Genomic DNA, 90933 nt, shown 5'->3' with positions numbered 1-90933 from the left:
TAAGTTCTTTATCCGACATAGACACCAACATATCAAACCGTCCGCTAAGAAAATTGCAACAGCGCATATTCTAAAAGCGGACATTTTTACTTTGGAGAAACCGGACATTTCTATTTTGGAGTTACAACAGAATTTCGTATAACCACCATTATGTTAAATAGATAGCAGTTGGGAGATTATTTATTCTTTCAATAGACAAAAACTTGCGGAATTTTTCTTAATTTGTAATCCTTGCGGCCAAGGGTGTCTAGCGTAGCTAAGACAGGTATTCGTTATAGTCGGGCCGCTATAATACGGATGACGAGTGCCTGTATGTTTAACCTAAATATCTTTAACAAGATCTCTAGCGAAGTATTGACCATCAAAAATGATCTTGAGCTGAATTCTGAAAATCAACTGATAACTAAGTATAAGACTTCTACTTCTGAAGATTATAAACAGGCTATTGTTTTGATTTTTAAAGAACGTGGCTATACACGTTTGGAAATAGGTCAATTACTTGGGGAGCCAAAAGCTTCATAAAATACCGATTAAACAAAGCTTGGATATAACATCCAGGCTTTATAAAAAAGTACCTAGCTGTTACCCTTGTCCTGATTTTTTTACTCTAAAACGTTCTTTCATCTTATGACACTTACGCCACCTTAAGTTTATTTATCGTCTTAAATCTGTAAATAACTCATCACTGTCTAGTGATGTGGTGTAGTCGTTTGTGTGTTGTATATATCACATCACTAGCCTATCTGAAAAATTAAAAAACAGGCTATGTTTATGTTATCTAATGTCCGAGAACAGTGGTTCTCTAACATCCGTGGGGATGTACTTGCCGGATTAGTCGTCGGTCTTGCACTCATCCCTGAAGCCATCGCATTTTCAATTATTGCAGGTGTAGATCCTAAAGTTGGTCTATACGCATCCTTCTGTATTGCCGTCGTGATTTCTTTCGTAGGTGGTCGTCCTGCCATGATTTCAGCAGCCACTGGTGCAATGGCGCTGCTTATGGTCACATTGGTCAAAGAGCATGGGCTTGAATATCTGCTGGCAGCAACAATTTTGACAGGCGTGATTCAAATATTGGCAGGCTATTTAAAGCTCGCCAAGTTAATGCGGTTTGTATCTAAATCTGTGGTTATTGGATTCGTAAATGCGTTAGCGATCTTAATTTTCATGGCTCAATTGCCTGAACTGATTAATGTGACCTGGCATGTATATGCTTTTGTTGCTTTAGGTTTAGCAATTATTTATCTATTCCCTCTGGTTCCCAAATTAGGAAAATTACTCCCTTCTCCACTAGTCTGCATCATTGCAATCACATTATTGGCAATCGCTTTAGGAATTGATGTACGGACCGTGGGCGATATGGGGTCTTTACCTGACACACTTCCAATGTTCTTGATTCCAGATATTCCTTTGAATATTGAAACATTGATGATTATTTTGCCTTATTCAGTCGCACTGGCGGCTGTAGGTTTACTTGAATCGATGATGACAGCAACTATCGTGGATGAAATGACTGATACGCCAAGTGATAAATATCAGGAATGTAAGGGACAAGGGATTGCGAATATTGCTTCTGGCTTTATGGGTGGCATGGCCGGTTGTGCAATGATTGGTCAATCTATGATTAACGTAAAATCAGGTGGCCTTACACGCTTATCAACATTCTCTGCGGGCATTTTTCTTCTTATTCTGGTTGTATTTATCAGCGACTGGCTCAAAGTGATTCCAATGGCTGCATTGGTAGCGGTAATGATAATGGTCTCTATCAGTACCTTTGAATGGAGTTCTGTCACTCAGTTAAAAGATAATCCTAAGAGTAGTAATATCGTCATGATTGCGACGGTGATTGTAGTTGTTGCTACGCATAACCTGGCTTTGGGTGTGTTAACAGGCGTATTACTTTCAGCCTTGTTCCTGGCGAATAAACTTGAAAATGATATCCAGGTGACAGCATCTTTTGAAGGAATGGCCCGTTTATATGAGTTGAGAGGTCAGATCTTCTTTAGTTCTTCTGAAAAATTCATGCAAGGTTTTGACTTTAAAGAGGATGTAAAGGAGGTGATTATTGATTTGACCCATTCTCACATTTGGGATGTAACATCAGTCGCCATGCTTGATTCTGTTGTAAATAAATTTCAAAAGAATGGTGCGAATGTCACAGTACGTGGTCTAAATGAAGCCAGTTCGATCATGATTGATAAGTATGGGACACATGCCAGAATTTAAGTTTTAAAAATTCTATATTTATATAGAATTTCTAAAATTAACATAATACACCTTATACGAATCTAAAAATGGGAGCCTTTAGCTCCCATTTTTACTATATTTTTAAAGTTTTAAGCGTGTTGTACTGTGAGTTTTAAGCCTAAAGCATTTACTACACGATTAATCGTATCAAAACGTGGTGCTGAATCCTGACGTAGGGCTTTGTAGAGTGCTTCACGCCCAATCCCTGCTTCTTTAGCGATTTGAGTCATGCCACGAGCTTTAGCAATAACACCAAGTGCATGGGCTAATTCAGCTGGATCATTTTCTTCAAGAACCATATTGAGATACATCACAATGTCTTCTTCAGTTTTGAGCGACTCAGCCATATCAAAACTTGGTAAATCAGCGACTTTAACCATTTTAATCCTCCAATGTTTTCGATAGTTTGACTGCCCGATCGATGTCTTGTTGTTGAGTTGATTTATCTCCACCACCAAGCATTACAATCACAACGTCACCATGTTGGATGTAATACATCCTCCATCCAGAACCGAAGAATTCTCTCATTTCCCAAACGCCATCTTGGAGAGGTTTAATGTCTCCCCAGTTTCCACGTTGAACCTTATCTAATCGACGATTCAGGCGGATACGGGTCATATTGTCTTTAATGCCATCCAACCATTCATCAAATTCTGGAAGACGTTTAATTTCAATCATGAGGATTCCTTATCTTCTCACTATATTGTATTCGATCGAATACAATATGCAAGTAATTTATACGAACATCCATTAATTTCGTATAACACCATTATGTTAAATACATAATTTTTTTGGTTAAAATTTAAACTTTTTTACTGTTTTTCAGGCAAGATGCATATTTTTTTGAAGCCATACTTTCCTTGTCAGATGTTCAAACATTTTAAGGAGAAAGCAATGACACAAACAGCGAATGATCAACGTGCTACAGTAAAAAATCCTAATAATATTCAACATGCGCAGAATCAGGACAACCGTAGCCGACAATTGAATCCTAATCATAAACCTACGAAATCTAAATAAGGATGAAAACTATGAGCACAGCAGGTTGGCCTAGTACTACTGGAAATCCATCAGGTGGTGGCCGAGACAATAATCCACCTCGTAAATAAAAATTTATTTATCTTGTAATATCAATTCAGAAGGCCAAAGATATTGGCCTTCTGAAGGATATTTCTTCAGGAAGGCTTCCCATATCACGATAAAATCTTCTGATGTAGCTAACGTAGAAACGCTGGCTGTTTTTTGAAAATGTTTATAATAAAAGTCTTGCCAAAAATATATTAACCATAGGCCAGCTATGGCATTAATACTTTCAAACCACTTATCTTCTGGAAGTTCATTTTTCAGGAATAAATAATTCTCTTCTGAGACTTGTTCATAAATTTCATCATTTTTAAACTCACCATAAGGTAGACCTAGGAACTCATAGACTTCATTCAAGTAGCATAGTCTTCTGTTTTCTCTAACTTTTTTAATTAGTTGTATAAATTCTTTAATTTGTTCATCTTCGAGAGAAGGATCTAACCATTGCTCAAAACCATTAGTTGGAGGAATAGTCTTCAGAATCTCGACTTTATGTCCTTTTGTTGCTTCAAACTTTGCATTTATCTTTAAGATAAATAAAAGAAAATCTGTAAAAGTTTTTGATGGGAAGTATGGTCGTTTATTTTTAAACTTAAACTTTAATGCTTGGTTTAGTGAGATTGATTGGAATCCCCACTTCTTAGAAATTAAATGATCTAAGTGAATTAAAATTAGCAGTATATTGACGCCAGAATTTCTAAGCATCTCATGACTAATAATATTCTTTAAATCACCGTTAAAGCTAAAGTTATTTACCAGAAAATCATGTAGTTTGCAGACATCTTCATATAAAAAATTATTTTTTTCTAATTCTGAAAATAGCTTTATATGCTCATTCCAATAAAAAAAATCGTTATTCTTAATTGGATATAGTTCTAAGATTTTTAAGCAGTATGCAAAATTATAGTTTTCTTCATCTACAGCTAAAGAAGTTGCTGAATTAAGTACGAAAAACCCCATTTCTGAAGCAAATTCGGATTTAATTTTAACTTTAGCTATTTCATCATTTTTAAATGGAACATTAGTATATTTTTTCTCAATTTTACCTAGTTTCTTAGCCAGGTTTTTATCCATATTTTTCAATATTAAACAGTAGAATTCTAAAGGATTCATGGATGCCCTAATTTTTTAAAAAATCTAAAATTAACATAATACACCTTATACGAAATGCGTTTGTAACTCCAAAATAGAAATGTCCGGTTTCTCCAAAGTAAAAATGTCCGCTTTTAGAATATGCGCTTTTGCGATTATCGAAGCGGACGGTTTGATATGTTGGTGTCTATGTCGGATAAAGAACTTAAACGATTGTCGGTCGTGCAGGAAATCTGCGATCAACGCATAACTCAATCCCAGGCTGCTCAGCTACTTCATATTTCAGAACGTCAGATCAGGCGTTTACTGCAAAAATACAAAGCTCAAGGCCCAGCTGCATTAGCCCATGCCGGTCGTGGTCAAACCAGCAATTCCAGGCTTCCTGAAGAACTCAGGCTCAAGTGCCTCAATATGGTTGCTGAGCAATTCCATGGTTTCGGACCCACTTTAGCGCATGAAAAGCTGACTACCATTCATGGATTCGATATTTCAGTGGAAACCCTGCGTTCCTGGATGATTGCAGCCGATTTATGGATTCCTCGCTCCAAACGCCTGAAACGCCCATATCAGCCTCGTTATAACCGGGACTGTTATGGTGAACTGATCCAAATTGATGGCTCACATCATGACTGGTTTGAAGGAAGAGCCCCTAAATGCTGTCTATTGGTGTTTATCGATGACGCCACAGGAAAATTGCAGCACTTACGCTTCTGTGAGTCAGAATCAGCCTTTGACTATATGATTTCAACACGTTTGTATGTTGAGCAGCATGGTAAGCCTTTAGCCTTCTACAGCGATAAACATTCAGTCTTCAGGGTGAATCAAAGCAGCAAGAAAGACACCAAGATTACGCAATTTGGGCGCGTACTCAGCACCCTGAATATCGATATTATCTTCGCTAATTCACCACAGGCCAAAGGCCGTGTAGAACGAGCCAATAGAACGCTTCAGGACCGTCTGATCAAAGAAATGCGCCTGGAAGGCATCTGTTCGATTGAACAAGCGAATGCCTGGCTACCCTGCTTCATTGAGCAATTCAATCAGAAGTTTGCCAAGATGGCCTTTAATCCCAAGGATCTACACCGGACTGTCACTGAAACAGCCGAAGAATTAGATGATATTTTTACCTGGCGTGAACCCCGCAGAGTCACGAATAGCCTGACGATTACTTATGATAAATGCGTATATCTCCTGGAAAACACGGAAGAAAACCAAAGATTGATTAGTAAGTATCTTGAGTTCCTGGAATACCCGGATGGTACAGTCGCGATTGAATATCAGGGAAGAAAAATCAATTACAGCATCTTCGATAAATTAAGTCAGCTTAACCAGCGAGAGATTGTTGAGAATAAACGTTTAGGTGCAGTTCTCAATCATATTCAACAACAGCATGAAGAATTGGAACAGCAAAACAAACGTAATCGTTCTCAATCTATGCCAAGCAGACGTGCACAGAAGACAGTAATCAAAGAACGAAATCTGAATCCTGTGCTTGACTTGGAAATGTCTGTATAGGACATTTCTATTTGGTTTTAAGGTAGGACATTACTACTTAGGAATAACAGCGTTATAATTCTCTATAGAAATCAATGCTGTAGTTTCTAGTTGATAGCCCATCTTCCCCAAGGTGGGCTTTTTTTATGATTTTTCACGTTCCACGCTTATTATTTAATCAAAAGACCTCTTGCGAAAGTATAGTTTATCTAATTTTTGAATTGGCTAAAACCTCATAAAATATAGCTTTTGGCTGCTTAAAATTTGACTAACGCAAGAATTCTAAAGTTTCTCAACTTTGATTAGCTCAAATAAATACCATTTCTCTTTTTCTAGGTCTCTTTAAATCACGAATTATGTAACTATAGAGTATAGCCTAACGGAACAAAATAAAGTCTTAAAAAGCAACTCAAAAACCGTATTTATAGACTTAATATTTAATTTCGGTACAATATGTATTTAATTATCTAAACTCTAACGGTACAGAATGCCTAATCAGGTCGGATATATTCGAGTCAGTTCAACTGAACAAAATACTGAACGTCAATTAGATGGAATCAGCCTGGATAAGACCTTTACTGAAAAGGCAAGCGGTGGTAGCCGTGAACGTCCTCAGTTAAATGCAATGCTCGACTATCTGCGTGAAGGTGATACGGTGCATGTTCATAGTATTGATCGTCTGGCACGTAATACAAATGATCTGAACGAAATTGTGAATAGTCTGAATGATCGTGGTATAACCATTATTTTTCATAAAGAGAATTTGACCTTCAGTCATGATGTAGCACAATCGGCAATAAATAAACTCATGTTTCAGATGCTTGCTGCATTTGCAGAGTTTGAACGCTCCATGATCCGTGAGCGTCAAAAGGAAGGAATTGCAAAAGCCAAAGCGAAGGGCTTATATAAGGGAAGAAAGCGGAAGGTTGACTATGTTGAAATACGAAAAGCAATGGCTGAAGAAAATTCAACATTTAGAGGTGTTGCAGAAAAGTTTAAAGTAGGGATAGCAACAGTACAAAGAGCTTTAAAAGAAGAAACTAATAATCAATAAGGTTGATTAATGAAGACGCTTAGATATTCAAATTTAGAAAAGATCATGACCATTTATACTGAAATTTCTACTTATATTACATTTCATAATGCGACTGGTTTAACAGATATAAATAAATCAATGGAAGATTTTTGAACCGTACCGGGTTTGTCGGAGACCAAGCTTTCTGAGAGAATGTCCCGATGAAAAAAGTAAAATATACCCCTGAAATCAGAGAAAGAGCGGTTCAATTATTGATTGAATCCGAGAAAGATTATCCATCGAATTGGGCTGCGATCACCGCTATTGCTCCCTGAGCAGTATACTGCGCAAGGGTTGTACTCCTGAAACACTACGTGTTTGGTATCAAAAATATTTAGATAAACAAAATCCAGTTAAAGTACAGCAGCTTTCAGACCAAGAACGTATCAAACAACTCGAACGCGAAAATAAAGAACTGCAACGCGCCAATGAAATTCTACGTAAAGCAGCCGCTTTTTTCGCCCAGGCGGAGCTCGACCGCCCACACAAATAATGGTGGATTTTATCCATAATAATAAAGAGCTGTACGGAGTCGAGGCGATTTGTAGAATTTTACCGATCGCACCTTCAACCTATTACCGGACTCTAGATCTCTGTGAAAATCCAGAACATCGAGCAAAGCGAGATTTACATGACTTGCATCATGCTGAGGAGATTAAACGAATTTGGAAGGAAAGTTCAGGTCGGTATGGTGTACGTAAAGTCTGGCAAAAACTGAAACGTGAAGGCTATATTATTGCGCGCTGTACTGTTGCTCGATTAATGCAAAAGCTAGGTATAAAAGGTGTTTGGCGTGGTAAGAACAAACAAACCACCCGTAGCCGAGATGATCAAAAACGAGCGGATGACTTGGTAAAACGTAATTTTACTGCTGATCATCCTGACCAACTGTGGGTGAGTGACTTTACGTATATTCAAACAAATTCAGGCTGGGTTTATACTGCATTTATTATTGATGTGTTCTCACGAGCAATTGTTGGATGGAAAGTATCGACACGGATGAATACAGATATGGTGCTCGATGCATTGGAGCAAGCATTTAGGGCGGCAGAGGGGGCTGGAACGCTGAGTGCGCCCATGCCGCATTGCAAAGCAAAAGATAATCGGATAAAATGTAGCAATTCATATTCGTAAGCGTGGAGTAATCAGATGGGAAATTCCAAGTCAGCAGACAAGTAAGCCGCAACAACCAGTATTGTTGTTGCGGCGCTCTGTAAGGCTAGTCTCATCTGATTGCTGACGAGCAGACGTCGCCCGGTATTCCTTAATCGAGGGTTGATTCGTCATGACCACCACACGCCCCGCGTGGGCCTATACGCTGCCGGCAGCACTGCTGCTGATGGCTCCTTTCGACATCCTCGCTTCACTGGCGATGGATATTTATCTCCCTGTCGTTCCAGCGATGCCCGGCATCCTGAACACGACGCCCGCTATGATCCAACTCACGTTGAGCCTCTATATGGTGATGCTCGGCGTGGGCCAGGTGATTTTTGGTCCGCTCTCAGACAGAATCGGGCGACGGCCAATTCTACTTGCGGGCGCAACGGCTTTCGTCATTGCGTCTCTGGGAGCAGCTTGGTCTTCAACTGCACCGGCCTTTGTCGCTTTCCGTCTACTTCAAGCAGTGGGCGCGTCGGCCATGCTGGTGGCGACGTTCGCGACGGTTCGCGACGTTTATGCCAACCGTCCTGAGGGTGTCGTCATCTACGGCCTTTTCAGTTCGATGCTGGCGTTCGTGCCTGCGCTCGGCCCTATCGCCGGAGTATTGATCGGCGAGTTCTTGGGATGGCAGGCGATATTCATTACTTTGGCTATACTGGCGATGCTCGCACTCCTAAATGCGGGTTTCAGGTGGCACGAAACCCGCCCTCTGGATCAAGTCAAGACGCGCCGATCTGTCTTGCCGATCTTCGCGAGTCCGGCTTTTTGGGTTTACACTGTCGGCTTTAGCGCCGGTATGGGCACCTACTTCGTCTTCTTCTCGACGGCTCCCCGTGTGCTCATAGGCCAAGCGGAATATTCCGAGATCGGATTCAGCTTTGCCTTCGCCACTGTCGCGCTTGTAATGATCGTGACAACCCGTTTCGCGAAGTCCTTTGTCGCCAGATGGGGCATCGCAGGATGCGTGGCGCGTGGGATGGCGTTGCTTGTTTGCGGAGCGGTCCTGTTGGGGATCGGCGAACTTTACGGCTCGCCGTCATTCCTCACCTTCATCCTACCGATGTGGGTTGTCGCGGTCGGTATTGTCTTCACGGTGTCCGTTACCGCGAACGGCGCTTTGGCAGAGTTCGACGACATCGCGGGATCAGCGGTCGCGTTCTACTTCTGCGTTCAAAGCCTGATAGTCAGCATTGTCGGGACATTGGCGGTGGCACTTTTAAACGGTGACACAGCGTGGCCCGTGATCTGTTACGCCACGGCGATGGCGGTACTGGTTTCGTTGGGGCTGGTGCTCCTTCGGCTCCGTGGGGCTGCCACCGAGAAGTCGCCAGTCGTCTAACCGACGACTGGTAGCAGGCCCGCTCCGATGCGGCGCACTAACCATCGAAACCTCGTGAATGTCGGTATCCTGTCTGGCAGGATACCGCTCATTTCCCTTGTTCAGTTCATCGCCGTCGCCGAGCATCTGAATTTTCGGCATGCGGCCAAGGCACTTGGTATCAGCCAGTCGAGCGTCAGCGCGCGTGTGAAAGCGCTGGAGGATAACCTTGGTGTCCTGCTATTTGAGCGCCATGCGCGGGGCGTTCGGCTAACAGACGCAGGCAGGCACTTCATGGAGCGTGTCACGGCGGGTGTCGATCAACTCGATCACGCAGTGAAGACCGCAGGCATGACAGCTCAAGGAGAATACGGCCGGCTTCGCATCGGCATCCATGCCTTAATCCCACGCAGCTTTCTCACGGAGCTGATCCGTCATTATCGGGAAGAACATACGGGCATTGAGGTTGAGATCACCGAAGGCACAGCCCGCGATGCGGTGATGCAGCTTCGTGCTGACCAGCTCGACGTGGTGTTCGTCGCGGGCAAGCCCGAGATGCCCGACTGCCATACCCGACCGATCTGGACCGAACCGCTGGTGGCCGTGCTATCGGATGGGCATCGCCTCGCCGGGCAGTCCGCAATCACTTGGTCCGATCTGGTCGGCGAGACTTTCATTGTTCGCTATGGTGGCACCGGCCCGCAGGTCCATGACCATATCGTGCTGCGCCTTGCCGGGCGTTGGCCCGCACCGTCGATCCGGCGCTTTGATGTGGGGCGCGACACGCTGCTATCTATGGTCGGACAAGGCTTCGGCATCACTATCGTCGGCGAGGCAACGTCATTGTTGCCGACGACCGGCATCGTCTTCCTGCCCTTCCTCGATGAACCGGAGCCGGTTGCCTTTACAGCCGTCTGGTCGCCGTTCAATCGCAACTCCGCACTGAAAAATCTACTCAACCTCGCAGGCAAAATGAAGCGTGACGGCGATTCGCCCAATCGTTTCCTGGATGGCACTCGACCGGCACGATAACGGCACAGGCGATCCATCCTATTTGCCGCCGATAGTATCCGGCAGCCCTCCGGCATCCTCTTTCCTGTTGCCCGTCCCGATTTTGCCTACTCTCTGATCGGCTCCGTCTCTTTTGCCGACTGGAGCCTGCATTGCGCGGAGGCCGAATCCTTTGGGGTCAGATCGCCGTAGTCATCACCATCGTTCTGGTGATGACACTGAGAAATTTGACGATAATCAAAATACTGACCTGCAAAGAAGCGCTGCATACGTCGATAAAATGATTGTGGTAAACACTTGATGGGCAAGGCTTTAGATGCAGAAGAAAGATTACATGTTTGCTTTAAAATAATCACAAGCATGATGAGCGCAAAGCACTTTAAATGTGACTTGTTCCATTTTAGAGATTTGTTTAAGATAAGATATAACTCATTGAGATGTGTCATAGTATTCGTCGTTAGAAAACAATTATTGTGACATTATTTCAATGAGTTATCTATTTTTGTCGTGTACAGAGATTATTATAGAAGCCCCCATGAATAAATCGCTCATCATTTTCGGCATCGTCAACATAACCTCGGACAGTTTCTCCGATGGAGGCCGGTATCTGGCGCCAGACGCAGCCATTGCGCAGGCGCGTAAGCTGATGGCCGAGGGGGCAGATGTGATCGACCTCGGTCCGGCATCCAGCAATCCCGACGCCGCGCCTGTTTCGTCCGACACAGAAATCGCGCGTATCGCGCCGGTGCTGGACGCGCTCAAGGCAGATGGCATTCCCGTCTCGCTCGACAGTTATCAACCCGCGACGCAAGCCTATGCCTTGTCGCGTGGTGTGGCCTATCTCAATGATATTCGCGGTTTTCCAGACGCTGCGTTCTATCCGCAATTGGCGAAATCATCTGCCAAACTCGTCGTTATGCATTCGGTGCAAGACGGGCAGGCAGATCGGCGCGAGGCACCCGCTGGCGACATCATGGATCACATTGCGGCGTTCTTTGACGCGCGCATCGCGGCGCTGACGGGTGCCGGTATCAAACGCAACCGCCTTGTCCTTGATCCCGGCATGGGGTTTTTTCTGGGGGCTGCTCCCGAAACCTCGCTCTCGGTGCTGGCGCGGTTCGATGAATTGCGGCTGCGCTTCGATTTGCCGGTGCTTCTGTCTGTTTCGCGCAAATCCTTTCTGCGCGCGCTCACAGGCCGTGGTCCGGGGGATGTCGGGGCCGCGACACTCGCTGCAGAGCTTGCCGCCGCCGCAGGTGGAGCTGACTTCATCCGCACACACGAGCCGCGCCCCTTGCGCGACGGGCTGGCGGTATTGGCGGCGCTGAAAGAAACCGCAAGAATTCGTTAACTGCACATTCGGGATATTTCTCTATATTCGCGGTTCAGCAGGCATGTCCCCTTTGAGGGCGACCCGACGACAGGATAATCGACCTTATGGTGCGCAAATATTTCGGCACAGACGGTATTCGTGGCAAAGCCAACGAAGGCGCGATGACGGCGGAAACCGCCTTGCGCGTCGGCATGGCGGCTGGCCGTGTCTTTCGTCGCGGTGACCACCGCCATCGTGTCGTGATCGGCAAGGATACGCGCCTGTCGGGCTATATGCTTGAACCCGCGCTCACAGCCGGTTTCACCTCGATGGGCATGGACGTATTCCTTTTTGGCCCGCTGCCGACAACGTAATAGGAAGAATAAACGCCCTTTTCACCCAAGTCCAAATTAATTTGCCGATTCCATAATCAGGGTGTATTACAATTCCATAGAGTTTTTCAATCCAGGTGGTTTAGCTGATAACTTAACGATTGATCAGCTTCTTCGTGAAGATTACTCGCCATGGGCGCGCAATAAAAGGATATCTGCCACGTTCAAAGAAGCGCATTTTATTGAAAAATATGGGTCAGGCATCAAACGAATCCAAGAAGGCTTCGCATCCTATGGTCTGCGTCCCCCTGTCTTTGAAAATTTCCAGCACGGTTTTCGAGTTATTGTCTCATCAAAGCTACTTTTCGAATCTAATGAGGGAGTAAGTGAGGGAGTAAATCTACTATTTAATCAGATAAGAACTAATCCAGGAAAGCGTGCACCATTTTTAGTAAACGAGCTATTAGTTCCTGTCAAGATAGTAGAGCGGTGGCTCAAAATCTTAAGAGATGATCATAAAATCGAGTTTCGAGGAGCTCCTAAAAGTGGAGGATACTGGCTAAAATAGAAATCAATGATACTCTTAAGTGGCACCAATCGAACTCCTATTTTAGCATTTAAAAAAGTATCCTCACATCATTTTATTGAACAATACCTAAGGCTGCTCTGGCGGCATTGATATGATTATCGTCGTTGCACTCTACCGCAAAAGCGCCATATGCTAATGGAGCTGCAGCAGCCCTCTCTATAGATTGTTCGTAGAGCCTATCCCATATCGTTCCGCCTTGTTTAGCATACTCCGTTATCAAACTCTTCAGGCTATCCTCTCCAAAAACCGATACGTGACCAGAAAAGTCCAGTGCAGGATCACCCATATGCGCAGTAGACCAATCTATGATACCAGAGGTCTTACCTTCCTTCGAGGTTAAGACATGCCCTGCATAGAGATCGCCATGGATGAAACAAGTGAATTCAGGCCACAAAGGGTCATTGTCCAACCATCTACGGTATCTGTTTTCCAACGGCTCGCTGATACCTATCTCAGATTTCACCAAGTGGATACGGTCAGCTATTTCGGTCCTCAATTCACTTGGAGTCATTATTTTCAAGTTGCTCTTTCTCACATCGTCAGCTGTAATACGATGTAATTCGGCCAATGATTTTGCCAGAGACTCCACATAAGCTATGCTATCGCGATCTATGTTCCAAGAAACCTCATGTGTTATCGCATCGAATGTCAGAGCAGGCGCATCCTCCAGTAAAGGGTAGGCTATTAGGCGCTCCGATACAATTTTCCAATCAGGGACATTGATCGACAGGTTTCTTTTGGCTAAATCCAATATTCTACTTTCATTTTCGATTTGTTCAAGCATATCGCTTCTTCGAGGTATACGGAGTACCCAGTTCTCACCGTTTACTTCCTTTACAAAGGCAACTCTAAAGTCGATGCCCATCTCATTGACGCTCATCTCTTCCGAAATTCTCAGCCCATGCTCTAGGGCTAATGTTTGCATATCTTCGATTGTCATTTCTATACTGTTTTCTTTTATTAAATTGGTACCAGTTCCCCCGACAGGACATTCTGAATGTCATATACAGGTGTAACACTTTACCCATATTCTTTTCGTATGGATAACACTTCCCATCAGGGAACAAAAATCTGATACATGAATTAATTGTGAGACAGTAGACCTACTGTCGCATTGAAGCCATCTCGGCGACTATTTGATTAGGAAAACCAAGGCTTTGCCATCATAGCCTTATCATAGAAGTATAACATAGTTGTAAAGATAGAAAATTATTTTTTATTCATCCATGATGTTATTATTTTATAATAACATCATCTAAACATGTCCTGTCGCTCTTTTGTGCTGTGATATTTCATACCTATTAACTGCTTTCGTTTGAATTATACGACGTTCTACTCACAATAGGGCAAGGGTTACTCATTCCGTAGGATGCGGTTCACGTATAGGAAGAATAAACGCCCTTTTCACCCAAGTCCAACAGCTTTGGACCGCAGTTGACTCTTTCGACACCCCTGCGATGCAACCCAATCCGGCTGACGGGGAGCCAGCAACGCTGAAAATTTACCCTCCTCTTTCCCACTAGCGGCTCCTTTTCCGACAACCAGCACGGCGGATCCCTGCCGCGGCGCTGTGAACGCAGCATTTTGATTGGTATCGTTGGCCTTCAGGCTCGTCAGTCAAACAGACCCAGGAGCAGCTCAGCCGGTGGCGCCCGGCTTTCGGGTAACGCCCTGGTCCCGCTGGTTTCGGCTTTGTGCTTCAGGTGATCAAGGATCTGCTTGATCACTATAGGGTCTTCAATGCAGGCGATGACTTTCATGGCGCCGCCGCAGCCGCTGCAGGTCTCGATGTCGATATTGAAAACACGCTTGAGCCGTTGCGCCCATGTCATCGACGCTCGCCGTTGTGCTGGTGTTGCCGGTTCATCAGCCACCCTGACCTTGTTGCCCCTGCCCCGTTTTGCCGGCGTGACCAACGCCCGGTGCCGACTGTTGGGTGCGAACACCCCGTGGAAGCGGGTTAGGTTGACTCTGGGCTTCGGTACCAGGGCGGCCAGCCTTGCAATGAAATCCAATGGTTCGAAAATGACGTGCGTGGTGCCGTCCCGGTACGGCGTCTTGAGCTGGTAGCGCACGTTGCCGCCTCGTGTTAACGACAGCCGCTTCTCGGATACCGCCGGGCGGCTGATGTACCGGCACAGCCGTTCGAGCTTCTTGCGTTCATCGGCCCTGGCCGCCACGCCGGCGTGCAGGCTGGACCCGGCTACCTTGCCAATCCCGTCACCGAACGGATCACCACTGGTCGGCAGAGTTTGCAAAGTGAACACCTTTCGCCCCGCCTGTGAACCGACAGCGATACGGTAAGTGATCGAGTGCCCCAGCAGGGGTGTCATCGGGTCGTCATCCACCGCATCCGAGGCCAGATAGCTGTTTTCGACATCCCGTTCCAGCAGGCCTTGCCGTTCCAGATAGCGACCCACCCGGTGGGCGATGGTGTGCGTCAGCTGGGTGAGCTCTGGGCTGGTCGGCGCCTTGACCCAGCGGAAACGCGCTGAGCCGTGGGATTGCTCGACATACACACCGTCGAGAAACAGCATGTGGAAGTGAACATTCAGATTGAGCGCCGATCCAAAACGCTGGATCAGGGTGACCGCGCCCGTCTTGGCCACTTGGTGGGTATGGCCCGCTTTCTTGACCAGGTGCGTGGCAATGACGCGGTAAACGATGCCCAGCACCCACCCCATGATCTCGGGCCGGCTGGCAAACAGGAAACGCAGCTGAAACGGGAAGCTCAACACCCACTGACGCATGGGTTGTTCAGGCAGTACTTCATCAACCAGCAAGGCGGCACTTTCGGCCATCCGCCGCGCCCCACAGCTCGGGCAGAAACCGCGACGCTTACAGCTGAAAGCGACCAGGTGCTCGGCGTGGCAAGACTCGCAGCGAACCCGTAGAAAGCCATGCTCCAGCCGCCCGCATTGGAGAAATTCTTCAAATTCCCGTTGCACATAGCCCGGCAATTCCTTTCCCTGCTCTGCCATAAGCGCAGCGAATGCCGGGTAATACTCGTCAACGATCTGATAGAGAAGGGTTTGCTCGGGTCGGTGGCTCTGGTAACGACCAGTATCCCGATCCCGGCTGGCCGTCCTGGCCGCCACATGAGGCATGTTCCGCGTCCTTGCAATACTGTGTTTACATACAGTCTATCGCTTAGCGGAAAGTTCTTTTACCCTCAGCCGAAATGCCTGCCGTTGCTAGACATTGCCAGCCAGTGCCCGTCACTCCCACTCTATTGATGTGTGCTTAAAAAACAGGAGGGTTTAACTTGGTAAACTATACATACTCATTAGGAGTTTACCATGAGCAAGAAACAGAAGACTTACACCGCAGAATTTAAAGCTGAAGCCATAAAAGCCATTGAAGAGAACCAAGGTAATGTATCGGAATCCGCTAGACAACTTGGCATTTCAATGCAAACCCTTTCGAACTGGAATAACAAAGCAAAGGCTGGAACTTTAGCAGGCACAAAACAGTATTCGCCCGATCTAAACGCCTTACTCGAAGAAAATAAGAAGCTTAAACAACAGCTCAAAACAGCTGAAATGGAACGTGAATTTTTAAAAAAGGCAGCAGCGTACTTTGCCAAAGAAAGTCAGTGAGGTACGCCTATATGAAATCGCAAAGCCACTTATTTCCGATTATTTTAATGGCTCGATTACTTCGTGTATCCGTTTCTCGCTTTTATGATTGGCTAAAGCGAGGCATGAGTAAAAGATCAATTCAGCGAAATCAGCAGACAATTTTGGTCAAAATAGCCCATGAAGAAACCAAACAAAGCTATGGCTATGTTCGATTAACCAAGCATTTACAAGCGCAAGGTATCAAAATAAGTACGTATGCTGTGCGCCAAATAAAAAAATCAAATCAGTTGTATTGTAAGCGCCATAAGCGTTTCAAAAGAACCACGAACAGTGATCACAACCGTTCTATTTATGACAATTTACTCAAGCAACAGTTTTCAATGACGAAGCCTAATCTTGCGTGGTCGAGTGACATTACCTACATTTGGACGGCTGAGGGCTGGTTGTACTTGGCAGCTGTCAAAGATCTTTACACGAAACAGGTTGTTGGCTATAGCTTAAATGAGCGCATGACAGCCAAGCTTGTTTGTGATGCATTGAATATGGCTATTCGCAATCAGAAACCTGCTAAAGATCTCATTGTACATTCAGATAGAGGCAGCCAATATTGCAGTAATGAATATCGAAACTTACTTGAGAAATTTGATTTTCAGGGTTCAATGAGCAAAAAAGGCGACTGCTTTGATAATGCACCGATAGAGAGTTTCTGGGGCATACTCAAAAATGAACTAGTCCATCATCGCAACTACAAAACAAGGGAAGAAGCCAAAGCGGATATTACAAAATATATAGAGTTATTTTATAATCAGCGAAGAATTCAAAAAGGCTTGGATTTTAAGACACCAAATCAAATGGCAGAAGACTTTTATCGGTTAGCTGCCTAGAATCTCCCAAGTGAAAGTCTCCTGCTAATTCAGCACACATCACTGTTGATAAATTTTCTAAACAAAAAGGATCAAACTAATCTATAAGCTTTGTGGGTTAGAAAAAAAATAACTCACTTTGCATTGATCATATTTAAATTCTTGTTTTATCCATAGCACTAACCTATTAATTTTAAAAAATAATAGGTACTGGCTAAATAGCAAATCGATACATATCTTTTTCATAGAGGAAATATGATTTTAGTAAGTTCTTGTCTGGCTGGCTTAAAGGTACGTTATAACGGGACGCATAGCTTAAACGAAAAAATCGAAAAATTAGTCAAAGATGGAAAAGCTACTATGGTATGTCCAGAGATTCTTGGCGGTTTATCAACACCACGCGAACCTGCCGAGATTTCGGGAGGTAATGGCGATGATGTCTTAGATGGAAAAGCCTGTGTAATTGAAAAATCAGGAAAGGATGTGACTTCAATCTATATTGAAGGGGCATATAGAACTTTAAAAAAAGTTCAATTATTAAAAGCTACTCTGGTAGTGCTTAAAGAAAATAGCCCTTCATGTGGTAGTTCAATGATTTACGATGGTCAATTTAATGGGAATAAGATCTATGGCAATGGAGTTACCTCCGCTTTGCTTAAACGTCATAATATAAAAGTCATTTCAGAAGAAACTTTTTGGCAACTTTTACCCTAGTTCCTCCGCTTTTATTTAAAATCTTCATGCAACTCCAACCACGCCCCCCTTTGCAATATCAAGTCTCTTCGGTATTTAGAGATATAGTGAGGTAATAATCTAAGAAGCATATCCATTACTTCCACATCAGTTAAAAAGTAGTGGTTCAATTTTATGCTGTAATTCTTTAACAATTTTAGCAAGCTGATCATGTAAAACTAACCAACATTGCTCATGACCTTGCCCAATATATTCATCTATTATGAGTTGCAAAATGTCTTGATCTATCTGACTTAAGAATTCTAAAAACCATGTCGCAGCAACATCCTTGGCAACTATTGTTTTATGATCTAATGTATAAGCTATACGGCATAGCGCTAAAATTTGATTACATTCATCCTGATCGTCTTTCCAATGAGCAATAATTTGTGGATAAGTTTTTTGCATGGCAAATATTAATTGTTCATAGCTAATTGGATTTAACCAATCGCAAATATCAGGTCCAAAGATAGTAATGTTATGTAATTGGGCAGTTTTAAGTAAAATACTAATATCTGGATCAGATTGACTATAAAGTAATTCACCTTTGAGTAATTCTTCTCTCAACCACTCGCCATATTGTAGCTGATATGTATATGGATGATTTTTATTGGTAATACTCCCTTTTTCTAATATCGTAATTTCTAAGGCACGCGCTGTAGCATGACCAATCGGAACAGATATATTTAGAAAATTCTGCGCTAATTGTTTTCTTTCCTGATCGGTAATTTCACGTTCAATAATAACTAAAATATCAAGATCACTTTTATGTTTTAAACCACCATCAACATACGAACCATATAAATAAATAGCATAAAGCTTATCTTTAAAATTTTTTTGTAAAAGCTGTTTTACACTTTCAACTTGGCGACACTCTTCATCATTTAAGCTTTGCATATGATTTTTAATTTAAAAAAATAAGTAATGAATTCATAGAGCATTATACAGAATAAGTGTAAATAATTTAATCAATTAGTAAATAACATACTATTTTTACAATATATTTACTTTCAATATAGAGTTTAATACATAAAACTCTATCAATCAAAAAAAGCTTGAAACAACATCTGAATAGTAAGAGTCATTTCCTCCTCACTTAGAGATGGATCCGGAAATTTGAACAACTCCTATAAGTGATACTCTGCTCCTCAAATGATGTTATAAACATCAATATATGGAGTATTTTATGGCACGTAGACCAAGAAGAAATCATTCAAACGACTTTAAGGCTAAGGTAGCACTTGCTGCGATCAAAGCAGAAAAAACACTTGCTGAATTGAGTTCTGAGTTTGATGTTCATCAAAACCAAATTATTGACTGGAAAAATCAATTGATCTCAGCTTCCTCACAAGCTTTCGATCAATCAAAAGCTCCATCAGAACCTCCCATTGATCTTAAAAAGTTACATGCAAAAATCGGTGAGCAGGCATTAGAAATTGATTTTTTAGAAGGTGTGTTGAAGAAACTGGGCCGCTTCAACCACAAAAGTTAATCGATCACTCACTTCAGATTTCAGTATCTAAACAAGCTAAGTTACTGAAAGTCTCTCGTGGTTGTTATTATTATCGCCCAAAACCTGTTAGCTCATCAGATCTGAAGCTGATGCGATGTATTGATGAATTACATATGCAATATCCTTTTGCAGGCAGTCGTATGATGCGTGATTTGTTGAATCGTCAAGGGCATCATATAGGACGACGTCATACACGTACTTTAATGAAGAAAATGGGTATTCAGGCGTTATATTGCAAACCAAATTTAAGCCAGGCTAATCAAGCTCACCGTAAATATCCATATCTGCTCAAAGGATTGGCTATTCAGCGCAGTAATCAAGTGTGGTCTACTGATATAACGTATATCCCTATGGCAAAAGGCTTTGTTTATTTATGTGCTGTGATTGATTGGCATAGCCGCAAGGTACTTGCGCATAGGGTATCGATTAGTATGGAGGTGGATTTTTGTATTTCGGCTTTAAATGAAGCGATTGAAAAATATGGATCACCTGAAATATTGAATACAGACCAAGGCAGTCAGTTCACCAGTGATGCATTTATTGATGTATTGAAATCAAATGGCATTCAAATCAGTATGGATGGTAAAGGTCGATGGGTAGATAATGTGATGGTTGAACGATTATGGCGGAGCGTTAAATATGAAGAGGTGTATCTCAAAGCTTATAGCAGTGTCACAGATGCGAAAAAGCAATTGAGTGCATATTTTGAGTTTTATAATCTGAAACGACCTCATTCGAGTCTAGACAAAATGACACCAAATGAGTTTTACTATGATCAGCTACCCCAACAAAACAAGGTGGCTTAACTAGAGCGGAATATCACTTATAAATACGCTTTTAGTTGTTCAAACAAGTGGAACCACCTCTGTTTGTAATGATATTTTATAAAATTCAATATTAGATCTGCAGAGAAAAACTTATCAAACTAAGTATTGGCTAGTCTTTTTCTTCGAAAAACTTATCAAACGAAGTATTAAGTTAATCTTTTTCTTCAACTTCTTCCTTAAACTCAAACAAATCATTCATCGTACAGTTAAAGTACTTACACAACTTATCGGCGACTGGTAATTCAATACGTACAGCACGGTCATAATACATACTTGTGAGCGTGTTGCGATTGATACCTGTTGCATGCACCACTTCACTTAATTTTAAAATTTTTCTATCGCCCATGAGGCTAGATAACTTACAAGTAATCATATTTAAATTAATTTACAAAAAATAACTTGCTGTGGGTTATTTGAAGTTGTTGACTGAGTAATACTTTGCTAAAATTAACCTACAGCAGGTTATTACAACTTATAGAAAGTATATTTTATCCATTTCAACTAAATTATAACTTTTTAAATATAAGGATTGAACCTGCATTAGATTATTTTGTGGAGATGACCGCCGTGTTACCAAATGAGTTATTGATCAGCCAGCAAGCTCGTGACTTAGGAAATCAATTAATTAAAGAAATGAACATCAATAGAAGTTATGGAATGGCTAATTTTCTTGGAGTAAATACTTGCTATGATAATCATCAGGCTGTACTTATTTGGACATTTCAACTGCTTGAAAGGGAACCTGCCTTAAATGAATTAGCAGAAATTAAAAAATATTTTCTTTTAATCTTTCCAGATAGTGTTTATCAATTAGCCTAAGTTGTTTTTAAAATTAATTTATTAAATAAAAAGCACTAAATCAAAGAAAGCTTTATTTAAAAATACCTATTAATTCAAAAACATACCATTTACTGAATATATGAAGCATAGGTTCCTGCTCTATCACTCACTCGTACTAAAATTACATCGCTCTTTTTACTGATACTAAACAATTTATGTCCACGCCACGTTCTGCGGCTTCGAGGGCTAGTTTTTGTTGAACCACTGAGAACAAGGACAACAAACTGCCTACTATATTTTCCCGGAGAGTGGTGTAGGAACTTTTTCATTATTGCTAATCATATCAGCGACAACATCAGCAACGAGCTCCTCTATTCCTGAGAATGCTTTAGACTGATCCGCATCAAGCCAAGACAATGATGGAAACTCAGCACATCATTCGTTTAAGACCTATTTTAATGACGGCACTGGTCGCAAGTTTAGGTTTTATTCCAATGGCGTTAAACACTGGAATTGGTGCAGAAGTACAACGACCACTAGCAACAGTTGTTATCGGCGGTATTGTATCTTCTACAATTTTAACTTTGTTTGTATTGCCTATTTTATATCAATGGGCGCATGGCTCTGAGAGTAGCAAACAGCAATCCGACGAAATTTAAAATCAAAAAAAGCAGCTTAATTACTAGGTTATGCCTAATTAAGCTGCTTTTAATATTGTATGCCCAACATTTTATTGATAAAGCTTACTGCGCTTCATCCCGACAATTTTCATTTAAAAACTCAAACTCTATCGTTGTATGCGATAAATGATAGGAAGATAATTTAGCTGCAACTTCTTGTTTAAGCCTAATTAATTCTTTAACGTCAAAGTTGTCACTCAGCTCAAGGTGCGCTGTTAAAACGTGACTTTCACCATCTAGTGACCAAAAGTGCATGTGGTGGATACCATTAACTTCAGGAAATTCCATTAGTGATAGTTTAATACGCTTTTGAGTCTCTTTATCGGGTGCAGCTTGAAGAAATAAAACGAGTGTTGATTTCAGGTTTTTGAAAACATTAAACAAGATGAACAGCGTGAACCCTATTGATAAAAGGGGATCTAATATCGGCAGTTCAGCGAACAACAGTACGATAGAGACTATAAGAACGGCAACCCATCCAAGTACATCTTCAAGAAGGTGCCATGTCAGCACTTTCTCATTTAATGTTTCACCCGCTTTTAATTTTAATACAGCATATCCGTTAACGGCAACGCCGAGTATCGCTAGCCCTAACATCCCCTCGACTACAGGCATTTCAGGATTGGACAGCTTTGGAATTGCTTCAAATAAAATCCAAATTGAGCCAATGATTAAAACAATACTGTTTATCAATGCGCCAAAGAGAGTAAGTCTACGATAACCATAACTAAACTTATCTGATGCTTCTTTATCTGAAAAACGACTTAAAATCCACGCAAAACCTATTGAAAGACTATCACCAAGATCGTGAACTGCATCTGCCATTATCGCCGTACTGTTAGTGAGCCAACCACCTATAAATTCGATAATAGTGAATGTCACATTAAGGAAAAATGCCCAACCAATACGGTCATCTTTACCATGTTGATGACTATGATTATGGTTGTGCATTTTGTACCTCTAGTACTTTTCTATTTCTTAGTTTTGATACATTCATATTAATCAAGTGACGTATCAAGCGTTGATATATCCAGCGTTTGAACCCCGACAAGTTAGTCCCTTTTTCGAGATAGAACTCATCAGGGGAATCATAAAGCCCAAAGTCATCATGAATACCTTCTTTTTGAATATAGGTATTTTCTCCACGCCAATCTGTATCTGGTGATGAAAAGCACTTTGTTGCAACACCATAACCACAAAAATCATCTTTTACTTGGTCAAATTTCTCCTGTAGAGAGCTTAAGTATTGCTCATCCAATATAAAGCCCTCTAAGTTTATCCAACGCCCTTCAAAGTAAACTTCTACCCAACTATGAATGATGTATTTAGGTGCTAACCAAAATACATAGCTTGGGATAGCACCTTTTTGTAGTTGCTGGTCTATGGTAAACCCATGAAATCGGCATTGAATGCCTAGTCCACGCAATAGTGCCATTAACAGATTACCCTTAGTATTACATTGTCCATAACCATCTGCTAGCACATCGCTTGCTGCAATATCATCGCTTTCATTATAACCAAAGAAAATCTCATCTTTTACAAACTGATAAGCGGCACCAATTTTGTTGAAGTTATCCAAGTTTTTCCACCTACGTTGATCGATCAAGGATTGGATATCTTTGTGTTCAAAATTAACGATATTCGTATTGTTTAAATATTTCTCAGTCATTTTTTATATATCCTTTTCGTTGCATACTTATACTATAGACTCTATAGTAACTATAGAGTCAAATGTCTGGGGGAAATTGATGAAAATAGGCGAATTGTCAAAAAAATCGGGCTGTTCAATACAAACGATTAGATATTATGAAAGAGAAGGATTTCTGTTAAATCCAAATCGTTCAGAAGGTAATTTCAGGCTGTATGATAGCAAAGCACTTAAACAATTGGAATTCGTAAAGCATTGTCGCAGCCTAGATATATCACTCAATGATATTAAACGTCTTATCGAATTAAAAAATAAGCCAGAAGAAAGCTGCTCTAGCGTTAATGCATTAATTGATCAGCAACTTGCACTAGTGAATAAACGCATGAAAGAATTAAGGGCGCTTAAAGCTGAATTACAACAAATGGCTAGTGCTTGTGGTTCGAACAACCCAACATACTCATTATATTCTGCTGACCATGTAACACGGCAAGTATATTGTTTACTATCCATTTGAAACCCCATAATGTTTTAAGTCTATGTATAAAAGTACGATTTTCACTTAGCAGTACTTAAATAATCACCCCACCACTGCATCATTTCAGTCCGCTGGGCTAAATAGTCAGCGTGATTATAGCTGGCACGGGTACGGTTCTTATCAATATGTGAAAGTTGTGCCTCAATCCAGTTATCCTGGAACAAACCTGAGTCATTCAAAATGGTACTAAAAGTGGAACGTAGTCCATGAGAGGATAATTGATGTTTTCCATAGCCCATCTTACGTATAGCCATATTTAATGTATTAAAATGAATCGGTTGATTATGTTTCCGTGGGCTAGCAAAAATGTACTTTTCACCGTATGACCATTGCATGACGTCTTTTAAAATATCTAAAGCCTGATCTGAAAGTGGAACTAAGAAGTCGGGAATCTCATGGCCTAATATGACTTTTCGTCGAAACTGTTTAATATGCAAGGCAGGTATTTTCCAGACTTTTTCATTTAAATCAAAATGATGAGGCTCAGCCAATAACAATTCAGCCCCTCGCACGCCAGTATGTAATTTGAACAGCAGTGCTTTTTTAATAATCGGATGGGCATCCAATTTTTGTAATTTATACTTAAAATCAGATATATCCTCCGCTTTCAAATACGGATAATTTTTCTTGATTTTACTGTTAATGGCGATTTTATTTAAACCATGCGCGATGTTGAATTCACAATAACCCATCGCTACAGCGTAGTCATAAATTTGGTTCAAATAACTACAAGCTTTCTTGACAGGTTCTTTTACTTGGCGTCCCTCTATTTTTTTGATTACTGAAACCAGGTCATAACGCTTGATGTTTTGAAAAGGTAGATCCTGAAGGTCTGGATAAATATCTTGCTGTAAGCATCTTTCTGCTAACTGTAGTACACCACAGCGGGGTAGATCGTTGAAGGCATTTTTCAGTTTGAACTGTAACCACTCCTCCCCGACCTTACCAAAGGTGATGACATTAGAGGCAGTATCTTGTTCAAAACAGAAATCATTGTCTTTAAAGTCATCTCTGACTTGTCGTGCCTTTTTCAGCGATAAATCAGGATAACGACCTAACTGAATGCGTCGACGTTTTTTAGTTTGTGGATCTGTATAGCGATAGCACCAAGATTTTCTTCCACTCGGCTCAATCTTCAGGCTAAGCCCATCTTCATCGGATAAAAAACTGGTTTTTTCCTTACAATGAGCTTGGCGAACTTTAATTTCAGTAAGACTCATGGAATTTAAATGAAACCTAACAATGGGTTGATTGGATCAATTATATCAAAATAGAACGCTTTATGTATGATGCGTACACTACGCATCATATAGATTTGTAAAGTATTGTTTTATAAATTTATTATTCAATATACTTTAATTTTAGTAACCAGTAGGAGTACCACTTCTTTTTTAGTTCTCAAATATCACGTTTTTTTTGACGCAATGATTCTATCTCGGACTTCGTCAGCTGTTTTACGAGAGATGAGGATATACTTTACCTCCCACTCTGTGAGCCTTTCAACGTCTCACGGCTCTATTTAATGTTATTGAATAATCAATGGATACCAGTAAAGCCTTTTAGGTCTGCTATTGTTTCTAATACAATAGTCTCCACGATCAAGGATTGGACTCAATGCATATTCCAGCATAAACCTACCACCTATTCCTATTCGCACCCTACCACTCATTCCTATTCCAAATCGGCCACTTAGGGTTTATTCAGTAATAGAATTTAAAGGCTTTATTGCCCAAACCTATATTCTTAAAAGCTTATTCAGCAATATAATTCTTAGATAAATTGCATATTCTTATCGTAAAGGACACTGATTCTTCTTTCATTTGGACAGTTACTATGAATTCACTTCCGTCCTAATAATCTGCCCCAAAAGCTTTTTGGCTTCCGATTCGGATCGGCTTTGTTGCACAAATACCTAAGAATATGATTTTATTAAATTTATTCTTAGGTTGAAATTTTCACAAACCTTTAAAAATCAGTGCCTTGCAAAATGTTTATGCAACAAAGCCTATTTAAATCGGCAACTTGAACATATTGATAAGTTAATAAATAATCACATAGATCAAGATCCAACATTGAAACAGGATTTGAAATTACTGCAAACTATTCCTTCAATCGGTGAACGATCAGGCTTATTACTGTTGGGGTTATTTCATTCGCACAAGTTTGAAAAAGCAAGTCAAGCTGCTGCATATGTAGGTTTGGTTCCAGTACATCAGTTGTCTGGCAGTTCAGTCAACAAGCAAAGTCACTTATCAAAAGCAGGTGACAGTAAAATACGCTCAGTATTGTATATGTCGGCATTAACAGCGATTAAATATAATCCACACATTGAAGCTTTATATCAACGATTATTAAGCCAGGGTAAAAATAAAATGTGTGCTTTAGGTGCTGCAATGCGCAAGCTTATACATCTGTGTTATGGCGTTTTAAAACATCAGACTGCCTATCGAAGAGATTATTTAGTGGTCGAATAATCTCAAAACCTGATTGACTACCAAGACGGTATCTCAGGTCCCGAATTTATCAGTCACGAATTTGTGCGCTGGGCTACTGAGCACGGTATTCGTATTGAATATATTCAACCGGGTAAGCCACAGCAGAATGCGTATATTGAACACTATAATCGGACCATACGTTATAGTTGGCTGAGCAAGCATTTATTTGATACTTTGGATGAAGTACAAGATTATGCAACAAACTGGTTGTGGCATTACAACCATGAAAGACCACATCAAGCTAACAAAGGAAAGCCACCTCTAATGGCTGCTTAACCTCTACTTTTAACTTCGGTTATTTATTGAAGGATTACCTTAAAAACTATTAATGTAGCTCCATTTTAAATAAAGAACCGCTTTTTTATTCAAAATAGGGTAGGAACGACTTTAACTAAATCAGTAAGGAATACTTAATGAAATATATCTAATCTCACCTATATTGTTATATGAAATATATATTGTAAATGGAATATCTTCAATTTTCCATTTTTGGCTTCTAACCACGCCATCATCATTCTTAATAAATAATGGCACTCCTAACATATTTTCAATTTCAGCTTTATTCATTGAAAATTTTAAATTAAATGGCAGTTCTTGTTTATATTGAGAAAAGCCTTCCACACCATCATTATAAAAAAATATAGTCGTTAAGTATATTTTTTCACCAGTTATGGGTTTGTCCTCCTGATTTAAATAAAAAGACTCATCAGTAAATATAAAACCCAATCCCTCATCATATTTACTAATATAAAAATTATACTCATCCAATAAATCACCATCTTCATCATAAATTGGTAATTTAATTTCCTCTTGACTTTTCACAAATTGATTTTTAACAAAAAAATCAACTAATTTTTCATCAATATTTGACTTACCCAACAGTGATATTAAATGATCAATAAACTTATTTGTCATTCTTTCTCGCCTCCTCATCCATAATATTTTTCAAAAATTTATCATAATCAGCATTATTTTTACAGCTCAATGTAGTACATGCTTCTTGCAACTTTGTAACGTACTCAGGCGTTAATTTTTTTGCATTATCTATCATTGCCTCAGAATCCCTAATTTGTGCTGCTTGTAAATCATTTGCATCATTTTCAATGAGTCCTTTATTATTTTTTCCTGCATAGGTTGGACCTGCGGCATGCACCTCATTTGGTACAGTTACACTCATTCCTTCATTAATAATACGATTTTTCTCTGCTTGAGTTAAGGGCGCTTCCTTTAAGTCTTCAGCTCTCTTTAATAATGCAGCTTTAGACGGCTGATGATCTCTAGCCACGGTTCCATCTCCAGTGACTTTCTTTTGATTTCCATAATTATCAACCCATCCCACATCAAGAGATTGCTTTTGATTTATTTCAATATCAGCATCTTTCCCCTTAGTGACACCTTTACCTACTCCAGCACCTACAACTCCAGCCACAGCATTAATTAAATATTCTGCACCTTGTTTATTTTTTTCAATTTCATTTGCAAATTTCAATTCATCTAATTTATTTTCAGATGTTGAGGCTTCAATTTCTTTAACTTTCTCTGAATTAGTCCAATTATTAATCGTATTTGAATTGGTAACATGAGCGGCGGCAGTTAATGATGTCGCCAGCGCATCAAATCCTTGAGCTATTTCAGCTCCTACCGCACTATCTAAAGCTAAAGATTTTCCTGTCTCAATTGCTAAACGGACTGGGCCTGAAATCATTAGTCCTACCGCAAGTTGAACAGTACCTAAATCAACTCCAGTATCTTCACTAATCTGCTTTATATTATTTCCTAAATCAGCAATATTGCTTAATATCGTCATACCAACTGTGGTTTGGGTCGTAACTTTTGTCTCAATGTCAGTTCCTTTCGCATAAATTACTTCTTGTTCATTTACGCCTATTTTAGGTTGTTTAAAAATCGTTTCTAAATCAACACCAGATTGAGCTAATGTATCTAGTTGACTCTGAATTTCACTAAACTCTTTTGCTGCATAGAAAAAATCTAATTTAGAAAATAAAGCTTCAACTTCTTTTGGCTCTATCCCTCGTTTGAGCAATTCACTTGCAACTTTGTCACCAACTACACCCGTTTCTTTATATTCACTTGGTAAATTGTAAAGCCTTGCCTGAATATTATTTAGTGTTTGTAAAGCCTTATCTTTATACTCACCCGCTGGTAAGGCTTGTGCTAAATTTTCTGCACTTTGACGGAAATTCTCTGGCAAATCCTTCTGTTCTTGAATAATCTCCTGTCGTCCAGCTTCTGTCAGTAATCGATGATCAATCGTTACTGAACCATCCAGCATACCTGTGGTCTGATCACGAGTAATTTCTTGGGTATTGTTGATATCACGGTTGGTGGTATGGTAATCCTCCCATAAATAACCGAAGTTAAAAGCAGAGGTTAAGCAGCCATTAGAGGTGGCTTTCCTTTGTTAGCTTGATGTGGTCTTTCATGGTTGTAATGCCACAACCAGTTTGTTGCATAATCTTGTACTTCATCCAAAGTATCAAATAAATGCTTGCTCAGCCAACTATAACGTATGGTCCGATTATAGCGTTCAATATACGCATTCTGCTGTGGCTTACCCGGTTGAATATATTCAATACGAATACCATGCTCAGTAGCCCAGCGCACAAATTCGTGACTGATAAATTCGGGACCATTATCGCATCGGATCACTAACGGTTTTTCTCTCCACTCCAGCAATTGATTCAACGTACGAATAACCCTGATTGTGGGCAATGAGAACCCTGCTTCAATGGCTAGGCCTTCGCGGCGGTAATCATCAATCACATTCAATAATCGAAACTTGCGACCATCGGAAAGCTGATCATGCATAAAATCTAATGACCAAACCTGATTTTCTCGGATTGGTTCTTTCAATGGTTCAGGCGCATGCCGTTTTAGTCTTCTTCTCGGTTTAATACGCAGATTCAGTGCCAACTCACAGTAAATGCGGTAAACCCGCTTGTGATTCCAGCAGCAACTCTCAACATGCCGTAAATACGAGAAGCACAAACCAAAGCCCCAATCGGAATTTTCCTCAGTGAGTTCAATGAGCTGTTCAGCAATGAGTGCATTGTCATCGCTGAGTTTGGCTTGATAGCGGTAGCAGGTTTCACTAATGCCAAATGCTTTACAAGCCAAACGAATACTAATGGCATGCTGGGCAACTGCCTGTTGTGCCATCTTACGCTGGCAAGATGGCTTTACCACTTTTTTGCCATCGCTTCCTGGATGATTTCGGCCTTTAATCGCTCTTCCGCATACATCTTTTTAAGTCTGGTATTTTCGGCTTCTAGCTCTTTCAGTCGAGCCATTAATGATGTATCCATACCACCATATTTGGCACGCCATTTATAAAAGGTAGCATTACTCATGCCGTGTACACGGCAAAGGGTCGCTACAGGTGTGCCAGATTCTGCCTGTTTCAAGATGGACATGATCTGACTATCAGTAAATTTAGATGTTTTCATGCAGAATCTCCTGCTCGTATCTTAAGAGAAAATTCTACTTTTAGATCCTATTATTTTTAGGGGGGATTACCGTATCTTTCACATTCGTCACAGTACCTTGACCTAAGGTTGCCTTGGTCAGTTGTTCTGTTTCTTGCCCGCTGCTATTGATACCAATGGTCGTTGAACCTTTTGGAGCTGTAGAAGCTTCTTTAGTTCCCTTTTGTGGAATACCAATACTGGTCGATACATTAATTTCAAAAATTAAAATCCTTTAACGTCTTTCCTTTTTCATCCAATAATTTATATACAAAATCAGGTTCAATTTTTAAAAATAACTCAATAACATCATGAATTTTCCAACCATGTATTTCTGGATGATCAATGATTGAAATTAAATGTTCTTTTAAAAATGGAATATATTCTTTGAAGTCCTCATCGATTATTAAACCAAATAAAGAATCTATTCCAAAAGGTTGAGTATTAGCAAGCTCTATTATTTTGACAATATATGGAAACAATTTTTTTCTTGTTAAGGTACCTAGACCATGGTCAGATTTATCAGCCCAATAACGAATAAATGCTCTAAGAACATGTTGCAATGTATCATCATAACCATTTAGCCTATGATCAATAAAACCATTTAATTTATTGTTTTCAAATAATGCAGTTAAAGCATTAAAACCATAATCATCTCCCCAAAATGTCAACAATTTAGCAGCTTGGAATACAATATAGTCATCCGAATTTGTTAATAATTCTCTTAACTGTTCTATACGGCTAACTGAAATATCTTCAGCATCTAAGTCCTCTGCTATATCTGTATAATTGACACTATCAGGAATCTCATTTAATAAGTCTATAATCTTCTGTTCCAACTCTATACTCCTTACAAACTATTTCTTTATGTATTCTGATGGAACACAACCTTTGATTAAGCATTCCCCATCTCTAATAGCATGATTCAAATCTTTATTTGCATCTCTTAATTTATCTCGATTTTTTTTACTAGGATTACGATCATATTTCGCCTGAGCTGCATCGACTTTAGATTGTAATTCCTTTCTAACTTCGGTATGTGTCACAATCTGACTACCAGAAATCTTACCTGCATCAATATCTTCCTGCAATCGCTTCGTATCAATCTTAATTTGCTCACCACCATAATTTTTAGAATCAATAGCTATTGCTGGATCACTTGTTGAAATGTATGGTGTATTCTCAGAATTACCACCTCTAATATGAGATTGAACAGATCCTGTTCCTTCAGGGTTTGCAGCAACCAAATCACCTTTGTCATTTATGTAAGCTTTTGGTTTACCTTTATAATTTTCTGTAGCAGAAAAATCATGATCATTACGAGTAACATAATCAGGAACAGTAGGTTTTACTGATATTTCATCACTATTTTTAGCTTTTCCTTTCCCTGAAATTAGTGTCTCAGCAGCTATACCAACAATAAAAGTAGCACCTAGCTTTGCATTTTGCAGTGATTCCGCATAATTAAGACTTCGTTGAAAATCATCATCGCTTAGTCCAAGCTGTTTCAACTCACTAATTTTTTCAGACCGACTCCAATCATCATATAGACCATCTGAAAGTCCGTAGAGTGATTTTACTAAATGATCTGATACCGCATTTGTAGCATAATCAATATATTCTCCACTAAATTGATTAACTATATATCCTGCTGTTGCTTTTACAGGCCCTCCTAACAACACGCTAGCAGCAAGTTGTATTTTTTCAATGTCAACACCACTATCTACAGAAATTTTTTCTATATTTTTACTAATTTCTGCTGCCGCATGTAAAAATTTAAAACCTAGTAAATCCGTTTCTTTTACAGCAAGAGAACTATCTGTATTTTCAGCTAATATACTAATTAAGGAGTTTGAGTTGACTATTGGTTGCTCTTTAGAGAGCTCAGAATTAAGAATCTGTTCAATGCCACTACCATTCTGACTCAAAATATCTAATTGTTCTTGGACAGCAGATAATTTTTGAATTGCATACCAATAATTATCTGTATCTATAATCTTTTCGACCTCTTTAATTTCAAGACCATTTTTCAATAGCTCCCCTGCAACTTGCTGCCCATATTCCTCTAAACCCTCAAAATCTGCTGGTAAACTATAAAGTTTTGCTTGTATATTATTTAAACTTTGTAAAGCCTTCTCTTTATATTCTCCCTCAGGCATTTGCTTCACAATATTTTCAGCACTTTGACGGAAATTTTCAGGTAATTCCTTCTGCTCTTGAATAATCTCCGCCCGTCCACTCTTACTCAGTAAACGCTGATCAACCGTCACAGAACCATCCAGCATGCCCGTCACTTGGTCACGAGTAATTTCTTGCGTATTATTAATGTCCCGATTGGTGCTGTCTGAGGCATTTGCAACAGTCCCTTGACCCATCGTTGCCTTAGTCAATTGTTCTGTTTCTTGTCCACTGCTGTTAAGGCCAATGGTGGTTGAACCGTTTGGATATTTGGATTTTTCTCCATCTTTGTTGTTCGTGGTTTTGCCTATCGTCGTTGATACATTAAAACCACTGCTACTGTTGTAGTTATGATCTTCTATGTCTTTCAGCGCAAGTTCGCCTGAATAGTTCAGCTTACCGTGATCCGTTAATGTGCCGTCTTCATTCTTCGTCGCATTGGCAATCACACCACCAATACTGGTAATATTTTTAACACCCATCGCATCTAGATCAGCATCGTTCTGCGCATTGCCAATCAGCAGCTTACTAGTGTCATTTACCCATGCACTGTCAATGCTGCCCTTACTTTGGTTATAGCCAGCGCTGATATTGCTGGCTTTACCGTTAGAACCAAAACCTAAGCCAATATTTCCGCCTTTGCTGCTATTACTGCTAGTCTCTGTATCCTGCAAGCTTTCTACATGGATCTGATTTACTTGTAGATTACCTCGGTCAGCGATAGAAACCTCACCGCCCTGAATATTCAGTTTGTCTATTGCACCTTCAGTACGATTCAGCACAACTTCACTATTTACGTGGGTGAGGCTTTCGTTTTGTGATTGGCTGGTTTGCTTGCCTATTGAAGCACTGCCGCCACCGCCATAGGTATAGCTCACACTTTGGCTATTGGTTTTACTATTGCTGTCCTGTTTACTATGCTCGACGCCTGCAGTCACATTGAGGTCTTTGCTGCCATCAAAGGTCGTGGTGCCTGTTGCATTCACTCGGCTGCCTTGGATATTGATGTCTTGGCCTTCTGATTTAAGCTGAAGGTTATTTAAATCTAAGTTGCTACCTTGCCATTGGCTTTGTTCTGTATTCGTGGTCGTCGTAGTTTCAATCCTTTCACCATTGGCACCAATAGTAAAGCCATAGGTTGCACTGCTTGCAGCCGCAGATGCGGCTGCTGCCCCTACAGCAATCTGTGCACTTGCCACATTGGCCGTTGCCATTGCGACATTGGCTTTGCTGTCATCTAAGGCTCCTTTGGTAATTCGACCCGCTGCATAGTCACGTTGTGCTTGGCTATAATCATCTTTAGCTTTAGATAAGGCTTTAGTTGCATCTGCAACAGCTTCTACCGCTAAGATTGCATCTAAATAGGCATTGCGAATGCCGACTTCTGTACTGATGGTTTCAGTATGAGTCTTTTCTTCTGTGGTGGTTTTATTTTCATAACCGCCTATGTTAAGATTTCCTCGACCATGATCAATGATCGTATCACCTGTCGCTGTGATATTTTGGCCGAGGATATCTACACCTTCTGCACCTTGAATTGTTAAATTTTCAGTATTGATATTGCCTGACTTATGCGTTGTGGCTGTAGTTTTAACGGTATTCTCTGCGTCTTCAAGTACAAAGCCGCCCACTCGAATGCTGTCTTTATTCAGCTTAACCCCAAGACCTTGTACCGTTTCTTTGCTGTTTGACGTAACAGTTTTGTGTTGTTCTTCTGCTGCATCGAGCGTGACTTTTTTGCCCGCTAAGACCGTGTTCTGTGCATCAATGTTGCTACTGGTCAGTGTCGTTTGACCTGCTGAACCCACATAGACATTATTGGCACCAAGATCGGTCCCTGTTTGTGTTCTTTGCTCAGTCCGTGTGCTCGATGATTCTCCGATCGTGATCTTCGGTGCTTTTAATCCCGGAGCTAAAGCCTCAATACCCGCTAAGCCAACAGCAGTCACTTTCATTAAGTCTTTGGCAATGCCACGATAACCTTTTTGGGTTTCATCCCATTGCTGATCATTGGTTTCTAATGTCGTCAGACTGACATTTTCGGGCAGGGCATTACCATCTTTGGATTTTAAACTGCCATCCGCTTGGCGTTCGAATTGTTTATTGCCAATATAAATATTGTCTTGAGCTTGTATATCATTGGCTTGCAGCTCGATATTTTTACCGGCATTGATATCAACATTTTTGCCAGCTTTGAGCTGTGTTTGTGCAACATCTTCGTCGATATATCCTGATTGACGGTTTTTAAATTGAATTGTATTTTTCTTGGCTGTTTCCGTGCTCTTTATATCAGTATCAATATCTGACAAAAGTTTTACATTGCCTTGGTTTGCCGTAATTTGAATGCTGTCTTTCGCACCAGCTTGCAGGTGCGTGGCTTGAATATCTCCTGTTTGGCTATTGATCAGGATATTGCCACCCGATTGGATGTCGGTTGCAATCGATTGACTGGTCGAAGATTGGATTTTTTTATCTGTTGTAGAGAAGCCACCTTTTTCTTGGGCTGCAAGCTGAGAACTGCGTTCATCTCGTCCATTTTCGATCAAGACATTTTGTCCAGCATCAATCACTACATTGCCCGACGTACTGTTCAAGGTGCTGGCTTTAATCTGAGTATTGGCACCACTTTGCAGGGAAATATTTCCTTTCGCCTGAATCTGCGTCCCTACATCTCGACTCGAAGCATTCAGAATCTGATCCTTGTCACCTGCTGAGCTTAAATCACTGCGACTGACATTCACCGTAGAAAGATTCAGGTCTTGTCCCGCTTGGATCGCAATGCTACCTTGGCTTTGTAGATCTGATGCAGTCAGATTGATATTATTCTTGGCATTGGCAACCAGCTGACCATCCGCATCTTGTACATACAGCCCAGCAACACGGCCAATGTTTTCAGCGCTAAATTCACTTAAACCGTGCTTATTTTCAGTTTTAATCGTCGTGGTGATGTTGTTAATGTCTCGGCCCGCATCAAGGGCAAGGATTTGATTGGCGGTCATTGTCCCACCAATATTATTGATATCGGTGTGTGCTGTCGCAAAGACATCTCGACCTTGTATTAAGCCACCCACGTTATTAATGTTATTGGCTTCAAGACTCACCAATTGGCGTCCAGCAATACTGCCTTGGTTGTTTAAATCCCCACTCAGTTTTAAATTGACCGTCTCGCCTGCAATCAAGGCACCTTTGTTGTTTAAGTCCCCCGACTGTACCGCAACATACACTTTCGGTACCAAGACTTGGATTTTTTCGCCATCAACGGTAATGGTTTCTGTCACCAGCCACACCATATCACTGGTCAATCGAGCAATCTGTGCTTCTGAGAGCTTCACTCCAACACTTAAATTAAGATCTTTGGCAGCACTTACCCCAGAATCCATCAAGGCTTTGAATTGATCCTCGAAGTTCGTATAACCATCTAAATAAACTTGACCCGTCAGTTGTGCAATTTGGTCATTGACCAGTTTTTGCTCGTAATAACCATCCCCTAAACGTTTTTGCATATTTTGTGGGTTGGTCGCGAACATTTGCAGCATGTAATCACTGCCTAACCAATTTTTATAATTGGTAAAGGCATCGCTGCTTTCAATCAAAGGGCGGTTATTATTTTCTTTATTAACGCTGTATAAGGATTGCAGCGGTAAGCTGAGTTCTGAGGTATCACCATTTAATGTGCCTTGGTGAGCACCATCATATTTCACCACATCAAGTTTTATTGGCGTTACGATATCAGCTGGATTATAGGGTTTAACACTGTTCCACTTACTTCGTTTACTTGTACCTAATGTATTCCAACCTACATAGTGATACTGTGATGTCCCCGTTTTAATCACACGATGCTCACCCTCAGCATCAATATTATTCACTTCATTTTGTTCAATATTAATGCCTTTCGTCGCTAGAATTTGGCTCTTGTCATTGGTCAGGCTTTGGCCTTTTAGCGTCAGTGTGCCACCTGAAATAATCTCCGCTGGTGCACTGGAATCCACATAGTGTTGGGTTTCGTACTGGTTGTAGATATATCGGGTATAGTCTTCATATTTTTGACCATCCAGATAAATGCTGTCATAACTGCCACGACCTGTAATATGCGATGAATCAAGAATTTCAGCGCTTCCAGCACCTTGATAAGCGGTCACATCTTTGCGGGTTTCTGGTATTTCTTTGACACTTGAACTGAAATGCAAATTTCGGTTGGTCAAAATATCCACGCCTAAGTACATATCACCCACGGATTGAATACGTGCACTGGCATTGTCTAATAATGCGGCAGAGCCTTCTGCCATATGGTTTGCATTGAGTTGTCCACCAACAGTCAGCGCACCTTCGCTGGCAATTAAGGCTTGTTCTCGGTTTTCAATTTTTCCGCCTGCAATATCTAAGCGTTGACGTGCCGCAATCGTGCCTGCTTTGACATCGCCATTGGTTTGCTGTTCTGCATTGAGAAGATGCGCGGCTTGCAGGGCAATATGGTCACCATAGATTTGACCTGTACCCACGTTTTGGATGCCTTGACTGGCATCAATACGAGTTAAACCTTGGCTATTAATGAGGCCGGTATTGTTGACGTTTTCAGCCTGAATGCGTTGATCGCCTAGACTTAATATCTTGCCATTATTGTTTAAATCTTTTGCTTGAAGATTTAAACTCGCTGGGGTGCTATCGACTTTATTTTCTGCAACTACTGCACCGCTATTTTGCAGCTCGCCATTGGCACTGATTTTAATATGCCCGGCTGAAGCAAACACTTGCCCTGCATTGTTAATCCCAACCCCTTGTTCGGTACTGATTAAACTGATTTTGCCCGCATACATTCCGCCTAAGTGACTGGTATCAATGGCAAACTGTGGCACAGTGCCTGCCAACCCCGAAGCCGCCTGTATCGCACCAGCCTGCGGATTAACTTCAATATCATTTTGTCCAGCAACCACCGTCAATTCTTTAGCCCAAATCCCCGCATTGATCTGTGCAGCACGGCTGAGTAACTGGGTATAGTCGGCTTTACTGGCATCCAAGCCCTGACCTGTGATGTTAATCACCCCGTCACGGACTTGATAACCTGTCACTTGTCCATTTTGAATATTCGGATTGGCGGTACTTAAAGTCACCCCACCTGCATTGATAAAACCGCCACCATCGACATTAATCCCAGCTTGGTTGGCAATGATCACATCTGCTTTACGTCCACCGACCTCTACATAGCCATTTAAGTGACTTGGATTGCTGCCGTTCACCTGATTAACAATGACTTTGGCTTCACCGCCTGCAAGCCACGGATTGGCTTGGATATAACCCCCAAGCTGCGTTTGAGTATTTTGGCGGCTGTTATTTAAAATGACACCGTTCTGATTCACATCAAATTGCTGGTAGTGATTCACCGATACCCCAGCTTTGCTTGGGGTTTGAATATTCACCTGCGTTGTGCCATTGGCACTGTTCAATATCGTTGGACGCTGATTGCCTGCCGCATTCGAGTCTGCAACAACATTGCTGTGCGATACACCAATAGATGCATTGATCAGGGCAGTGCCTGTAATCAGCATCAATGAAAATGAAAGAACTTTTAAAGCTAAACTTTTTTCAGAAGCAACGACTGGTGTTTCAAGATCAACCGCTTTATTATTCTGTGTTGAGGCTTGTCCTGCAGCTGCGACATTTTCTGCAACAGCAATCATTTCACCACGGGTTTGACTAAAAATCGTTTTATAGCAGTTCTTATTCATTTTTCAATTACCAATGTGTCTTTATTTGGGAGATTTTTTCGCTTTAATACTACGAGCTCATTTTTTAGTTTGTACTTTTCTTTAGATCAGAATGAATAACTGGCACTAAAACCATAATTCAAATCATAATTTTGGAAATATTCAGGCTTCTTGATTGGTTTACCGATAAATATATCGTAGTAAAAAGTGCCACCCACCTTAAATTGACCACGTAGCCCCATCGCACCACCCACAAGGGTTTTACCTAAAAGCCATTGGGCAGATTGACCATCAACATGCCCAGCATCCAAGGCCATATAGAATTGATGTGCGGGAAAAATAGACATGGCTAAATCATTGCGCCAGTAGAAGCCACGGTCTGCTGCTAGGGTTAGGTCACCATCAAAACCGCGTACTGTATACCTTCCACCAATGGAAAGCCGGTCTTGGATGGTCAGCGGGGTGTCATTGTATTGCGCTCTAAAGGCACTTGAGTAGCTATATTGCTGGTTCTCAAATTGGAACGGAACATTCAGATTGGCATCTAGCGTCCAGATCTTCATCCGTGATGTACCTTCGTTCAGCGCTTCCTCAACTGCTGGTAATGAATCGAATGCACCTGTGCCTCGCTTATACCCTAGACTCAAATCCAGCACTGCAAATTGAATATATTCACGATGATCAAGGTTTAACTGCCAACCCGCAACATCTCTGCGCTGTATGGTCAGTTCGGCATCATCAATATAGCTTTTAGATTCTCGATGCCAGCCTTTCAAGGTCGCTGAGGTTTTACGCTTGGCATCCCGATAAAGCAATCGGGTCAAGCCTAAGTCTTGAGTCTGACTTTCTCCATTATAGTTATAGACATTATTGGTGCCTGCAACAGCTTGGTCATAATTGTATCGACTCGCATTGGCGCTGATCAGCCAGTTTTTATAAGGGACTGAATAATGAAGGGCATAGTTATGGGTTCCGCTCTTCACAGTGGTTCCATTTTGATCCGTAATCTCTTGCTGATCTGCTAAGTTACGGCCCATGGTGACGTAAAATAAGTCACTTCTAAATAAAGGGTTATCGACTGAAACGGTGATGTTACCTTGGTATTTACCGGTTTGACGACTACCGGCATCATCAGCACTTAAGGTCACGCGAATTGGAATTTTTCGCTGTTTCCATTTGACGATAACATCACTTTGATTGGGCGCATCTGCAGGAATAATTTGAATATCAGCTTCCGCTGTAGGCAGTCTTTTTAAGTTTTCTAAGCCTTGCTCTAAGTCACGTAAATTGAGAATATCGCCACTCTTCATTGGAAAGATATTTTTGGCATATTGAATTCGGCCTGCTCGGGTATTTTCCTCATCACTTAAATCGAGTTTGATTTCTCGAACTAATCCCGGAATGACGGTGAGTTTTAATACGCCTGTACTTAAGTTTTGAGGTGCAGCCAATATTCGTGTCGTAGTAAAGCCTCGGCCAATGATGATGTTCTGCGTTTGCGTCATCAACAGATTAATTCGCTGCTCACCCATGCATAAACCTGGAGTAAAACTTAAATCTTTTAACGCTTGTTGCACATATTGATCAAAATGCTTACTCATTTCGCCATCAAGTTCAACTGTCTTGATTTCAAAACAATTCTGATCTTCAAGGTCGGTAAGTTGTACAGCTTCTTTTTTTTGGATGACATCTAAATTAACATCACGTTCTGGTTGTATAATTTTTTCTAGTTCTGCTTGGCGCTGCTGGTTTCGAATCAAACCATCTATCGCTGGATCAAATGTTTCTGCAAATGCAAAAGGAGTAACAACAAAACCACCCAAAGTAAGCAAAATACTTTTTAATACTATATTTTTTTTGAACATAAATTTATTGCATGTTAAATTTTGCGCAGAAATTAACAAATAATGACCAAATATTCAATGGTATTTTATTTTTCAATTTCTCCCATTAGATTGTACCCCTCAATAGACACTTAACTTTCATTCTGCAGGACACCTTCACTTGCCACATGTGTCGTTGATAGCCAATCTGACCATTGTTCTTGATATAACTGTACCATATGAGCACTTGGCTGTTTTTTCGTAAGCGTCCGCTGAACACACCTTATGAATTCATCCTATAAGCCTTAATTTAGTCCCCACTTAAAAACAAGTGGGGACTTAAATTTATGACGACAAATAATCAGACATCCATCGCATCTCTAGCGAAAAAACGAAGAACATACAGTGCTGAATTTAAACAGCAGATCGTTCAGGCTTGTAAAGCACCTGACGTTTCAATTGCTTCGGTCGCTTTGCAACATGGATTGAATGCAAATCTTGTATCCAAATGGATTCGCTTATTTGATGGTAAACCAAAGAATGATCGCTCACCACCACCGAATAAACCTGCATTTATTGCCTTATCCTGCTCTGCACCATTAGATCCTATTTCTACTAATATGTTAACGGTTCAAATTGCTTTACCTCACTCAAAAGCAGAAATTGGCTTTGTGATACGGGTCTGATTTTTCTTGATAAGCTGTGGCTCAAATTTACCCTCACGATCTCTAGGGGTATCTAGTTCAAACTCACCATCATCAGTCAGTAGACGCTTCGTTGTGTAACCATTGCGAGCATTTTTACCTGTTCGTGGACTATTCTTTTCGTAACCTAAATGGTCGGTGAGTTCCGCATTAAGGGCAGTTTCAACAGTCAATTTCTTTAAAGCCCGACTAAAATTATTGAGATCGAGTTCGGTTTTTAGGTTCTTGGCTAACTCTTTAGCGAGTGCCAACATTGCTTCATCTTTCATGGTAAACACCTTTTGTTTGACCCCAACAACGTTGGGGGAGTTTAAGCGTTTACATAGTTTTATTTACAGTCTCAACAAATCCGAAAACAAGGCATCACCATTGCTCATCTAAGGAGTAGACCCAGATACGATATTAGGCATATTTAGGTTTTTTGTCGTGTACAGAGTCAAAAAAGATAGAATCTGGATTTTTATTACATTTACTATCCGTATACTTCAACAGCAGCTTTGAATGTTTCACTTAACCTTAAACTTTTTTTAAAATTAAATATATTTACATATACGTTCTAAAATTTGATATAATTTATTAAAACTTTAGATTCCAAGTGTAAATAATGAGAAGCGCTAATATTCGACGTGATGGCTACTTAAAATTTCTGAATACATGGCAAGACCGTGATGTCATTAAAGTACTTTCAGGTGTGCGTCGCTCTGGAAAATCCACCTTATTGGCAATGTTTCAACAAATCCTAAAAGCACAGGGTGTACAAGCCGAAAACATCATTGCCATCAACTTCGAATTTATGGAATTTGAAGAACTCACCGATTACCGTAAACTACATGATTATGTATTGTCCAAAGTTGATAAAAGTAAAAAAAACTATGTTTTCTTAGATGAAATACAACATGTTACAAATTTTGAGAAAGTAGTCGACTCTTTATATGTTCGGGATTATATCGATTTATATATTACAGGCTCAAATGCATTCTTTCTAAGTGGAGAACTTGCGACTTTACTTACAGGACGCTATATCGAGCAACATGTTCTACCTCTGTCATTCCAAGAATTTAAACAGTGGCATATTGAAAATAATCCGATCATCCAACAATTATCAAATCGTGATTTGTATGCCATGTATACGCGCAGTAGTTTCCCTTATACGCTTGCCATGACTAGCCAGCAGGAAACTTATGATTACTTGCAAGCAGTCTATGCCAGTGTAATGTTTAAAGATGTTATTCCCCGTTTGAATACTGCCGATATTAACTCTCTCGAGCGTGTCGCAAGATATTTGGCAAGCGTGACAGGCTCACCTATTTCCATCAATAAAATTAAAAATACCTTTGTTTCAAGTGGGGTTAAAATTTCATTTGAAACAGTAAAACGCTATATTCAGGGCTTACAGGACAGTTTGTTATTTTATAGTGCCGCACAATTTAAAGTACGCGGGCGTGAGTTATTACAATCCTCTGAAAAATACTATTTAGTTGATGTCGGATTGCGCCGGATTATGTTGCCTGATGCTAATGCTGATCAAGGTCATATCTTAGAAAATGTGATTTATCTTGAGCTTGTCAGACGAGGTTATACGGTCTATGTAGGGCGGGTTGATGAATATGAAATTGATTTTGTTGCTGTCGATACTTTACAGAATTTAACTTATTATCAGGTGGCATTAGAAACGCTCAATGAGGAGACACTCAGCCGAGAGTTACGTCCATTACAGAAAATTTCTGATTCGTATCCCAAGTATTTGCTTACCTTAGACACGATAGGGACTGAAGCGAATTATAATGGTATTGTAAAAATGAGTGCTCTCGATTGGTTGCTATCTGAAAATAAGTAAAGTTGAGGGTAGACATGGATACACTTATTTATTAATTAAAACTCAAAGACTTTTCAGCATTAACCAAGAGTGTGATCAAGCATAATTTCTGCTCCATTTGTGATGGATTGATTTACCTCGACTCGATTTCTATCTGATTAAGATGTATGGTCCGCTTGCATCATGTGAGGACAGGAAAAGGCGAAACGGCTACTTTTTGCATGTGATTAGATAGTTACGGCTGTTATAATCCGTTACTTAACGGGGGATTAATATGTTTAAAAATTTATTACTGAGTTTATTTGTGGCTGTTCCACGGCTTTGTTGCATAAAGATTTTGTAAGCTTCTGATTTAAATAGGTTTGTATGAATTTCAACCTAAAAATTAATGAACAAAATCAGTTGGTTATGTATTTATGCAACAAAGCCTATGTTAGAATATTTTTTTATCGATAGTCCAACATTAAAATTTCGTCTATCTGCGGGCTCAAAGAAACGATTATTACTATCATTGACAATCACGGAACCCACATAGTTTCGATCTAATAAATTATCTAGTCGTGCATAAGTATTTACTTTCCAGTCTTTATTGACCCACAAATAGCCAACATTTGCCGCAACGACCGTATAACTTGGTGCAGTATCAGAGTTGATATCATCGACATAAATCTTGTCCATATAACGTGCTTCTAAGCCTGCCTGAAATCCCTGCTCAGGTTGCCATGCCAAGCCTACAAAAGCTTGATTCTTGGCAATACCTGGAATATATGTTCCTTTTTGTATCAGCGGTTTGGTTGTGGTCGCTGGAATATCAGCATCAAAAGTCGCATCTAAATAACTATAACTGGTTCGAATATTGAGTGCTTGCCAGAGCTGTTTTTGCCACGATAACTCTAAGCCTTCACGTAAGGTTTTTTCTGCATTACGAAATGTGCTTCGCCCGCCATTGGCATCGTCAGGCACAATGTCATTTTTAGTTTCAGTATGAAATACAGCAAAAGTAAATAACCCTAAGGTATTCTGCGATTTTAAGCCAAGTTCTACGGTATCACTGGTCGCAGGTTTTAAATTAAAGTTAATGCCTGAAGTCCCTACTGTAAGATAGGCCATCTCGGTAAAGGTTGGTGTTTCGAAGCCTTTGCCATAGCTAGCATAAGTATAAAGCTCAGGTAATATATCCCAGCCTAAAGCGACAGTTGGAAGTAACTTTTGATAATCTGTTGAACCACTGTCATCACCATTGCCTGTGGTTTAGTCATGGTGCTGAAGCTATTTCTGATGTCTTAATTCTATTACCTGCAACACAGTACATTTAAGTTGATGATGCTACTAGCAATGTTTTAACTATTGGAAAATATTACAGTAATTTAAATTATTTGGGGGAATTTTCAATAAACATAAATTTCGACACGTCACATTGTGTCGTTAGTAAGTAGGATGATTCAATCACTTCAAACTTAGCATTGGTATAACCCTGCCCTATGAGACAGCTTCATAATAAGGCTGCTTATATCTAGAATACTGTGGCAGTTTAAAGTTTTATTTTAATTTTACCTCAAACCACATTTGATAAATAATGAAGAAAACCTAGATATAACCCCCACAAACTACTGATATTTTTAATTTGCTAAAATTTTACATTGATCATATTTCATTCATGTAATTGTCATTTTTGCTTCTTATGATGAAGCTTTTTAAACATGATGCTTCAAAAAAATGAAAAAAAAACCACTAACCTTAGCTTTATTAGCTTCGACAATTTTATTAACCGCATGTACTGATGATGGGGACAATGGTCAAAATGGATTGAATAGTTTGATTCAACAGACGCCTTTAGTACTTGGAAATGATGATTGCTGGAGTGCTGGAACACGTATTGAAAGTGGTTTGGATAAAAATCAAAATGGTGAGTTGGATGCGAATGAAATCCAGCAAAGCTCCATCCAGTGTGGTCCAAACTTATTTGCCCAAGGGGTTGCATTGCCTTACCAAAACTTAACAAGCTTTAAGGCGAATGGAACAACTATTGCGAGTGCATTTACACTTCGACAGGGTGGCTTTGGCTCTGATGTTGCTGCCCATCCTACGAACAATAAACAATTTTACGCAATCACAGATCGTGGCCCAAATGCTGACTATAATGATGGCGTGAATGGTGCTGGTAAGATTTTTCCAATGCCAGACTATATACCTAAAATTGGGTTGTTTGAGGTACAAGATGATGGCTCAATCAAACTCATCAAAACGATTTTATTAAAAGATCGTGATGGAAATAATATTAGTGGATTACCGAATACTGCTGCACTAGGTGGTACAGGCGAAACACCTTACGATATTCATGGCAAGGTCATCGCTAAAGATCCATCAAAGCCTTATGACCCAATAACGAACCCTATCAAACTTGATGATTACGGTCTCGATTCTGAAGGTTTGGCAGCATTGAATGATGGTACATTCTGGGTGAGTGATGAATATGGTCCTCACATTGTGCACTATGATGCCAATGGAAAAGAAATTGGTCGTATTAATCCTTTTGTAAATGATGTGCGCAATACCTTCACTTTACCGCAAGAATTTAGTTATCGTCGTGCCAACCGTGGTATGGAAGGTTTAACTATTACACCTGACCAAAAAACATTGGTTGGGATTATGCAATCGACAATGGACTTACCGACTAAAGCTGTTAATAAATCAACCTTAACACGTATTGTGACGATCAATCTTGAAACAGGAAAAGTTGCTCAGTATCTCTATCGTCAAGAAATTGATGCTAACTCAAACTCAGCTATTATTGCGATTAATGATCATGAGTTTTTAGTACTGGAACGTGATGGCAAATTCCTTAAAGACGATCCGAATATCATGAAACATGTTTATCGTATTGATCTGAAGGATGCTACCAATTTGGAGGATATCGCAACTCAGGGCGATCTAGTGCAAGATCCTAAACTTGGTTTAACGATTGCAGGTAAAACCCTCGAGCAATATTTCATCAATAACGATAAAAAATGGGAAGCATTACAAGCACTAAATATTCAGCCAGTAAGTAAAACATTGGTATTGGATATGGGTAAACGTGTAAGTTATGCGCATGACAAAATGGAAGGTCTATGGTTGATTAACCGACAAACTCTTGGCATTGTGAATGATGATGACATGGGTCTTTGGACAACCAATGGTTTAGAGCAAAAGTATTTGGATAATGTGGGCATGCGTGTCGATACACCTACCTTATATATTGCCGATAAGTTAAATCTTTTCAACCCATAACAATGAATGAAGCCCAAAAGCTAAAACTTTTGGGCTTTTTAAATTCAACTTTTGTCTAGAGAGAAAAATGAGAATAACTCAATCGGCTTTGATAACTTTCTTGGCAATTACAGTGCTACCATCGCTGAGCTATGCATCTCCCAAAGCCACATCTCGCGAATACAAAGTACTATTAGATCCCATAAATTTTAATTATGGAAATGAAGCAAGCAGCATAAATAGCTATTTTTCAGCGGTGAAAAATGCGATTGAAAATAAAATCAGTCGTGACGTAACTGGTGCTATGATCTTTGATACACAAAGAGAAATCCGCTTTTACGATACTCAAGGAAGCTGTACTTTAAAAAATATGGGATACAGCTTCAGAGAGCGTAATGAAAATGGTACAAAAGAAGTAACTTTAAAGTATCGTGGATATGACCATTATATTGCTGACTTCAAAGATTTGACTAGCAATGTATCAGGCGCAAAAACTAAGCTAGAAGATGACATTACTCGTAAAGATAACTTGAGTTTCCTTGTAGTTGCAAGCAAGTCAACAACCGTACCAACCTCGCGAACCATTAACGATTTTGAGGATATCAATATTCTATTTACTGGCTTCAAAAATGACTATAATTTTAATAATAGTCTAGCCCTGAATCAAGTTGGTGGTCTAACTATCTATGAACGAAAATATAGTGGTGCAACGATTGATTTAGGTGAATTCGATGCAGATTTAGAGTTAAGTTTATGGTATACCCTATTGCCTTACGGTAGTCTAAAACCTGTTTTAGCAGAAATTTCGTTTAAATATTCAGATCCCAATGCGAATTTCACAAGAAAAGTAGTTGATCGTGCTGCTTTAAGCTTCAGTGCTTTAAAAGGTTTAACCCAATATAATGCACCAACTTCGACAGCAACAAAGACTCAGTTTGTGTACCAATATCAATCAAATTTCTGCAATTAGCCTTCATACACATCTAGAAAATTTAACCTGATAGAAACAATAAAAAATGGGTAACTGTCAGATCAGGTTTGAGATACAAGTTATCCTTCTCTGCCCCAATTTCAAGCCCAATATTTAAAGCTTGGGCTGTTCTAAACACATTAATCACACAGCCTAAACCGAGTGAATAAATCGGCTGTCTTAATAGAACAACAACAGCACCTAGAATATGCTCAACTTCAGCCACAGTTTCAGGCTCGTATAGGTATTTTCCGTTCGCTTCTACGTGATTGTCAGTTTAGGACGCAAACTGGGGCTCATCCCGCCTGCACGTCCAACGCACAGCTTGGGGTATGAAGAATCACTCTATTGGTTCAGAGTATTGGCCTTCTTCGATGGCAAACGCAGCCGCATGTCGAAAAGGCCCATCAGGCGAAAATAGCAAGCCCCCCATTTGATCACTTACCGTGGCAGTTGGGACAATGGGGCAACACTTGATATGCCGAGCTTAAGAGGGTGAATAAGAGGGATGTGAACCGCCCCAAGGAATGGGGCAATTGGGGATGCGGTAACAACTCCTAACCGCATCAAGAATACCAAACTTGCAAAAGTCCCAAATTGGGACTAATATCTATTTATGAGAATTATCGCACTATCAACCTTAAAAACATTTTGGGAAGACAGCTCAGAATACATTGACGCTAAAGAGCCAACGTTAGCTTGGTATAGGCATGCATTAAACGCTGATTGGGGAGCACCGGCGGATGTGAAACAGGACTTTAGAAATGCCAGCATCCTCAAAGATGGGCGTGTCGTGTTTAACATTGCCGGTAATAAATACCGGTTAGTTGCTTGGATCAATTATGCGTACAAAGTGGTTTACATACGGTTTATCGGCAGCCATGCGCAATACGATAAAATTGATGTACAAACGATTTGAAGCCAAAAGGTAGTAACAAGAGGTAAATATAATGGACATCAGACCTATTAAAACAGATGCCGACTACCGCGCGGCATTAAACGACATCGAAAACCTAATGATGGCGGAGCCTGATACCGTCGAAGGCGAAAAGCTGGACATTTTGGTTACGTTAGTCGAGGCCTACGAAGCAAAGCATTTTCCAATGGATTTGCCAGACCCTGTTGAGGCAATAAAGTTTGAGATGGAGCGCAAAGGCTTAACCGTTAAAGATCTTGAACCCATGATAGGTAAAAGCAATCGTGTTTATGAAATCCTAAACCATAAGCGATCACTCACGCTAAAAATGATTTGGAAACTTCATGAAGGGTTAGGTATTCCAGCAGAGTCGCTGATCAAGCCACCGCAAGTTCGCGCTTTATAGTGCTGCGAATCAAAATTAGTTTGTTATGAATGACGCTCGCTACCCAAACATTTCTGCTATTGATAACAGGCTAGCTGAGCTTGAAAATGAAAAGCAGCAGCTTCTCGCATTAAGAGAGGCTTTGCGTAGCGCTCAAATCGAGCGTTCAGTACAGACATTCACGCCAGAACAAAAGGTCGCCTTATTCAGACAACGATTTCGTGGAAGAGAGGATATCTTTGCCAATCGTTGGCAAAATCAACAGGGGCGCAGTGGCTATTCCGTAGCCTGTGATAATGAGTGGGTAAGCGGGCTATGCAACAAACCCCGCATTAAATGCCAAGACTGTTCACACCGAAAGTTTAGCGAATTAAACGAGCACATTATTTACAGGCACCTTGCCGGTCATCAAGTGGTAGGTCTGTATCCACTACTTAAAGATAATTCGTGCTATTTGTTGGCAGCCGATTTTGACAAAGGCTGTTGGCAAGAAGAAGTCAAAGCAATGTCTAAAGTGTGCCAAGCGTTTGATATTCCGCACGCGATAGAAATCTCGCGTTCTGGCAACGGGGCTCACTTATGGATATTTTTTGAAACCAATATCCCAGCGAACCATGCTCGGGCACTGGGTTTCGCTTTGCTTGATAAAGCCATGGAAATATTTCCAAATCTATCGTTTGACTCCTATGACAGGCTCTTTCCTAACCAAGATGTACTTCCTGAAGGCGGGTTTGGCAATCTCATTGCGTTACCACTTCAAAAGGAGGCTCGCCTTTCAGGTCGTAGTTGCTTTGTTGACAGTGACCTGAATGCCATCGATGATCAATGGCGGTACCTTGCTGAGCTTAAAACGCTCACTCAGTCGAGTATTGACCAACTCATAACAACTATTTCACCCAACACCCTATTACTGTCCGAGCAAGGGCTAACAGACAACCGCCCTCCTTGGGAAATCACAGCCAAAGCCGCACCAATAAAATTAGAGTCTTTGCCGAAAAACGTGACCATTACCTTGGCCAACCATATCTACTTTTTGATGAGCGAGTTACCTGGGCCATTACTGGCCGGACTAAAGCGATTAGCTAGTTTTTCTAATCCTGTGTTTTTTAAAACACAAGCGTTGCGCTTTTCAACCCATGGCATTCCGAGGTTTATTTCCTGTGCTCGTATTGAAAACGGTTATCTAGCACTACCGCGAGGCTGCCTCGATGATGCGATTGCTTTGCTACAAGAGCAAAACATTTCGCCACTATTTGACGATAAGCGTGAAATTGGTAAACCATTATTAAAGCTTACCCCTGAGTTCACTTTGCGAAAGAACCAGCGTGACGCAGTGGCCGCAATATCTAAACATGACTTCGGTATTTTGCATGCGCCAACTGCATTTGGAAAAACGGTTACTGCCATTGCTATGATCGTAAAACGCAAAGTAAATACCCTCATACTGGTTCATAGCCGACAACTGCTCGACAATGGCAAGAGCGCTTACGCACGTTCCTACCCGAAGTAACCATTGGCAGTATAGGCGGAGGTAAAAGAAAGCCGAGTGGCATTATCGACATAGCCACCTACCAAAGTTTGGTTAATAAAAAAGACAATTCCATCACTCCTCTCATTCAAGACTACGGCCATATTATTGTTGACGAATGCCACCACCTATCTGCACCAAGGTTTGAAATGGTACTCAACGAGGTAAGAGCAAAATATGTATTGGGCCTTACAGCAACACCAGAGCGACAAGATGGTCATCAAAAGATCATTTTTATGGCGGCAGGGCCTATTCGCTACAAAGTGAAACAAAGCCCTGATGAGCAATTTACTCAAACCGTGATGATTCATCAGCTCTACGATGTACCAGCAGCAGAGCTTATAAAAACAGATGAGCGCCCCAAAATAAGCGATGCCTACCGCTGGCTCGTCAATAATGAGCAGCGCACTTCAAAAATCGTCTCAGACGCCTACGAGTGTGTTCAAAATGGCGGACACCCGTTAGTCCTTACAGAGCGTAGAGAGCACGCAGAATCCATACACTCACGACTTACCGAAATGGGTATAAGCACTGTCGTACTTAAAGGCGCCATGAAAGCTGCGGAACGCAAGAACGCTGACAATCATCTGCAATCGGCTCAAGTCGTCGTCGCAACAGGAAAATATGTAGGCGAAGGGTTTGACCTACCAAGACTGGATACGTTGTTTTTGGCCATGCCCATCTCATGGAAAGGAACATTGGCTCAATATGCCGGTCGTATTCATCGTGAATCGGAAGGCAAAACACAAGTCACTATTCACGACTATGTGGACTGCACTCTCCCTATGCTGCAACGCATGTTTAAAAAACGCGAGAAAAGCTACAAGGCTATGAGGTACGCCCTTGAGTACATTGATGACAACAGTAACAAGCAACCTTCATTGAAATTAGAAAACATCCCTTCACCAAATACCAAGCCAAAATAAACAGCAGCACTTCATTAAACACTTCCCCATGCCTTTACCCCCATACGCCAAAACTGAGCTAAATCAGCTGTGGTTTGTGCTCCACAATTGGAAATAAATTCAGCAATCTCTAAGTAGCTGGCACCTTGAGATTGTTCACCATCATAGTATTGAAGCTGTGTCATGGCCGACGAAAAATGCAGCCGCTTGTCACCGTCGCGGTCAAACCGTTTTGTTAAGAAGGTATGGTGCTGTGACGAAAATTGCCTCATCTCACTTGGAAACATGTCAACACCTGCCGCTAACGCCAATTCATAACAGACCATCTCCCACGCGCCCACATCATGGGTATCGTTTAAATTGGGAAACTTAGCAATCCACAAGTGGTCTTGTTCATCTGTGACACAAGCTTTGGGCCTTGCACCACCTAATGATGAGCCTGGAGAAATCAGCATTTTCAACCAGCGGTAATACTCGTCACTGTCGATGTTATCGTCTTTTTCAATCTGCATTGCTGCATGCTCTAGCTCTCGCAAAGAAGCCATTGGCGGCGCAGCAAATTCAGAATTGTCGTCCAAAAAAGCATTCGAGCCTGTTCGCTTAAATCGAATACCACCCATCCGGTAAGAGTCATTTACGCCCAGCAGGTAATCCAATTCGTTTAATCGACTTGTTGCTCGAATGCCTTTGCGCGCCTCAATCGCCGCACGCCGCTGCATTAAAATACGCCCCCATCTATCAGGCGATGAATCAAGAAATGCGCGGAAGCTTTTATCGACTTCATCGTTTTAGAGTACACCGGAGTGGAGGGTCAGGATGGGATCAATTTGCAAGCGATAGGCTGAGGTTAAAAATGCTTTATCGTAGGCAAAACTAAACACGCCACCTCGGCTTGAATCGCTGTAAGAAAGCAGCCCTATTAGCAAAGGTGCTTCAATTGGCTGCCAGTCGGCATAGACTTCAACGATTTCACGGCTCATCTTGAACCTTCCAGCAATTTTATGTTTTGCAGCTTGATACCCACTTCATCATGGGCGGCCATTTCTGCAAAGTTGCTTTCCATGCCAAGAACGGCCATCACCTTTAAGTAAGTGCCTATGGCAACGCCCGGATCACCGGCTAAGACTTAATTCACGGTTTTATGATCAAAACCAGTACGTTCACACAGTAGCTTTTTGGTAAAACCACGTCTTTTCATCGCCAACAGCAAGTCTTCACCAAACTGCGTCAGGATTTTACGCTGCTTTGGAAACAATATATTGTGTAAGTCACGCTTAGCCATATCACCAACCAAAGGGACTATATTCCCACTTTACTCAATATAATTGGATTTATATCCTACTTTTAGGTTTAGCTTGCGCGTTGGCCAAGGCGATGATGTGAATCCCTGAATGCCAAAGGTCATCAAATTACACTTTTATGCGCATAAAAATGTAAAATTCCGCACTTTTCTGCGCGTAAAAGTGTAGGCTGAGTTATACTACAGGCAGTTAACAGTCTTAATTGGCGGGAAATGACAATGCAGCGCAACTTACTAAACGCCCTAATAACATGGAAAAATCAACCGGTGCGCAAGCCATTATTGATCGATGGTGCAAGACAAACAGGTAAAACCTATCTGCTACAAGAGTTATTTGGGAATACCTTTGCCAACATCCTTCGTATCGACTTCCTTGAAAACCCTGCCTACAAAGAAGCGTTCGATGGCTCTCTGTCACCTGACGAGCTAGTAATGAATATTGAGTTGTTAACCAACCAAGCGTTCAACCCAGAAACCGATCTGCTGATATTAGATGAAATTGGCGAATGTGAACGTGCCGTTACCTCACTAAAGTACTTTGCTGAAAAAGCACCGTCCTATTTTGTCGCTGCCAGCGGCTCGAATATTGGTTTGCTCAACACCTTCCCTGTGGGCAAGGTAGAACAATACAATTTACGACCACTGACCTTCCAAGAATTTATTTACGCATCCAACGAGCAAGCGCTGATCAAAGCGTTTGATAGTCAAGCAAGCACACCGGCAGTACACACCAAATTGATGGACAAACTCACTGACTACTTTTTTACTGGTGGTATGCCGGAAGCCGTTTCTGCTTGGTATCAGTATAAGGATTCAAGCATTCTAGAGCGTGTTGAAAAAGTCACAAAAATTCATGCCGATTTAGTGGAAGGTTATCGCCGCGATTTTGGTAAGTACGCGGGCAAGGTCGACACCACACTGATTGAATCGGTATTTAATAGCATTCCAGCCCAGCTATCACTTGTCAGCGATGAGTCGGTTAAACGCTTTAAATTTAAGCATGTGCATGAGCGTAAATCTCGTTATAGCGATTTTGAAACCGCGATCCATTGGCTTAACTGCTGCCGCCTAGCTTTGCCAAACTACCCTATTGAAGGATTGCCGAAATCTCCGTTAGCGGCCTATAAAAAAGAAAATATGGTGAAACTGTTTTTGTTTGATGTGGGTCTGCTTAATCATATGCTCGGCAGCAGTTATAAAGAAATTAAGCAACAAAACTATGAATACAAAGGTTATGTGGCTGAAAACTTTGTGCAACAAGAGCTCACTGCCATTGGCGTTGACCCAAGCTATTCATGGAATGACGCCCGTGCCGAAATCGAATTTATTTTGGCGACCGATGAAGGCGATATCGTCCCTGTGGAGGTCAAAAGTGGTAAACGTACAAGAGCAAAATCGTTGGCATCCTACGTTGAAAAATGTACTCCAAGTAAAACCTTTAAGTTAACGGGTACACAAGGCTCATCCGCATTAGAGCAAACCAATATCGTGATGCCTTTGTATTTCACGCAGTATTTACCACAGAGATGGTAAAAGCGCGTTACTTAGACCCCGAGGTCTACACAAAGTGACTTCATAGGTAACAATTTGTAGACCTTTGGTGGGCTTACAACCTTTCAACCAACCCTCAATCGGTTTTTTGCTAACGTCATTTGGCCAGCCTATCGCCTCATCGTTTAAAGCAAATCACTCAAGCGATTTAACAGTGCTTTACGGCTATTATTCGCCACAACAAAGCGCTTAAAACGTTGTTCAAACGCCGCTTCATCAGCTTTGAACTGATAGGCCTCAAACAGCTGATGCAGATAGCGTGATGCCGCATCGTAACCACTGGCGCAAGTTCGATCCGCTTGCTCTTGTGATTGCTGCCAGTAGTGCTCACGTTGATTGTAGATATACGTCAACGCTTTTTCTTTTTCCGCTTTTTCGATAGCTAATTTTTTTGCGAGTGCTGCGGCTTGCTCTTGCTGTAATTGACTTTGCGCTTGCTCAATGAAAGGAGAAATGACGGCGGAAGTTAACCAGTATTGATAGATCTCGTCTGTGTTGACAGGTTCTTTTCGCGTCAGCGCTAAGGCTTGGTGACGGGTTAGCTGGCCTTGCTCAAACAACGTGCGTAATAGCGTGTCTTTCTCTGCTTGCGAGAGATTATGGATCCACGCATCAAGCGTAAGCTGAGTTTGTTTGGCTTGGTGACTGGGTTGTTCGCTCAGCACCATGGCGAGCGCCTTAACCAATGCTAAGGGAATATCATACAGCGCAGCAAACGACTGCTCCTCTTCCCTGAGGTGCTCAAAATCGAATTGAATTAACGGCACTCGCTCAACGCCATCATTAAAATCAAACGCTTTGAGCCACATTAAGTACACAAGGCGCCAATCCCCTTGCATTAACCCGCCGCGTAAAGCGGCTAAATGCTGGAAAAAGTCGTCAGCATGCTCATCGTCAAAATACTCATCACACTCCTCAAGGGAAAAAATCAGCAACTGCCACTCATCGTTTTCGTGAACATGAAGTCCATCACTTGAAAAGCCAAGTAACGCATCTGGAAGCGTTCCTGCTGGTAGCTTGATGTATACATCGATTGAGCCCCAATCGGCATAGTAAAAACCGATATCAAAGTATTTTAACATCAGCTCAAAAGGCTCGGCCTTTAGATCACTGTAGGTGTAATACACCTGAAAGGCCGTAGCGCTGATCTCGGCACGGCTTGAAATGGCTCTGAGTGCTTGACGTGCTTTAGCATCTAAATACCCATCCAGACGCTCAAATTTATAGTATTGAAATTCGCTCACGGTGACCTTGCTATTTATTTATTGTGAATTGAAAAGTTTGTTTTAACAAAGGCTGTACCTGAATCACTCTGGCGACTTGTTCAGCGTTTATATAACGTCTTGGGTCAATCGTTACAAATCCCCAAAACTGCAAAAATCGCTCAATAAATCGTGATTCGATGAGCATACTTAAGTTTCTTTCTGGCGAGAAGTAATCATCCGTAGGGAATACCAGCAATAGATTAGGGAAAGCTGTCATCACCTCTTTCACAAGCTGCTCCACACTGTTGTGGCTTTGAATACGCCACAGCATAAACAACCAAAAAGTGCGCAAGTCGACATCGTATTCGAAACTGTCCAAATAACCCCAGTTATATTTGCTGATAGCGGCCTCTAACATAGGTTTGAAAAAGGCCTGTATGCCTAGCGCTTGATACTGCTTTTGCGCTGATTTTTTTACATGGTAGCGGCCACTGCGCCGATAAATAATACCGCTAATTTCGGCAAGCACTCGGGTGTAGTGCAAGGCATTAAATTTGTCTTCATTGCTGCCCGAAAACTCGCTGATGCTTATACTACGTTCTAATTGAGCAACGGCAAACTCAGGCAATAACTCACTGGCCTGTTTAACCAACTTAGCCGGTAAGTTGCCTTTACTCGTGGCTTTGAAGGAGCCTTCTTGCGCCATGGCCTCATCAAGAATGAGGGCTAGATAACGCATTATTGGGCTGGCAGAAAGAGAGTCGGGAGTGCAAATTGTCACCCACTTTAATTCATCAAAAGGCGCATAAAGCCAATTGGCCATTTGCGTTGGCGTTACGCCACAAAAATCGGGATGAGGTTGATGATTGCGTTCTTGCACTTTGTGCTGCAAAGCGGCATTGAGTTCATCAAGACTCAAATTTGGGTTCATTGCCAGCATGGTTTCAACATCATCGAAGACTTGGGCATGTTGCTTGGAAACGCTGCTCATACAACAACGTTTAAATTTTTTACCACTGCCACAATGGCAAGGATCGTTTCGGCCGAGCTTCATTACTGTCCCTTCTTATTGTTATAGAAAAAGCGCTGCATTTTCTTGTTTACGCTGCTCCAATGTCTTAGCAATCACGGACATTGTTGTTTTACTGATCCCTTGTTGCTTGGCAAGATACGTAAATTGGCTGATGGCTTCTGCGACTTCTTCAATAACTTGCTTTGCATCATTCCAATTCGCAAAGCCAGCACTAGTAGCAAGTTTTTGCATCACCTTAAGCGATGGCGCTTTGCCATAACCGCCGAAAGCAGTGGCGTGTTCGTTGAATGGATGTGGGCTGTAGGTAACATCGTAAAAAGGTGCAGGGTTCCATTGACCGTCATCCGCTTGCAAAAACGCCCAGTTTTTACTGTGGTCGTCTTGGTTAGACGACAGCAGGTTAAAAACGGCACGGCGAAATTGCAGCTGCCCAGCAGCAGGAGATTTACACAACTGACGGCTGGCTTTGATCAAGTCAATATAATCTAAACTTGGCGTTCGAAAGTCTGCATCCAGCAGCCCGCAAGCGCTGTGCATATGCAAGCGACCTGAACTGCGATTACCGCTTAAACGGGCCTGCTCCGTGACATAATCAAAACGCTTAAGCGCCAACCAGGCAGACGCACCGCTTGTAGTTGGTGCTTCAATGAGTTGCCAGACTGGTGGTTGGCACTTGGCAAGCTCGGCCATTTGCAAATAAACCGCTTCACACAACCCTTCTTCATGCCCGAGCGCGAGATTTTTCGAGGTAAACTTAATCAGCCAAGCCTCATCTCCAGGCTGAGCAAAGGTTCGACAATGCTGAGTTTCCCCTGCAGGCATATAAATCTGCGCCTTAGGCCTTGCTCCACCCGAACTACCACCGGCGACTAATGCGGCCAACACCTGTTGCGTATGCCCATCTAACTCATCGTGATTATCATCCATATAATCTGACATTGAAGCATCGAACAGCGTTTGTGCTTCTAAGCCCAAGGTTGCTAAATCAATGTCCGCGTATGTCGTGGCTGAAAACTCAGACACCGGAGCAAAAGACAGCGCTCCCATGCCTTTATCACCGACAAAGGCCAGTCTATCCATCGCCGTTAATTGATTAGGTAGGATGCCCTTTTGCCGGAAAATACGATCTTGTAACAACATGCCCCAGCCATCGGGCAAACAATCCCCAAATACGCCATGTACACCTTGGTGCGGCGCTTTAGGTGCGGCTTGAACTAGCGTATTCGCTTGCAAGGTAAACGGTGATAAATTGCCAAACTGCTGCAAATAGTCGTCAGTATACTGAAAAAAAACGCCTTGCCGATTCTGCGCCAAGACTCCAACAGATATCTGCTCACCTGAGCTTAGCGTACGAGTAACATTAAGCTTCTGAATCGGTTTAAAACTCATCTTTTAGCACCTCATCAATACTCATGGGTATAGCAGCGCGTTCTTTGCTAAGTTGCGTGAGCTGATAAAGCCTATCTAGCGAATCAAGTGTCTGCCATAGCAACAGCAATTGACGAAATGAAATTTGCCCGGTCAGCTCAAATTTCTTAATGGTGGCCGCAGGTACGCAGCTTCGCTCAGCCAATGCAGCGCGCGACAGCTTTGCCTGCTTGCGTAACTCACGTAAATAAGCCGCATAAGCTTGGCTTACATCGGTATCATCAAGTAAGGTAAAATTCATCCGCAAAGACCAAATGGATACAGTTATATCCATTATAGCGAAATAAAACATAAAGTGGATACTATGATATCCATAATTGCGTAGAGTGTTGAAAAAATCACTCGATAAAGCCCTTCAAAACTGCTATTTTTAGACCCTAACAGCAGCATAAGATTAACCCGTTAGGTCAGGTGGCCTAACTTAAATAAAAAAGTCTCCGACAAACCCGGTACGGTTCAGCCATATATAACTCCATCAACCTGATTTTTTACCATTCGGTTTACCTAATTAATCATCACAAAATTATGTTGGTGATTATTTGGTAAATTTTTAAAAACTTATGTGACCAAAATTAAACGATCTTAATAAACATTAATTCCAATAAAAATATTTTAAAACGTAAGTTATTGATGTTATTGTACTTATATACACAGCAATTTATACAATTTAATGTAAATTATGTTGGTGACTATTGCCAAGGTTGGGGTTTCTGCAATACTTGAAATACGTTGTGCTAGATCTTGATCTAGCCGGTATTTATTAGGCAAACGTATTTGTTTTTCTATCCCCAAACTAGGTTCATAACTATTGGCTTGTTTTCGCTCTAGTTGTGTATCCGTCTTACGTACTTGCATACCGGCTGTAACAGTCCACGGATTTTGCCCTACTTTTAATCCTTGTCGGGCAAAGTCTGCATAATCTTGCTCTGATATTGCAGCACGCACATTCGGATGTTCTACTAGACTCTGTTGTACTGCTTCAAGTGGTGGCAAAGCAGCTTCAAGTTGAGGTTTTGCAATTGCTGTCGAAGCCACTGTAAAACAATAGCCCAACCCAAACAGATACCAAATTTGGCCTAGAAGTGTTGATTTAAATTTGATATTTAATGTCATTAGTCAAGTGCTCCTTGGCTCATATAACCAGAAATTAATGTAGGTATGACCCAATAAAAACAATCACTTGATTTAAATTTTTGCTGAATATGCGCCAAAACCAATGATACAGATTCGTGTTGTACAATCAGCAATATAAGATTCCGTTCAGTTGCTCCGCGAATTTTTTCCTGAACATTACGATAATGTTGGCGATTACCAAACCCTTGTGCGTTGACACAAGTACACCCTGAAATCAACTCAGGAATTAACCACAAATGCTCCATAAGTTCTTCAGCAATATCAGAGGACACGTTAATAGAGAGTTGGCATATTTCAGACATGATGATCTCGCGCTAAACCAAATTTTTTAAACAAGTTAGGAAGTAAAATCAGAGTCAGCAAAGTACAAGAAATAAGCCCTCCAATCACAACTATCGCCAATGGACGTTGAATCTCGGCACCAGGGCCAGTAGTAAATAACAATGGGATCAAACCTAAAGCTGCAATACTCGCGGTCATCATGACTGGACGTAAACGGCGCATAGCACCTTCACGAACAACTTCCTCAATTGCAACACCACGAGAAATCAGTTGATTAAAATAACTAATCATCACTAAACCATTCAGTACAGCAATCCCCATCAAGGCAATAAAACCAACTGATGCAGGAACAGATAAATACTCACCTGTTAATGCTAATGCAAATACTCCACCGACTAACGCAAAGGGAATATTGACGAAAACCAATACGGCTTGACGCACCGAACCCAAAGTCGTAAATAGTAAAAAGAAGATCATTGTTAATGCAGCAGGTACAACAAGCATTAAGCGAGCAGCCGCACGTTGTTGGTTTTCAAATTGCCCCCCCCATTTGAGTGAGTAGCCGGTTGGTAACTTGACTTTCTCTGCAACCAATTGTTTTGCTTCATCTACAAAACTAACTAAATCACGATCACGTACGTTGGCACGTACCACTGACATTCGTGATGCATTTTCACGATCAATTTTTACGACACCCTCAGTCTTAACCACTTCTGCTAAAGATAACAATGGCACTGCAGCTGCATTCTCAATTGGCAAGGCAATATTGGAAAATTCAAAACTCGACTCTCCCAAACGTGGATCCCCTTTCATCATTAATGGAACAGGGCGCCCCTGTTCAATAATGGAACCTATTTCTTTGCCTTCCACGAGCATCTTGAGTTGGGCTTGAACATTTTGACTGTCCAATTGATTTCGTATAGCCATATCACGATGGATTCGCAGCTCTTGATACTGTACTCCCGAATTTTCGAGTGTCATGACATCTTCATTGCCTTCAATGCCTTGTAGAACTATTACAATTTGCTTTGATAAATCATTAAGCTGGTCTAAATCACTTCCAAAAATTTTGACAGCCAAATCTCCTCGTACTCCAGACAACATTTCTGAAGTGCGCATCTCTATGGGTTGACTAAATGTTAAGTTCACGCCAGGAACATCTTGAAGTACAAGACGAATTTTTTCTAAAATTTGCTCTTTATTTTTGACTTGCCATTGCGTTTGTGGTTTTAGCACAATGAAACTATCTGTTTCATTTAACCCCATAGGGTCTAATCCCAATTCATCAGAACCTGTACGTGCCACAATTCTTTCAACTTCAGGCACTTGTTCCAAAATACGTTTTTGAATATCCAGATCTAATGCAATTGAGTTTTGTAAGCTAATCGAAGGGATTTTTTCTAACTGTAAAATAGTATCTCCCTCATCCATGGTTGGCATAAATGACTTTCCAATGAATGGGAAAATCAATGCAGCCAGAAGTAAGGTACCACCTGCTAAGACATAAATCTGTTTAGGATGGGCTAAACTCAGATTCAAAAGTTTTCGGTAACCAGTTTCTAATTTAGCTACTAAAAAGGGTGTGTGATGTGCTTTCGGTTTTAGAAAGAATGAACACAGTACAGGAATCACTGTCAAAGAAAAAATTAGTGAACTTGATAAAGCAAATACAATTGTTAAAGCCACAGGTGAAAAGAGCTTCCCTTCCAATCCTTCAAGCGTGACCAATGGAATAAACACTAACATAATAATGATCATGCCTGCTGTGACTGGTACTGCAACCTCAGACACTGCGCGGTAAATCATATTTAATGGCGGTAAAAAAGAACGTTGCGGTGACTCTTTTGCTTCAGCAAGTTGCATTTCAATATTTTCAACCACTACAACTGCAGCATCCACTAATAAACCAATCGCAATCGTCAAACCACCTAAAGACATTAAATTGGCACTTAAACCAAAATGGTGCATCATCAAAAAAGTACTTAGTGCAGATAATGGTAAAACTGCCGCAACCACTAAAGCAGACCTTAGGTTTCCTAAGAACAATAAAAGTAAAATCAAGACTAAGACAATAGCTTCTAATAACGTTTTACTTACGGTATGAATGGCTCGGTTTACCAACTCACCACGATCATAAAATGGTTCAATCGTTGTACCCTGTGGCAGAGTTTTTTCAATGTCGGACAAATGCTCACGAACATGTTGAACGACTTGACGTGCATTCGCACCTTTTAAAGTTAATACAATACCTTGGACAGCCTCACCTTGGCCATTTTCAGTCACTGCACCATAGCGTGTGAGTGCTCCAGTATGTACCTGTGCAACATCTTTAACCCGCACCAATGTTCCTTGATGGCTAGAAACAATAATATCGCCTAACTCTTCAAGGTTTCTGACGCGGCTATCGCTTCGGATCAGTAATGACTCTCCATTTTCATTAAGCCGCCCAGCACCATCACTGGCATTATTTAGCTCGATTGCCTGTTGTAGCTGTGTTAAAGATAAGCCTCGTGCCGCCAGGGCCTCTAAATTAGGGGTCACTTCAAATGTACGAACAAGTCCCCCCAAAGCGTTAACATCGGCGACCCCTTCAATTTTACGAAGTTGTGGACGAACCACCCGATCAAGTAGAGTTCGTTTTTCCATATCACTGAGTGGCCCATGTAAGGTAAACATAAAAGATTCACCTAATGGGGTCGTCATGGGTGCAATTCCACCTGACGTACTACTTGGTAATGCAGACATCACATTACTTAAACGTTCATTCACCTGTTGTCTAGCCCAATAAGGGTCAGTGCCTTCAGCAAAGTCTAATGTGATAATCGCAATCGCGTATTTAGATTGCGAACGCATTACTGTCTGATGAGATATTCCCAACATTTCTTGTTCAATGGGTACAACAATACGGCTTTCCACCTCTTCGGGCGTCATGCCGGGCGATTTCATCACAATTTGTACTTGCGTACTTGACACATCAGGAAAAGCATCAATTGGTAGTTTCGTAAAAGCAATGTAGCCTGCCACACTGATCGCCAATGTGAGCAATAATATTAAAATGCGCTGACTAAGTGAAAAGGCGATAAGACGTTTTAACATATGTCTCACCTCAACGTTCTGTAGTGCTAATAGGTGCTTGCTCTGCACCAAAGCCAGACCACACCGCCTTGAGACGCTCTACACCACTGATAGCAAGTTGCATTTTGGGTTTTAATTTTTCAGCTGTAATATAACTTTGCTGCTGATCAGCTGATAGAACTTCAACCGTTACAGCTTCAAACCCCTTCTGATTTTTAACAAAAATAATGTGTTTACCATCTTGTGAGGTTATGGCAGTACTTGGTACTGGCCATGCTGCAATTACTGTTGGCTGCTTACTTTGAACATGAACTTTGACAAATTGTTGCACCCGCAAACAATTATGTTTGGTATCCATTTGTACGATGATATTTTGAGTTTGTGTATTCCCTACAAGTGCTGGAGCGATATTTTGTATATGCCCTGTAATATCACAACCTTCAACCTGAACAACATCCCCAATATGCACATATTTACTGTCAGCTAAATTAGCTTGTAATAACAATTGTAACGGTGAATCAGCGTTTACAAGTTGACCTAATACTGTACCAGCCTCAACATACTGACCTGTAGAAACCTGTAAGTTTTCTATATAACCACTTGTTGGGCTTTTAACATAGACAATGGAATTTAGACTATTTACCTGCCCTCCTCCCATAAATTGCAGCATTCGCTGTTTTGCACCTAAGTTAATATTAAGACGCTGTACTTGATTCTGTGCCTCTTGCACACGCTTCTCGGCAATAATGCCTTCAGCATATAAGCTACGTTCACGTGTTAAATTTTGCTGGGCTAATTGTTGTTGAGCACGAAGCTGCAATATTTCATTTTGAATCTGAATTAAATCTGGACTATGTACAGCAAGTACATGATGATTCCGGGTAACTTCTGCCAAGGGTTGTACCAAAACTTGCTGCACCATTCCTGAAACAGGACTAGTCAGTACAACTTTGCTTTCTGGTGACCACTGTACTTGCCCTTGTAAAATAATTTGTTTTTGTATGTTAGTAGAAGAAGCACCTAATGTGTGTAATTTGATCCCAACTTGCTCAATTTGTTTTGAAGAAATTAAGATTTGTTGCTCTGAGACTTCAGGACTCCTCTCAGCCTCTGAAACCTGTCTCTCTACTTTAGCCTCTATATTTTTATTCGAGAGCAGCTTACTTCCCCACCATAGCCCAAGGCTAATCAAGATCAAGACGCTCATTAGATATAATAGTTTTTTAAAATTTAGTACATCTACTCGCTGATCCACTCGTTTCATCCTTCAAGAGATTTTCTCTACAAAGCTAAGATTAAGTTCTTAAGATCAGATTAAGTTTATAAACCTATTTCAGACTGCATAGGCCCAAGTGAACCGTATTGGGTTTGTGGGAGACTTTTATTTAACTGATGTTACGTAGTAAGTGCATTTTGAGCATCTTCGCTACTACATGTTGTAGTCGATTTATAAATTATTAATAATCATTATATTAAACTATATATTGTTATTATTTCTCACGAAAATCAGCATCAAAACATAGGTGACTTTTATAAACTAAAATGTCTAAAATGAAGTGACCAAAACCACATTAAATGATCTAAATTGATCAAAATTTTACTCCACCAAAAACTATATACCAGTAATCAAATCATATACTTATAATTAAGGTCATTTAATGGAATAAATCTCGGTGACCTTGCCAAGGTTGGGGTATTTTTATGATCTAACTTTTACTACTTTGTAGCAGGAATCACAGCCATACAATCAATCAATCCCAACCTCGGTAATAGCTTAAAAATATTACTAATAAAAATAGAACCAAATTAAATTATGCACACCAAAACTATAAATTGTGTCTACTTTTCTACACTTACACAATAAATACCGTTAGATTACTTGAAAAGTAAACAGTTAAATAGTAGAAATGTATCATAGTTATATTTTAATAATCTAAATATGTGCCGTGGAACGCGTAAACAAGTAACTTCTGAATGTTCATTTAATTTTGATAACCCCAAAATTATCTTCAAGCGAGATCTTTCTAAACTCGCATTAAACACTCATCCAGATTTTGCTGGCATTCATCACTGCTATCACATGGCCTTTCGAGCTCTACGATTAACTTCTCATTTTCGTTTAGCATCAAACAAACTCAATGTTTGGTCTATAGCAGGAATATCCAATTTCTGGATCGCTGATAATTTTGATTTGTACCTGCATCACATGAAGCTTCCGCCTTCACCTCAGGAATTACATGTATATACGTTCCCACCTGATGCCAACTTACAACAACAACTCAAACACTATGCAAGCTTTGAATTCTTAAGTTTTTTGCAAGCAAATACTTTTGATATACACAATTTAAATCCGCAGCATCTTCAGCAAGCGATCAACCGATATATTTCGACTGAAGTTTTACTCGACTTTAATCGCTTACATTCATTCAAAGCACATAAAACGCTCAGTCTTGAGGGGCTTGGTAAGTTACTCAATTTTAGCCATACACAACTCCACAATAGAAACAGAAAAATCCATGCACGTCGCCAGCATCTACTTGACGAAGTCAGCAAGCAATCAAAAGTCGTCGATCATTATTTAAATCAAAATGATTTTTCACCAAATCCAACAGATTTTTGGAATTGTTCATATGCACGAAAGTGAAACTAAGCCCCTTCCTCAACCCAAAATTTTATTATCAGACTTATTAAAAAAGCTTTTTAATGCAGAGGATTTGTGTCTTCATGCACATATTAACTTTATCGCAGATCTATTGGTTTACCATGACTGCTCAGATTATCTTAAGGGGCTTGTTCTCAGTGAGATTGAATCTGATATTTCTACAAGTTCACCACCTCGCATTCCCGCTACTCTCCAAGCGTCTAGAAAATCTAAAATTGGTGATTCCCCAATCACGTATTACATCAACAGTATTGCCAGCATTTATCATGCGCACACGGAACTACTCACCTGGAATGTGCTCGTCCTTAAAGCAGCACTATATTTATTAGCATTGCCGCAGATCAAACCAGATTTATTTGAAAAACAACATACAGAGCATCTCAATACGATTAAGCGCTTATTTCAGCGTTTCCGCGTTGCAAACAAGTCTTTTTTTGCAAAAAAAAAAGATGCTCACGCATTAGATTATCAAGCATTCTTAACTCTTAAATTCCCTGCTTTATTTCTATCATTAGAGCAATTTGTAGAGTCTGCTCTTCAACCTGAAGCAGATCAAGAACTAAATGATTTTCAGAAAAATTTCTGTGATGAATTACGTATTGCATTCAATTATGTACTAAAAAGCCGTCCAAAAATTGCCAAATCAAGTGTAGATAGTAAACTGCAATATCGTACATGGGATACCGATGGAACTATTAACGAAATCATTGAGACTAAAAAAAGTAATAGAGGTTTAGCTAATGAGCAAGCCCTTGACGAGCAAGAAGACCCCTCTGTTATTGTTCAAGCAGATCAGATTACACCACTTGCCAGACATTCTAAAAATGCCCAACGTATGGCACTTTCGTTAATTCCAAAACATATGCAACGACAAGATCATTTGCTCACTGCAAGTTGTTTACTCCCAAGTGTTTATACTATTTCTGACCTAATTACATACCTGTATCATGATGATAAAAAACATAATGATAAAAGCGTGCTCGTTGTATTACTTTGCTTAATCACAGGCGTTGGCTTTAAAGACTGGTTAAATTTTCAAAAAAGGCGTGTAAAAAGATTAAATCATCGCCAAGTCATTAAATTGCAAAGTGACCAATACTATCTCTCAACCAAATTCAGCATTTTTGAAGATGCAACGTTTGAATATCCGGAGTCACTGATCAATAACACCGTTCATTTAGATATCCCTATCCCAAATCACTTTATTGATCGTATCAAAGCAGAACCAATCATCACTGAAGATGAGCTAAAGAAAAAAATTAGAATAATAAAAGATGAAGTCAAAATTCCTCAGCTGAACTTATCAAAAACTAGCTCATTACTGCATCATGTTATTTTGCAAAAAACAGGCAATAGGCAACTTGCTGACATCATCACTGGTGTAGATGCAAGTCACTCTTCTTCAAGCTCTTACTGCCATTACAATGTAAATAAATTACAAAAAAATTATGTCAAAGTTTTATCTGAACTATGTACACAGCTCGCTGAAAATGACTACGGTGATATTGTCTATAGTGATCAGTCCATCTGCTTTGGTAGCCAAAAAGCACCAAGTAAAAATGTCATAAAGGACATCCTTTTCTATCTTTACACCAAAATTTATACGACTTCAGATAACGACTGGGTAGAAAGTTTTAATGCTTATAGCATTTGGATGTGGCATATCCTACTTTTGTTTACCGCTGCACGACCTGTTCGGGACTTTCCAGGTTTTTTGAATAATATAAGTTTTCAGCAACAGACAATTATGCTGTCTGACAAAGAGGTCGGTGGTAGACGTGGCTTTGGACGCTTGATTCCACTTTGTGCATTTCTCATCGGTGAATTAAAGAAATATCTTCGTTTCCTCGAACATATCCAACAACATTACATGGCGATTAACCGCGAAATCTCAGCCCAAATTGATGCCATATTTAATAATGAACAGCCTCTGTTAAATCTTTTACAAAATGGCACACTCACTCCGCTTACACCTTCCAATGTGCGTGACTTTCATCCTGAAGTTGGGTTAGCACATCCCAACTGGCACCGCCATACAACACGTGCCTTTCTCACCAACAAACAAATCCCCGAGCCTTTAATACTTGCACTTTTTGGACATGAAGCCTTCCAACAGGAAGCCGCACATCCATTTTCTAGTTTGTCTCTGAACCAATATCGCGCGCTCGCAACACATTTAAATGAAATGCAGGAATATTTTGAAATTATTGGAGTGAATTTAAATGTCCTCATCGCTTAAAAAAGCAGATCAACTGTTTGCCGAAAAGAAACGAGAACTTACTCGACAATTAAATGAACAAAAAATTCAAAATGAAGTTCATGCTTCACTCCGCAAATATTTTTCAGAACAGCAGTTTGATCAGAATCCACATTTGCTAGGTGATTACGGCGAGGTTTATAGCCACATCAAGAAAAACTCTACGAGTAAAAAGTGGATCAAGTTTGCATATGATTTTTTTGAAGATTACATCAAAGAGTTAAATGCTCAGCATCGCTTGGATTTAGAGCTGCCTCATGCTGTTTTAGATATTAAAAGAGATAAGCCTATCGTGACCATGAGCTGGAATGCCGATGGTCATGAAATAAATGACCTCGTACAACAGCTTTATAATTATTGGGAATTGGCTGAAAGCTGTGACTCATTCTCAAATGAGGAAATCGTGGGCAATATTATATTGTCTGCCATTCTATTTGGTGGCTTAAATGAAAAAGCTGAACTTAATGCCTTGCTTGAACACCTCAGAAATCCAGTAAAAGTACGCCATTATAAAGACCTTAATATTCTTTTTTTAGAATCCCATTCTAATCATTATGGCGATATTTTTATTGATGAATATACTGTTCGAAAATCTAGAAATTTTATTCCAGACCCCGTCACACGTCTGTGGCTAATACATTTTAATCTGAGAGATATTCGACATGTTCATCTTCCCGTAGAGGGCTATCTTGAGTATATCTTTCGAAAAATAAAGAAAAAGTTTAAAAAAAATAGCTTATCGCATTTACTTCAGCATGCTCGCTACAACTGGTTACAGCTTCCCAACGTAGATATAGATCCGGCGCTCTCTGAATGCCTCATCGGGAATTTACTCAGTTGTGGTTTACCCGAACAAGAGTTTGAGCGTTTTGTGCAACCAAAATTTAAATATAAGCATGAGCTCACTACTGAAGTCATTCATCAGTCTAAGAATTTACCTCCACAAACTGTTTATTTGCATCATGAGCAAGATGCACTAAAAGATGTACTAAAAATTCATAAAGACTTATTAAAAATTATTCGTCTTCGCCAAACAGATGCCCCAATCTATCAACTCATGATCGATTATTGTATGGAGAATGCAAAACTCTTTAATGAATACAGTAAACGAATCACCCTGTGGTTAATTAGTCTCTTTAAACCACCTCAAGAAGATATAGATCTGCTAGCTCAGAGATTTGATTTTTGCGCTACAATTTTTGCTAAAATCATTTCCAACAATAGCCAGTTAGCCAAAAGCTCAATTTACACATACTACACTCGAATTGGTGAGCCTTGGCTAATCTATTCTTTACAATATCAATTTTCTGAGGACGATGAAGAAACACGCCTGCAAAAAATATATGCACAGATTTATCAAAATAACTGTATTGCTGAAAGTCTGCTCGAAGATACTGTTAAAAAATCGGCTGCTCAAATTGTAAAAACACTCAAACGTTTTCATCAATTTCAAGAACAACTATTCGATGCCCCAGCATTCACTTTAGAGACGCTGGATCAACAAACCAGACCACGCACACGTATTATCAGCCCAGTCACATTTCAACTGTTAATCAAAAAACTTCAACAAGCACATCTACAAAATATCATCTCTCAACATGACTATGAAAATCTTAGTCTTATTTATACGCTTGCTTACAGAACTGGGATGCGAATTAATGAAATGATTGGTTTACGTATCAAAGATACTGAAGGATTAAACAGAATATCATTATTGGTCAAGCCATATGGGTCAGAAAAAATAGGCAATGAACACAGATTAAAGACTGACAGCGCGCAACGTAGCGTGCCCGTGTATTGCTTACTCAAAGCATCTGAGTATCAACAATTTCATCAATATGTTGTCAAACAGCGGTTAACAAAAAAACCGAATGATTATTTATTCAGTCAGTTCAATGAGAATAAGAAACTCAGCCAGCACATGCTGACTGCACCCTTTAAAAATTTTATGGATCAGTTATTCAAGCAACATCACTATACATTTCATTCATTTAGACATTCTGCAGCAAATCATTTAGCATTAATTTTTAAATGTGATTATCATTTTTTGTCTGATAGCCTCACAGACTATACGGAAGTTGAATATAATCAGCTCAGGGCTGAGTTATTACGTAATTCAATTGATCAAAATCATTGGATTATCATCGCACATCTTTTGGGGCATCTCGAACCCATCGAGACCTTTAAAAGTTATATTCATGTAGCTTACTTTATTGCAGGTTATCAATTTTCCAAATATCGCCCATTACTAAGCAATGGTTTGGTTAAGAAAATGCTGGGGATAAGCAATTCAACACAAGAGTTACATTTTCTAAAATCGCTCAATGATCAGTCTGAATTCAATTTTGAAATGCATGCTACAACGCTCTGTAAACTCCTTCTAAACAATCAAGAAAAATGGATAGCGAGCAATGCTCACACACTACATGCAGAATTAGAGGTAAATCAAACGCAAGAACATTGTATTTTTGACTATTTTGTCGCGACTCCAGAATCTAAAATCGATCTTGATCTATTTTATAAGGCACTCTGCTTATTAGAGTTATACAAATATGATACGGAGCGCGTAGCACAAGAACTTTGCCTATCTCATGAGCTCATCAAGTATTGGTATGACAATGCAATCCAACTCAAACAACTTAAATCTAGAAAAAACAATCCAAGACTTTTTCATATAACCGAACTGCAATACATCAAACCGTCAATGATTGATACTAATGAGGACCTTTTATTGGTCACACATTTTTTTAACTATCTACAAGCCTGCTATCAAAAGTCACCTGAAAATATTAGGTATGTCTTAGAATTCTTTATTAATCACGTAACTGCTTCACATACAGGTTTACATTCAACGCGGAAAAATATTCAGAATCTGGAAAAATTCTACTATGCGGCCAAAGATCTGTTTCCTGCCAACATGTGGCATTTACTTGGAATAGATATGGTTAATTTTTTAAACAAAGAAATTACGCCGAATCTACTCAAACTTGCCAAGGCAAATCAGAAACTAGAAGGTTACCCAACAACAAAAGAAAATAATGCACGCTTACAGCTATATTCCTTAAAACAAGGCAAAGCACTACCGGCTTTTAAATTTTGTTTACATCTGGCTTGCATTGGTAGGCCTGCTCAATTGCAGTTAGAAATAAAATGACTTCAATAAATCATCGTAACGGATACTGCTTAACTCTCGTGCTACACCTAAGTTTTAATGGTGAGTGTCTGTTTTAATTTTTTTTGGGGGTTATACAGTTAATTAATGCTGATAAAAGCCTAGGCTGGCCATATATAATTCCATCAACCTGATTTTTTACCATTCGGTTTACCTAATTAATCATCACAAAATTATGTTGGTGATAATTTGGTAAATTTTTAAAAACTTATGTGACCACAATTAAACGATCTTAATAAAAATTAATTCCAATAAAAAATATTTGAAAACGTAAGTTGTTTATTTCATTGTACTTATATACACAGCAATTTATACAATTTAATGTATATTATGTTGGTGACTATTGCCAATATCGGGCTTTGGATTTTGATGCTGTATTGATTGAATTTAATGGGGAGGATGATCATGTTCATTTATTAATTAATTACCCACCAAAAGTTGCTATTTCAAATTTAGTGAATAGCTTAAAAGGTCTATCTAGTCGCCACCTTAGAAAAGACTTTCCTGAAATTAAAAACAAACTTTGGGGTGATTCTTTATGGTCGCCAAGTTACTTTGCTTCAAGTTGCGGTGGTGCGCCATTAGAAATTATTAAACAATACATCGAGCAACAACAATCACCTCATTAGAATTAAAAATCGAGCCTTATATCACCTCCATAAATGAGGGTGTTTTACGGCTCATTGGATAAATAAACATAAACGTCGACTACTCCCAGATCATTTAGCAACCGTACGTATTGAGCATGAATCTGCATCAACGCAATACATCTGTGGGTGCACACTGCGTCGTATCGGCGAATATCAGTGAAAAATTGAATTTCAGACCAGCGCAGTTCTATAAAGAACAGCATGTGCGTGGTAAATGGGTTTGTGATCAATGTGACACCCTGACTCAGCAAACGATGCCTGCCTATGTGATCGATAAATGTATTGCGACACTTGAGTTACTTAGCCATGTGCTGGTATCCAAATATGCTGATCACTTACCGCTGTATCGTCAGCGACAGATCTTTCTGCGCGCAGGTGTAGATCTATCTAGATCCACCCTGTCAGATTGGATTGGTCGCTGTGGTGTAGACACTTGAACCTCTGGTCAATGCCTTAAAACAGGTGGTGCTGCAGCAAGGGGGTGATCTATGACTTTCAAGAAACCGTTCAGGTCTGCATGCAGAAGAATTCCTGAATGGCTGGCAGGGACATCTGGTCTGTGATGATTACAGTGGTTATAAAGCACATTTCAAATCAGGTCAGATCATTGAAGTAGGTTGCATGGCACATGCATGTCGTAAATTCCATGAACTGCATATCACTGGGAAAAGTCAGATTGCTGAACAGGCACTGGTGCTGATTCAGAAATTGTATGCGATAGAAGCAGAGTTAAGGCACAAGACCGACGGTACAGCGCAACAACGCTGCGAATACCGGCAACGGCATAGTCAACCAGTGATGCAACAACTATATGAATTGCTCAACCAACATCATCTGATGGTGCCATCAAGTTCTACCACCGCTAAGGCAATCAATTACACTCTAAAGCGCTGGCAAGCCTTAAGCCGCTATTCAGATGATGGTAATCTATCTATTTACAATGATTTGGTGGAGAACCAAATGCACCCTTGGGCTTTAAGTCGTAAGAACTGGTTGTATGTTGGATCACTGCGCAGTGGTCAGCGAGTTGCTAACATCATGACATTGATCCAGTCAGCAAAGTTGAATGGTCTAGATCTGTATGCCTATTTAAATGGTGTACTGCAAAAGTTGCCGACATACAAAGTGATCCAAATTAAAAGATTGGCATAGAGTTTAGAGGATACTTACAAATCAATGGTATCGCCAAGTTGATCGTCATCATCTTTAGCTAAAACGGTCTTTAGCTTATCATTTGTGGCTAGACGCAACAGCATCAAATATCTAGCTTAAGAAGCATCTCAGAGTAAATTTTTACAACAAAGCTAATAAGCTTAGGCTATTTTAATAGTTTTCATGATCCGCTGCTTTATACAAAGGCTATAAAAATATTTAGTAATTTTTTATCTAAATTACTCTATATACTTAAAACTTGGTTGATCTCCCTATCTTAACCACACCATTTTTTGAGCACTGAAAAACTTTTTTCTGCAAAAATATATGAGGAACAACAAAAGTGTAAAATCTAAAAATAATATCTATTCTTTTAACTATTTTTCATTCAGCTATACACACAGATATTTTGTATCCAATTTTCTTAGTACTTGAATTCTTCAGTGATACATTAAAAAATGTGTAGCAAGTTGCTACACTTTTCCTTAGACAAGCTCTTTACCAAAAATATCATTCAGCCTATCACGAATACTTTGTACAAATTCCGGATTATTTTTTAGTTTATGCTTCATATTACGTTTAAAGTCATTCAAGCTCATACCAACTTCAGCAAAATCCATTTGGAATAAAGTGTCATTAATAACAATATTTGCTTGAGAGTCAGTGAGACAACCAATTTTTTTAAACCACTTCTTGAACTGCGAATACTTTTCATCATTATTAAAAATGTACCAGGAACGTACATTCGTATCGAATTTTGCCCCCAATTCTTTTACTAATGCATTCTCTTCAAATGGAACATCAAGATAAATTTTTTCAATTACAGCAGTTTCATTTAGTGTTTTATCAGTAATACGCTGATGCAGTTTAAAATTCACCCCCACAATTGGGCGCCCTTTTTTTATGGTTTCATACTCTAGTTGTAGATCTGTATTTTCGTTAATTTCTGCAACTATTTTATCTAATACATAGCGTCTAAAATCTACCCAGCGATCATATTTAGTTTCATTAATATCAATCAGAGCTTTCAAGTTTTCTAAAAGCATTGGGACTTCATAACTCTTTTGGCTTGCGTACTTGAATTCATTTTTAATGAAATACGTATAAAGACTCATACTAGCAACAGAATCCAAGGCAAACAGATGTTTCAATTGATAGGTGGTGAAATTCCCCCCAGCCAACTGCGTGAAATACGGTAACACCTCACTGGTAAAACGAATCTGAATGGCATTTTTAGAATCATCTTCCCATCTTAACTCACGGATAATAGGAACGACAGAATGTACTTTTTTAGTCTTTCTCTTACCATCATCAGTAGGTTCCTCAATAATAAAATGAGCCACCCTAGATGAAAGTTCTTTATAAATCCGGTCTATTGCAACATTAATCGAATTGCGTTTATTCAATCCTAGTAAATCTGCCAAATCATCCTTATACAGATAAATATAGGTTTGTTCTGTGATTTCACCATTTACCCTATTTTTCTCACTATAATTTGCAACAGCCATTGCATATAGGAGCGCCTTATATTCATTGGCTGATAACTCAATTGGGCGAATTAAGCGGTTACTAGTGCTAACAACGCCATTATGACGAATATTGCCTATACAGTAAGGAATATGATTCAATTCTTCTTGCAATGATTCTGATTCTGTCATAACCGTGATATTTATATATTTAATTCTATTTTTATATACAAAAGTGGAAAAACTTTCAAGACTTTCACCACAAGAATCTAAGAGTGGAAGGCTTGTCATCAGAAATATGCATTTTTGACGATTTATTGTCCTTAAAGTGGAATGAAATATATTATTTCCACCATATAGTGACAGACCTTCCACCTTTAGCTCTAAACTAACAGTTCAAAATACCCATTTTCACTTATTTCTTCCAAATTTAGGTATGCTATGTCAGATAGAAACCTAGATGTGACAAGGCTTCCACCTTTCATTAGATTTGAAAGGTATAAATGAATAGATAATCATCAGGAAATATCCAATAAAAAAAATTTATCCACAGGGTGCTAACACATAGTGACAAACCTTCCACCCTTAAAGATTGTTTAGCCAACTTTATCAACAAATTAAGTATTTATTTTTGCAAGAGTTTTTTAAAAAATATAACCTTTTTAAAAATAGTAGTGACAAACCTTCCACTCTTGTGACAAACTTTCCACTTTACGGTGACAGACCTTCCACCTTTGAGTGACAGACCTTCCACCTTTGAGTGACAGACCTTCCACCTTTGAGTGACAAACCTTCCACTTTACGGTGACAAGCCCTCCACTTTTAAACTTATAAGCATTTGTTTTATATAGCAAAAAAACAGTCTTAATTATTAATTAGCTAAATAAATAATTATACTAATTATTAATTAAGCTAGCTTATTTAAAAATTAGTTTTTTAAGTTGTTTTACACCTAAATAAATAAGATTTATAAATTTAAAAACTATAGTATGATGAGTGAAAGTTATTTATATTGTTAAACATTCAAATACGGAAGCATCTGACACGTATGTCTGCAAAAATTATTACGGTTGCTAACCACAAAGGTGGATGTGGCAAAACAACGACCGTTGTACATCTAGCCTCTGAACTTGCAAATCTTGGCAATAAAGTTTTAGTCATTGATTTAGATCCTCAAGCAAACGCAAGTTTACACATTGGGATCCAACATCCAAGCGAAATTGTTGTTACTTCAGCAGAATTACTCGTTGGTGATATTTCATTATTAGCTGATGCATTACAAGAAGAAACAAACTTTGAAAAAGTATCATTAATTTATGGCTCATTAAATTTAGGAAAAACTGAAGACCAGCTTAAAGAAGAAGCTCCTCGTCCTTCAGAAGAATTAAGCATCAAGCTAGAACTGTTAAAAGATCTTTACGACTTCATATTAATTGATTGCCCACCTAGTCTTAAACTATTAACCAGTAATGCCTTAGCATCATCAACACATGTCATTATCCCTATCGAATCTGGATCACAATATGGACTGTATGGGGTAACAGATCTTTTAAACCATCTTGAAAAGATAAAACGTATTAATCCAGATTTAGAGCTTTTAGGCGCTTTACTGATTAAACATGATGAACGTCAGAATGTTTGTAAATTGATTCGGGATGAAGCTTTAAAACAGGTTGGAAAAATTTTACAAACTACCATTCCTCAAAGTACTAAAGTTAATCAAGCAGCAATTCTGCAACAGCCACTTTTGAAAGTAGAAAAAAATTCAAAAGTACGTAAGGCTTTTGAAAGCCTTGCTTATGAAATTGTAGCGAAAGTTTAAACCTGAGAGTATTATGGCAAGCACTAAAGAGCTTTTAGCTCAAAAATTGAAACAAAATACAGAAAAACATCAGCAAGCACAGAAAGACAATATTAAAGAGCTAAAAGAATTTAGACGTAATGTTCCTATTGAGGATATCAGTCGCAGTCCCAACCAACCGCGTAAAGTATTTGAAGATTCTCAATTAAAAGAACTGGCGGATTCTATTAATGAAATCGGCCTTTTGCAGCCCATTACAGTGCGTAAACTTGATAATCTGAAATATGAACTGATTGCAGGCGAGCGACGCTTACGGGCGCATCAATTACTCGGCAAGTCGGTGATTGAAGCCATTATCATTGATGCTAATGATGAAGAAGCATCTTTGTTAACCCTAGCTGAAAATTTAAAGCGTCAAGATCTGACAGATTATGAAATTTTTATTGGTTTGAACTCACTTGATGAAAAGTTGAAGAAGAACAAGCAACGTTTAGCTAATTCATTGGGTTTAAATCGCGAAGATATGTACAAATATCTATCGTATGAAAAGCTGCCTAAAGCAATGTTGAATGACCTGGATTTGGAGCCAGGTCTAGTCGGTCGTACTGCTGCAACAGCGTTCAAGAAATTTTTATCGGATCATATAGAGCAACTTTCGGAGGCGGAAACAGCTTTACTCGGTGCTTGGGAGAAATTAAAAGAAAAAAAACTGGAGCAAAGCAAAGTTACTTCTTATGCTGAAAAACTATTGAGTCAAGATCCAGAAAAAGTAACCACGACATCAGTGGTAAGAAAAATCGAATATGATGGTAAGGTTGCTGGAAATATCAAACTGAATCAAAAACAGCTCAATATCTCTCTTAAAATTTCAGAAATTGATGAAGCTAGTCTTTTACAACTAGAAGATTTTTTAAAACAGCTTATTCAGAAAAGTGAAAAAGTGTAGCAACTTGCTACACTTTTCAGTTTGCTCATAAAACTCTCACACTTACGTGAGAATTTTTTATAATTATCACATGCGAAAAATTATACCACCCAAACTGAAATTGATATGGTTACGCTAGAAGAGTTTATTCCTAAAAATTATCTTATACGTAAAATAGACAAAGCGATTGATCTCAATATCATTCATGAACGTGTCGCGCATCTATATTGTCCCGATAAGGAGACTGTTGAACGAATTTTGCCGTTGCAAAATAATTACAGGGTCTCTGTTATGCAAGTAACGCAGCAATGTTTACTGTCAGTTACAGCACAAAACTTGAAGAAAATCGCCTTGCACTTATCGAAGTTAATTTTTATTGTATTTTTTAGCCATCAATACGCTTAAAAATAAATCACTATGAATAAGCGATAGAAGTTTAGAAAATACCCCCACTTTAACGATCGCTAAAGTGGGGTTTGTGATTAGTCTGAAAAGTGTAGCAACTTGCTACACTTTTTTAATACTTAAATTGTACGACAAGAAATGACGTATCAATACTTACACACGAGCGTATTATTGGGTACTATTGGTTTAACTAAAACTAGATAACCTATTCATTGCAGGACAATTCCATGGCACGTACTCCAAAGCAAACCAAACAAGAACCCATTGAGGTCATTCTTTGGAAAGCTGCAGACAAACTTCGTAAGAACATTGATGCTGCTGAGTACAAGCATGTAGTCCTTGGTTTGATCTTCCTCAAGTACATCTCTGACTCATTTGAAGCTCACTACAACCTATTGGTTGAAGGTGAGGGAGAGTTTGCAGGAGCTGATCCTGAAGATCGTGATGAATACACTGCATACAACGTCTTCTTCGTTCCTGAGATCGCACGTTGGTCATACCTGTTAAACCAAGCAAAGCAAGTCACCATTGGTAAGATTGTAGACGATGCAATGGAAGCCATTGAGAATGAGAACCCTCAGCTCAAAGGTGTACTACCTAAAGTCTATGCACGTCAAAATCTCGATCCTACGAGCCTAGGTGAGCTGATAGACCTCATTGGTAACATTGCCCTAGGTGATGCAAAAGATCGCTCTGCCGACGTTTTAGGACACGTATTCGAGTACTTCCTAGGTGAGTTCGCTTTAGCTGAAGGTAAGCAAGGTGGGCAGTTCTACACGCCTAAATCCATCGTGAGCTTATTGGTTGAAATGCTAGAGCCATACAAAGGACGTGTATTCGATCCTTGCTGTGGTTCAGGTGGTATGTTCGTACAGTCTGAGAAATTCGTAGAATCGCATCAGGGTTTAGTGGACGACATCTCCATCTATGGTCAAGAAAGTAACCAGACAACTTGGCGTTTGGCCAAGATGAACTTAGCCATTCGTGGCATTAACTCAGAGCATGTGAAATGGAACTCTGAGGGTTCATTCCTGAATGATGCACACAAAGACCTGAAAGCGGATTACATCATTGCTAATCCACCATTCAACGTCTCTGATTGGAGCGGTGAGCAGTTAGTGGGTGATGCTCGTTGGTCTCTAGGTACACCACCTGCAGGCAATGCGAACTTCGCATGGATGCAACACTTCTTGTATCACATGAGTCCTAAAGGTCAGGCAGGCGTTGTGCTTGCTAAAGGTGCATTAACCTCTAAGACCAGTGGTGAAGGTGAGATTCGTAAAGCCTTGGTTTCAGAAGCCAATGTCATCGACTGTATTGTGAACCTACCTGCCAAGCTGTTCCTGAACACACAGATTCCTGCTGCTTTATGGTTTATGCGTCGTGACCGTGTTAACTCAAGCCAATACCAAGATCGTAGCAATGAGATTCTGTTCATTGATGCTCGTAACCTAGGTCATCTGATTAACCGCAGAACCAAAGTCTTGTCTGATGAAGATATTAAGCTCATCACAGACACTTACCACAATTGGCGTAACAAGGGTGGTGAGTATGAGGATGTTGCAGGCTTCTGTGCATCTGTACCACTTGAGAAAGTCGCTGAGCTTGATTATGTACTGACGCCAGGTCGTTATGTTGGTTTAGCTGATGATGAAGATGAGTTCGACTTCAAGGTACGCTTTACAAGCTTAAAGGCAGAGTTTGAAGCACAGCTTGCTGAGGAAGCCAAGCTAAACCAAGCCATTGCTGAGAACTTAGCAAAGGTGGTTGTATGAGTGAGTGGCAGGTTGGGCGATTAGATAGCTTCTTTACCCTAAAACGTGGTTATGACTTACCAAAGCAATCTCGTGTTTCTGGTAGTGTTCCCATCATTGCTTCTTCAGGTTTTGCTGATTTTCATAATGAAGCCAAAGTAAATGAATCAGGTGTTGTGACGGGCCGATATGGAACCATTGGTTCAGTTTTTTTCAGTGATGTACCATTTTGGCCATTAAACACATCTCTTTATGTAAACGACTTTAAGGGGAATGACAAAAAGTTCATCTACTACTTTTTGCAAACATTGGATTGGGAAAAATTTAGTGACAAAAGTGCGGTGCCTGGAGTTAACCGTAATGATGTTCATCAAGAAGAGATATGCTTTCCGTCTCTCCCTGAACAAAAAGCCATAGCCTCAATCCTTTCATCATTAGATGACAAGATCGACTTACTGCACTGTCAGAACAAGACTTTGGAAGCCATGGCTGAAACACTGTTTCGTCAATGGTTTATTGAGGAAGCGAAAGAGGATTGGGATGATTTACTAGTAAGTGATATAGCTACTCATATCAAAGACAATGTGAACCCATCAAAAGATCCTCTTAAGACATACTATCATTTTAGTTTGCCTGCTTTTGATTCAGGAGAAAAGCCTACTATTGAATTGGGTGCGGAAATTCTGAGTAATAAGTACAGAGTATGTGAGAACTCAATTTTAGTCTCAAAGCTGAATCCAAGAGTGCCTCGTATATGGTTATTAACTGATGTCAAAGATAATTATGTATGTTCAACAGAGTTTCAGAATTTGAAGCCTAAAGTAGGATCTCATTTAATGTTCTTGTATAGCTTATTCAATTCAAGAGATGTTATTGATGAATTAGCAATGAGTGCTTCGGGAACCAGTGGCAGTCATCAAAGGGTTAAGCCAGAAGATATGTTAAATATCTCTTTTAAGACTCCAAGTTTAGACTACCTTGAAGAGTATTCGCTGTTGATTACTCCTTCGATGCAAAAGGTTTCATCTAACAAGAAGCAAATCCAAACACTTGAACAACTACGAGATACCTTGCTTCCTAAGCTGATGAGCGGCGAAGTCAGAGTCCAATACCAAACAGAAGAAGTTGCATAACATTTGAGGTGAAGTCATTTGATGGCTTCACCTTTTTTACATTCAGGGGGCTGAATTGAATAAAAAAATTATAGGGGCAATCATTGCCTTAGTCGTAGTGATCTGTGGCTACTTGTATGCTTCGCCATACATTGCCATCAATAACATCAAGAATGCTGCACAAGTAGGTGATAGCGAAAAGGTGTCCAAGTACATCGACTATCCAAGTGTGCGTCAGAGCTTCAAAGATCAAATGAATGCCATGATGATGAAAGAGATGGCAACCCATAAAGATGATGGTTTCGCAGCACTAGGTGCCATGCTTGCATCTACCATGGTAGACAAGATGATTGATGGTTTTGTCACACCTGAAGGGATGACCATGATGATGCAAGGCAAAGACCTTAAAGATGCAGCACATTCATCACAGGGAGCATCAACAACAGAAACCAAAGAAGAAGATCAAGCAGAGTACAAAACTCGCTATACCTCATTCAGTGACTTTGAGGTTGTGATCCAACATCCAAATGATTCCAAAGCCGTCACTGTCAAAATGGTTCGTGATGGTTTGAGTTGGAAAGTGAATAAGATCGCTGTGCCGATGGATTAAGTAAAAGAGAACAAAGAGGAAAAACAGAATGATAAAGCGCATGATTCAAATGGGATTTGGCTTGATTGCTGTAGTTAGCTTTGCTGCAACCGTTCAAGCAGCACCGGCTAAATTCAATCATAGCGGCATACAAAAAGGTAAAGTCATAGAAACCTGTTATCACTCTCCTTGTTCAGTCGCCAAGTTTGTCTCTTACAAACAACTGAATAAGACAGCGACTGAATCCAAGATTCAAGTCACCTTGCTGGGCGGTAGTCGTGAGTGGGAAGCCAAGAAAATTGACTGGAATAGATCGCCACATAAAGTCACTGTGAATTGCTCATACCAACGACCAACAGTTCAGATTGGTTCACAAAAGACTCTGATTCCACTCAATGATGGTTTAGGTGTTCCTGGAGTACTGATGGTAGATGCTGAACTCTATCTATATGTTTGCCATAAGTTTGAGGGCGCTATTGAGAATGCTGTGCAGAAGTATGGCTATAACGTGCAGGACGATGAATAAGGTTTCTTAGCTTTACATCATATAAAAAATTAATGAGTCCAGGTTATATGGATAAGTTTAGGGGGAAATAATCAAGTGACTAAGATGACCGAATCAGACATTGAGCTGATGGCGATAGAGCAACTAGAGGGATTGGGCTATACCTATGTGTATGGACCTGAGATTGAATCGAAGGGCACTAACCCTCTACGAAGCTATAAGCAGGTCATCTTGGAAGACAAAGTGCTTGATGCATTACAACGCTTAAATCCTCATTTAAGCCAAGACAAATGTACTGAAGCACTAAAGCAAGTCACCAATATTCAATCCCCTGATCTACTCAGTAATAACCAAGCATTCCACCGACTGCTCACTGAGGGCATTAACATTGAGGTGAGCAAAGAGGGTAACACTCAAGGTGAGTATGCTTGGTTGATTGACTTTGAGAATCCAACCAATAACGAATTCCTTGTCGTCAATCAAGTAACCATCAAAGAAGATCGCTGGACAAGACGACCAGACATTATCTTGTATGTGAATGGCTTACCCTTGGTGGTCATTGAACTCAAGAATGCAACAGACGAGAATGCCACTGTAGAAGGCGCATACAAGCAAATACAGACCTATCAAAGCCAAATCCCTAGCTTGTTTACCTACAATGCTTTCAACGTCATCTCTGATGGTTTAGAGGCGAAAGCAGGTACTGTCTCAGCAGACTACAGTCGCTACATGGCGTGGAAGACAAACAATGGTCAAACCAAAGCCAAGAAGACACAAGCACAGCTAGAAGTCCTGATTCATGGTTTACTGAATCCAGTCACACTACTCGACATGATTCGACACTTCATTGTCTATGAATCAACGAAGCACGAGGATACCAATGGCTTAATCACCATTAAGACCATCAAGAAGATGGCTGCATATCATCAGTACTATGCAGTGAATGCAGCAGTCCTCTCGACTATTCGTGCGTCTGCAGTGAACTCGGACTCGAAATCAGCAGAAGTTGCCATGCAACATCAAGGTAGAAGTAAGCTCGAATTGGTACAGCAACAAGCAGTCGGTGACAAGAAAGCCGGTGTGGTATGGCATACCCAAGGCTCAGGTAAGTCTTTGTCTATGGTTTTCTACACAGGCAAGATTGTCTTGGCTTTGGATAATCCAACAGTCGTTGTGATCACAGATCGTAATGATCTAGATGATCAGCTCTTTGGTACATTCGCTGCATCAAGCCAACTCCTTAGACAAACACCACGACAAGCAGACAGCCGAGAAGAACTCAAAGAGTTACTCAAGGTGGGTTCAGGTGGCGTGATCTTCACCACCATCCAAAAGTTCCAACCGGATGATGGCACTAGCGTCTACGAGCAACTGTCAGACCGAACCAACATTGTCGTGATTGCAGATGAAGCACATCGTTCTCAGTATGGCTTTAATGCCAAGGAAGTCGATGTCAAAGATGAAGATGGCAAGGTTGTCGGTAAACGTACTGTCTATGGTTTTGCCAAGTACATGCGTGATGCACTTCCTAATGCTACTTACCTTGGTTTCACAGGAACACCAATTGAGAAGACGGATGTAAACACACCTGCAGTCTTCGGGAACTATGTAGATATCTATGACATCTCGCAAGCAGTGGAGGATGGTGCAACTGTTCGTATCTTCTATGAAAGCCGCCTAGCTAAGATTGCCATCAGTGAGGAAGGCAAAGAGCTGATTGAAGACTTTGATGACCAGTTTACTGAAGATGACTTAAACCAAACTCAAAAAGAACGTGCGAAGTGGGCAAGAGTCGAAGGTTTGATCGGCAGTAAAGAACGTATCAAAGCCATTGCAAAGGACATCGTAGAACACTTTGAGCAGCGTCTTAAAGCCAATGCAAACCAAGGCAAAGGCATGATCGTCAGCATGTCTCGCAGGATCGCTGTAGACCTTTACAACGAGATTGTAAAGATCAAACCAGAGTGGCACAGTGATGATCTGAATGATGGTGTAATCAAAGTTGTGATGACTGCCTCAGCTTCAGATGGTGAGGTGATTGCTAAACATCACACTACCAAGCAACAGCGCCAACGCTTAGCAGATCGTATGAAAGACAATGATGATAAGCTCAAACTCGTTATTGTTCGTGATATGTGGCTGACTGGTTTCGATGCCCCAAGTATGCACACCCTTTACATCGACAAACCAATGAAAGGTCACAACCTCATGCAAGCGATTGCACGAGTCAACCGTGTCTACAAAGACAAGGCTGGTGGCTTGGTTGTGGACTATCTTGGTATCGCATCTGACTTGAAAGAAGCCTTATCGTTTTACTCAGAAGCAGGTGGTAAAGGTGATCCTGCATTGGTGCAGGATGAAGCTGCAACGATCCTGCAAGAAAAGCTAGAAGTGCTTGATGGCATTTTGCATGGCTTCAACTACCAAGAGTACTTCACTGCAGATACTTCTCGTAAGCTCAACATCATTTTAGAAGCGGAAGAGCATATCCTTGGTGTAGATCAAGGAGAAGGGAAGACTCGCTTCCTGACAGCAGTCACAGCGATGTCACAGGCATTCGCATTAGCTGTACCTCATCCACATGCTATGGAAGCTGCACCAGTGGTGGCATTCTTCCAAGCAGTCAAAGCACGTCTTGCTAAGTTTAGTGATGGTACAGGCAAGATTTCTGGCTTAAGTAATGCTGAGCTTGAAGCCAAGGTAAAGCAAACCATTGACCAAGCTCTAGTCACAGAGCAAGTGGTAGATATCTTCGATGCTGCAGGGATTCAGAAACCAGATATCTCGATTCTCTCTGATGAGTTTATGCAGGAGATGAAAGACTATAAGCATAAGAACATTGCGCTTGAAACACTTAAGAAGTTACTTGGTGATGAGATTAAGGTACGAGAGCAACGCAGTGTCACCCAAGGTAAGAAGCTCATGGATATGTTGAGTTCAGCAATTAAGGGTTATCAGAACAAGGTACTTACTGCAGCAGAAGTCATTGATGAACTGATCAAGTTAGCTAAGACAATTCAGGAGTCAGACAAACTGGCTGAAGAACTCAACCTGACTGAATACGAATATGCGTTCTACTCAGCAGTAGCAGACAATGACAGTGCTCGAGAATTGATGCAGAAAGACATATTGAGAGAACTTGCAGTCGTACTCACTGATTCTATTCGTAAGAATGTGACTTTGGATTGGACGATCAAGGAAGCTGCTAGAGCAAAGTTAAGAGTCATCGTGAAGAGATTGCTGAAGAAGTATGGCTATCCACCTGATATGGCTTTATTGGCTACAGAAACTGTATTGGAACAGGCTGAGCAGTTGGCTGAAGAGCTTTCCAGTTCAAAAGAATAGGGTACAGATAGTGTTCAAAAAGACCGCTATATTAACCATAACCAAGGGGGCATTTTTACACTGCTGCTAACAAGGACAACCCTTCACTTATACTAGCTCAAAACTGATCTGACAGTTCCCCGTTTTTTATTGTGCCTGTCAGGTTAAATTTGGGCTAAATTCTTATCAGCCCAAATTCGTTTTCCATTAAGTAAAGTTTCAAATGGGCTTCCTGTTTGACATCTTTTGGGAATAGTTTCGGATATTTTGTTGTTCTAACTTTTCATGATGCTGTTGAATTTAGTCCAGATCTCATAAAACATTGTATAACTGAAACGCTGGAAAACCTATTTAGCAAATTTGGGGTGTAGTTTCCACTTGAAATAATTCAATTAAAAATAAATGTATGTATTTTATTTATTTTTTGATATATTTCAGTTTAACCTAAAAACGACTAGTGATAGTTATAAAAAGTTGTGCTTAGAAGAATCTTTATTATTTTCAGAGGTTTACTTATGAAAAAGTTAGTAATCTTATTATCAATGTCGACGGTTTTTTTATCAGCTTGTGGTAATAAACATGACAAAATGGTTGGCTACTGGCAATTAGAAAATGTGCAAGGAAAGCGCATTATGCAAATTTTTAAAGAGGGTAAAGATAGTTATATTCTTAAAGAAAATGTGGTTGCTCGTAGTAATGTGGTGAATGGTAAAGAGGGAAGTTCTCTCGTATTGGAAAAAAAAGATGATACTTTAGCGGTTAATAATGGTTTAGCTGCTATGCCCTTACATTTATCTGATGATGGTCAAACATTACGTATTTCTAAAAATCAGTACAAAAAAGTAGATGAAAATTTTGTCAATAAAACAATAGAAAATATTAAAGTGTGTCATGAAATTGAAACAGAATATCGGACTAAAGTTAAAGAACTACCTATTTTTACTCGTGACCCTGCAATTCAAGAGCAACGTAAAACGTTGGCTGAGTCAACTACTAAAAAAATGCAAGCCATTGAAGATTGTAAATTTGGTATCTACTGATAATTACACTATTTAATGAGGGTGTAAATAATTCTGTGTAAATGTGGTTTTAAAAATACTTGGTTACACGTTCATCAAACATGATACTAAAACGATTCATGGCAGCTTTCCAATTCTGAATGGGCATCGTCCATTTTTTGCTTGCTGCCATAATCGCTAAATATACCACTTTTTTCACAGATTCATCGGTTGGGAAGATTTTTCTTTTCTTGGTGGCATGGCGAATGACACTGTTCAAGGATTCAATTGCATTGGTGGTATAAATCGCCTTGCGAATGTCCATTGGATAGGCAAAGAACGTGTTGAGATTCGACCAGTTGGCAAGCCATGATTTACTGATTTGAGGATATTTATCGTCTCACTTTTGACCAAATTCATCCAGGGATGACATACAATCGATACAGCGCATCATTATTATTGAAAATGGTGCCATGATGAATAGGGTATTTGATTGGTATATGCAGTTGCCTCTTGAGTGGCAGTCGAGCCTGTTTGTCTATCGTGGGCATGGGGCCAACATTAAAACAGTAGTTAAATTATTAGAACAAGTATCGGATAACTGCTTGTTGGCATTTTATGGTGATCTTGATCCGTATGGGATTAATATTGCCTCTCATTTTTATAAAATACGTCCTTTAGCCCTGATTGTGCCTAGTATCTGGCAGGAGATCACAGTCACTCATATCGACAACAATGTGAATAAATTCTTGAAGCAGATCGTTCAGACTAGGGATATTGCATTTGATCAAGCTGAACCTTTGATTTTAAGAGAGCTATTTCATCATGTTGATCCTAGCCAAAATAATGGACAGTACTTCCCTCTAAAGATAACGTAACGTTAACTTTGGAGATCCAAGAAATGGCCAAACGTTTTAATCCCAAATTTAAACAGCAAGCAATTGATTATGCACTTTCAAACTCACACGAGCCTACAGCTGCAATCGCCCAGAAATTAGGTGTGGGTTATTCAACTTTAGACAAATGGATTCGTGAAGCCAATCCAGTGGGTTCAAGCAAACGTCAACTTTCACCAGAACAACAGCGGATATTGGAATTAGAGAAAGAAGTCAAACAGCTTAGGGAAGTCAATGACATCTTAAAAAAAGCGCATGTGTACTTTCTGACAGATCATGCCAAGAAAAGTACACGGTAATTCAAGATCTGGATGTGAATGAAGTCACTGTATCTTCTGTCTGTAAATGCCTGGGTGTCAGCACTTCAGGCTATTATGCCTGGCGAAAGCGCCAGACCAATCTAGCGCAGAAATATAATGATTTAAAAGCCGTATATTGGCAGCATCATGCACGATTGGGTGCACCTTCATTGGTACATGACATGCATGATTTAGGTTACAGCATGAGCGAACGAACCGTTGGAAGAATGCTTAAAAAGCTTGGTTTACGTAGCAGGATTGCACGTAAATACAAGCATACGACTGATTCAAACCATCGTTTGCCTACAGCACCTAACTTGTTAGATCGTCAATTTACGGTCAATGAACCCAATAAGATCTGGACAACAGATATTACCTATATCCGTACTAAGCAAGGTTGGCTGTATTTATGTGTGATGCTGGATCTATTCAGCCGTCGTATTGTCGGTTGGCAAACCAGCTATCGAATAGACCGTCAATTGGTATGTGATGCGTTTCATTATGCAATGGCTCGTCAGGGGTATCCAATGGGTGTCATGGTACATTCGGACCAAGGCTCACAGTACTGTAGTCGTGATTTTAGGGCGCTATTATTGACGAATAACTGCGTTCAAAGTATGTCACGCAGGGGAAACTGCTGGGATAATGCAGTGACCGAAAGCTTCTTTCATACATTGAAAGTTCATGTGGTCCATGGCAGTGTATTTGCCACTCGAAAAGAAGCGAATGCTGTCTTGTTTGACTATATTGAGATTTATTACAATCGAATCAGAAGACATTCTGCAAACGGCTGTTTAAGCCCAGAAGCCTTTGAACAGAAATATTTCAAGAATTTAGAGGGATTTGTTGTCCACGATACTGTCTAGGATCAAAAACTAGATCACCTACCTGTATATCTTCGATTTTTTTCCAAATTCTCCGTGGTAAATTTAGATCCCTCTGTACACGCACTAGAGTACCCGCAATAAAACACCCAGTAAGTGCTGGTATTTCTTTCAATTTATCACCCATAAAAAATGTCCCCTATTATTTGTTAATGATAATGTATGACTGTTAATTTTTTATCGTTCAAATTCTATTCTATTTAACATAATGGGCGTTATACGAAATTTTCAAAAAAATACAATAAAAATGCGAGCTTAAGGCTCCCATTTTTGATTTTTGTGTGTTATTCACCAATTAAAATGTCTATGCGATAAACCATTTAAAATGTCCTGTTTTTAACTGCAAGAGTCAAGAACAGGATTTAAATTTCTTTGTTCATTGCTAGCTTTCTGAGCTTTACGACTCGGCATACTTTTCTTGGCACGGGAACGTTTATTCTGTTTTTCCAACTCTTCATGCTGTTGTTGGATATGGGCCAGAACTGCGCCTAACCGTTTATTCTCAACCACTTCATTCTGCTGCAGTCCAGTCAGTTTATTGAAGATACTGTAGTTGATCTTCCGTCCTTCATACATGATCGCAACAGTGCCATCCGGGTACTCCAGAAATGAAATGTATTGTCCAACTAATTTCTGGTTCAATTCAGTCGGTTCAAGCATATAAATACATTTGTCATACGTCAGGGTTAGATTCTTGGTGACCTTACGTGGTTCCTGCCAGGTAAAAATATCATCCAGTTCAAGATCAGATTCGGTTAATGGTCGATGTAAATTCTTTGAGTTACGCGCACACTTGGCGAACTTCTGATTGAACTGCTCAATGAAGCAGGGTAGCCAAGCATTGGCTTCAGCAATCGAACTGATGCCTTCCAGACGCATCTCTTTGATCAGACGATCCTGAAGTGTCCTGTTAGCACGTTCCACACGTCCTTTGGCCTGTGGTGAGTTGGCAAAAATAATATCGATGTTTAACTCATTCAGAATCCGCCCAAATTGCGTGATCTTGCTGTCTTGGCTCGATTTCTGATTCACTCGGAATACTGAGTGTTTATCGCTATAAAAGGCCAAAGGCTTGCCATATTGCTTAATGTAGGCTCTCGTGGAAAGCATATAGTCGAAGGTCGTTTCAGCCTCACAAAAGCGCAGATGCAACAGCTTTCCAGTGGCGTCATCGATATAAACCAGCAAACAGCATTTGGCGGATCGTCCTTCAAACCAGTCATGATAGGAGCCATCAATCTGGATCAGTTCACCGAAGCAATCACGGTTATATCTAGGCTGATATGGACGTTTCAGACGCTTGGATCGCGGAATCCAGAGCTCATTGGCAGTCATCCAGCGACGAACTGTTTCCACAGGAATATTCAGCTCAAACATGCTGCTGAGCTTCTCATGCGCCAAGGTGGGCCCAAAGCCCAGCAGATGTTCAGAAATAATGGAAAGGCACTTTGCTTTTAACAAGTCATCATGGCGACGATGGCCAGGTTGACCACGACTGGCATGAGCCAGACCTGAAACACCATCTTGATTGAGCTTCTGCAATAACCGGGTAATTTGACGGGTGGAAAGATTCAGGATTTCAGCAGCACGGACTTGGGTAATACGATGATCTCGAACGTCTTGCAGAACCGCAAGACGTTGAATTTCTTTGTCAGACATAGTGATCAGCATCTATATTTCATATCCAGTCCATGATGGTTAAATCATCATAAACTAGACATTTTTATTGGTGAGAATACAGACACTTTAAATGGGTTCTAACATTTCGATTTCGTATAAGGTGTATTATGTTAATTTTAGGGGAACTTAATTCTATAGGTGATACCAATGGACAAAAAGATAGAAGATAAAACTAAAGATATTAATGAAAAAATTCAAAAATTGGATTTAGCTATCCAAGAACTAATAGAAACTACAGACAATTTTTTTATTAATGATAAGTACTATGGAATTGAATGCGCTTTTATTTTAGACCATGCACTAAATATTAAAATGCACTTTTTCAACAAGTATCCAGCATTTGCACCACCTCACTTACGAGGAGTAGAAAATTATGATCGAATTATACATATTAGAGAAAATAATCCTGAAGATAAGCTAGAACAAATTTCTCCTCTTAAAGACTAAATTTTCTAATCTCGTACTTAGAATCCCCTACCATTTAACATAATGGTGGTTATACGAAATTTCAAAAAAATACAGTAAAAATGGGAGCTTAAGGCCACTGCTGTCCCATAAATATAACAAGTGTTAGCAGCAGTGTAAAAATAACCCTCTAACGGCATTTTAAAACTGACCCCCTTGGTTAATATAGCGGTCTTTTTGGACTGCTCAACATGTTAACTTTGGAGCAAGCAGTGACCATCCAAATTCTTCATCAACAAGGTAAATCCATTAAAGCCATTAGTCGTGAACTTGGGGTATCCAGGAATACCGTACGTAAATATTTACGGCAAAACACCACACCTCAGTATCGGCGTACACAACCTAGAATAAGTATTCTTGATCCATATAAACCCTATTTGCTTGAACGTGTAAATGCAGCTCATCCTGAATGGATTCCTGCCGTTGTGCTCTATAAGCAGATTTTAGGGTTTGGATATCCAGGAAAGATCAGGATATTGAGGGAATATCTTGCAACATTAAAACCCGTTGCCAAATCAGAACCCGTCATTCGTTTTGAAACCCAACCTGGTCAACAAATGCAGGTTGATTTCACCACGATTCGACGTCACCATACGACTTTGAAAGCCTTTGTGGCCACATTAGGTTATTCCAGAGCAACCTTCGTGAAATTTTATGATCATGAACGGACGGATGCATGGATCGATGGTCTGGAAAATGCATTTCAGTTCTTTGGGGGCGTACCTCAGGAAATCCTGTTTGATAACGCTAAAACGATCATGATTGAACGGGATGCCTATCAGGAGGGGCAGCACAAATGGAACCCCAAACTGCTCGATTGTGCCAAGAAATATGGCTTTCGCCTCCCGCGTATGTAAACCCTACCGCGCACAGACCAAAGGCAAAGTTGAACGCTTTAATGGATATCTCAAATCAAGCTTTATTGTGCAATTGAAAGCAAGCCTTAAGACTTCAGGCTTATTGTTGGATGTTGATGTTGCTAATGCCCACATTGGTCGGTGGTTGCATGAAACCGCCAATCAGCGGATTCATGCAACCACGCAAGAAAAACCAGCTGTTCGACTGCAGCAAGAGCAGCAAAGATTCGCGCCATTACCGCAATCAAATACGGTTTCCAGCATTGTGCCTGTTACAGCGGCACCGCATGTGATGCCCTACGAGAGTTTGCAGCATCCATTATCAGTATATGACCAGTTGCTGGGAGTTTCCTGATGAATCTGCAATTGGCGGAGTGATTTCTCAAAATGGCAAGTTGATGACAATTGTTCCGCTGGATGAACAACTTTTGGTTGAGGCACGTATTTCACCGCGAGATATTGCTTTTATTCATCCTGGGCAAGATGCACTGGTGAAGATCACCGCGTATGATTATTCTATTTATGGTGGGTTGAAAGGAAAAGTTTCTATTATTTCTCCAGACACCTTGAGAGATGAAGTTAAGCAAGATCAATTTTATTATCGAGTGTATATTCGAACGGATTCAGGAAAATTGATGAATAAAGCAGGCAAACAATTCAGTATTACTCCTGGCATGGTTGCAACAGTCGATATTAAAACAGGGGAGAAAACGATCTTAGATTATCTAATAAAACCATTTAATAAAGCGCAAGAGGCTTTAAGAGAAAGGTAAGCGTCCGCTGAACCCCACACTCTTTGAGTGGAACGTTCTTTAAAAAAACGTTCCACTTTATTGAATATTTATCAATACCGCATAGCTCGATGCAGGGTGCTATCTTCAGATATCTTATTTAACATAAAATGAAGTTATGCGACTTCAGAATGACCTAATACTTGAGAATAAATATGACCCAAAAAATACTAGATCGATTTTCTTCACTAATAGAAGAAGGTGATTCAATCTATCAAAAATGTGAAGCCGCTGGATCTGGTTATAATCCTGAATTACAATCAGCTTTTATCGAATGGCAAATGAAATCTAAAAATATATTAAGCATTACTTGTGGTGAAAAGTCACATTATTTGTCTCAGTTTGATAAAAATCTTAAAGCAGGAATGGGGGATACAAGAAAAGCAATATTAAATCGCGTGATTCCAATTTTAAGAGCGGCAGAAGATGATTTAAAAAATGGTTTTCTAATCACAATCAAAAAACTAATTCAGTCAGAGGTTTTTGATAGTGAGTTGGATCAAGCACAGCATTTCCTTGATTCAGGTTATAAAGTAGCTTCTGCTGTCACTGCTGGTGTAGTTTTAGAAACAGCAATTAAAGAATTAGCTAAAAATAACGGAATTGATATTTGCCAAGAAGGTACTACTAAACCTAAAAAACTTGATGCTCTTAATTCTGAATTAAAAAATGCTAATATCTATAGTGCTCTTCAACATAAGCAAGTTTTAACTTTGGCACATATAAGAAATAAAGCTGCTCATGGGGAGATTGAGGAATTTAATGATAACGATGTACAGAATATGATCCGAGATGTTGAAAGATTCTTACTTGAATATGCTTCTTAATACAACAAAAAAAGAGTCCACGTTATCTAATGGTGGACTCTAGTTCCAAATTTGAGACTAATAGAGTATCTATTTTCCAGATATTGAAATCATAGCCACGCAGACTTGCGTAGGTTTGACTGATACGCAAGTCGAGTAGCGGTCTGATTTCCGCATAACTTATGTTATGTTACTTGGGATACACTTGACGGTAAGATAATTTATTATTGCAACCGTCAAGTGCAGCACCAACGATATTATTGTAGGGTGCTGTGTTTAGATATCCTATTTAACATAATCAATATTATACGAAATGCTTTTGTAACTCCAAAATAGAAATGTCCGGTTTCTCCAAAGTAAAAATGTCCGCTTTTAGAATATGCGCTGTTGCAATTTTCTTAGCGGACGGTTTGATATGTTGGTGTCTATGTCGGATAAAGAACTTA

Annotated in this window: 67 protein-coding genes, 18 pseudogenes and 1 other annotated feature; of the genes and pseudogenes, 50 read left to right on the top strand and 35 right to left on the bottom strand. The window is 40.2% G+C overall.

Features of this window, described 5'->3' with window-relative positions; genetic code table 11:
* Positions 1 to 312 precede the first annotated feature (312 nt).
* Together FTV12_RS07565 and FTV12_RS07560 are read left to right on the top strand one after the other, a co-directional pair.
* Complete coding sequence (locus tag FTV12_RS07565; RefSeq protein ID WP_004976362.1) at positions 313 to 522, top strand: hypothetical protein; 210 nt, start codon at positions 313 to 315, stop codon at positions 520 to 522.
* A 249-nt stretch (positions 523 to 771) separates the two neighbouring features.
* Positions 772 to 2226, top strand: coding sequence for a SulP family inorganic anion transporter (locus FTV12_RS07560; protein ID WP_026438532.1), 1455 nt, complete (start codon positions 772 to 774; stop codon positions 2224 to 2226).
* 110 nt (positions 2227 to 2336) lie between these two features.
* On the opposite strand, the gene FTV12_RS07555 is transcribed toward FTV12_RS07560, so the two are convergent.
* Both FTV12_RS07555 and FTV12_RS07550 read right to left on the bottom strand, forming a co-directional pair.
* Positions 2337 to 2627 carry an addiction module antidote protein gene (locus FTV12_RS07555; protein ID WP_004969304.1) on the bottom strand — a complete coding sequence of 97 codons (291 nt, stop codon included), beginning with the start codon at positions 2625 to 2627 and terminating at the stop codon, positions 2337 to 2339.
* Between the two features lies 1 nt (position 2628).
* A complete protein-coding gene (locus FTV12_RS07550; protein WP_004647749.1) occupies positions 2629 to 2925 on the bottom strand; it encodes a type II toxin-antitoxin system RelE/ParE family toxin in 297 nt (98 codons plus the stop codon).
* Positions 2926 to 3141: 216 nt separating this feature from the next.
* Here FTV12_RS07550 and FTV12_RS16540 point away from each other — a divergent pair, with 216 nt between their 5' ends.
* Positions 3142 to 3267, top strand: coding sequence for a hypothetical protein (locus tag FTV12_RS16540; protein WP_004969301.1), 126 nt, complete (start codon positions 3142 to 3144; stop codon positions 3265 to 3267).
* 93 nt (positions 3268 to 3360) lie between these two features.
* On the opposite strand, the gene FTV12_RS07545 is transcribed toward FTV12_RS16540, so the two are convergent.
* Complete coding sequence (locus tag FTV12_RS07545; RefSeq protein WP_004969299.1) at positions 3361 to 4443, bottom strand: hypothetical protein; 1083 nt, start codon at positions 4441 to 4443, stop codon at positions 3361 to 3363.
* A gap of 168 nt (positions 4444 to 4611) precedes the next feature.
* Here FTV12_RS07545 and FTV12_RS07540 point away from each other — a divergent pair, with 168 nt between their 5' ends.
* The 6 genes and pseudogenes from FTV12_RS07540 (at position 4612) to FTV12_RS07520 (ending at position 10502) form a co-directional block, all read left to right on the top strand.
* Entirely contained in the window at positions 4612 to 5937 is a 1326-nt protein-coding gene (locus tag FTV12_RS07540; protein ID WP_179989167.1) for an ISNCY family transposase, read from the top strand.
* Between the two features lie 466 nt (positions 5938 to 6403).
* Positions 6404 to 6970, top strand: a complete 567-nt coding sequence (locus tag FTV12_RS07535) for a recombinase family protein (protein ID WP_006581699.1) — start codon at positions 6404 to 6406, stop codon at positions 6968 to 6970.
* Between the two features lie 182 nt (positions 6971 to 7152).
* Positions 7153 to 8125 (top strand): annotated as a pseudogene (locus tag FTV12_RS07530) (IS3 family transposase).
* Positions 7442 to 7558 (top strand) — a sequence feature (AL1L pseudoknot). It overlaps the preceding pseudogene by 117 nt.
* 151 nt (positions 8126 to 8276) lie before the next feature.
* Positions 8277 to 9491 (top strand): chloramphenicol/florfenicol efflux MFS transporter FloR, encoded by a 1215-nt coding sequence (floR, locus tag FTV12_RS07525; RefSeq protein WP_000214122.1) that lies wholly within the window; start codon positions 8277 to 8279, stop codon positions 9489 to 9491.
* Positions 9492 to 9518: 27 nt separating this feature from the next.
* A pseudogene (locus tag FTV12_RS16630) lies at positions 9519 to 9818 on the top strand (LysR family transcriptional regulator); the annotation flags it as partial.
* A gap of 3 nt (positions 9819 to 9821) precedes the next feature.
* Entirely contained in the window at positions 9822 to 10502 is a 681-nt protein-coding gene (locus FTV12_RS07520; RefSeq protein ID WP_109354582.1) for a LysR family substrate-binding domain-containing protein, read from the top strand.
* Positions 10503 to 10699: 197 nt separating this feature from the next.
* On the opposite strand, the pseudogene FTV12_RS07515 reads toward FTV12_RS07520, so the two are convergent.
* Positions 10700 to 10927, bottom strand: a pseudogene (locus FTV12_RS07515) (IS4 family transposase); the annotation flags it as partial.
* A gap of 89 nt (positions 10928 to 11016) precedes the next feature.
* Between FTV12_RS07515 and sul2 the strand changes: the two are divergent.
* The 3 genes from sul2 to FTV12_RS07500 all read left to right on the top strand — a co-directional run bounded on the left by sul2 (position 11017) and on the right by FTV12_RS07500 (position 12693).
* Positions 11017 to 11832: a sulfonamide-resistant dihydropteroate synthase Sul2 gene (gene sul2, locus FTV12_RS07510; protein WP_001043260.1), complete on the top strand. Its 816-nt coding sequence runs from the start codon at positions 11017 to 11019 to the stop codon at positions 11830 to 11832.
* 86 nt (positions 11833 to 11918) lie between these two features.
* Positions 11919 to 12167: a phosphoglucosamine mutase gene (locus tag FTV12_RS07505; RefSeq protein WP_071830581.1), complete on the top strand. Its 249-nt coding sequence runs from the start codon at positions 11919 to 11921 to the stop codon at positions 12165 to 12167.
* Positions 12168 to 12228: 61 nt separating this feature from the next.
* A complete protein-coding gene (locus FTV12_RS07500; RefSeq protein WP_071830580.1) occupies positions 12229 to 12693 on the top strand; it encodes an ATP-binding protein in 465 nt (154 codons plus the stop codon).
* A gap of 73 nt (positions 12694 to 12766) precedes the next feature.
* Here FTV12_RS07500 and mph read toward each other — a convergent pair whose 3' ends face one another.
* Together mph and FTV12_RS07485 are read right to left on the bottom strand one after the other, a co-directional pair.
* Positions 12767 to 13654 (bottom strand): Mph(E)/Mph(G) family macrolide 2'-phosphotransferase, encoded by an 888-nt coding sequence (mph, locus tag FTV12_RS07495; RefSeq protein ID WP_071830579.1) that lies wholly within the window; start codon positions 13652 to 13654, stop codon positions 12767 to 12769.
* Between the two features lie 673 nt (positions 13655 to 14327).
* The gene (locus tag FTV12_RS07485; RefSeq protein ID WP_001120888.1) at positions 14328 to 15821 is read right to left on the bottom strand and encodes an IS91-like element ISVsa3 family transposase; all 1494 of its coding nucleotides are present in this window, start codon (positions 15819 to 15821) and stop codon (positions 14328 to 14330) included.
* Positions 15822 to 16013: 192 nt separating this feature from the next.
* On the opposite strand from FTV12_RS07485, the gene FTV12_RS07480 reads away from it, so the two are divergent.
* Together FTV12_RS07480 and FTV12_RS07475 are read left to right on the top strand one after the other, a co-directional pair.
* Positions 16014 to 17179 (top strand): IS3 family transposase gene (locus FTV12_RS07480; RefSeq protein ID WP_119285041.1). Its coding sequence is split into 2 segments (ribosomal slippage): positions 16014 to 16272 and positions 16272 to 17179, totalling 1167 coding nucleotides; the frame shifts between segments, so codons are not numbered across the junction.
* Positions 17180 to 17413: 234 nt separating this feature from the next.
* Complete coding sequence (locus tag FTV12_RS07475) at positions 17414 to 17872, top strand: DUF523 domain-containing protein (protein ID WP_077170035.1); 459 nt, start codon at positions 17414 to 17416, stop codon at positions 17870 to 17872.
* 126 nt (positions 17873 to 17998) lie between these two features.
* Here the strand turns inward: FTV12_RS07475 and FTV12_RS07470 are convergent, their stop codons facing one another.
* The gene (locus tag FTV12_RS07470; protein ID WP_038350081.1) at positions 17999 to 18787 is read right to left on the bottom strand and encodes an aminoglycoside adenylyltransferase domain-containing protein; all 789 of its coding nucleotides are present in this window, start codon (positions 18785 to 18787) and stop codon (positions 17999 to 18001) included.
* 277 nt (positions 18788 to 19064) lie between these two features.
* Here FTV12_RS07470 and FTV12_RS07465 point away from each other — a divergent pair.
* Positions 19065 to 20209, top strand: a protein-coding gene (locus FTV12_RS07465) for an IS3-like element ISAba14 family transposase (protein WP_099046175.1) whose coding sequence is annotated in 2 segments (ribosomal slippage) — positions 19065 to 19329 and positions 19329 to 20209 — 1146 coding nt in all. Because the reading frame shifts where the segments join, the coding sequence is not laid out codon by codon here.
* Between the two features lie 172 nt (positions 20210 to 20381).
* Here the strand turns inward: FTV12_RS07465 and FTV12_RS07460 are convergent.
* Complete coding sequence (locus FTV12_RS07460) at positions 20382 to 20603, bottom strand: helix-turn-helix transcriptional regulator (protein ID WP_004658364.1); 222 nt, start codon at positions 20601 to 20603, stop codon at positions 20382 to 20384.
* A gap of 194 nt (positions 20604 to 20797) precedes the next feature.
* Here FTV12_RS07460 and FTV12_RS07455 point away from each other — a divergent pair, with 194 nt between their 5' ends.
* Positions 20798 to 21049 (top strand): hypothetical protein, encoded by a 252-nt coding sequence (locus FTV12_RS07455; protein ID WP_004658363.1) that lies wholly within the window; start codon positions 20798 to 20800, stop codon positions 21047 to 21049.
* Positions 21050 to 21301: 252 nt separating this feature from the next.
* On the opposite strand, the pseudogene FTV12_RS07450 reads toward FTV12_RS07455, so the two are convergent.
* Positions 21302 to 21445: pseudogene (locus tag FTV12_RS07450) on the bottom strand (antitoxin HicB); the annotation flags it as partial.
* Here FTV12_RS07450 and FTV12_RS07445 point away from each other — a divergent pair.
* Positions 21445 to 21669: pseudogene (locus FTV12_RS07445) on the top strand (efflux RND transporter permease subunit); the annotation flags it as partial. The pseudogenes FTV12_RS07450 and FTV12_RS07445 overlap by 1 nt on opposite strands.
* A gap of 84 nt (positions 21670 to 21753) precedes the next feature.
* Here the strand turns inward: FTV12_RS07445 and FTV12_RS07440 are convergent.
* Both FTV12_RS07440 and FTV12_RS07435 read right to left on the bottom strand, forming a co-directional pair.
* Positions 21754 to 22641 (bottom strand): cation diffusion facilitator family transporter, encoded by an 888-nt coding sequence (locus tag FTV12_RS07440; protein WP_127800877.1) that lies wholly within the window; start codon positions 22639 to 22641, stop codon positions 21754 to 21756.
* Complete coding sequence (locus FTV12_RS07435; RefSeq protein WP_005245162.1) at positions 22628 to 23359, bottom strand: transglutaminase family protein; 732 nt, start codon at positions 23357 to 23359, stop codon at positions 22628 to 22630. The genes FTV12_RS07440 and FTV12_RS07435 overlap by 14 nt, the downstream gene beginning before the upstream one ends.
* Before the next feature lie 79 nt (positions 23360 to 23438).
* Between FTV12_RS07435 and FTV12_RS07430 the strand changes: the two genes are divergently transcribed.
* On the top strand, positions 23439 to 23852 hold the full coding sequence (locus FTV12_RS07430; RefSeq protein WP_179989169.1) for a Cd(II)/Pb(II)-responsive transcriptional regulator: 414 nt from the start codon (positions 23439 to 23441) through the stop codon (positions 23850 to 23852).
* Between the two features lie 41 nt (positions 23853 to 23893).
* On the opposite strand, the gene FTV12_RS07425 is transcribed toward FTV12_RS07430, so the two are convergent.
* Positions 23894 to 25093, bottom strand: coding sequence for an integrase arm-type DNA-binding domain-containing protein (locus FTV12_RS07425; protein ID WP_005245164.1), 1200 nt, complete (start codon positions 25091 to 25093; stop codon positions 23894 to 23896).
* Between the two features lie 185 nt (positions 25094 to 25278).
* A pseudogene (locus tag FTV12_RS16625) lies at positions 25279 to 25380 on the bottom strand (recombinase); the annotation flags it as partial.
* Positions 25381 to 25870: 490 nt separating this feature from the next.
* On the opposite strand from FTV12_RS16625, the pseudogene FTV12_RS07420 reads away from it, so the two are divergent.
* Both FTV12_RS07420 and FTV12_RS07415 read left to right on the top strand, forming a co-directional pair.
* A pseudogene (locus FTV12_RS07420) lies at positions 25871 to 26347 on the top strand (transposase); the annotation flags it as partial.
* Positions 26348 to 26380: 33 nt separating this feature from the next.
* Positions 26381 to 26644, top strand: a pseudogene (locus FTV12_RS07415) (integrase core domain-containing protein); the annotation flags it as partial.
* A 120-nt stretch (positions 26645 to 26764) separates the two neighbouring features.
* Here FTV12_RS07415 and FTV12_RS07410 read toward each other — a convergent pair.
* The 6 genes from FTV12_RS07410 to FTV12_RS07385 all read right to left on the bottom strand — a co-directional run bounded on the left by FTV12_RS07410 (position 26765) and on the right by FTV12_RS07385 (position 39598).
* Complete coding sequence (locus tag FTV12_RS07410) at positions 26765 to 27283, bottom strand: hypothetical protein (RefSeq protein ID WP_179989170.1); 519 nt, start codon at positions 27281 to 27283, stop codon at positions 26765 to 26767.
* On the bottom strand, positions 27273 to 28661 hold the full coding sequence (locus FTV12_RS07405; RefSeq protein ID WP_179991388.1) for a hypothetical protein: 1389 nt from the start codon (positions 28659 to 28661) through the stop codon (positions 27273 to 27275). The genes FTV12_RS07410 and FTV12_RS07405 overlap by 11 nt, the downstream gene beginning before the upstream one ends.
* Before the next feature lie 98 nt (positions 28662 to 28759).
* Positions 28760 to 29835, bottom strand: a protein-coding gene (locus FTV12_RS07400) for an IS3 family transposase (protein WP_179991387.1) whose coding sequence is annotated in 2 segments (ribosomal slippage) — positions 28760 to 29583 and positions 29583 to 29835 — 1077 coding nt in all. Because the reading frame shifts where the segments join, the coding sequence is not laid out codon by codon here.
* A gap of 236 nt (positions 29836 to 30071) precedes the next feature.
* Positions 30072 to 30692, bottom strand: coding sequence for a hypothetical protein (locus tag FTV12_RS07395; protein ID WP_154320123.1), 621 nt, complete (start codon positions 30690 to 30692; stop codon positions 30072 to 30074).
* 18 nt (positions 30693 to 30710) lie between these two features.
* Positions 30711 to 37754, bottom strand: a complete 7044-nt coding sequence (locus FTV12_RS07390) for a hemagglutinin repeat-containing protein (RefSeq protein ID WP_179989050.1) — start codon at positions 37752 to 37754, stop codon at positions 30711 to 30713.
* 86 nt (positions 37755 to 37840) lie between these two features.
* Positions 37841 to 39598 (bottom strand): ShlB/FhaC/HecB family hemolysin secretion/activation protein, encoded by a 1758-nt coding sequence (locus FTV12_RS07385; RefSeq protein WP_154320126.1) that lies wholly within the window; start codon positions 39596 to 39598, stop codon positions 37841 to 37843.
* Positions 39599 to 39903: 305 nt separating this feature from the next.
* Here FTV12_RS07385 and FTV12_RS07380 point away from each other — a divergent pair, with 305 nt between their 5' ends.
* Positions 39904 to 40242 (top strand): transposase, encoded by a 339-nt coding sequence (locus tag FTV12_RS07380; protein WP_154320127.1) that lies wholly within the window; start codon positions 39904 to 39906, stop codon positions 40240 to 40242.
* Here the strand turns inward: FTV12_RS07380 and FTV12_RS07375 are convergent.
* A pseudogene (locus FTV12_RS07375) lies at positions 40227 to 40529 on the bottom strand (transposase); the annotation flags it as partial. The gene FTV12_RS07380 and the pseudogene FTV12_RS07375 overlap by 16 nt on opposite strands.
* A gap of 335 nt (positions 40530 to 40864) precedes the next feature.
* On the opposite strand from FTV12_RS07375, the gene FTV12_RS07370 reads away from it, so the two are divergent.
* Both FTV12_RS07370 and FTV12_RS16620 read left to right on the top strand, forming a co-directional pair.
* Positions 40865 to 42097, top strand: a complete 1233-nt coding sequence (locus tag FTV12_RS07370; RefSeq protein ID WP_094069408.1) for an ATP-binding protein — start codon at positions 40865 to 40867, stop codon at positions 42095 to 42097.
* A gap of 38 nt (positions 42098 to 42135) precedes the next feature.
* Positions 42136 to 42222: pseudogene (locus FTV12_RS16620) on the top strand (HNH endonuclease); the annotation flags it as partial.
* 268 nt (positions 42223 to 42490) lie between these two features.
* On the opposite strand, the pseudogene FTV12_RS07365 reads toward FTV12_RS16620, so the two are convergent.
* Positions 42491 to 43318 (bottom strand): annotated as a pseudogene (locus FTV12_RS07365) (TonB-dependent receptor domain-containing protein); the annotation flags it as partial.
* Positions 43319 to 43792: 474 nt separating this feature from the next.
* Here FTV12_RS07365 and FTV12_RS07360 point away from each other — a divergent pair.
* Together FTV12_RS07360 and FTV12_RS07355 are read left to right on the top strand one after the other, a co-directional pair.
* Positions 43793 to 45346 carry an esterase-like activity of phytase family protein gene (locus tag FTV12_RS07360; RefSeq protein WP_167846514.1) on the top strand — a complete coding sequence of 518 codons (1554 nt, stop codon included), beginning with the start codon at positions 43793 to 43795 and terminating at the stop codon, positions 45344 to 45346.
* A 67-nt stretch (positions 45347 to 45413) separates the two neighbouring features.
* Positions 45414 to 46295 carry a hypothetical protein gene (locus FTV12_RS07355; RefSeq protein ID WP_179989051.1) on the top strand — a complete coding sequence of 294 codons (882 nt, stop codon included), beginning with the start codon at positions 45414 to 45416 and terminating at the stop codon, positions 46293 to 46295.
* Between the two features lie 22 nt (positions 46296 to 46317).
* Here FTV12_RS07355 and FTV12_RS07350 read toward each other — a convergent pair whose 3' ends face one another.
* Complete coding sequence (locus tag FTV12_RS07350) at positions 46318 to 46521, bottom strand: hypothetical protein (RefSeq protein ID WP_094069354.1); 204 nt, start codon at positions 46519 to 46521, stop codon at positions 46318 to 46320.
* Between the two features lie 390 nt (positions 46522 to 46911).
* On the opposite strand from FTV12_RS07350, the gene FTV12_RS07345 reads away from it, so the two are divergent.
* From FTV12_RS07345 to FTV12_RS16530, 4 genes and pseudogenes are all read left to right on the top strand, one after another.
* Positions 46912 to 47214 carry a type II toxin-antitoxin system HigB family toxin gene (locus tag FTV12_RS07345; RefSeq protein ID WP_154320130.1) on the top strand — a complete coding sequence of 101 codons (303 nt, stop codon included), beginning with the start codon at positions 46912 to 46914 and terminating at the stop codon, positions 47212 to 47214.
* A gap of 31 nt (positions 47215 to 47245) precedes the next feature.
* Positions 47246 to 47617 carry a type II toxin-antitoxin system HigA family antitoxin gene (locus FTV12_RS07340; RefSeq protein WP_000354814.1) on the top strand — a complete coding sequence of 124 codons (372 nt, stop codon included), beginning with the start codon at positions 47246 to 47248 and terminating at the stop codon, positions 47615 to 47617.
* Positions 47618 to 47642: 25 nt separating this feature from the next.
* Positions 47643 to 49273 (top strand): annotated as a pseudogene (locus FTV12_RS16535) (DEAD/DEAH box helicase family protein); the annotation flags it as partial.
* Positions 49274 to 50050 (top strand): DEAD/DEAH box helicase, encoded by a 777-nt coding sequence (locus FTV12_RS16530; RefSeq protein ID WP_257219781.1) that lies wholly within the window; start codon positions 49274 to 49276, stop codon positions 50048 to 50050.
* A 44-nt stretch (positions 50051 to 50094) separates the two neighbouring features.
* Here FTV12_RS16530 and FTV12_RS07330 read toward each other — a convergent pair.
* Positions 50095 to 51009: pseudogene (locus tag FTV12_RS07330) on the bottom strand (type II toxin-antitoxin system HipA family toxin); the annotation flags it as partial.
* Positions 51006 to 51311, bottom strand: a pseudogene (locus FTV12_RS16615) (transcriptional regulator). The pseudogenes FTV12_RS16615 and FTV12_RS07330, both read right to left, overlap by 4 nt.
* A 237-nt stretch (positions 51312 to 51548) precedes the next feature.
* Here FTV12_RS16615 and FTV12_RS07320 point away from each other — a divergent pair.
* Positions 51549 to 52862, top strand: a complete 1314-nt coding sequence (locus tag FTV12_RS07320) for an ATP-binding protein (RefSeq protein ID WP_070153175.1) — start codon at positions 51549 to 51551, stop codon at positions 52860 to 52862.
* Between the two features lie 143 nt (positions 52863 to 53005).
* Here FTV12_RS07320 and FTV12_RS07315 read toward each other — a convergent pair whose 3' ends face one another.
* The 8 genes from FTV12_RS07315 to FTV12_RS07280 form a co-directional block, all read right to left on the bottom strand.
* The gene (locus tag FTV12_RS07315) at positions 53006 to 54124 is read right to left on the bottom strand and encodes a hypothetical protein (protein ID WP_179989052.1); all 1119 of its coding nucleotides are present in this window, start codon (positions 54122 to 54124) and stop codon (positions 53006 to 53008) included.
* Between the two features lie 10 nt (positions 54125 to 54134).
* Positions 54135 to 55139: a YecA family protein gene (locus tag FTV12_RS07310; RefSeq protein WP_070153169.1), complete on the bottom strand. Its 1005-nt coding sequence runs from the start codon at positions 55137 to 55139 to the stop codon at positions 54135 to 54137.
* A gap of 18 nt (positions 55140 to 55157) precedes the next feature.
* Complete coding sequence (locus FTV12_RS07305) at positions 55158 to 56507, bottom strand: type II toxin-antitoxin system HipA family toxin (protein ID WP_154320132.1); 1350 nt, start codon at positions 56505 to 56507, stop codon at positions 55158 to 55160.
* Positions 56497 to 56787, bottom strand: a complete 291-nt coding sequence (locus FTV12_RS07300; RefSeq protein ID WP_070153163.1) for a helix-turn-helix transcriptional regulator — start codon at positions 56785 to 56787, stop codon at positions 56497 to 56499. The genes FTV12_RS07305 and FTV12_RS07300 overlap by 11 nt, the downstream gene beginning before the upstream one ends.
* A 401-nt stretch (positions 56788 to 57188) precedes the next feature.
* Positions 57189 to 57659, bottom strand: a complete 471-nt coding sequence (locus tag FTV12_RS07295) for a hypothetical protein (RefSeq protein ID WP_228291711.1) — start codon at positions 57657 to 57659, stop codon at positions 57189 to 57191.
* The gene (locus FTV12_RS07290) at positions 57659 to 57982 is read right to left on the bottom strand and encodes a DUF3240 family protein (protein WP_004974301.1); all 324 of its coding nucleotides are present in this window, start codon (positions 57980 to 57982) and stop codon (positions 57659 to 57661) included. Before FTV12_RS07290 ends, FTV12_RS07295 begins: the two co-directional genes overlap by 1 nt.
* Complete coding sequence (locus FTV12_RS07285) at positions 57975 to 61058, bottom strand: efflux RND transporter permease subunit (protein WP_180033826.1); 3084 nt, start codon at positions 61056 to 61058, stop codon at positions 57975 to 57977. The genes FTV12_RS07290 and FTV12_RS07285 overlap by 8 nt, the downstream gene beginning before the upstream one ends.
* 10 nt (positions 61059 to 61068) lie before the next feature.
* Positions 61069 to 62292, bottom strand: coding sequence for an efflux RND transporter periplasmic adaptor subunit (locus tag FTV12_RS07280; protein ID WP_004974297.1), 1224 nt, complete (start codon positions 62290 to 62292; stop codon positions 61069 to 61071).
* A gap of 684 nt (positions 62293 to 62976) precedes the next feature.
* On the opposite strand from FTV12_RS07280, the gene FTV12_RS07275 reads away from it, so the two are divergent.
* From FTV12_RS07275 to FTV12_RS07255, 5 genes and pseudogenes are all read left to right on the top strand, one after another.
* Positions 62977 to 63681, top strand: coding sequence for a hypothetical protein (locus FTV12_RS07275; protein WP_094069346.1), 705 nt, complete (start codon positions 62977 to 62979; stop codon positions 63679 to 63681).
* Positions 63668 to 65938, top strand: a complete 2271-nt coding sequence (locus FTV12_RS07270) for a hypothetical protein (protein ID WP_070153152.1) — start codon at positions 63668 to 63670, stop codon at positions 65936 to 65938. The genes FTV12_RS07275 and FTV12_RS07270 overlap by 14 nt, the downstream gene beginning before the upstream one ends.
* Positions 65922 to 69110, top strand: a complete 3189-nt coding sequence (locus FTV12_RS07265) for a tyrosine-type recombinase/integrase (RefSeq protein WP_154320135.1) — start codon at positions 65922 to 65924, stop codon at positions 69108 to 69110. Before FTV12_RS07270 ends, FTV12_RS07265 begins: the two co-directional genes overlap by 17 nt.
* A gap of 329 nt (positions 69111 to 69439) precedes the next feature.
* The gene (tnpA, locus tag FTV12_RS07260; protein ID WP_257229519.1) at positions 69440 to 69757 is read left to right on the top strand and encodes an IS200/IS605 family transposase; all 318 of its coding nucleotides are present in this window, start codon (positions 69440 to 69442) and stop codon (positions 69755 to 69757) included.
* 61 nt (positions 69758 to 69818) lie between these two features.
* Positions 69819 to 70930: pseudogene (locus tag FTV12_RS07255) on the top strand (IS66 family transposase); the annotation flags it as partial.
* Positions 70931 to 71415: 485 nt separating this feature from the next.
* On the opposite strand, the gene FTV12_RS07250 reads toward FTV12_RS07255, so the two are convergent.
* Complete coding sequence (locus FTV12_RS07250; protein ID WP_094069347.1) at positions 71416 to 72588, bottom strand: replication initiation protein; 1173 nt, start codon at positions 72586 to 72588, stop codon at positions 71416 to 71418.
* A gap of 856 nt (positions 72589 to 73444) precedes the next feature.
* Here FTV12_RS07250 and FTV12_RS07245 point away from each other — a divergent pair.
* The 9 genes from FTV12_RS07245 to FTV12_RS07205 all read left to right on the top strand — a co-directional run bounded on the left by FTV12_RS07245 (position 73445) and on the right by FTV12_RS07205 (position 83851).
* Positions 73445 to 74218 carry a ParA family protein gene (locus tag FTV12_RS07245; RefSeq protein WP_094069344.1) on the top strand — a complete coding sequence of 258 codons (774 nt, stop codon included), beginning with the start codon at positions 73445 to 73447 and terminating at the stop codon, positions 74216 to 74218.
* A 13-nt stretch (positions 74219 to 74231) separates the two neighbouring features.
* Positions 74232 to 75143: a ParB/RepB/Spo0J family partition protein gene (locus tag FTV12_RS07240; protein WP_070153141.1), complete on the top strand. Its 912-nt coding sequence runs from the start codon at positions 74232 to 74234 to the stop codon at positions 75141 to 75143.
* Between the two features lie 105 nt (positions 75144 to 75248).
* A complete protein-coding gene (locus tag FTV12_RS07235) occupies positions 75249 to 75527 on the top strand; it encodes a hypothetical protein (RefSeq protein WP_070153138.1) in 279 nt (92 codons plus the stop codon).
* A 227-nt stretch (positions 75528 to 75754) separates the two neighbouring features.
* Positions 75755 to 77302, top strand: coding sequence for a class I SAM-dependent DNA methyltransferase (locus FTV12_RS07230; RefSeq protein ID WP_154320136.1), 1548 nt, complete (start codon positions 75755 to 75757; stop codon positions 77300 to 77302).
* Complete coding sequence (locus tag FTV12_RS07225; RefSeq protein ID WP_104915058.1) at positions 77299 to 78414, top strand: restriction endonuclease subunit S; 1116 nt, start codon at positions 77299 to 77301, stop codon at positions 78412 to 78414. The genes FTV12_RS07230 and FTV12_RS07225 overlap by 4 nt, the downstream gene beginning before the upstream one ends.
* Before the next feature lie 55 nt (positions 78415 to 78469).
* Positions 78470 to 79003, top strand: a complete 534-nt coding sequence (locus FTV12_RS07220) for a DUF2939 domain-containing protein (protein WP_167846516.1) — start codon at positions 78470 to 78472, stop codon at positions 79001 to 79003.
* 40 nt (positions 79004 to 79043) lie between these two features.
* Entirely contained in the window at positions 79044 to 79508 is a 465-nt protein-coding gene (locus FTV12_RS07215) for a hypothetical protein (RefSeq protein WP_257218586.1), read from the top strand.
* Positions 79509 to 79592: 84 nt separating this feature from the next.
* Complete coding sequence (locus tag FTV12_RS07210) at positions 79593 to 82832, top strand: type I restriction endonuclease subunit R (RefSeq protein WP_218944576.1); 3240 nt, start codon at positions 79593 to 79595, stop codon at positions 82830 to 82832.
* 494 nt (positions 82833 to 83326) lie between these two features.
* Positions 83327 to 83851, top strand: a complete 525-nt coding sequence (locus FTV12_RS07205; protein ID WP_154320138.1) for a hypothetical protein — start codon at positions 83327 to 83329, stop codon at positions 83849 to 83851.
* A 49-nt stretch (positions 83852 to 83900) separates the two neighbouring features.
* Here the strand turns inward: FTV12_RS07205 and FTV12_RS07200 are convergent.
* A pseudogene (locus tag FTV12_RS07200) lies at positions 83901 to 84209 on the bottom strand (transposase); the annotation flags it as partial.
* 31 nt (positions 84210 to 84240) lie between these two features.
* Between FTV12_RS07200 and FTV12_RS07195 the strand changes: the two are divergent.
* Positions 84241 to 84687 carry a Wadjet anti-phage system protein JetD domain-containing protein gene (locus FTV12_RS07195; protein WP_228291712.1) on the top strand — a complete coding sequence of 149 codons (447 nt, stop codon included), beginning with the start codon at positions 84241 to 84243 and terminating at the stop codon, positions 84685 to 84687.
* Positions 84688 to 84710: 23 nt separating this feature from the next.
* A protein-coding gene (locus tag FTV12_RS07190) for an IS3 family transposase (RefSeq protein ID WP_154320140.1) occupies positions 84711 to 85870 on the top strand; the annotation gives its coding sequence in 2 pieces (ribosomal slippage) (positions 84711 to 84945 and positions 84945 to 85870; 1161 coding nt in all).
* A gap of 354 nt (positions 85871 to 86224) precedes the next feature.
* Here the strand turns inward: FTV12_RS07190 and FTV12_RS07185 are convergent.
* Positions 86225 to 87559, bottom strand: a complete 1335-nt coding sequence (locus tag FTV12_RS07185; RefSeq protein WP_103254392.1) for an ISNCY family transposase — start codon at positions 87557 to 87559, stop codon at positions 86225 to 86227.
* Between the two features lie 156 nt (positions 87560 to 87715).
* On the opposite strand from FTV12_RS07185, the gene FTV12_RS07180 reads away from it, so the two are divergent.
* From FTV12_RS07180 to FTV12_RS07165, 4 genes and pseudogenes are all read left to right on the top strand, one after another.
* Positions 87716 to 88015, top strand: coding sequence for a hypothetical protein (locus FTV12_RS07180; RefSeq protein WP_179989178.1), 300 nt, complete (start codon positions 87716 to 87718; stop codon positions 88013 to 88015).
* 209 nt (positions 88016 to 88224) lie between these two features.
* Positions 88225 to 89245 (top strand): annotated as a pseudogene (istA, locus tag FTV12_RS07175) (IS21 family transposase).
* Between the two features lie 13 nt (positions 89246 to 89258).
* Positions 89259 to 89663: pseudogene (locus FTV12_RS07170) on the top strand (HlyD family efflux transporter periplasmic adaptor subunit); the annotation flags it as partial.
* 173 nt (positions 89664 to 89836) lie between these two features.
* A complete protein-coding gene (locus tag FTV12_RS07165; protein ID WP_179989177.1) occupies positions 89837 to 90508 on the top strand; it encodes a DUF4145 domain-containing protein in 672 nt (223 codons plus the stop codon).
* Positions 90509 to 90933 lie beyond the last annotated feature (425 nt).

The sequence above is a fragment of the Acinetobacter sp. YH12233 genome (genome assembly GCF_013417725.1).
GTDB lineage: Bacteria > Pseudomonadota > Gammaproteobacteria > Pseudomonadales > Moraxellaceae > Acinetobacter.
This window is presented reverse-complemented; position numbering and strand designations above follow the sequence as displayed.

Bases quoted from the DNA above. Each gene is read 5' to 3' on its own strand.
- FTV12_RS07565 (WP_004976362.1), top strand. From the start codon at position 313: ATGTTTAACCTAAATATCTTTAACAAGATCTCTAGCGAAGTATTGACC.
- FTV12_RS07560 (WP_026438532.1), top strand. From the start codon at position 772: ATGTTATCTAATGTCCGAGAACAGTGGTTCTCTAACATCCGTGGGGAT.
- FTV12_RS07555 (WP_004969304.1), bottom strand. From the start codon at position 2,627: ATGGTTAAAGTCGCTGATTTACCAAGTTTTGATATGGCTGAGTCGCTC.
- FTV12_RS07550 (WP_004647749.1), bottom strand. From the start codon at position 2,925: ATGATTGAAATTAAACGTCTTCCAGAATTTGATGAATGGTTGGATGGC.
- FTV12_RS16540 (WP_004969301.1), top strand. From the start codon at position 3,142: ATGACACAAACAGCGAATGATCAACGTGCTACAGTAAAAAATCCTAAT.
- FTV12_RS07545 (WP_004969299.1), bottom strand. From the start codon at position 4,443: ATGAATCCTTTAGAATTCTACTGTTTAATATTGAAAAATATGGATAAA.
- FTV12_RS07540 (WP_179989167.1), top strand. From the start codon at position 4,612: ATGTCGGATAAAGAACTTAAACGATTGTCGGTCGTGCAGGAAATCTGC.
- FTV12_RS07535 (WP_006581699.1), top strand. From the start codon at position 6,404: ATGCCTAATCAGGTCGGATATATTCGAGTCAGTTCAACTGAACAAAAT.
- floR (WP_000214122.1), top strand. From the start codon at position 8,277: ATGACCACCACACGCCCCGCGTGGGCCTATACGCTGCCGGCAGCACTG.
- FTV12_RS07520 (WP_109354582.1), top strand. From the start codon at position 9,822: ATGACAGCTCAAGGAGAATACGGCCGGCTTCGCATCGGCATCCATGCC.
- sul2 (WP_001043260.1), top strand. From the start codon at position 11,017: ATGAATAAATCGCTCATCATTTTCGGCATCGTCAACATAACCTCGGAC.
- FTV12_RS07505 (WP_071830581.1), top strand. From the start codon at position 11,919: ATGGTGCGCAAATATTTCGGCACAGACGGTATTCGTGGCAAAGCCAAC.
- mph (WP_071830579.1), bottom strand. From the start codon at position 13,654: ATGACAATCGAAGATATGCAAACATTAGCCCTAGAGCATGGGCTGAGA.
- FTV12_RS07485 (WP_001120888.1), bottom strand. From the start codon at position 15,821: ATGCCTCATGTGGCGGCCAGGACGGCCAGCCGGGATCGGGATACTGGT.
- FTV12_RS07475 (WP_077170035.1), top strand. From the start codon at position 17,414: ATGATTTTAGTAAGTTCTTGTCTGGCTGGCTTAAAGGTACGTTATAAC.
- FTV12_RS07470 (WP_038350081.1), bottom strand. From the start codon at position 18,787: ATGCAAAGCTTAAATGATGAAGAGTGTCGCCAAGTTGAAAGTGTAAAA.
- FTV12_RS07460 (WP_004658364.1), bottom strand. From the start codon at position 20,603: ATGATTACTTGTAAGTTATCTAGCCTCATGGGCGATAGAAAAATTTTA.
- FTV12_RS07440 (WP_127800877.1), bottom strand. From the start codon at position 22,641: ATGCACAACCATAATCATAGTCATCAACATGGTAAAGATGACCGTATT.
- FTV12_RS07435 (WP_005245162.1), bottom strand. From the start codon at position 23,359: ATGACTGAGAAATATTTAAACAATACGAATATCGTTAATTTTGAACAC.
- FTV12_RS07430 (WP_179989169.1), top strand. From the start codon at position 23,439: ATGAAAATAGGCGAATTGTCAAAAAAATCGGGCTGTTCAATACAAACG.
- FTV12_RS07425 (WP_005245164.1), bottom strand. From the start codon at position 25,093: ATGAGTCTTACTGAAATTAAAGTTCGCCAAGCTCATTGTAAGGAAAAA.
- FTV12_RS07410 (WP_179989170.1), bottom strand. From the start codon at position 27,283: ATGACAAATAAGTTTATTGATCATTTAATATCACTGTTGGGTAAGTCA.
- FTV12_RS07405 (WP_179991388.1), bottom strand. From the start codon at position 28,661: ATGCTGGATGGTTCAGTAACGATTGATCATCGATTACTGACAGAAGCT.
- FTV12_RS07390 (WP_179989050.1), bottom strand. From the start codon at position 37,754: ATGAATAAGAACTGCTATAAAACGATTTTTAGTCAAACCCGTGGTGAA.
- FTV12_RS07385 (WP_154320126.1), bottom strand. From the start codon at position 39,598: ATGTTCAAAAAAAATATAGTATTAAAAAGTATTTTGCTTACTTTGGGT.
- FTV12_RS07380 (WP_154320127.1), top strand. From the start codon at position 39,904: ATGACGACAAATAATCAGACATCCATCGCATCTCTAGCGAAAAAACGA.
- FTV12_RS07370 (WP_094069408.1), top strand. From the start codon at position 40,865: ATGAGAAGCGCTAATATTCGACGTGATGGCTACTTAAAATTTCTGAAT.
- FTV12_RS07360 (WP_167846514.1), top strand. From the start codon at position 43,793: ATGAAAAAAAAACCACTAACCTTAGCTTTATTAGCTTCGACAATTTTA.
- FTV12_RS07355 (WP_179989051.1), top strand. From the start codon at position 45,414: ATGAGAATAACTCAATCGGCTTTGATAACTTTCTTGGCAATTACAGTG.
- FTV12_RS07345 (WP_154320130.1), top strand. From the start codon at position 46,912: ATGAGAATTATCGCACTATCAACCTTAAAAACATTTTGGGAAGACAGC.
- FTV12_RS07340 (WP_000354814.1), top strand. From the start codon at position 47,246: ATGGACATCAGACCTATTAAAACAGATGCCGACTACCGCGCGGCATTA.
- FTV12_RS16530 (WP_257219781.1), top strand. From the start codon at position 49,274: ATGGTACTCAACGAGGTAAGAGCAAAATATGTATTGGGCCTTACAGCA.
- FTV12_RS07320 (WP_070153175.1), top strand. From the start codon at position 51,549: ATGCAGCGCAACTTACTAAACGCCCTAATAACATGGAAAAATCAACCG.
- FTV12_RS07310 (WP_070153169.1), bottom strand. From the start codon at position 55,139: ATGAAGCTCGGCCGAAACGATCCTTGCCATTGTGGCAGTGGTAAAAAA.
- FTV12_RS07305 (WP_154320132.1), bottom strand. From the start codon at position 56,507: ATGAGTTTTAAACCGATTCAGAAGCTTAATGTTACTCGTACGCTAAGC.
- FTV12_RS07300 (WP_070153163.1), bottom strand. From the start codon at position 56,787: ATGAATTTTACCTTACTTGATGATACCGATGTAAGCCAAGCTTATGCG.
- FTV12_RS07295 (WP_228291711.1), bottom strand. From the start codon at position 57,659: ATGACATTAAATATCAAATTTAAATCAACACTTCTAGGCCAAATTTGG.
- FTV12_RS07290 (WP_004974301.1), bottom strand. From the start codon at position 57,982: ATGTCTGAAATATGCCAACTCTCTATTAACGTGTCCTCTGATATTGCT.
- FTV12_RS07285 (WP_180033826.1), bottom strand. From the start codon at position 61,058: ATGTTAAAACGTCTTATCGCCTTTTCACTTAGTCAGCGCATTTTAATA.
- FTV12_RS07275 (WP_094069346.1), top strand. From the start codon at position 62,977: ATGTGCCGTGGAACGCGTAAACAAGTAACTTCTGAATGTTCATTTAAT.
- FTV12_RS07270 (WP_070153152.1), top strand. From the start codon at position 63,668: ATGCACGAAAGTGAAACTAAGCCCCTTCCTCAACCCAAAATTTTATTA.
- FTV12_RS07265 (WP_154320135.1), top strand. From the start codon at position 65,922: ATGTCCTCATCGCTTAAAAAAGCAGATCAACTGTTTGCCGAAAAGAAA.
- FTV12_RS07250 (WP_094069347.1), bottom strand. From the start codon at position 72,588: ATGACAGAATCAGAATCATTGCAAGAAGAATTGAATCATATTCCTTAC.
- FTV12_RS07245 (WP_094069344.1), top strand. From the start codon at position 73,445: ATGTCTGCAAAAATTATTACGGTTGCTAACCACAAAGGTGGATGTGGC.
- FTV12_RS07240 (WP_070153141.1), top strand. From the start codon at position 74,232: ATGGCAAGCACTAAAGAGCTTTTAGCTCAAAAATTGAAACAAAATACA.
- FTV12_RS07235 (WP_070153138.1), top strand. From the start codon at position 75,249: ATGGTTACGCTAGAAGAGTTTATTCCTAAAAATTATCTTATACGTAAA.
- FTV12_RS07230 (WP_154320136.1), top strand. From the start codon at position 75,755: ATGGCACGTACTCCAAAGCAAACCAAACAAGAACCCATTGAGGTCATT.
- FTV12_RS07225 (WP_104915058.1), top strand. From the start codon at position 77,299: ATGAGTGAGTGGCAGGTTGGGCGATTAGATAGCTTCTTTACCCTAAAA.
- FTV12_RS07215 (WP_257218586.1), top strand. From the start codon at position 79,044: ATGATTCAAATGGGATTTGGCTTGATTGCTGTAGTTAGCTTTGCTGCA.
- FTV12_RS07210 (WP_218944576.1), top strand. From the start codon at position 79,593: ATGACCGAATCAGACATTGAGCTGATGGCGATAGAGCAACTAGAGGGA.
- FTV12_RS07205 (WP_154320138.1), top strand. From the start codon at position 83,327: ATGAAAAAGTTAGTAATCTTATTATCAATGTCGACGGTTTTTTTATCA.
- FTV12_RS07185 (WP_103254392.1), bottom strand. From the start codon at position 87,559: ATGCTGATCACTATGTCTGACAAAGAAATTCAACGTCTTGCGGTTCTG.
- FTV12_RS07180 (WP_179989178.1), top strand. From the start codon at position 87,716: ATGGACAAAAAGATAGAAGATAAAACTAAAGATATTAATGAAAAAATT.
- FTV12_RS07165 (WP_179989177.1), top strand. From the start codon at position 89,837: ATGACCCAAAAAATACTAGATCGATTTTCTTCACTAATAGAAGAAGGT.